Here is a 110,414-nt window from a genome sequence, read left to right on the forward strand (position 1 = left end):
GCAGGTCCGTCAAGCCGGCCGCCGCGGCGGCCGGCACGGCGTTGGCGCTGGTCAGCACGAGTGCGTCGAACGGTCCCTCGGGCGGCGGCGCGTGGCTCGGCGCGAGGTCGAGGACCGGGGCGAGGAGCGGGACGTGGCCGAGCCGGCGCAGGCGCGCGGCCGTGCGGGCGCCGGCCGGCAGCGGGCGGGCGACCCAGATCTGCAGGGCCGCCGGGATCGCGCCGGGCAAAGCCGCGGAACCGCTCACCACGCCGCTCACCTCGCCTCCCACCTTTGCGGGGCGTGCTCCCCGGGTTATCTCACCCCACCATACCGGCCCCGGCGCCGCGCGCCATCCCTCCGGCGCCCGGCGCCCGCGAGAACAGCCATGATCGTCCTCGGCATCGAGACCACCTGCGACGAGACCGCGGCCTCCGTCGTCGCCACGGGCGAGGACGGGCGCGGCGTCATCCGCGCCAACGAGGTGCTGAGCCAGATCGCCGAGCACGCGGCCTATGGCGGGGTGGTGCCGGAGATCGCGGCGCGCGCGCACGTGGAGGTGCTGGACCGGCTGATCGCCCGCGCCCTGCACGAGGCGGATCTCACCCTCGACGACCTCGACGGCATCGCGGTCGCGGCCGGGCCCGGCCTGATCGGCGGCGTGCTGGTCGGCCTCGTCACCGCCAAGACGCTCGCCCTCGTGGCGCGCAAGCCGCTGCTCGCGGTCAACCACCTGGAGGCGCACGCGCTCACCGCGCGGATGACCGACGGCGTCGCCTTCCCGTACCTCCTGCTGCTGGCCTCCGGCGGGCACACGCAGCTCGTCGCCGTGAAGGGCGTGGGCGAGTACCTGCGGCTCGGCACCACCATCGACGACGCCATCGGCGAGGCCTTCGACAAGGTGGCCAAGCTCCTCGGCCTGCCCTATCCGGGCGGCCCCGAGGTCGAGCGCGCCGCCGAGAGCGGCGACCCGGAGCGCTTCGCCCTGCCCCGCCCGATGCTGGGCCGGCCGGAGCCGAATTTCTCGCTCTCCGGCCTCAAGACCGCGCTGCGGATCGAGGCCGAGCGCATCGCGCCCCTGACCGGCCAGGACGTGGCCGACCTCTGCGCCAGCTTCCAGGCCGCGGTGGTGGACGTGGTGGTGGACCGGGTGCGGGTGGCGCTGCGGACCTTCGGTACCGTCGCCGGGCATCCGACCGCGCTCGTGGCGGCCGGGGGCGTGGCGGCGAACGGCACGCTGCGGCGGGCGCTGGCGCAGCTCGCGGGCGAGGCGGGCCTGCAACTCGTCGCCCCTCCCCTGCCGCTCTGCGGCGACAACGGCGCGATGATCGCCTGGGCGGGCATCGAGCGGCTGCGCCTCGGCCTCGTCGACGACCTCATGGCGCCGGCCCGCCCGCGCTGGCCCTTCGCCGACGCCCTGCCCGCCGCCGAATGAGGAGCGCCCGCCGCCCGGAGGCCGCGCCGGACCACGCCGAGGTCCAGCGCCGCTGGCGCGCCCTGGTGGACGAGCGCCTGCCCGCGGCGGCGCGGCCGGACTGGCCGGTGCGCCTCAACCATTGCTTCGCGCGCATCCTCCTCGACAATGCCTGCGGCGGTCCGTGGCGGGCGAGCGTCGCCCCGCCGGCCTGGGCGAACATGCCGCCCGCCCGCCTCGCGGAGGCCCTGGCGCTCGGCGAGGCGGTGCTCGCGGGCCGGGCCGATCTCGCGGAGCTGAACCGGCGCTCGCTGGCGTGGCGGGGGCACCCGCGCGCGATCCCCGCGCCCCGCGCGCTGCGCGAGGGCGACCTCCTGCTGCGGCGCTGGCGGCACGAGGACGACGCGCCCTTCGCGGCGCTGAACGCCGATCCGGAGGTGATGCGCTTCTTTCCCGCCGTGAAGAGCCGGCGCGAGAGCGTGGCCGAGGCCCGCGCCCTCGACGGGCGCTTCGCGCAGGACGGCTTCGGCCCCTGGGCGCTGGAGGAGGCGGGCGCCTTCGTCGGGTTCGTGGGCTGCTGGCGCCCGCTGCGCCCGCTGCCGGTGGCGAGCGATGCGGGGCTGGTGGAGATCGGCTGGCGGCTCGCCCGCCCGGCCTGGGGCCGGGGGCTGGCCACGCGCGCAGCGCGGCTCGCCCTCGCGGACGCCTTCGGGCGCTGCCGGCTGCCCGAGGTGGTGGCCTACACGGCCGCGCTCAACACGGCGTCGCGCCGCGTGATGGAGCGGCTCGGCATGGTCCAGGCTCAGGATTTCCCGCACCCGGCCCTGCCGGAGGGCCATCCCCTGCGGCCGCACGTGCTCTACCGGCTGCGCGCCGCGGATCTCGGAGGCGGCGCATGAGCGGGGCCGGACCGGTCGCGGTGGTGGGCGGGGGGGCCTGGGGCACGGCGCTCGCCAACGCGGCCGCCGCGGCCGCCCCCGGCGAGGTGCTGCTGTGGCTGCGCGACGCCGCCGCCGCGCAGGCGATGGCGCGACACCGCGAGAATGCCCGCTACCTGCCCGGCGTGCCGCTCCATCCCGGGGTGCGGCCGAGCGCCGACGCGGCGGGGCTGCGGCGGGCCGGGGCCGTGCTGGTGGTGACGCCGGCCCAGACCCTGCGCGGCGTGCTCGCGGCCTTGAGCCCGTTCCTCGCGCCGGACACGCCGCTCGTCCTGTGCGCCAAGGGAATCGAGCGGGGCAGCGACGCCTTCCTGACCGACGTGGCCGCGTCCGTGCGGCCCGGGGCGCCGCTCGCGGTCCTGTCCGGCCCGAGCTTCGCGGCCGACGTCGCCCGCGGCCTGCCCACCGCCGTGACGCTCGCCGCCGTCGACGGCGACCTGGCGGCCCGGCTCGCGGCGGCCCTGTCGGGGCCGAGCCTGCGGGTCTATCACGGCACCGATCCGCGCGGCGTCGAGATCGGGGGAGCGGCCAAGAACGTGCTGGCCATCGCCTGCGGCGCGGTCATCGGGCGCGGGCTGGGCGAGAGCGCCAGGGCCGCGCTCGTCGCCCGCAGCTTCGCCGAACTGATGCGCTTCGCCCGCGCCTACGGTGCGCGCCCCGAGACCCTGATGGGCCTCTCGGGCCTCGGCGACCTCGTGCTCACGGCCGCCTCCCCGCAATCGCGCAACTTCGCCTTCGGCGAGCGGCTCGGGCGCGGCGCCTCGCCGGCCGAGGCGGCGGGCGGCCGGCTCGCCGAAGGCGCGCTCACGGCCGCCGCCCTCGTGGGGCTGGCGCGCCGCCGGGGCGTCGAGATGCCGGTGGCCGAGGCGGTGGCGGCGATCGTCGCAGGCGAGATCGGCCTCGACGATGCCGTCGCCGCGCTGCTGAGCCGGCCGCTGCGGGCGGAGGACGAGCCGGCACCGGGCGGCGCGGAGGACGGCGCCGGCATCGTGCCGCCGTGACGCTCGGACCGGCCGTCCGATGATGTCCAAGGATTCCGGCCGGTCGGTTCTCCCCGCCGCCGCGCTCCGGCGGCTCGACACCGCACCCTGCCGCACCAATTCCGCGCAATGGCCGCTGCGACAGCGTGCTTTATGTTACTGCCGACACCACCCGTTTGACGGGAACATGTCGCCTCGATTGCGCGGGACGCGGTTCTGGCCTGTGGCGTTCCGTGGTATGCGTCCTGTTTGTCACAGGCGTATCCGGGCGCAGGACGCGGCCGGCCATGCGGGCGTGAACGGTATGGTGTGCACATGACCTCTCTCGAGCCCGTCCGGGCGGGCGTGGACGCGCTCCGCCTCGACAACCAACTCTGCTACGCGCTCTACGCCGCCTCGCACCGGATGACGAAGTGCTACCGGCCCCTGCTGGAGCGCCTCGGCCTCACCTACCCGCAATACCTCGTCCTGATCGTGCTGTGGGAGAACGACGGGCTGACCGTGTCCGAGATCGGCCGGCGGCTGCGCCTCGACTCGGGCACGCTCACCCCCGTCCTCAAGCGCCTCGAAGGGGCCGGCTTCGTGCGCCGCACCCGCCGCCAGGCGGACGAGCGCGAGGTCGAGATCAGCCTGACGCCCGAAGGCACGGCCCTGCGGGAGGACGCCGTCGAGGTGCGCCGCGCGGTGGTGCGCGAGCTCAAGATGTCGGAGGCGGAGATCGCCGAGCTGCGCACCCGCCTCGACGAGCTGATCATGACCCTCGGCAACGAGGCCTGACGAGGCCCGCCATCCGCGCCGCTCCTTGTTCGCCGGCAAAACTTTTCGACTTGAGGAGACGCTTCGTCTCCGCGTAAGGAAGCGGCCCGTCCGGTTCACGGGCCTTCCCCCGCAGAGACGTTCCGACCCCGGCAGCCGCGTGATCATCTCCCCACCCCGCGACGGCGTCAGGCCGCGAGATCCCGGCCGCCGCCCGGAAGGCAGCACGGGATGAAGAGCCTGCGCAACCTCACCGCCGCGCTCGCCGGCTGGTCGGAGGGCGCGGACCTGCCGCGCCGCCAGGTGGGCGTCCTGCCGCTGCGGACCGGGCCGGACGGCGCGCTCCAGGTCATGCTCATCACCTCGCGCGAGACGCGGCGCTGGGTGATCCCCAAGGGCTGGCCGATGAAGGGCCTCAAGGACCATGAGGCGGCGGCCCGGGAGGCCTACGAGGAGGCCGGCCTGATCGGGCGCGTGAGCAAGCGCGCGGAGGGCAGCTACTTCTACCACAAGCGCCTGAAGAGCCGCGACGCCGTGCTGTGCCAGGTACAGGTCTTCCGCCTCGACGTGCGCCGGCAGCTCAAGGACTGGCCGGAGCGGGCCGAGCGCGAGGGGCACTGGTTCTCGGTTCAGGAGGCGGCCGATGCCGTCTCGGAGGCCGGCCTCGCCGCCCTGATCCGGGCCGTGGGCAGCCGCAGCGACAAGGACGCGCGCGCCAAGCGCTGAGACCCGCCGGCCTCATGCCGGCCCACGTCGGGATGACGGATCCGGGCGTCGCTCAATCGTCCATCGCGGCGGCGCCGTAGACCCCTTCGGCCCCGATGCCGTCCTCCAGCATCAGCCGGGCGCGGGCGCGCAGGCGCTCGGTCTCGCTCTTGAGCTGGCCGCAGGCCGCCAGGATGTCGCGCCCGCGCGGCGTGCGCACCGGCGAGGCGTAGCCGGCGTTGAACACGATCTCGGAAAATCGCTCGATCCGCTCCCAGTCGGAGCACTCGTAGCGCGAGCCGGGCCAGGGATTGAACGGGATCAGGTTGATCTTGGCCGGGATGCCCTTGAGCAGGCGCACGAGTTCCCGCGCCTCCGCGTCGGAGTCGTTCACCCCCTTGAGCATCACGTACTCGAAGGTGATGCGCCGGGCGTTCGACACGCCCGGATAGGAGCGGCAGGCGTCGAGCAGGGTGCGGATCGGATACTTGCGGTTGAGCGGCACCAGCTCGTCGCGCAGGTCGTCGCGCACGGCGTGCAGCGAGATCGCCAGCATGGCGTTGGCGTCGATGCCGAGCCGCTCGAACTGCGGCACCACGCCCGAGGTCGAGACCGTGATCCGGCGGCGCGAGAGGCCGAGGCCCTCGTGGTCGCTCATCACCCCGATGGCGTCGACGACGTTCTCGACGTTGTAGAGCGGCTCGCCCATGCCCATGAACACGATGTTCGAGACGAAGCGCGAGCCGTCCACCGGCACGAAGGTGCCCTTCGGCGGGGTCTGGCCGGGCCAGTCGCCGAGGCGGTCGCGGGCCACGACGAGCTGCGCGGTGATCTCCTGGGCCGAGAGGTTGCGCACGAGGCGCTGCGTGCCGGTGTGGCAGAACGAGCAGGTGAGCGTGCAGCCGACCTGGCTCGACACGCAGAGCGTGCCGCGGTCGTTGGCCGGGATGTAGACGCACTCGATCTCGGCGCCGCGGTTGTGGTCGTGGCGGCCCGTGGAGGGCATCCGCAGCAGCCACTTGCGGGTGCCGTCGCGCGAGACCTGCTCGCTCACCACCTCGGGGCGGTCGAGGGTGTAGGCCTCGGCGAGCTGGGCCTTGAGGCCCTTGCCGACATTGGTCATCGCCTCGAAGGAGGCCGCGCCGCGCACGTTGATCCAGTGCCAGAGCTGGCCGGTGCGCATGCGCTGCTCGCGCTCGGGCACGCCGATGGCGGCCAGACGCTCCCGCAGGGCCCCGCGGGTGAGGCCGGTGAGGGAGGTGCGGCCCGTGGCGACGATCGCCTCCGGGCGCACCTCGGGGGCCTTCTCGATCGCATCGAGGGGAGAGGAATCGGCGCGGCGCTCGCGCCGCGCGGTGTCGAACGACGCGCTCGCCATGGGAAACCTTCGGATGGGCAGGTTTCCGAGCATATAGGGGTATTGCGGCCGAAACGCGAATGCCTTCCCGCTCACGCCGCCCGGACGGTGGCGAGGAAGCGCGCCACCTCGCGCCCGAGATGCTCCGAGCGGTCCGACAGGGCCGAGGCGGAGGCGAGCATCTGCGAGGCCGCGGCCCCCGTCCCGTCCGCCGCCTGGGCCACGCCCGTGATCGTGTCCGTCACCGCGCTCGTGCCGGCCGCCGCCTGGCCGACGTTGCGCACGATCTCCTGCGTCGCCGCCCCCTGCTGCTCCACCGCCGCCGCGATCGTGGTCGCGACGGTGCTGATCTCCTGGATCCGGGCGGTGATGCGCGCGATCGCCGAGACGGCCTCGCTCGTGGCGCCCTGGATCTGGCCGATCTGCTGGCCGATCTCGTCGGTGGCCTTGGCGGTCTGACCGGCGAGGTCCTTGACCTCGGCGGCGACGACCGCGAAGCCGCGGCCCGCCTCCCCGGCCCGCGCCGCCTCGATCGTGGCGTTGAGCGCCAGAAGGTTCGTCTGCCCGGCGATCGAGGAGATCAGCCCCACCACGTCGCCGATGCGGGCGGCGGCCTGGCTGAGGTTGCGCACGAAATGCGCCGTGCCGTCCGCCTCGCCGACCGCGACCTGCGCGAGGCCGGCCGAACTCGTCACCTGGCGGCCGATCTCGCCCACCGAGGCGCTGAGCTCCTCGGCGGCGGCCGCGACCGTGTTGACGTTGACCGCGGCCTCCTCGGCGGCGGCCGCCACGGTGATGGAGCGGCCCGCGGTCTCGTCGGCGGTCGCCGACAGGCTCCGGGCGGTCTCCTGGAGTTCGGCCGCCGCGGTCGAGACGGTGCGGATGATCCCGCCGACCTCGCGCTCGAAGGCGTCGGCGAGGTCGCGCATCGCGCGCCGGCGCTGCTCCTCGGCCCCGGCGCGGGCGAGCGCCGTCTCCTCCTCCAGGGCGCGGGTGCGGATCAGGTTGTCCTTGAACACCTGCACGGTGCGCGCCATCGCCCCGACCTCCTCGCGGCGGTCGCGGAACGGCACCTCGGCCGCCGCGTCACCCTCCGCGAGGCGCTGCATCAGGCCGGTCATGACGCGGATCGGCCGGGAGACGGTCCGGTCCAGCAACAGGATGCCGAGGAGGGCGGCTGCCAGCATGGCGGCGATCCCGCCCGCCATGGCCGTGTAGGCCCGCTGCATCGCCTCGCCGGCGGCGGCGCTGCGCGCCTCCATGAGGCCGAGTTCGGCCTGGGTCGCCTCCGCGGCCGTCTCCCGCAGCGCATCCATCCACCGCCTGCCGGCGCCCGAGGCCTCCATCTGCCGCGCCTCGTCCCGCGTGGCCTCGTCGTTCATCAGGGCGATCTCGCGCTCGGCCAGCTGCTCGCGCCACTTGCGGGCGAAGGAATCCAATTCGTCGAGGCGCTGCCCCTGCGAAGGATTGTCGGCCACGAGCGGCCGGACGGTGGCGAGCGCCGCCGCGTAGGCCTTCGCACCGTCCTGGTAGGGGCCGAGGAAGCGCATGTCCGCCGAGAGCAGGTAGCCGCGCAGGCTGGCCTCCTGCGCCGAGATCGCCGTCGTGAGCGCCTCGATCTGGGCCAGCACCTTGTAGGTCTGGTCGCGCTGCTGGTTCGCCGCGTCGATGGCCCTGAGATTGACGAAGCTGACCGCCGAACACACCAGTGCGGCGCCGACCACCAGCGCGAAGGCGAGGAAGAGCTTGGCGTTGAGACGGAGATCGGTGAGGCGGCGCATCGTGATCGGGTCCGGTGGGAACAGTGAAGCGCGCGCGGCGGACGGCGTCTGGCCTCCGCCCTGCACTTCTTCAAGCCGAACTTTGTCTTGATGCGATGAAGTTTGGGTTAAGTGGGCTCGCGCCGACCTTGGAGGAGGCGCGATCGTCGTTCGACGATCGGCACGACCCTACAAACTATGGATCAAGCCGCCGCCTGGACGGTCGAAACCTGCGGCCGGGGCGCGCAGGCCTATGCCCGCAGGACTATTTGCACTCCTCGCGGGTGCGCTTCATGGCCTCGCCGAACCCGTCGAGGCTGTACTCGTCCGTCGAGGCGTTGCCGCGCTGCGAGACGGCCTTCACGGTCACCTTCTTGGCCCGGCCCATGTCGGCGACGGCCCGGCCCTCGTCGGCGGGGTTCTGCAGCCACGCGTTCGTGCCCTTCACCACCAGCCCGTAGCGGGTCCGGTCGATGGCGAACGAGGGGTCGTTCGCGGCGCTCGCGGGGGCCGGCACGGCGCCGGTCGCCGCCACGGTCTCGGTGCCGCCCTGCGCACCCGCCTGGCCGGTGCCGGGCTTGAGCGGGAAGCCCATCATCAGGGCGATCTCGTTCGAGGCCCGCTCGCCCTTGCGCACGGTCACGAACAGGAAGGCGTCGGTGTCCTTGAGGCTCTTGAGGAGGCGCTCCCGCGGCTGGGTGATGGCGTAGCAGATGCGCGCCTTGCCCTCCCCCGCCACGTAGACGTTCCAGACCCCGTAGGTCTCGACGTGGCTCGCCTGCAGGTTCGGGGGCGCCGCGGCCTCGGCCTTGGGCCTCGGTTTGGCGAGCGCCGGGCCGGCGAGGAGCGACAGGGCGAGAACGGGGAGGAGGGCGCGGCTCATGCGGGCATCCTAGAGCATCGGCCGACGGCGTAAAAACGGCAATTGATGGCGCGATCCCCGTGGAGTGAACCACGCGAGGCTTGCGCGGGGCCGGCTGCGGCGGGCTCGGCCGCGAATTGCTGCGCTGCACGAATGACCGGGCGGGCGGGTTGCGGCATGGTCCCGCCGCCCCAGCACGCGACGAACGACGGATGCCCATGACCGCCCCGCCAGTGACTGCCCTGCCAGAGACCATCCCGGTGCGCGAGGCGCACCGCTTCCCCACCCAGGCGCTGGAAGCCTTCCTGGCCGGGCAGGGCCTGGGCGCGTTGCGCGATCTGCGCCAGATGCGGGGCGGCCAGTCGAACCCGACCTTCCTGGTGGTGGCGGAGGCGGGCGAGTACGTGCTGCGCAAGCAGCCGCCGGGCAAGCTGCTGCCCTCGGCCCACGCGGTGGACCGCGAGTTCCGGGTGCTCACGGCGCTCGGGCGCACCGACGTGCCGGTGCCGCGGGCGATCGCCTTCTGCGCCGACCCGGCGGTGATCGGCACGCCGTTCTACCTGATGGAGCGGCTGCACGGCCGGGTCTTCTGGGACCCGGCCCTGCCGGACCTGCCGCGCGAGGAGCGGGCACCGATCTACTTCGCGATGAACGAGGCGCTGGCGCGGCTGCACCGCGTCGACCCGGCGGCGGTCGGCCTGTCGGATTTCGGTCGGGCCGGCAACTACTTCCGGCGGCAGATCGAGCGCTGGTCGGGCCAGTGGGCGGCCTCGAAGACCCGCGAGAACGAGGCGATCGACCGGCTCGCCGCGTGGCTGCCGGCCCACATCCCGGAGGACGACGAGACCCGCCTCTGCCACGGCGATTTCCGCCTCGACAACATGATCTTCCACCCGACCGAGGCCCGGGTGATCGGCATCATCGACTGGGAGCTGGCGACGCTCGGGCACCCGCTCGCCGATCTCGGCTACAACTGCATCGCCTACAACACCGATCCCTCCGTCTATCGCGGCCTGCTCGGCCGCGACCTCGACGCCCTCGGCATCCCGAGCCAGGAGGAGTACGTGCGCCGCTACTGCGCGCGCACCGGCCGCCCGGACGGCATCACGCCCTTCCATCTCGCCTTCGCGCTCTTCCGCCTCGCGGTGATCCTGGAGGGCGTGCTCGCCCGCTCGAAGGCGGGCAACGCGTCGAGCGACGAGGCCGCCGAGAAGGGCGCGCTCGGCATCGCACTGGCCGAGCGGGGCTGGGAGCTGGCCCGCGGCTGAGCCCCCGTCGCCGCAGCGGTCATCGGTTCGGCCACGACCGCGGAAGCGAGAGGCTCGGCGGAACGGCCCGGGCCGCGCCGCCGAGGGTCCGGGGTTCAGGCGGCGCTGACGTCCTGGCTCAGGCGGCGGCGCAGCCGGTTCAGGCCGTAGATGGTGGCGAGCCGCAGGCGCGCGGTCCGGACCGGGGCCGCCACGCGCTCCGCCTGAACCGCCGCGATGATCCGCAGCGCCTCCGCCACGGAGGTTTCCAGATCGACGTCGACCGATCGGGCCGGAAGGCTCTTCTGCATCGGATCACACCCCCCTGTTGCTTGAGGCGCGATCTCAAACAGGCGATTCCGGCGCCCGAGGGGCCGGACCATGGCGGGACCGGCGGTTTTCCGGGCGGTGTTGCGGCCGGGTGACGGTCTACCTCTCCTCGCCCTCGGCCAGGGCCTCAGACCGCGGCGGCAGCAGCGCGAGCCGCACGGCCGCCGCGAGCGCCGCGAGGTAGAGCGCGCCCACGAAGGCGGCGACGCCGGTCCAGCCCGCATGGGCGAAGAACCAGCCGCCCGCGGTGCCGAGCACCGAGGAGCCGAGATAGTAGAGGAAGAGGTAGATCGAGGAGGCCTGCGCCCGGTCGGTCAGCGCGCGCCGGCCGACCCAGCTGCTCGCCACCGAGTGCGCGCCGAAGAACCCCATCGTCGCCACCACGATGCCGGCGATGACGACGAGCAGGTTTTCGGCGGTGGTGAGCGCGACCCCGCCGAGCGCCGTCACGATCGCCAGCCACAGCACCCGCCGCCGCCCGAACACGCCCGCGAGGTGCCCCATGCTGGTCGAGGCGGCGGTGCCCGCGAGATAGATCGTGAAGATCGCCGCGATGGCGGTCTGGCTCAGGGAATAGGGCGGCTCCGAGAGGCGGAAGCCGATGTAGTTGTAGAGGGTGACGAAGCCGCCCATCAGCAGGAAGGCCTCGGCGAACAGCCAGGGCAGGCCCGCATCGCGAAAATGGTGCAGGAAGGTGCCGGGCACGCTGCGCCAGGGCAGGGGATGGGGCGTGAAGCGCGAGGAGGCCGGCAGGCTGCGCCAGAAGGCGACGGCGGCCGCGAGGGCGAGCAGGCCGATCAGCGCCATCGCGACCCGCCAGCCGTAGCGGTCGGTGAGCGCGCCGCTGATGAGCCGCCCGGCCATGCCGCCGAGCGAGTTGCCGCTGATGAGGAGCCCCATCGCGAGCCCCAGCGCCCGCCCGTGCATCTCCTCGCTGAGATAGGCCATGGCGACAGCGGGCACGCCGCTCATCGCGAGGCCCGCCAGCGCCCGCACCACCAGGAATCCCTCCCAGGTCGGCATCATCGCGGCCACCAGGGTCAGGAGGGCGGAGGCGAAGAGCGACACCACCATCACGGGCTTGCGCCCCCAGATCTCGGAGAGCGGGCTCACGACGAGCAGCGCCACCGCGAGAAGCCCGGTCGAGAGCGAGAGCGACAGGCTGCTCTGCGCCGGGCTGACCCCGAACTCCTCGGCGAAGACCGGCAGCAGCGGCTGCACCGCGTAGAGCACCGCGAAGGTCGAAAAACCCGCCGCCGCCAGCGCCAGGGCCGTGCGCCGGAAGGCCGGCGTCCCGACCTCGATGCTCTCCCGCATGGACCACCCTCCCCCGCCGCCCGTCCGGCGTGACGCAGGCGTGGCGGGGGGTCAACCGGCGCGTGCGGGAGGCGCCCTGCACGGGGCGCAGGGCTGCGGGCCGCGCGGCATTCGCTCAGCGCCGCTCGGCCTCCTGCTGGATCAGCGGGGTGATGCGCCGCACGGTGACGCGGCGGTTCTCGCGGGAGGGGTCCTGCGTGTTCACCTTCAGGGCCTGCTCGCCGTAGCCCTGCGTGGTCAGGTTCTCGGGCGGCACCCGGAAGTCGCGGGTGAGCAAAGCGGCCACCTCCTGCGCCCGGCGGTCGGAGAGCGACAGGTTGTCGATGTCCGAGCCCACCGCGTCCGTGTGGCCTTCGATCAGGAAGACCTCCTGCGGATTGCGCTGGATCGCCTTCGCGATCGCCGCGGCGATGACCGAGAGGCGCTTCGCCTGGTCGGAGGCGATCAGCCAGGAGCCGGTGTCGAACGTGATGGTGTCGAGGTCGACGCTGCGCATCCGGGCGCGCAGGGTCGGGCTGTAGCGCACCTCGTCGAGGGTGTAGCGGCGCTCCACGGGGGCCACCGGCGGGGCGGTCAGCGCCTCGTAGATCAGGCCCTCGTCGGCGCGGTCGGCCTCCACCACGTAGCGCTCGCGCGGGATGCGGATGTCGGGGGGCGGCAGCACCACGACGTCGCGCGCGAAACCGCGCGGGCGGCCCTCGTAGGTGTTGTCGATCAGCACGACCTCGCGCCCGTCGCGGGCGCGGCGGGTTCGGCGCAGCAGTCGGCCGTCCTCGTCCACCACGGTGACGATCTGCACGCCGCCGGGCCGGTCGATGATCGTGACCGTGTCGGCCCCGCGCCGCTCGATGCGGGCGCTGCGGTCGAGTTCGCGGAACCGCTCGGTCTCGTCGTGGCGGATGTAGGTGCGGTCGCCGTCGCGCACGATCACCCGGCCGGGCTCGCGGATGTAGAGCCGGCCGCCCTCGTTGTACTCGCGGCGGGCGCGGCGCACGTCCTCGTAGCTGCGCACATCCGCGTCGCCCCGGCGGTACCCGCCCGGGATGTAGTCCGGCTCGTCGCGCCGGTAGCCGCCGGGCACGAGGTCGCGGCGGTCGTCGCGCCGGTCGGCATCGCGGCGGTCCGGGTCGCGGCGATCGAGATCGCGGCGGTCCGAACCCTGCCGGTCGAGATCGCGGCGATCCTGGTCGCGCCGGTCCGGGTCACGGCGATCGAGGTCGCGGCGATCCAGGTCCCGCGGATCGCCGTCGCGCCGGTCCAGATCCCTCCGCTCGCCGTCGCGGCGGTCGAGATCGCGCCTGTCGCGGTCCGGTGTGCCGGCCGGTGCGCCGGGCTGCACGCGGTCCGGCGACGGGCCGGACCGCCCCCCGCCCTGCGGCGCGCCGGGCGGAGCGGTCGGCCGGCCAGGCTCGGTCTGCGCCGGGGGCACGGGCGATGTCGGCCGGCCGGGGGCCGGGCGCGCGGGCTCGGCCGGGGCCGCGGGCTGGCGGGGCGCGTCGGGCGCGCGCTGCGCCGGGGCATCGGGACCGCGCCGCTCCTCGCGGCTTCGCTCCTCGCGGGAGCCGGAGCCCGAGCCGTCGCGGTCGCGCGCGCCGTCGCGCGGCGGCGTCGGACGCTCGGGCTGGCGCGGGGCCGTGGGCTCCGGGCGGGACCCGGGCCGCTCGTCCCGGTCGGGCCGCTCGCCGCGCTCCGGGCGCGGCGCGGGCCGCGGCTCGCCGCGCTCGGCCGGGGCAGCCCGCTCCGGCGCCCGCTCGCGCGGCTCGGGCCGTTCGGCCGGCCGCTCCCGGGGCTCGGGGCGCGGCGCGGCCCGCTCCGGAGCCCGCTCACGCGGCTCGGGGCGCTCGGCGCCGGGACCGCGCCCTCCGGGGGCTCCGCGCTCGGGCGCGCCCCGGTCGGGGCCCCCGCGCTCCGCGCCCCCACCCCGCTCCGGCGGTCCGCCGCGCTCGGGGCCGCCGGCCTGCGCCATCTCGATGCGTCCCGCCTCGGTGCGTCCCACGGCCGGATCCGCGAGGGCCCGCCCGCCGGGCAGGGGCTGGAGCAGCAGGGCAGGCAGGATCGTCCCGGTCAGGAGCAGGGCGCGGACAGGCCGCATCAGGTCACCTCGCGTCAGGCCAAAGGTCCATGCGAACAGCGACGGGCCGGAATGGTTCCCGGGCCGGCGCGCCGCGGCGCGTTGCACGCCCCGGCGTTTCCCGGGAGAATGCCGGCCTCGGCAGAATCGCGTGGGCGGTTCTGCCGAGGCTTTGATGCTGCATCATTTCTCCTGCCGAACCGGCGACCGCTTCGGCACCGGCCGATCAGGCGGCACCGGCCGATTCGGCCGGCGGAATGATGCTGAGACCGGCGGACGGGGGCGCCCTCTCGTGAGCGAACACATCAGCCCGCGCCAGCAGGACATCCTGGCGCTCGCCCGCCAGCAGGGCCGGGTCAGCGTCGAGGAGCTGGCGGCCCGGTTCGAGGTCTCGCCCCAGACCATCCGCAAGGATCTCAACGAGCTGTGCGACAGCCGGCTCCTGTCGCGCATCCACGGCGGCGCCGTGGTGTCGAGCGGGGTCGAGAACGTCGCCTACGAGGCGCGCCGCCTCGTCGCCCACGCGGAGAAGCGCGCGATCGGGCTCGCCGCCGCGCGGCTGATCCCCCACAGCACCTCGCTGTTCATCAACATCGGCACCACCACCGAGGAGGTGGCCCGCGCGCTCGGCGACCACGAGGATCTCCTCGTCATCACCAACAACCTCAACGTCGCCACCCTGCTCTACCGGAACCCCCGGATGAGCCTGATCCTCGCCGGCGGGCCGGTGCGGCGCACGGACGGCGCGGTGATCGGCTCGGCGGCGGTCGATTTCATCAACCAGTTCAAGGTCGACTACGCGGTGATCGGGGTCTCGGCCATCGACGAGGACGGCACGCTCCTCGACTTCGACTACCGCGAGGTGCGCGTCGCCCGCGCCATCATCGAGAATGCCCGGCGGGTGATCCTGGTGGCCGACCGGCTCAAGCTGGAGCGCTCGGCCCCGATCCGCGTCGGGCATCTCGGCGAACTCGACGCCTTCGTCACCGACGCCCTGCCCTCCGGCCCGCTGCGCGAGCTGTGCGCGGCGCACGGGGTCAGGCTGGTGGAGACGGAGGCGACGGCCGGCGGCGTCGGCACGGAGGAGGAAGGCGCCCCGCCCGGTGCGCGAGAGTCGCTGTCCCTCCCGGGCTAGAAGGCGCCCCTTCGCCGGCTACCCACCCTGCCGATGACAAGCGCGGGCACCCCTCTCCCGCACGGGAGAGGGGTGCCCGCGCTGCCCGCGCGCGATGACACACGTGCGCGTGTCCGTCGGCGAGGCGCGGCCCTCACCCCCGCGGCATCGGCCGCCAGTTCGGCGGGGCCATCTCGAAACCCTCGAACCGGAAGCCCGGCGCCACGGTGCAGCTCACCAGCGTCCAGGCCCCGAGGCTGGCGGCGGTCTGCCAGTGGCCGGCCGGAACCACGATCTGGGGCCGCTGGCCGCGCGCGAGGTCGGGGCCGAGATGCTGGGCGTGCGCGTCGTGGCCGTTGGGGCTCATGGTCAGGACGAGGGGCGCCCCCGCGTGCCAGAGCCAGATCTCGGCCGCGTCGACCCGGTGCCATTCCGAGGTCTCGCCGACGTCGAGCAGGTAGTAGATCGCCGTCGAGGCGGCGCGGCCGTCGATCTCGTGCGGATCGCGAAAGGTTTCGCGGTAATGGCCGCCCTCCGGGTGGGGCTGGAGGCCGAGGTGGCGGATTACCTCGGCGGCGGTGAGGCTGGGGCTGGTCACGGGACGGTCTTCTCCAGGCGTGCGGCCGGTGCCGCCTCGGGCACGAGCCAGCCGCGATAGTGCACCACGAGCCCGGCGAGCGGCAGGCGCACCGGCACGTCGAAGCGGAAGCGGCCCGCCGCGTCGACGGATTCGCGCGCCTCGGAGGCGGGCGCGAGCGCGCGGGGCAGCGGGAGCGGCCCGAGGCGCCAGCCCTCGACCGCGAGGGTGAGGCCGTCGCGGTCGGCCGGCACGGCGAGACGGATCGCGAGGGGGCCGAAGCGCTCGCAGACCCGACCGGGACCCGCGAAGTGCAGGCGGCTGCGGAAGGCGCGCTCGCCGAAGCGGCGGGTCCAGATCTCGCCGTCGCGGTCCGGCGCGATGGTGACGGTGACCGGCACGTCCGCGCCCGCCGGCGGGAAGCCCACCAGCCGGGCGGCGAGCCGCGCGAGCGGGTGCGTCCCGCGCGTCACCGTCGCGCGGCCCCGCAGCGTCAGGGCGCCGCCCCGGCCATGCACCGCCCGCAGGGGCTCGGGCATCTCCGCGAAGGCCGGGCCGAGCACGCGGGCGAAGAGCGGCCCGTCGCACGTCACCGTCGTGCGGATGCGGTGGCGTGCCATCTCGGCCTCGATCGCCGCGAGATCGAGCACGCCGACGCAGGGACCCGCGCCCGGCGGCAGCGGCGGGCCGTCGAGCCAGCGGCGCACCAGCGCGAGCGCCGGCAGGGTCGGCACGAACGGGCCGTCCCCGGCCTCCGCCACGAGCGTCCACGTCGCCGCGACGGGCTGACCGGCGCCGTCCTCGCCCTGCGCCCGCACCACCATGCCGCCTCGGTCGGAGCCGAGCCGATCGACGAGGCCCGCCACGCGCAGGAACGGCCGCGCGAGGGGCAGGAGCGAGGGCAGGAGCCGCAGCCGCACCGGCAGGCTCGCGAGCCAGAGCCCGAGATGCAGAGCCCCGAGTTCGAGCCCGGCCCGGAAGAGGACGGTGCGCGCGGTCGGGAAGCGCGTGGGCAGGATGTCGAGGTCGGGCGTCTCGCAGAGCGAGACGAGGCGGCGGCCGAGGCCCGGGATGGCGGAGCGCCCGGTGAGTCCCCAGCCGGGCCGCGCCTCCCAGGCGCCGTCGCGCCAGACCCGCACCGGCCGGCCCGCGTAGGAGAGGATCGCCCGCATCACCGACAGGCCACGCGGGGCGCGGTTGCCGGGGGTGATCGCGACCTCGATCGCGTCCACGCGCTGCCAGCCGGCGGTGAGCCGGTCGAGCACGGCGTTCGACAGGGCGGGCGTGGTGCTGGCGCCGGTCAGCGCCGACACGCCGGCCGCCCGCGCGGCGGCGTCGAGCGCCGGGAAGCCGGCCACGAAGTCGCGCGCATCGGCGAGGTCGGCGTAGGGCAGCCCGGCCGCGATCGCCGCGCGGGCGAGCGCATAGGGGTCGCCGCCCCGCGCCGTTGCCTGGTACGGACCGGCCGCGTCGACGATCCCGGCGAGCTCAAGCGACCGCAGCGCCTCCGCGTCGGCCCGCGCCGCGTCGAGCCGCACGGCCTCGATGCGCCGGCCGGGATGGGCCCGTGCGACCGCCGCGGCCGTCGCCTCCGCCCGCGCGAGGTCGCGGCCGGCGATCACCACCGTGCAGGCGGTCGCGGCGGCGAGGCCCTCGACGAGGCGGCGGCCGAAGGCGCCCGCGCCCCCGACCACGAGGATGCGCGGCGCCCCGATGCGGGATGCATCCGTCACGGCGCCTCGGTGAGCACGCGGCCGGCGAGCTGCGGCGGCGGCACCGTGCAGGCCGTGCGGCCAAAAAGCCGGTAGCGATTGCGGGCGATCCGGTCGTAGAGCCACTCGGCGAGCGGGCGCGGCAGACGCGTCAGGAACCGCGTCCAGGCCCAGGCCGGCCAGTCGCGCAGCACCGCGGCGGCGGCATCGAGCTTGAAGTAGGCCGTGCCGTCGCGCAGGGCCGCGACCGTCTGCGGATGCTCCGGGTCGATGCCGAGCCGCGCCGCCAGCGCCCGCCCGTAGGGCGACTGCACCGGCACGAAGCGCCAGCGCGCCCCCCGGTCGCGCGCCACCACGAAGCGCACGAAGGCCGAGCAGAGCACGCACACCCCGTCGTAGAGGATCAGCCCGTCGGGCGCCTCCGGGAGCGGACGCGGGCGCCAATCCTCTCGCATCAGAAGCGGTTCTTCCACTCGCGCAGGGCCGTGAACACGGCGGCCGGATCGGAGCCCGGGGGCAGGTTCACGGCGCGGGCCAGGGCCGGCTCGGTGGCACGCAGGAAGGGGTTGGTCGCCTTCTCCTCGCCGAGCGTCGTCGGGATCAGAAAGCGCCCATCGCGCTTCACCCGCTCGGCGAGGTCGGCCCTGGCCTTGAGGTTGCCGTTGCCGGGCTCGGCGGCGAGCGCGAAGCGGGCGTTCGAGAGCACGTAGTCGTGGCCCGAATAGATCGCGGTCTCGTCGGGCAGGGGCAGGAAGCGGCTGAGCGAGCGCCACAGCACCTCGGGCGGGCTCTCCATCACCCGCCCGCAGCCGAGGGTGAACAGGGTGTCGCCCGCGAAGACGAGGCGTTCGCGCTCGAACCAGTAGGTGACGTGATCGGCGCAGTGGCCGGGCGTCTCCCAGACCGCGGCCGCGAGGCTACCCACCGTGACGATGTCGCCCTCCTTCACCCAGGAATCCACCTCCGGCACCGCGTCGCCGGCCTTCTCGGGCGCGGTCACCCGGGCGCCCGTGCGGGCCTTCACCTCGGGGATGCCCTCGACGTGGTCGGCGTGGCGGTGGGTGACGAGGATGTCGGTGAGGCGCCAGCCGGTCTCGTCGAGGGCGCGCAGCACCGGCCCGGCCTCCGGCACGTCGATCGCCGCGCAGGCGCCGCTCGCCGGATCGTGCAGCAGCACGCCGATGTTGTCGCTCCGGCACAGGAAGGTGCGGATCTCAGGCATGGGCGTCTCCCGGGCAAGGTCGTCGGGCACAAGGTAGGGCGGAACGCCCCGCGCGCATCCCTGGCCGGACACGCCCGGCTCCACGGCCTCGTCCCGGGCGCGGCGCCGGGGAATTCCGGGGAGCCGGGCGCCTGTTGCGGTCTCCCGCCTTGCCGCGCGGGCCGACAGCACCCATTGATGACCCGTCCAGCGGCGCGGCGCAGAGGGTCGGATCGTCCGGCGCTCGGCGCGGCGCCGCGCGAGTTCTCCGGGCCCGATTGTCCGTGCTGATGAGCGTCGACGTCACAGACCTGCGCGCCTTCTACAGCGGCCCCCTCGGCGCGGTGACGCAGCGCCTCGTCGGCCGCAACCTGCACCGCTTCCTCGGCTCCGTGTCGGGCCTGCGGGTGCTCGGGCTCGGCTACGCGGTGCCCTATCTCGGCCCGGTGCGGCACGCGGCCGAGCGGACGCTGGCCTTCATGCCGGCCACGCAGGGCGTGGTGAACTGGCCCGGCACCGGACGCTCGGCCTCGGCCCTCGTCGACCCGACCATGATGCCGCTGCCGGAGGCGGCGGTGGACCGGGTGATCCTCGTCCACGCCATCGAGGCGGTGGAGAGCCCGGCCGAGCTGCTGCAGGAGGTCTGGCGCATCCTCACCCCGGGCGGGCGGCTGGTGCTGGTGGTGCCCAACCGCCGCGGCCTGTGGGCGCGCCGCGACGCCACGCCCTTCGGCCACGGCCAGCCCTACAGCCGCTCGCAGCTCGGCCGCCTGATGCGCGAGACGCTGTTTTCCCCCGAGGCCTGGGCCGAGACGCTCTACGTGCCGCCGGTCGAGAGCTGGCTGACGCTGCGCACGGCGAGCGCCTGGGAACGGGTCGGCACCGGCCTGTCGCTGCCCTTCGCGGGACTGCACGTGGTGGACGCGATCAAGCAGCTCCACCGCCCCGTCACCGTGCAGGCCCGCCGCGCCGCGCGCCTCGGCACGCCGGTGCTGGTGCCCTCCCCGGCGCCCGTCCCCGGCGGAGTGTGAGCCCCGCGATGCTGCCCGGTCTCGACGCCGCGCTCCAGAGTTTTCTCCTGGCGCTGCCGGCCCTTTTCTCGATCGTCAATCCGCTCGGCGGCGCGCTGATCTTCGCGGAGGTCACGGGCACGCGCACGCATGCCGAGCGGGCGCTGCTCGCCCGGCGCATCGGGCTCTACGCCGCGATCGTGATGCTGGTCTCGCTCTGGGCCGGCGCGGCGCTGCTCAACTTCTTCGGCATCTCGCTCGCGGCCCTGCGCATCGCGGGCGGGCTGGTGGTGGCCGCCCAGGCGTGGCGGCTCCTGGCGGTGCCGGAGGAGCGTGAGGCGCGCAAGGCCGAGCAGGCCGCGCCGGCCCGCGGCCAGGAGCTGGCGGGCTCGCTCGACGAGATCGCGTTCTTCCCCCTGACCCTGCCCTTCACCACCGGCCCGGGCACCATCTCGGTCGCGATCGCGCTGGGCGCGGCCCGGCCGGAGAGCGGACCGGGCCAGTGGGGCTTCCTCGCGGGCGCCTCGGTGGCGGCGCTCGCCATCGCGCTCGCGGTGCGGGTCGCCTACGCCTCCGCCGACCGGGTGGTCGAGCGCATCGGCCACGCCCGGGCGCGGGTGCTGGGGCGGCTCTCGGCCTTCCTGCTCCTCTGCGTCGGCACCCAGATCACGCTCACGGGCGTGACGGACGTGCTCGGCCCCCTGCTGGCGGCGCGCCCCCACTGAGCCCCCGTGATGGGCGGCGCCTTGGCAAGCCGGCGGCGCTTTGGCAAGCCGGCGGCGCCTTGGCAGCCGGCGTCCCGGCCTGTACCACGCAGGCGCGGCCCGGGCGGCCGGGCGGAACGAGCGTTGAGGACGCGATGCGTCTCGTGGTGGTGGGCGCTTCCGGGCGCATGGGCCGGATGCTGATCCAGGCGATCGCCGGGACCGGGGGCTGCACGCTCGCGGGCGCGGTCGAGCGCGAGGGGGCGGAGGCGGTCGGCCAGGATGCCGGAACCCTGGCGGGGCTGCCGCCCCTCGGCGTGGCCGTGACCGACGACCCCCTGCGGGTCTTCGCCGAGGCCGACGGCGTCCTCGACTTCACGGCGCCGGCCGCCACCGTTTTCTACGCCGAACTCGCCGCCCAGGCGCGCATCGTCCACGTGGTCGGCACCACCGGCCTGCAGCCGGACGACCTGGCCAAGCTCGCGGCGGCGGCGCGCCACGCGCGCATCGTGCGCTCGGGCAACATGTCGCTCGGGGTCAACCTGCTGGCCGGCCTCGTGCGCAAGGTCGCGGCGACGCTGGGCGAGGACTTCGACATCGAGATCCTGGAGATGCACCACCGCCACAAGGTGGACGCGCCCTCAGGCACCGCGCTGCTCCTCGGCGAGGCGGCGGCCGAGGGCCGCGCGGTGGCGCTCGCCGAGCGCAAGGTGGCGGTGCGCGACGGGCACACCGGCGCGCGCCCGCCCGGCAGCATCGGCTTCGCGACCCTGCGCGGGGGCAGCGTGGTGGGCGACCACAGCGTGATCTTCGCCGGCGCCGGCGAGCGCATCGAACTCGGCCACCGGGCCGAGGACCGGGGCATCTTCGCCCGCGGCGCCGTCAGGGCCGCCCTGTGGGCGCAGGGCCAGCCCCCCGGCCTCTACGGCATGAACGACGTCCTGGGCCTCTGAGCCCTCAATCACGGAGCGACACGGCAGATTATGGAGCGCCTCCTCGTCCTCGCGCGGCACGGCCAGAGCGAGTGGAACCTCAAGAACCTCTTCACCGGCTGGCGCGACCCCGGCCTCACCGACCTCGGCGTGGCGGAAGCGCGGGCGGCGGGGCGGCGGCTGAAGGCCAAGGGCATCCGCTTCGACGTCGCCTTCACCTCAGACCTCGGCCGGGCGCAGCGCACCGCCGCCCTGATCCTGGAAGAGATCGGCCAGCCCGACCTGCCCACCATCGCGGACGCGGCGCTGAACGAGCGCGACTACGGCGACCTCGCGGGCCTCAACAAGGACGACGCCCGGGCGCGCTGGGGCAAGGAGCAGGTCCACCTCTGGCGCCGCTCCTACGACGTGCCGCCGCCGGGCGGCGAGAGCCTGAAGGACACGGTGGCCCGCGTGCTGCCCTACACCATGCGCGAGATCATGCCGCGCGTGATGCGCGGCGAGCGGGTGCTGGTGGCCGCCCACGGCAATTCGCTGCGCGCCCTCGTGATGGTGCTCGACGGCCTCACCACCGAGACGATCCCCAGCCTCGAACTCGCGACCGGCGTCCCCCTCGTCTACCACCTCAACGCCGACACCACGGTCGCCAGCAAGGACGTGCTCGACCGCGACGCGTGAGGGCAAGGGATCCCCTCTCCCGCACGGGAGAAGGGGATCCCCTGCCCTCGCATCCGCCCGACGCTCACGCCCGCCGCAGGCGCAGCGCGTTGCCGACCACGAACACGCTCGACAGGGCCATGGCGCCCGCGGCGAAGACCGGCGAGAGGAGCGGGCCGCCGAACGCGTGCAGGGCGCCGGCCGCGACCGGGATGAGGGCGGCGTTGTAGGCGAAGGCCCAGAAGAGATTCTGGCGGATGTTGCGCATGGTGGCGCGCGACAGGGCCAGCGCCTCCGCCACCCCGGCGGGGTCGCCCCCCATGAGCACCACGTCGGCGCTCTCCACCGCCACGTCCGTGCCGGTGCCGAGCGCGATGCCGACATCCGCCTCGGCGAGCGCCGGCGCGTCGTTGATGCCGTCGCCCACGAAGGCGACCGGACCGTGGGCCGCGCGCATCTCCCGCACCGCCGCGAGCTTGCCCTCGGGCAGCACCTCGGCGCGCACGCTCGCGAGGCCGAGCGTCCGGGCGATGCCCTCCGCATTGCGCCGGTCGTCGCCGGTCACGAGCGCGACGGCGAGGCCCTGCGCCCGCAGCGCCCCGACCGCCGCGGCGGCCGTCGGCTTCACCGGGTCGGCCACGGCCAGGATCGCCGCCAAGCGCCCGTCGAGGGCGACGTAGAGCGGCGAGCGGCCGGCCTGCCCCAGCCGCTCCGCCGCCTCGGCGAAGGGCGCGACGGCAAGGCCGAGGCGGGCCATGTGGCGCGCCGCCCCCACCGCCACCGCCCGCCCGCCGGCTTGGCCCGTCAGGCCGAAGCCCGGCACGGCCTCGAACGCCTCGACGATCGGCAGCGCGAGGCCGCGCGCGTGGGCCGCCTCGACCACCGCGCGGGCGAGCGGATGCTCGGAGCGGGCTTCGAGGGCGGCGGCGTGCGCCAGCGCCGCGTCGGCGTCCTCGCCGGGCGCGGCGATCAGGTCGGTGAGGGCCGGCCGGCCCTCGGTGAGGGTGCCGGTCTTGTCGAAGGCGAGCGCGCGCACGCCCTCCAGCGCCTGGAGGGCGGCGCCGTTGCGGAAGAGCACCCCGCGCTCCGCCGCGCGGCCGGTGCCGACCATGATCGAGGTCGGGGTCGCGAGCCCCATCGCGCACGGGCAGGCGATGATCAGCACCGCGATGGCGTTGACGAGGGCGAGCCCGAGCGAGGGGCCCGGCGCGAGCAGGAGCCACGCCAGGAAGGTGAGGAGGGCGAGCCCCAGCACCGCGGGCACGAACCAGCCGGTCACCCGGTCGACCGTGGCCTGGATCGGCAGCTTGGCGCCCTGCGCCGCCTCGACCATGCGGACGATCTGGGCCAGCACCGTGTCGGCCCCGACCCGCTCCACCGCCACGTCGAGGCTGCCGGTGCCGTTGACGGTGCCGCCGGTGACCGGCGCCCCGGGATCCTTGCGCACCGGCACCGGCTCGCCGGTGATCATGCTCTCGTCCACCGCGGAGGCGCCGGCCACCACGCGTCCGTCAGCGGGCAGGCGCTCGCCGGGGCGCACGCGCACCCGGTCGCCGGGGCGCAGGTCGGCCACCGGCACCTCGGCCTCGGCGCCGTCGCGCAGGAGCCGCGCGGTCCTGGGGCTGAGCCCGACGAGGCGCACGATCGCCGCGCCGGTGCGGCCCTTCGCCCGCGCTTCGAGGAAGCGCCCGAGCAGGATCAGCGTGACGATGAGGACGGAGGCCTCGAAATAGACGTGGGCGGTGCCGGCCGGCAGGAGGTGCGGCGCCAGCACGGCGACGAGCGAGTAGCCGTAGGCCGCCCCGGTGCCGAGCGCCACCAGCGCGTTCATGTCCGGATGGCCGCGCAGCAGGCCGGGCACTCCGCGCCGAAAGAAGCGGCGCCCCGGCCCCGCGAGCACCAGGGTCGCGAGGAGAGCCTGGAGCGCGTCGCCCCAGCCCGCCGGCAGCAGGGCGTGGCCGACGAGGTGCTGGCCCATGTCGAGAAGGACGACCGGAAGCGACAGCAGGCCGGCCCATGTCAGGTCGCGGCGCAGCGCGTCCGCCTCGCCGGCGCCGGCCGGCGCCTCCGGGCGGGTCTCCGGCAGCGGCCGCAGGGCGTAGCCCGCCCGGGCCACCGCCTCCTCCAGCGCCGCCGCCGCGACGAGGCCGTCCGGATGGCGCACGCGCACCCGGCCGGTGGCGAGATTGGCGCTGGCCTCGCGCACCCCCGGCACCGCGCGCAGCACCCGCTCGACCCGCCCAGTGCACGACGCGCAGGTCATGCCCTCGACCGCGAATTCGCTCGTGCGCTCCGGGATGGCGTAGCCCGCATCCGCCACCGCCTCCGCGACCGCCCCCGGATCGTTGTCGGGAGCGAGATCGAGGGTGGCGCGGCCCGTCGCGAGATTCACGGCGACGCCGGAGACGCCCGGCACCGCGCGCAGCACCCGCTCGACGCGGCCGGTGCAGGACGCGCAGGTCATCCCCTCGACGGGGAGGCTGAGGCGGCGGGCGGGGGCGGTCATGGCGGAGGATCCTGGCACAGCATCGCATGTGGCGCGCGGCGAGGCGAGGCGGCACAGGCGCCAGCTCCGCAGCACCCCTGCGCCGTGAACATGGTTTCGCCGCGCTGGCGCGAGACAGCGCGGGGATGCGACCGATCGGATTGAAGCGGGCCTGCGGCGCCCGCGCGGCCCTGCTGGCAGCGCTCGCGGGCGTGCCCCCGGCGACACCGGCCCTGGCCCATCCGCACGTCTGGGTGCAGGCGCGCACCGAGATCGTGCTCGACGAGGCCAAGGGCCTGGTGGCGCTGCGCCTTGCCTGGACCTTCGACCCGGCCTACTCGGCCTTCGCGGTGCTGAACCTCGATTCGAAGCGCGACGGGGTGCCCGACCCCGACAAGCTGGCGGAACTCGCCCGCAGCCGTGCCCAGGCGCTCGGCGAGGGCGGATCCTTCGTGCAGGCGAAGCTGAACGGCCGGCCCCTGCGCCTCGCCCCGCCGGCGGAGGCCCGCGCCACCTACCGGGACGGACGCCTCACCCTCTCCTTCACCCTGGCGCCGGAAGCGCGCGGCGAGGCCGTGCGCACCCTCGTCCTCGCCACGCTCGACCCGGATTTCTACGTCGCCTTCGGGCTCCCGCCCGAGGCCGACGCGGTGCGGCTCGCGGGCGGGCCGTCCTGCCTCCTCAAGGTCACCCGGCCGGCCCGGGAGGCGCGCGAGGGCGAGCAGATCATCCCGGACGCCGAGGCGACGGCCCGCCCGGCGGCCGCGGCGACGACGGGGGCGGACTACGCCGGGCGGGTGCTCGTCGCCTGCCCGTGAGCCGGATGCTCGGGGCGATGGCGCCGGCGGCGCGATGCCGTCCCGGTCAGATTCCCTGGCCGCCCGAGACCTCGATGCGCTGGGCGTTCACCCACCGGTTGTCCTCGGTGAGCAGGCTCGCGATCATCGGCCCGATGTCGTCGGGCACGCCGACGCGGCCGAGCGCCGTCAGGCCCGCGAAGAGCCGGTTGATCTCCGCGTCGTCGCGCACCGTGCCACCGCCGAAATCGGTCTCGATGGCGCCGGGCGCCACCGTGTTGACCGCGATCCCGCGGCTCCCGAGCTCCTTGGCCATGTAGCGGGTCAGCACCTCGACCGCGCCCTTCACGGCCGCGTAGGCGCCGTAGCCGGGGAAGCACACCCGGGTCAGGCCCGAAGACAGGTTCACGATGCGACCGCCGTCGGCCAGCAGCGGCAGCAGGGACTGGGTGAGGAAGTAGACGCCCTTGAAGTGGACGTCGACCAGCCGGTCGAACTGCGCCTCGGTGGTCTCACCGATCAGGGCGTGCTCGCCGTGACCGGCGTTGTTCACGAGGTGGTCGAAGGTCTCGCGGCCCCAGGTCTCGCGCAACGCCGTCCGCAGCCGCTCGGTGAAGGCGGCGAAGGCGCCGACGTCGCCGGTGTCGAGCTGCAGCGCGACGGCCGTGCGGCCCATGGCCCGGATCTCCGCGACCACCCCCTCGGCCTCGTCGGCGCGGCTGCGGTAGGTGAGGACGACGTCGCCGCCGCGGCGGGCGACGCTCAGCGCGGTGTTGCGGCCCAGCCCGCGGCTGGCCCCGGTGACGAGGGCGATCTTGGTCATGAATCGGCTCCGTTGGTGTGGCTGCCCCGGTATGCCGCCCCGGCGCCGACGCCTGTTGCCGGAAGCTCGCCGATTCTTGCCTGATCCTCCGAAAGGCGGTGTTGCCGCGCGGGCGATGGGCTACACCTTCCCGCCATGACGACGCTCCTCGCCGCCGTTCGCCGCCACGCGGAGGCGCACCCGAATGACGCCGGCGTCAGTGCGACCCCCATCCCGGGTCTCTCGACGGTGCGCGCGACCGCGCCCAGCGGTCTCCTCCACGACGTCTCGCGGCCCCTGGTCTGCCTGGTGCTTCAGGGCCGCAAGCACGTGACCATGGGGACGCGGGACTTCGATTTCGGGGCCGGCGACTCGCTCCTGATCACCGCGGACGTGCCGACGGTGAGCCAGATCACCGCGGCCAGCCTCGCGGCGCCCTATCTCTCGCTCGTGCTGGAGCTCGACCCGGCCGTGATCGCCGACCTGGCCGCGCAGATGCCGGCCGAGCCCCCGGCCGACCCCGTGCCGGTCCGAGTCGACCCCACCGACGCGGAGACGGCCGACGCGGCCCTGCGCCTGATGCGGCTCCTCGACCGGCCGGCCTCGCTCCCGGTGCTGGGCGCGCCGCTCGTGCGCGAGATGCACTACTGGCTCCTGGCCGGCCGGCACGGGGCCGCCATCCGGCGCCTGGGCTGGCCGGACGGTCACGTGGAGCGGATCACGCGCGCGGTCGCGCTGCTCCGGGCCGAGTTCGCCAAAGATCTCCCGGTCGAGCGGCTGGCGGCCGTCGCCGGGATGAGCCCGTCGTCGTTCCATCAGCACTTCCGGGCCGTGACCTCGCTCTCGCCGCGGCAGTTCCAGAAGCACCTGCGCCTGATCGAGGCGCGGCGGCTACTGGTCTCCGAGGGCCTGTCGGCGAACAACGCCGCCTTCGCGGTCGGCTACGAGAGTATGTCGCAATTCACGCGCGAGTACGGCCGCCTGTTCGGCCTCTCGCCCGTCCGGGATGCCAAGGCGATCAGGAGCCTCGCGACGGCGGCGGCCTGAGCGCGGCGCCGGTCGGGACGGGGGCGCTGATCTCATCGAGATGGCGATCCATCGGTCGGGCGGACGGACCCACGCGGTGCAGCACGACAGGAGAGACCGGACATGGCGACCGTGACACTGTGGAGCGATGCCGAGGCCGAGGCCGACCCGCGCGTCAAGGCCGTGTTCGACGACATCCGGGCGACCCGCCGCTCGGAGTTCATCAACAATTTCTGGCGCGGCCTCGCCAACCAGCCGGCGGTCCTGGAGCGTACCTGGGCGAGCCTGAAGCAGGTCATGGCCGCGGACGGCGCGCTCGATCCCTTGACCAAGGAGCTGATCTACATCGCGGTCTCGACCGCGAACGGATGCAGCTACTGCATCCACTCGCACACCGCCGCGGCCCGCGCCAAGGGGATGACCGACGCCCAGCACGGGGAACTGCTCGCCGTGATCGGCATGGCGGCCGAGACCAACGCCCTCGTGACTGCCATGCAGCTCCCGGTGGATCGGGAGTTCGAGGCCTGACGGGCCGGGGCCGGTGATGAGGCGGGTGTGCGCGGGGCCTGGATGGGTCGCAAGTGGGCCTTCGAACGGCCACGCCGATGGTGGCCGAACCCTCTGGTCAGGACCCGAGCCGCTTGGCCGAATGAATGGCCGCTGGGGGTGGAAACCGGGCCTTCACCCCACACGTCGGTCGAGACGGAACGCCGATCGTTGGAAGCCCATCGCCTGATAAAACGCATGAGCATCAGCACGACCGAGGCCGGTCGTCAATTCAAGGGTATCGCAGTTGGCTTCTTTCGCGAGGTCGTAGGCGAAATCGACAAGCTTATGTCCAATGCCGCGCCTACGAGCATCCTCGGCGACGACGAGCGTCGTGATCCTGGCCAGAGGCCGCGGATAGAACAGCAGGGGCGCGATGTGGATCGCGATGAGTCCAACAGCCTTGCCCGCTGGTGTCTCAGCCAGGAACGCCCGATCAACATCGCGGCGAGAGATTAATCTCATCCGTCGTTCAATCTCTTCTGCGGAAGGATCGAACCCGAGCCCGCGCATGAGGACAGCCACCACCTGGGCATCGCGCGTCTCGATGCTGCGCACCCGAACGTCCATTGGGGCACCCTTCGGCACGACCATGCGGGCGAAGATGCACGTGTGCCATGAGTGAGCAAGGAACCGCCGCTATGGGTCGGAACCAATCCTCGCACGGTCAAGCCGATCGGGTTCGCGCCTCCCCCGCCGGCTCCTCGGGCAGGGCCGGGATCGCCGCCCGGAAGGTCGAGCCCTGGCCCGGCTCGCTCTCGATGGTGAGGCGCCCGCGGTGGCGGTTGAGGATGTGCTTGACGAGGGCGAGGCCGAGGCCGGTGCCGCCCTGCTGGCGGCTCGACGCGGCATCGACCCGGTAGAAGCGCTCGGTCAGGCGCGGCACGTGCTCGGGGGCGATGCCGGGGCCGTCGTCCCGCACCGCCACCTCGACCTGGGCCGGGCGGCCCTCGGCCCCCGGCCGGCGCGCCACCGCGATCTCGACCTGGCCGCCGCCGTACTTCACGGCGTTCTCGACGAGGTTTTCGACGAGGCGCAGGATCTCGTCGCGCTCGCCGAGCACGCGGTGCGGCCCCTCCCCAGCCGTCAGCGTGACGCGCGCGCCGCGCTCCAGGGCGAGCGGGCTCAGGGCATCGACGATCTGGCGGGCGAGCGGCACCACGTCGACCGGCGTGGTCGGGGGCACGTGGGCGCGCAGCTCGATGCGCGAGAGCGAGAGCAGGTCGTCGATGAGTCGCGTCATGCGCAGGGCCTGCTCGCGCATGATGGCGAGGAAGCGCTCGCGCGCGGCCGGATCGTTGCGGGCCGGCCCCTGCAGGGTCTCGATGAAGCCGAGCAGCGAGGCGAGCGGGGTGCGCAGCTCGTGGCTGGCATTGGCCACGAAGTCGACCCGCATCGTCTCCAGGCGCTTGGCCGAGGTGAGGTCGCGCAGGAACAGCACCACGTTCGGCGGCCGGTCCGACCCCGCCGCATCCTGCATGGCGCCGATCTGCACCTCGAAGGTGCGCTCGGTCGGCACCCGCGGCGCGTAGACGGTCTTGAGCGGCTCGCCGCTGTGAAGCACCGTCTCGATGCCGTCGAGCACCTCCGGGTCGCGCAGCGCGAAGGAGAGCGGGTACTTCGCCCGCAGGGCCGGCAGCAGGGCGCGGGCGGCGGCATTGGCCTCGATCACCAGCGCCCGGCGGTCGATCAGGATCACCGGGTCCGGGATGTTGGCGAGCAGCGCCTCGGCGAGGCTGTGGCGGGCCTCGCGGGCGGCCTCGGACCGCGGACGCGGCGCCGGCCCGCGCGGGCTCGCCAGCCAGCCGCCGAGCAGCACGGCGAGCGCCGCCCCGGCGCAGAGCCAGGGATCGAGGCCGCGGTCGAAGGCCGCCACCGCGAGGACGAGGAGCCCGGCGATGAGCGCGCCGCGCCACGCCGCCCGGTGGGCGCTCGGACCGGGGCGGGGATCGGCCAGGGAGGGCACGGCGGCTCAGCTCTCGGGTGCGCCTTCGGCCCCGTCGTCGTCCGGGGCCTCGCGCGGGGTGAGGCGGACCCGCTTGGCGATCTCGTAGGCGCCGAGCGCCGCAAGCGCGACCACGAACGGGACGAGGTAGTAGCAGACCCGGAACAGCAGCAGCGCGCCGAGCACCGACTCGCGCGGCAGCCCCGAGAGGGCGAGCAGGATCGTGGCCTCGAACACCCCGAGCCCGCCGGGCGCATGGCTGGCGATGCCGAGCATCGCGGCGACCACGTAGATCGCCAGAAAGGTCTCGAAATTGACCCCGTGGCCGGGCGGCAGCAGCACGTAGAGCACGCCCGCCGCCGCGCAGACGTCGCCCGCCCCGACCAGCATCTGGCTCAAGGAGAGGCGGAGGCCCGGCAGTTCGAGGCGCCAGCCCTTCACCCTCACGCTGCGCCGCTTCACCGTGACCCAGGCGAGGTAGGCGAGCACGCCCGCGAGCGCCGCGAGGCCCAGGCCGAGGTTGAAGCGCGTGCTGGTGTAGGTGAGGCGCGTCAGCGGTTCGGCCTCGCGCAGCAGGCTCAGGCCGAGCACCGCCCCCATGCCGAGCCAGAAGGTGAAGCCCGCCACGATGGTGAGAGCCGCGATCCGCCCCGGGCTGAGGCCCTGGCCGGAATAGATCCAGTAGCGGATGGTGCCGGCGGTGAGCAGCGGGAAGCCCAGGTTGAAGCTCACCGCGTAGCTGGTGAACGAGGCGAGTGCCGTCGTGCGGTAGGGCACCCGGATGGCGAGCTGGCGCAGCGCCAGCGCGTCGTAGCAGGTGAGGAAGAGGTAGCTGACGCAGACGAGCAGGATCGCGAGGCTGACCTGCTCGACCGTCGCGGCCGTGAAGGCGGTGCGCAGCTCCGACCACGTCACCGTCGAGACGAGCTCGTACAGAACACCCAGCGAGATCAGGAAGAGCACGGCGCTCGCGGCGGTGCCGATCCAGGCGTAACGGCGCCGGTGCCGGCCGGCCTTGTCGCCGGATCCGGCGCCGACGGGTGCACCCGGATCCTGGCCCGCCGGATCGGCGTCGCGCGGCGGCACGGTCGGTGCAGCCCGGGCGAGATGCTTATCCTGGGTGGCGAGATTCATGTCGTCGGCGTCCGACTCCGCTGGCCGCCGGCCGCGCTCCCGTCCAGGACGGCGTGCTCCGCCAGCACCTTCGGCGGCACTCCGACCGAGCCCCGCTTGTGACCGCCATTTAGGCGCTCCCGGACGGGATGGCCAGACGGACAGGAGGGGAAGGCGCATCCGTGAGGCGGCGGGCGGCCTCGCCGAGACCGGCCCGGATGCGCGCGGGCACGGCCGGGCTGGTGCAGACGTAGGTCGGGCTCGGATGCGGCACGCCGATGACGGGCACGTCCGGCCGCGCGGCGGCCAGCACCGGCGCGAGGGTCTGGGCCACGCGGCCGGAGAGCACCGCGACGGCGAGACGCGGCATCAGGTCGAGGAGCGGGACGAGGTAGGGCACGGCCTCGCGGATCTCGCCGGTGCGCGGCGCGCGGTTGCGGGCGCCCGGCGCGTGGATGACCCAGGGCACCGCGTTCCAGATCAGCGTGTCGGTGCGCGCGAGGCCGGCCTCGGCGAGAAAGCGGAAGAGGTTGGCGCTCGTCCCGGTGGGGTTGTCGCGCGACACGAAGGCCGTGCGGCCGATGCTGGGGCCGGGAGTTTCGAGCAGCAGCAGGAGGCGCGCCGCGACGCCACCGTCGAGGGGATCGGGCTCGGGGACCGGCGCGCCGCGCTCGGCCCGGATGCGTGCGGCAAGGGCGCGCAGGGGCGCGAGGTGGGGCGCGTCGAGCAGCGCACGCCGCGCCGCCACGGCCGCCGGGTCGGCGAGGGTTTTGGGGTGGGTGGGCGGCGGGGCGGGGACCGGCTCAGGCATGGGTGAGTGAGCCGCCGCACCGCCACCGAAAGAAGCGCGGGGAACCCTTCTCCCGTGCGGGAGAAGGGCAGGGATGAGGGTCCCGGGAGGGTGCCGCAGTGAAGTGCTGAGGGTGGTGAGGGGAGGGGAACGAGTCAGGATTCGGCACCCCCCTCAGTGCTGGTAGCGGCAGCGTTCCGCCGGCTTGCTGCACCCTCCCGGGACCCTCACGCGGGATCTTCGATCCCCTGCCCCTCTCCCGCTCGGGAGAGGGGATCCCGCGCCTGATTCGGATGCGCCCGTGCGCCTCATTCCGCCTGCTGGTCATCCCGCCTCTCCCCGCTGAACCGGGCCAACGGTCGCGCCCGGTCCCCGGTTCACGGCGCGAACTGGGCCCCCAGGCTGTAGGCGTCGCCCCGGAAGGTCTGGCGCACGTAGGTGAGGGTCTCGACGCCCCGCCACGTGCGGCGCTCGACGGACAGGCAGGCGCCGCCGGGGGGAAGGCCGAGCGCCCGGGCGAGGCGCGGGGCGGCGTTGATCGCGGTGATGCGGTGCTCGGCCTGGGTCCAGGGCACGTGCCGCAGCAGCCACGTGCCGGGGGGCACCGCCGCGAAATCCGTCTCCGCGGCGGCCGGCACGGCCGCGAGGCTGATCAGCCGCTCCTCGAAGGCGAAGGGGCGCCCGTCCGCGAGGTGGCGGCAGGTGAGGTCGAGGAGGGGCTGCCCGGGCGTCAGGCCGGCCGCCGGGGGCTCGTGGGCGCCTGCCTCGCGCGTGCGCCGGTCGATCAGCTCGAAGGCGTAGGCCTCCCCGCGGCCCTCGATCTCGGCCGGGATGTCGGGGATGCGCAGCACCGCCGATTGCAGCACGGGCTGGGCCACGAAGGAGCCCGCGCGGCGGCGGCGCTCGATCAGCCCCGCCTCGGCGAGGCCGGCCAGCGCCTTGTTCACGGTCATGCGCGAGCAGCCGTACAGGGCCGACAGCTCGGATTCGTAGGGAATGCGGTGCCCGGGCGGCCACTCGCCGGACAGGATCCGGGCCTCGATCTCGCCGCGGATGCGCTCGCCCAGCGTCTCCGGCCGGCTCATGCGGTGAGCCTCGCGAGCGTCGAGCGGAAGCGCGCCGCCACCGCCGCGCGGGCCACATGGCGTCCGCCCGCGACCACGCGGCGCCCCGCGCGCCAGACGTGGTCCACCCCGCCGTCGCGCGCGGCGAAGATCCAGCCGTCGAGCCACGCATCCCCGCGCCGCGCCGCGAGCGCCGGATGGTCGGGGTCGAGGGAGACGATGTCGGCGGAATGCCCGACCGCGAGGCCGCCCGGCGCGCCGAGCGCCTGCCCCCCGCCCGCGAGGCAGGCCTCCACCAGCGCCCGGCCGGTCGACGGGTGGGCGGGCGTCGCCGCGACGGCGCGCGCCCGCAGGGTGAGGCGCTGGCCGTATTCGAGGAGCCGCATCTCCGCGGCGGCCGAGATCAGCACGTTCGAGTCGCTGCCGATCCCGAACCGCCCCCCCTCCCCCGCGAAGGCGACGAGCGAAAAAATGCCGTCGCCGAGATCGGCCTCGGTGACCGGGCACAGGCCCGCCACTGCCCCGCTCGCCGCGAAGCGGCGGCGCTCCGCCTCCGTCATGTGCGTGGCGTGGATCAGGCACCAGCGCCGATCGACGCCCGCCCGGTCGAGCAGCAGCTCCACCGGCCGCGCGCCGGTCGCGGCCAGGCATTCCTCGACCTCCCGCACCTGCTCGGCCGCGTGGATGTGGACCGGCCCGCCCTCGGCGAGCGGCAGGATCGCCGCGATGTCGTCCAGGGTCGCGGCGCGCAGGCTGTGGGGGGCGAGGCCCACCACCGCGTCGGGGAGCCCCGCCACCGCCCGGCGGCTCTCGTGCAGCAGCGCCGCGAACCCGTCGCGGTCCGACAGGAAGCGGCGCTGGTCGGGAGTGGGCGGGACGGGGGGGGCGCCCCGCGCCGCCCCGAAGCCGCCATGGGCGTAAAAGACCGGCAGCAGGGTGAGGCCGATCCCGGTCGCATCCGCGGCGGCGGCGATCCGGGTGGCCATCTCGGCCCGGTTCGAGTAGGGCGCGCCCGCCGGATCGTGGTGCAGGTAGTGGAACTCGCCCACGCGGGTGAAGCCCGCCTCCAGCATCTCGACATAGGCCTGGGCGGCGATGGCCTCGGCGTCGTCCGGGTCCATGCGGTCGACGAAGCGGTACATCACCTCGCGCCAGGTCCAGAACGAATCCGGCCCCGATCCCCGCGTCTCGGCGAGGCCCGCCATGCCGCGCTGGAAGGCGTGGCTGTGCAGATTGGGCAGGCCCGGCAGGCCGATCTCCGCCGTCTCGTCGCCCGGCGCGGCCGGCACGCCGCGCGCGACCGCGGCGATGCGCCCATCGCTGATGTCGAGGGCGACGCCCTCGGCCCAGCCGTCGGGGAGCAGGGCGGAGCGGAACCAGAGCCGTGCCATCGATCGCCCTCCGGTGCGCGCTGGACAAGGCTCCGCGCGGCTGATTATGTCTATACATACTCGACGCACGAAGCCACCGGGCCGAAGGGGTGACCCCATGCAGTGCGACCGCATCTGGCGCGGAGCCCGCCTCGCCACCCTCGCGCCGGACCGGCAAGGCCTCGGGATCGTGGAGGACGGGGTGGTGGCGGCCCGCGACGGCCGCATCGTCTATGCCGGGCCGGCTGCCGACGCGCCGCCCCTCGACGCTCCCGAGCAGATCGCCTGCGAGGGCCGCTGGATCACCCCGGGCCTGATCGACTGCCACACCCACCTCGTCTTCGGGGGCGACCGGGCGCAGGAATTCGAGGCGCGGCTCGCGGGCGCGACCTACGAGGAGATCGCCCGGGCGGGCGGGGGCATCGTCTCGACCGTGCGGGCGACCCGCGCGGCCACGCCCGCCGATCTGGTGGCGAGCGCGCTGCCGCGCCTCGACGCGCTGCTGGCCGAGGGCGTCACGACGATCGAGGTGAAGTCGGGCTACGGGCTGTCGCAGGAGGCGGAGGCCGCGAGCCTGCGGGCGGCGCGTGCCCTGGGCGAGGCCCGCCCGGTCACCGTGACGACGACGTTCCTCGGCGCCCACGCACTGCCGCCGGAAGAGACCGACAAGGACCGCTACATCGCGCGCGTCTGCGACGCGATGCTGCCCGCACTGGCGCGGGAGGGCCTCGCCGACGCCGTGGATGCGTTTTGCGAGGGCATCGCCTTCTCGCCCGAGCAGACCGCGCGGGTCTTTGCGGCGGCGAAGGCGCTGGGCCTTCCGGTCAAGCTCCACGCGGACCAGCTCTCGAACCTCGGCGGCGCGGCGCTCGCGGCCCGGTTCGGGGCGCTGTCGGCCGACCACCTCGAATACACCGACGAGGCGGGGGCCGCCGCCATGGCGCGGGCCGGGACGGTGGCGGTGCTGCTGCCGGGGGCCTTCTACTTCATCCGCGAGACCAAGCCTCCGCCGGTCGACCTCTTCCGCCGTCACGGTACCCGCATGGCGCTCGCCACCGACTGCAACCCCGGCTCTTCGCCGCTGACCTCGCTGCTCCTCGTCCTCAACATGGGCGCCACGCTGTTTCGCCTCACGGTGGACGAGTGCCTCGCGGGCGTCACCCGCGAGGCGGCGCGCGCTCTGGGGCGCCTGCCCGAGACCGGCACTCTGGAGCCCGGCAAGTGGTGCGACCTCGCGATCTGGGACATCGCGCGTCCGGCCGAGCTGGTCTACCGGATCGGCTTCAACCCGCTGCACGCCCGCGTCCGGAGGGGCCGATGAGCGACCTCGTCCTCACCCCCGGGGCGGTGCCGCTCGCCGCGTGGCGGGCGGTCCTGGCGGGCGCCGTCCCGCGGCTCGATCCCGCCTGCGCGCCCGTGATCGCGCGGGGCGCCGAGGCGGTGGCGGCGATCGTCGCGCGGGGCGAGCCCGTCTACGGGATCAACACCGGATTCGGGAAGCTCGCGAGCGTGCGGATCGCGGCGGGCGACCTCGCGGCGCTCCAGCGCAACATCGTGCTCTCCCACGCGGCCGGGGTCGGCGATCCCATGCCGGTGCCGGTGGCCCGGCTGATGATGGCGCTCAAGCTCGCGAGCCTCGCGCAGGGCGCGTCCGGCGTCGCGCCGGCCACGGTGGCGCTCCTCGACGCGATGCTGGCGCGGGGCGTCACGCCGGTGGTGCCAGCGCAGGGGTCGGTGGGCGCCTCGGGCGACCTCGCCCCCCTCGCCCACATGACCGCCGCGATGATCGGCGTCGGCGAATGCGAGCACGAGGGCCTCCGCCTGCCGGCGGGCGAGGCGCTGGCGCGGGCGGGCCTCGCCCCCGTGGCCCTGGGGCCGAAGGAGGGCCTCGCCCTCCTCAACGGCACGCAATTCTCCACCGCCTACGCGCTCGCGGGCCTGTTCGGGGCCGAGGACCTGCTGCGCGCCGCGCTGGTGGCGGGCGCGCTCTCGGTCGACGCGGCGCGGGGCTCGGACACGCCGTTCGATCCGCGCATCCACGCCCTGCGCCGCCACCGCGGGCAGATCGAGGCGGCCGACGCCCTGCGCGGCCTGCTCGCCGGCTCCTCCATCCGCGCCTCCCACCTCGTCGGCGACGAGCGGGTGCAGGACCCCTATTGCCTGCGCTGCCAGCCGCAGGTGATGGGCGCCGTCCTCGACCTGCTGCGGCAGGCGGGCGCCACCCTGGAGACGGAGGCCAACGGCGTCTCGGACAACCCGCTGATCTTCCCCGAGACGGGCGAGGCCCTGTCGGGCGGCAACTTCCACGCCGAGCCCGTGGCCTTCGCGGCGGACATGATCGCGCTGGCCCTGTGCGAGATCGGCTCGCTGTCCGAGCGGCGCATCTCGCTCCTCGTCGACCCGGCGCTCTCCTCGGGGCTGCCGGCCTTCCTGACCCCGCGGCCCGGCCTGAACTCCGGCTTCATGATCCCGCAGGTCACGGCGGCGGCCCTGGTTTCCGAGAACAAGCAGCGCGCCCACCCGGCGAGCGTCGATTCGATTCCGACCTCGGCGAATCAGGAGGACCACGTGTCGATGGCCGCCCACGGAGCGCGGCGCCTCCTGCCGATGGTCGAGAACACGACCGCGGTGGTGGCGATCGAGCTGCTGGCGGCCGCGCAGGGCTGCGACTTCCTCGCCCCACTCACGTCGAGCGCCGCCCTGGAGCGGGTCCGCGCCCTCGTGCGGCGCGCGGTGCCGCATCTCGACGAGGACCGCTATGTCCATCCCGACATCGCGGCGGCGGCGGACCTCGTGCGCAGCGGCGCGGTGGCCGAGGCGGCCGGCAGCGCGCTGCCGGGGGTGAGCGGGGCCGCGCCGTGACCCGTGCCGCTCGCCCACGCCGCCCGACCCGAAGCCTCGACAACCGGGCCGGTGACGCCACGGTAGCGCGTCGTGATCACGAGCTTCCGCAGCAAGGCACTCAAGCGGTTCTGGACGCGGAGCGATGCCCGCGGCCTGCGCCCGGATTGGGTCGGGCGGATCGAGCGCCAGCTCGACCTGCTGGATCGGGCGGAGCGCCCCGAGGACATGGACATCGTGACCTACGGCTTCCACGCTCTGATACGAGATCCGGACGATCAGTTCGGATCTCGTATCAGACAGCCCGCGCGGCGCCTGAGCGAAGCCGAAATCCGCATCGCGAAGCGATCAATCGGATTTCGTATGACCGGAGACCGGGCTGGCCGCTATGCGGTCACCGTCTCCCGCAACTGGCGGCTGACCTTCGCGTTCGATGGACGGGACGCCGTGGACGTCGACCTGGAGGATTATCATGGTGGGTGAGCGGCCCCGCCGGGATCCGGAGCGTCAGCCCGTCCATCCCGGTGCCATCCTGCGGGAGGACGTCCTCCCGGATCTCGGCCTGTCCGTCAGCGCCGCGGCCGACCGTCTCGGCGTGTCGCGTCACGCCCTCAACCGGCTCCTGTCCGGCACGGCAGCCGTGTCGCCCGCGATGGCCCTTCGGCTCGGGCGCTTCTGCGGCAACGGCCCCGAGGTGTGGATGCGTCTGCAGGCCGCCTACGATCTCTGGCATGCCGAGCGTGCCCTGGGTGCCGAACTGGAGAAGATCGCGCGACCCGCGGCGTGACGGGACCGCCCCATCGAACCCCGGGACGTCATGACCCTCCCCTGGCTCACCCTCCGGCAAGGCACGGCGCCCCTCGTCGTCAGCCTGCCCCATACCGGCACCGAGATCCCGGCGGAGATCGAGGCCGCCCTCGTCTCGCCCTGGCTCGCCCGCAAGGACACCGACTGGTTCATCGACCGGCTCTACGCCTTCGCGGCCGACCTCGACGCGACGATCGTCCGCACGGCGATCTCCCGCACCGTCGTCGACGTGAACCGGGACCCGTCGGGCGCCTCGCTCTATCCGGGGCAGGCCACGACGGAGCTGTGCCCGACCACCACCTTCGACGGCGAGGCGCTGTATCGGGACGGGCAGGCGCCGGATGCGGCCGCGCGGCGCGCGGCGTGGTTCGACCCCTACCACGCCGCGCTCCAGGCCGAGATCGCCCGGCTGCGGCGGATCCATCCTCGCATCGTCCTGTACGACGCCCACTCGATCCGCTCGCAGATCCCGCGGCTGTTTCCGGGCCTGCTGCCCCACTTCAACATCGGCTCGAACGGCGGCGCGAGCTGCGATCCGGGGCTGCAGGCCGAGATCGAGGCGATCTGCGGCGCGAGCGGCCTGTCGTGGGTGAGCAACGGGCGCTTCCGCGGCGGCTACATCACCCGCGCCTACGGCCGGCCCGGGGACGGGGTGCACGCGGTGCAGATGGAACTCGCCTGCCGGGCCTACCTCGCCGAGCCGGTGGGACCGGTCGGCCCGGACACGTGGCCGCCCCCCTACGATCCCGACTGCGCCGCGCCGGCCGCGGCCGCCCTCGCGCGCGTCCTCGCCGCGTGCCTCGCCTTCGGAGCCCGTTCACCATGAGCGCCAGCGATACGCCCCGCATCGACAACGCCCGCATCGTCCGCGCGCCCCGCGGGACCGACCTCAGCGCCAGGAGCTGGCTCACCGAGGCCCCCCTGCGGATGCTGATGAACAACCTCGACCCGGAGGTGGCCGAGCGCCCGGGCGACCTCGTGGTCTACGGCGGCATCGGCCGGGCGGCGCGGGACTGGGCGAGCTTCGACCGCATCGTCGCGGCGCTGCGCGACCTCGGCGAGGACCAGACGCTGCTGGTGCAGTCGGGCAAGCCGGTGGGGGTCTTCCGCACCCATCCGGACGCCCCGCGGGTGCTGATCGCCAACTCCAACCTCGTGCCGCACTGGGCGACCTGGGAGCATTTCCACGAGCTCGATCGCAAGGGCCTGATGATGTACGGCCAGATGACGGCCGGCTCCTGGATCTACATCGGCAGCCAGGGCATCGTGCAGGGCACCTACGAGACCTTCGTGGAGATGGGCCGGCGCCATTACGGCGGCGATCTCGGCGGGCGCTGGATCCTGACCGCGGGCTTGGGGGGCATGGGCGGCGCGCAGCCGCTCGCCGCCACGATGGCCGGCGCCTCCTGCCTCGCCGTCGAGTGCCGGGCCTCCAGCATCGAGTTCCGCCTGCGCACCGGCTACGTCGACGTGCAGGCCCGCGACCTCGACGAGGCGCTGGCGCTGATCGCGGAAGCCGGCCGGGCGCGCACGCCGCGCTCGGTGGCGCTGCTGGGCAACGCCGCCGAGGTCTTCGCCGAGATCCGGCGCCGGGGCGTGCGGCCGGACTGCGTCACCGACCAGACCTCGGCGCACGACCCCGTCAACGGCTACCTGCCGGTGGGCTGGAGCGTGGCCGAATGGGAGGCGCGGCGCGAGAGCGACCCGGCCGGGGTGGCGGCCGCCGCCAAGCGCTCGATGGCCGCGCAGGTGCGGGAGATGCTCGCCTTCCACCGGGACGGCGTGCCCACGGTCGATTACGGCAACAACATCCGCCAGATGGCCCTGGAGGAGGGCGTCGCCGACGCCTTCGACTTCCCGGGCTTCGTGCCGGCCTACATCCGCCCGCTCTTCTGCCGCGGCATCGGGCCGTTCCGCTGGTGCGCGCTCTCGGGCGACCCGGAGGACATCTACCGCACCGACGCCAAGGTGAAGGAGCTGCTGCCGGACAACGCGCATCTCCACCGCTGGCTCGACATGGCCCGGGAGAAGATCCGGTTCCAGGGCCTGCCGGCCCGGATCTGCTGGGTCGGCCTCGGCGACCGGCACCGGCTCGGCCTCGCCTTCAACGCCATGGTGCGGAGCGGCGAGCTGAAGGCGCCGATCGTCATCGGCCGCGACCACCTCGATTCCGGCTCCGTCGCCTCGCCGAACCGCGAGACGGAGGGCATGCGGGACGGCTCCGACGCGGTCTCGGACTGGCCGCTCCTGAACGCGCTGCTCAACACCGCCTCGGGGGCGACCTGGGTGTCGCTGCATCACGGCGGCGGGGTCGGCATGGGTTTTTCGCAGCACGCCGGCATGGTGATCGTCTGCGACGGCAGCGAGGCCGCCGACCGCCGCCTGGAGCGTGTGCTCTGGAACGACCCGGCCACCGGCGTGATGCGCCACGCCGATGCGGGCTACGCAGAGGCCCTCGACTGCGCCCGCGCGCACGGGCTCGCGCTGCCGAGCCTCGGCTGAGGGATCAGGCCACGAAGGCGTAGGCCGCCCCGTCGCGCGCGACGCGGCCGACGCCCGCGAGGTGCATGCCCGTCACCGGCAGCCCCTCCACCACCGCCCGGTCGAGGATCCGGCGGCGCGTGGCCGCGGCCTGCGCCGGATCGGCGTCCCAGATCACCGTCCAGTCCGGGTGGGGCATCTGCAGCAGCCGCGAGTGGACGATGTCGCCCCAGATCAGCAGGCGGGCGCCGTTCTCCTCGATCAGCACGCCCGCATGCCCCGGCGTGTGGCCCGGGAGCGGCACCGCGACCACGCCCGGGGCGAGATCGGCGGCCCCGCTCACGCGCCGCACCCGGCCCGCATAGGCGCGCAGCACCGCGAGCGCGGTGTCGAAGAACGGACCCATCGCGGCCGGCGCCCGGGCGCGCGAGGCCGGGTCGCTCCAGTAGGCGGCCTCCGCCTCCTGAACGACGAGTTCGGCCCGCGGGAACCGGGCCGTGCCGTCCGGGGCGAGGAGGCCGCCCGCATGGTCGGCGTGGAGATGCGTCAGCCACACGCCATCGATCCGCCCGGCGTCGAGGCCAGCGGTGGCGCGGCCGAAATCCGGCCCGAACACGCCGCCGCAGCCCGCATCGAGGAGCCAGTGCCGGTCCCCGCGCCGGATCAGGAAGGCGTTGACGGGCTCCGGCGTGGGGCCGGCGGGCGGCAGGCCAGCCTGCCGCAGAAGCGTGCGGCCCGCCTCGCTGTCGGCCCCCGGGATCATCGCCGGTTCGAGGGGGAACAGGCCGTCGCGCAGGGGCTCGATGCGCCAGGAGCCGACCTGCACGGGTCCGGCGTCCGGGACCGGCCCGGACTCCGTCGCCCGCGCGGCGAGGGGCAGCAGACCTGCGGCGGCGATCAGCGTGCGGCGGGTGACGGCGTGCGGCATGGCGGGGATCCGGGGAACGAGGCAGGGCGTCGTCCGCCCGGCGCGATCCTCCGGGCGATCGGCCCCGTCCGGCAAGGGAGGTTTGCCCGCGCCTCGCAAGGACGGCGTCCCGCGGCAGGCCTGCGCGGTGAAGCGGGAGGTCGACCGCCTCCTCGGCGCCATCCAGGCGGCACGAGCGCCGCCGGTGGCGGTATCCGAGGCGGCCGCGCCGCCCGGGATCAGTCTCCGCCCGGGATCAGTCTCTCCTGGGCTTCGCTCCGGCCACCGCGGCCTGCGGCTTCGCCTCCGCCTTGGGCTGCGGCTTGGTGGGCTTGCCCGCCGCGGCCTTGGGCGCGGCCGGCTTCTGGGCCACCGGCCTCGGAGCGGGCGCCTTGGGAGAGGCGGCCTTGGGAGCCGGCGCCTTCCTGGCTTCGGCGATCACCGGGTTGTGCGGCGCCGCCGCGTAGGCCGAGGCCGGCGCGGGCGGCGTGCCGCGTCCGCGGGCGAGAAGCTTCGGCTGGGGCACCGTGGCGCCCGTCGCCGTGATGGCGCGGCTCGGGGCGGGCTTGAGCTTGGCGGCCTTTGTGCGCGGCGCCCGGGCGGGGGCCTCGCCCTCGAGCCCGTCGGTGGCCGCGACCGCGCTCTCGGCCGGGTCGCGGCCGGTCCAGACCAGCACCGGCTGGAGGGGCGCGCGGGGCGGCAGCGCCCGGCTGCGCAGCTGGGCGCTGCTCATGGTGGCGAAGGCGAGCGCCGCGGCCGGCGGTGAGCTGGCGGCCATGAGCTGCGCGTTGGCGTTGTCGCCTGCCGTCCCGGCGGTGAGCGCGGAGGAATCCGCGTCCGTCGGCATCGGCTTGCTCTTGTCGCAGATGTAAGGCCGCAGGTCGGGCGGCGTGGCGGCCTGGGAGGGCGGCAGGTCGGCGAGGGTCGGGCCGCCCCAGCCGCTCTGGCCGAAGCCGTAATCGAACAGGTCGGCGGCCTTCAGGTCGCGCTCCCGGGCCTTCGGCTGCCCCATGACGACCGTGATGATGCGCCGCCCGTTGCGGGTCGCGCTCGCCACCACGTTGAAGCCGCTCGAGCAGATGAAGCCGGTCTTCATGCCGTCGACGCCCGGGTAGCGTCCGAGCAGCCCGTTGTGGTTGGCCATCACCCGCCGGCCGAACTGGACCGCCGAGATCGAAAAAAGGTCGCGGTGCTCGGGGAAGTCGCGCAGGATGGCCCGGCCCAGGATCGCCATGTCGCGGGCGCTGGTCCATTGCCGGGGATCCGGCAGGCCGTTCGGGTTGTACCAGCGGCTCTCGCGCATGCCGAGCCGCTGCGAGGTCTCGTTCATCAGGGCGGCGAAGCCCTCGACCGAGCCGGCCAGCCCCTCGGCGATCGCCCAGGACACGTCGTTGGCCGACTTGACCATGATGATCTTGAGGGCGTTGTCGAGGGTGATCTGCGTGCCGGGCTTGAAGCCCATCTTGGACGGGGGCTCGGCGGCGGCCTCGGGCGAGACGGTCAGGAGCTGGTCCATCGAGACCCGGCGCTGGCGCACGAGGTCGAGGGCCACGTAGGCCGTCATCAGCTTGGTGACCGAGGCGGGGTACCAGGGATCGGTGCCGGCCTGGTTGTAGATCACCTTGCCGGTCTCGACATCGACCACCAGCATCGGCTGGGTCACGGCTCCGGCCGCTCCCGCGGCCAGGAGGCCAACCAAGGAACCGAGCAAGGGCCCGATCAGCCGCGCGAGCGGGGCAGGTTTCGTCATGCGTCGCATCCCCGTCGGGCTTCGGTTCCGCACGGTGCCCGGCGCGGCCCGGCCCATCGGCACCGGACCCCTGCGCCGTCCTGGCGGCACCGTACGGCCGTCCGGCCGCAAGTGTAGGGCAATGGCGACGCTTTTGACAGCATCGCCGCACCACGCTTCAACGCGCGATCCGTGGCGGGAGCATGGCGGCGTGCGGCCGCGCACACGCACAACCCACGATCTGAGGCGGGATGCGGTTGCGCGCGCAGGCCCCCATCTGGCAGGGCAGGACAACCCCGGATCAGGCCCCGGGCCGGAGACCCGATGAGTTACGCCGTCAAGGAGATCTTCCACACCCTGCAGGGCGAGGGCGCCCAGGCGGGCCGCTCCGCCGTCTTCTGCCGATTCGCCGGCTGCAACCTGTGGAGCGGTCGCGAGGCGGACCGGGCCGATGCCGTCTGCCGCTTCTGCGACACCGACTTCGTCGGCACGGACGGCTCCGGCGGCGGACGCTTCGCGGATGCCGCGGCGCTGGCGGATGCCATCGCGGCGGCCTGGGGCGGCGGCGAGAGCGGGCGCTACGTGGTGTTCACCGGGGGCGAGCCGCTGCTGCAGCTCGACGCGGCCCTGCTCGCCGCGGTGCATGCGCACGGGTTCGAGACCGCCGTCGAGACCAACGGCACCCAGGACGCGCCCGAAGGGATCGACTGGATCTGCGTCAGCCCGAAGGCGGGCGCTCCCTTGCGGCTCACGCGCGGGCACGAGCTGAAGCTCGTCTACCCCCAGGCCGGGCTCTCCCCGGAGGCGTTGGCGGGCCTCGACTTCCGGCACTTCTGGCTCCAGCCGATGGACGGGCCGGACCGGGCCGCCCACACGCAGGCCGCGGTCGCCTACTGCCTGCGCGACGCCCGCTGGCGGCTGAGCCTCCAGACCCACAAGATGATCGGTATTCCCTAATCGGGTTTTGCCCTGAGCGCGGTTTCGGCCGGCGCGCGGCAGATGCTATGGGGCTCGCGACCGCGCGGGACCGCGCTCCACCCGACGATATCGGCCCATGAAGATCACCCAGGCCTTCACGTTCGAGGCCGCCCACCGGCTGCCGAACGTGCCCGAGACCCACCGCTGCCACCGGATGCACGGCCATTCCTACCGGGTGGAGCTGCAGCTCGACGGACCGGTCGACCCGCGCACGGGCTGGGTTGTCGACTTCTTCGACGTCGAGAGCGCCTTCGCGCCGCTCCTCGACCAGCTCGACCACCATTGCCTCAACGAGGTGCCGGGGCTGGAGAACCCCACGGCTGAGCACATCGCCATCTGGATCTGGAACCGCGCCCGCCCGGTCCTGCCGGCGCTGGCCTCCGTCAAGGTGTTCGAGACGCCGATGTCGTGGGCGGAGTATACCGGGGCGTGACGCCGCCGCGGCCGGCATCGGGCTTGCTGGACCAGCGCGCATGACGTCGCCCGGCCTTTGCGGACTATGCGGGCGCCCGCTCGGCCTCGCCGACGATCCGCTCTCGACCGATTGCGGCGGAGATTGCTGGGGATGCGTCGGCCTGATCGAGGCGGAGGGCGGATACGCTCCGTCCGTCGCGCAGGTCGCCGAGGAGATCCGGCAGGGGTGGCGCCGGCAGGATGGCAGCTCAGAGCCGCCGCGCCGGGGGCGCGGGCCGAACCGCGCGGTCGGGAGAGAGACGATGGACGAGACCGAGGGCGCGCTGGTGCTCTTCTCCGGCGGCCAGGATTCGGCGACCTGCCTCGCCTGGGCGCTCGACCGCTTCGCGCGCGTCGAGACGCTCGGCTTCGATTACGGCCAGCGCCACCGGATCGAACTCGACTGCCGGGCGCGGCTGCGGGCCGGCCTCGTGGAGCTCGATCCGGATCGGGCGGCGCGGCTCGGGCCGGACCACACCCTGCCGCTGGGGGTGCTGGGCGAGATCTCCGAGACGGCGCTGACCCGCGACGAGGCCATCGCGTTCGCGGCGAACGGGCTGCCCAACACCTTCGTGCCCGGCCGCAACCTCGTCTTCCTCACCTTCGCGGCGGCGCTCGCCTACCGGCGGGGCCTGCGCCACCTCGTGGGCGGCATGTGCGAGACGGATTACTCGGGCTATCCCGATTGCCGCGACGACACCATCAAGGCGCTGCAGGTCGCCCTCAACCTCGGCATGGAGCGCCGCTTCGTGCTCCACACGCCGCTGATGTGGCTCGACAAGGCGCAGACCTGGCGCTTGGCGCGGGATCTCGGCGGGGAGGCGCTGGTCGACCTCATCGTGGAGGAGAGCCACACCTGCTATCTCGGCGAGCGGGGGCAGCGCCACGCCTGGGGCCACGGCTGCGGCACCTGCCCGGCCTGCGCCTTGCGGGCTGCGGGCTACGCGCGGTTCAGGGCTGCCTGAGGCGCGCTTGTGCCGGGGAAAGCCCTCGCGCAAAAGGAGCCCGAGGAGACGCCGCGGTCGCCAGGACCGCCGGGAGGAGATCGCATCATGACCGCCTGCATCGTCGGCTGGAGCCACACGCCGTTCGGCAAGCACGACGCCGAGACCGTCGAGAGCCTCGTGGTGCGCGTCGCCGGGGAGGCGCTGGCGCATGCGGGGATCGGGGCCTCGGACGTCGACGAGATCGTGCTGGGGCACTTCAACGCCGGCTTCTCGCCCCAGGACTTCACCGCCTCGCTGGTCCTGCAGGCCGATGACGGCTTCCGGTTCAAGCCGGCGACGCGCGTCGAGAACGCCTGCGCCACCGGCTCGGCGGCGGTCCACCAGGGCATCAAGACCATCGAGGCCAAGCGCGCCCGGGTGGTGCTGGTGGTCGGCGTCGAGCAGATGACGCGCACGCCCGGCCCGCAGATCGGCACGAACCTCCTCAAGGCCTCCTACCTGCCGGAGGACGGCGAGACGCCTGCGGGCTTCGCGGGCGTCTTCGGCGGCATCGCGGCCCGCTACTTCCAGCGCCACGGCGACCAGTCCGACGCGCTGGCGATGATCGCGGCCAAGAACCACCAGAACGGCGTGGCCAACCCCTTCGCGCAGATGCGCAAGGACCTCGGCTTCGACTTCTGCCGCACGGAATCGGAGAAGAACCCCTTCGTCGCCGGCCCGCTGAAGCGCACCGATTGCTCGCTGGTCTCGGACGGCGCCGCCGCGCTGGTGCTGGCCGACACCGAGACGGCGTTGCGCATGCGCCGCGCCGTCGCCTTCCGGTCGACCGCCCACGCGCAGGACTTCCTGCCGATGTCGAAGCGCGACATCCTGCGCTTCGAGGGCTGTGCGGTCGCCTGGGCGCAGGCGCTGGAGCGCGCCGGCATCACCCTCGACGACCTCTCGCTGGTCGAGACCCACGATTGCTTCACGGTGGCCGAACTCATCGAGTACGAGGCGATGGGACTCACGCCGGAGGGGCGCGGCGCCGACGCGGTGCGCGAGGGCTGGACCCGCAAGGACGGCAAGCTGCCGGTGAACGCCTCGGGCGGCCTCAAGGCGAAGGGCCATCCGATCGGCGCCACGGGCGTGTCGATGCACGCGCTCTCGGCGATGCAGCTCTGCGACGAGGCCGGCGGGATGCAGATCCCCGGCGCGACGCTGGCCGGCGTGTTCAACATGGGCGGCGTCGCGGTGGCCAACTACGTGAGCGTGCTGGAGCGCATCAAGTAGGCCGTCCGGGAGGCCGGGCGCGCCGCCCGGCACGCCGGCCGTGACGGCCTTCCTCCTCCTGCTCCTCGCCTACACGATCAGCCAGTTCGACCGCGGCTTCCTGGCCATGGTCGCGCCGGATCTCGGGCGCGACCTCGGCCTCTCGGCCTCCGACCTCGCGCTCCTCTCCGCCGCGTGGTTCCTGGCCTTCGCGGTGGGGCAGGTGCCGAGCGGGCTCTGGCTCGACCGGTTCGGGCCGCGCCGCACGGTGGCGGGCCTGCTGATGCTGGCGGCCTTCGGCACCGCGCTGCTCTGCGCCGCGCAGGGCTTCGCGGCCGGGCTGTTCGCGATGGCGCTGATCGGGTTCGGCTGCGCGCCCGCCCTGATGGGCAGCCTCTACCTGTTCGGGCGGCTCTACCCGCCTGAGCGCTTCGCCATGCTGTCCTCGCTGATGATCGGGCTCGGCACGGCGGGCGACCTGCTCGGCTCGACGCCCCTCGCGCTCGCCACCGAGGCGTTCGGCTGGCGGCCGATCCTCGCCGGGCTCGCCGCGGTCACGGCCCTGAGCGCGCTCCTGATCCTGTGGCTGATCCGCGATCCGCCGCGCCTCCCCGAGCCCGACCGGACCTCGTTTCTGCGGGGCTACCTCACCGTCGCGATGATGCGCCCGCTCTGGCCGCTCTTCCCGGTGGTGTTCGTGAGCTACGCGGTGGTGATCGCCACGCGCTCGCTCTGGGTCGGGTCGTATCTCGGCAGCGTGCACGGCTTCGATGCGCTGGCGCGCGGGCACGGCGCGCTGGCGATGAGCGCCGCCATGGCGCTCGGGGGCATCGCCTACGGGCCGCTGGAGCGGCTGGTGCGCGATCCCAAGACGACCGCCCTCGCCGGCTGCCTCGTCACGGCGCTGGCCTTCGTGGCGCTCGGCCTCCTCGGCGCCGCCTCGGCGCCGCTCGCGGTGGCGCTCCTCGCGCTCATCGGCGGGGCGGGCCTGAGCTACGCCATCCTGATGGCGCATGCCCGGCGCTTCCTGCCCGCCCACCTGCTCGGGCGCGGCGTCTCGTTCATGAACATCCTGTTCATGGGTGGGGCCAGCGCCGCGCAGGGGCTCTCGGCGGCCTTCGTGCTCAACGCCGGCGCCCTCGATCCGGTGAGCCTCTACGGGCGCCTCTTCCTCGCCTTCGGCCTCGTCCTGCTGGCGGCGAGCGCCGTCTACGCCCGCGCCCCGCGGGCGCCGGTGCTCGCCGCCCTCACGCCGGATCCCGGCCCGCCTCCTCCGGCGTCCGCGCCCGGAGCGCCAGGGCGTGCAGGCCGCGCGTGAAGGCGTCGGCGAGCAGCGCGTTGACAATCCGGTGGCGCTCGACGCGGCTCTTACCCTCGAAGGCCGCCGACACCACATCCAGTCGGAAATGGGTTTCCCCGCCCTCCCGCCAGCCGGCATGCCCCGCGTGCTGGTGGGATTCGTCCACGACGCTGAGCGCGGCGGGCCGCAGGCCCTCCTCCAGCGTCGTCCTGATCCAGTCGCTCAATGCCATCCGGATTCGTCCTTTTCCGAGGGCCGGATCCCGCGGGCGCCGCCCGCGCCCGTGTCAATCCGTTCCGTCCGACCTGCGGCATCAGGCCCGACGCCCTTGTGCCCCGGCCGAGCCCCCTCATAATCGCCTGACCATGGATCTCAACTCGCCCCTGTTCGACCGCATCCGCATCAAGCCGACCTGCGAGGACGCCGCGGGCTCGACGGGACCCGCCTGCGAGCGACCGGGCTGCACGCAGCCGGGGCTCCACCGCGCCCCGAAGGGCCGGCGGCAGGAGGGCCAGTACTGGCGCTTCTGCATGGAGCACGTGCGCGAGTACAACGCCTCCTACAATTACTTCGCGGGGATGAACGACGCGGCCGTCCAGGCCTTCCAGAAGGACGCGGTGATCGGCCACCGGCCGACCTGGGCGATGGGCGTGAACGGCGCCGCGCGCGAGGCCGCCAAGCCCGACGGCCAGCCCAACGGGAAGCCCGGCGCCAAGCCCGATGCGGCGAACCGCGACTGGGACTACGTCGATCCCCTCGGCATCCTGCGCGCGGCCGGCGTCGCGCCCGACCGTCCCGGGACGAAGCGGGCGGAGCCGCCGCGCCCGCGGCACACCGCGCCGGTGCGCAAGGCCCTCGACGTGATGGGCCTCGACGAGGGGGCGGATGCCGCCGCCATCAAGGCGCAGTACAAGGTGCTGGTGAAGCGCTTCCACCCGGACGCCAACGGGGGCGACCGCTCCTTCGAGGACCGGCTGCGCGACATCATCCGGGCGCACGACACGCTGCGCGCCGCCGGCCTGTGCTGAGGCGCGCAGGTCTGCACCGGTCGCCGCCGGATCGGCGATGGGTGCCGGGCAGGCACGGAACTCGCATCCGCCCTGCGGATGGCGGGGGTCGAAAAGGATTGCCGGAATCCTATATCAGGGTAGTTGGCACGTTTGCGCCGGCTCCCCCAGAACGATAAGGAAGGCGGCGCCAGCCGGCACCTCCGCGCCGTCGCGACATCCGCAGTGGGCCGCCTCCGTGGCCTCTGCCCCGACGAGGCCCCGTATGCTCTCTGAAGACAGACCAGCCGCCCTTCCGGACATGAAGGTGTCCGTGCGCCAGGTGTTCGGGATCGACTCGAACCTCGAGGTGCCCGCCTTCTCGGAGACCGACGAGCACGTTCCCGACCTCGATCCGGACTACATCTTCGACCGCGACACCACGCTCGCCATCCTGGCCGGCTTCGCCAAGAACCGCCGGGTGATGATCACCGGCTATCACGGCACCGGCAAGTCGACCCATGTCGAGCAGGTGGCGGCGCGCCTCAACTGGCCGTGCGTGCGCATCAACCTCGACAGCCACGTCTCGCGCATCGACCTCGTCGGCAAGGACGCCATCGTCCTCAAGGAGGGCAAGCAGGTCACGGCCTTCCAGGACGGCATCCTGCCCTGGGCACTGCAGAACAACGTCGCCCTCGTGTTCGACGAGTACGACGCGGGCCGTCCCGACGTGATGTTCGTGATCCAGCGCGTGCTGGAGATCTCCGGCCGCCTGACGCTCCTCGACCAGAAGCGCGTGATCCGGCCGCATCCGGGCTTCCGCCTCTTCGCCACCGCCAACACGGTCGGCCTCGGCGACACCTCCGGCCTCTACCACGGCACGCAGCAGATCAACCAGGGCCAGATGGACCGCTGGTCGATCGTCACCACGCTCAACTACCTGCCGCACGACCGCGAGGTCGACATCGTCCTGTCCAAGGCGACGCATTACCGGACCGAGGGCGGGCGCGACATCGTCAACAAGATGGTTCGCGTCGCCGACCTCACCCGCAACGCCTTCGTCAACGGCGACCTCTCGACCGTGATGAGCCCGCGCACGGTGATCACCTGGGCCGAGAACGCCGATATCTTCAACGACATCGGCTTCGCGTTCCGGGTCACCTTCCTCAACAAGTGCGACGAGCTGGAGCGCGCGCTGGTGGCCGAGTTCTACCAGCGCTCCTTCGGCAAGGAGCTGCCGGAGAGCGCGATCAACGTCGCGCTGAGCTGATCCGGCGAGGAGCCCCGATGGCGGATCCGGTCCTGACGGAGAGGCGCGACGAGGCCGATCCCGCCCGGGAGCCGGCCGCCCATGAGCGGGACACATACCTCCTGGATCGCCCCTTCGACCTCGACTCCGTGAAGAAGTAGCCGGAAGACGTAGCCGGATGGCCATCTCCAACCGCAAGCCCGGCGAGAAGCGCGAGCCGGCCGCCGAGCCGCTGAAGCGCTCGCTCGCCGGCACGCTCCGGGCGATCGCCCGCAAGCCCGAGATCGAGGTCACCTTCGCCTCCGACCGGCCGGCGCTCACCGCCGACAAGGCGCGCTTGCCCGAGCCGCCGCGCAAGCTCGGCGCCCAGGAGGTGGCGATCCTGCGCGGCCACGCGGATTCGATGGCGCTGCGCCTCGCCTGCCACGACGCCGCCGTCCACCGCCGCCTCGCCCCCGAGGGTGCCCCGGCGCGGGCGGTGTTCGACGCGGTGGAGCAGGCCCGGGTCGAGGCGATCGGCTCGCGCCGCATGGCGGGCGTGGCCTCCAACCTCACGGCGATGCTGGAGGATCGCTACCACCGCGGCGGCAAGTACGAGGACATCACCGACCGGGCCGACGCGCCGCTCGAGGACGCGGTCGCGCTGATGGTGCGTGAGCGCCTCACCGGCCAGAAGCCGCCCGAGGCCGCCGCCCGCGTCGTCTCGCTGTGGCGCGACTTCATCGAGCAGAGGGCGGGGCGCAACCTCGACGGGCTCCTCGGCAGCATCGAGAACCAGCGCGCCTTCGCCCGCTCGGTGCGCGACCTGCTCTCCTCCCTCGACATGGCGGACGACGCGCCCCTCGATCCCGAGGACGACGAGAGCGAGGACGAGAACGAGGCGCAGGAGAACGAGCAGCAGGCCGGCGAGGGCGAGGCCGAGCAGCAGTCGCAGGGCGACCGGGCCGAGGTCGAGGCCTCGGACGAGGCCTCCGACGACCTCGACGAGGGCGCCACCGAGGCCGCCGACGCGCCCTCGGGCGAGCTGCCGGACGATGCCGAGGACGCGGATTCCGAAGAAGCCTCCGAATCCTGGCGTCCGCCGCCCCAGCGCGTGAACGAGCCCAAGGGGCCGGATTACCGGGTCTACACCGCGAAGTTCGACGAGGTGATCCACGCCGAGGATCTGTGCGACGCCGAGGAACTGACGCGCCTGCGCTCCTACCTCGACAAGCAGCTCGCCCACCTGCAGGGCGTGGTCGGGCGGCTCGCCAACCGGCTGCAGCGGCGCCTCCTCGCCCAGCAGAACCGGGCCTGGGAGTTCGACCTGGAGGAGGGCCAGCTCGACCCGGCCCGCCTGCCCCGCATCGTCATCGACCCGTTCCAGCCCCTCTCCTTCAAGCAGGAGAAGGACACGAATTTTCGCGATACGGTCGTCACGCTCCTCCTCGACAATTCGGGTTCGATGCGCGGGCGCCCGATCACCGTGGCGGCGACCTGCGCCGACATCCTGGCCCGGACGCTGGAGCGCTGCGGCGTCAAGGTCGAGATCCTCGGCTTCACCACGCGGGCCTGGAAGGGCGGGCAGTCGCGCGAATCCTGGCTGCAATCCGGCAAGCCGCCCGCCCCGGGGCGCCTGAACGACCTGCGCCACATCGTCTACAAGGCCGCGGATGCCCCCTGGCGGCGGGCGCGCAAGAACCTCGGCCTGATGATGCGCGAGGGCCTGCTCAAGGAGAACATCGACGGCGAGGCGCTGGACTGGGCGCACAAGCGCCTGCTCGGCCGCCCCGAGCAGCGCCGCATCCTGATGGTGATCTCGGACGGGGCGCCGGTCGACGATTCCACCCTCTCGGTCAATCCAGGCAACTACCTGGAGCGCCACCTGCGCTGGGTGATCGAGGACATCGAGACCCGCTCGCCGGTGGAGTTGCTCGCCATCGGCATCGGCCACGACGTCACCCGCTACTACCGCCGCGCGGTCACGATCATCGACGCGGAGGAACTCGGCGGGGTGATGACCGAGAAGCTCGCGGAGCTGTTCGACGAGGGCGCGGCGGGCGAGCCGATGCCGCGCCGGGCCGCCGGCGCGCGGCGCTGAGGCGCGCCGCGCCCGTCCGCTCACGGCACCCGGCCGTCCTTGACGTTGCCGGCAATCCTCAGTAGACGCGGCGGGTTCGCGGGGCTCGTTTCGGGCCCCGCGGCTTTTTCAGCGCACCCGCGAGCGGTCAACCGGCCGGTCTGTCGTCCCGCGAGGGAAGAGGAGGGCGCGTTCCTCGCACCGTTCAGTTCCCGAGAGGACACGCGATGTCAAAACGAGTTCAGGCGAAGCACAAGCTCGATCGCCGCATGGGCCAGAACATCTGGGGCCGCCCGAAGAGCCCCGTCAACCGGCGCGAGTACGGCCCGGGCCAGCACGGACAGCGCCGCAAGGGCAAGATGTCCGACTTCGGCACGCAGCTGCGCGCCAAGCAGAAGCTCAAGGGCTACTACGCCAACATCACCGAGAAGCAGTTCCGCCGCTACTACGCCGAGGCGATCCGCCTGCGCGGCGATTCGGGCGAGAACCTGATCGGCCTGTTGGAGCGCCGCCTCGACGCGGTGGTGTACCGGTCGAAGTTCGTGGCGACCCCCTTCGCGGCCCGCCAGTTCGTGAACCACGGCCACATCAAGGTGAACGGGCGCCGGGTCAACATCCCGAGCTACCTCGTGAAGCCGGGCGACGTGATCGAGGTCAAGGAAGCCTCCAAGCAGCTCGAAGTCGTGGTCGTGGCCTCGCAGCTCGCCGAGCGCGACGTGCCGGACTACATCGAGGTCGACCACGGCAAGATGACCGCGCGCCTGACCCGGATCCCGGGCCTCTCCGAGGTGCCCTATCCGGTGCACATGGAGCCGAACCAGGTCATCGAGTTCTACTCGCGCTGATCGGCCCAAACCGGCTTCATCTTCGAGGGCGGGTGCTCCCGGCGGGGCGCCCGCCCTTTCCGTTGCTGACCCCTTCGCCCGCCCAGTCTCCTGCCCGCCCTCAGCGCAAGGCGGCGAGGACGTCGGCCTGCACGGCGGCCGGGAGCGCCACGAGTTCACCGTGGATCGGCTCGCGCCGGTTGTAGGCGGGCGGGCGCCCGGCGAGGTCGAGGATCGCGCCCCCGGCCTCCCGCAGGATCAGATCCGCGCCGGCGAGGTCCCAGTCCCGGGCATCCGACGAGATCAGGCCGAGATCGACGCTCCCCTCGGCGACCCGCGCCACCCGCAGCGCCAGCGAGGGGATGCGCTTCACCCGCACGAGCGCGTCGGCCGTGCCGCCGAATCCGAGGCGGCGCTCCAGCTGGTCGACCATCGGCTTGGGACCGGCCACCCGCGCGCCCGCGAGTCCCGCGAGCCCTGAGACCCGGATCGCCTCGCCGTTGCGGAAGGCGCCCTGCCCTGCCGCCGCCTCGTAGACGAGGTCCGGCACCGGCGCGGCCACGAGGCCCAGCACCGGCTCACCGCGCGCCAGCAGCGCCACGGCGATCGACCAGTCGGGATCGCCCGACAGGAAGGCCCGGGTGCCGTCGATCGGATCGACGATCCACACGAGGTCGTGCTCCAGCCGAACGGGATCGTCGCGGGTCTCCTCGGAAAGCCACGCGGCGCGCGGCGTGATCTCGCTCAGGCGCACCTTCAGGAAGGCGTCGACCTCGACGTCGGCCTCCGTCACCGGCGAGCCTCCGGCCTTGTTCCAGATCCGGGCGCTGGTGTGGGCGCCGGGCCGGAAGAACGGCAGGGCGAGGCGCGCCGCCTCCCGGACCGTGGTCCGGACCTGGGCGAGCAGGGCGCGCACGTCGTCGGTGGGGAACATGTCGGATCGCGCGGTTCGAGAGGGATGAGGACGGCCCGCAGCGACGATCCGGGATGATCCGGACGGTCCGGCGCGGGGCGCCTCCCGTTCTAGGCCGCCCGCCGCGTCGCCACAAGGACGCGACCATGCGTCATCTCGGGATGAACGGAAAATGGCCCGCGCCCGGACAAGGAAATATTGAGCATCCGGAGCGGGAGAGGCCCGCCAACCATCGCTTAACGCTGCCTTTTAAGGCGTTCTGAGCCGGCCGGAGGCACATTGGCCTCAACCGCGGACGGTCCGCCAGAGACCGCCGCCTCACGCATACAGGGCGTCGAGCAGAACCATGGTCACGAGACTCCCCGTCCCCCACCGGCAGGCCGTCGCACGCAGCAAGCGGGACGGCCTGCCCAGCCTCCACCGCGGTCCGGTCCAGGTCGAGCCGTCGCCCCTGCCGATCGTCGGCCGCCTGCCGGGCGCGGGCGTGGCCGCCAGCGTCGCGCTGTGCCTGGACAACGATGCCAGCGACGCAGCGGGCGAAGACCGCTTCGCGCTCCTGCTCCTCGACAAGGGCGGCGATCCGCTGATGCGGCTCGGCACCCACGGCGATGCGGACGTGGTGGCGGTGTGGCGCCGGCTCGGCGCCGAGACCGGCCTGCCCCTCCTGGTGATCCAGGAGGACGGGACCACCACCGCGATGGGCGAGCAGGTCGGGCGCGTGAAGCTCGGCGCGGTGCGCATCCGCCGCCGGCACGGGCTTCTGAGCGGCCGGCGGCCGCGCTTCCTCTGCCGCCGCAAGACCGCCCGGCTGCCCCTGAACCCCGCCGTGTACCGCAACGAGGACCGGCTCACCGACGGCCGCGTCTGAGGATCCCGGGCGAGGCGGGCCGGGGGCGAGGCCCCTCAGGCGAGGCCCTGCCAGATCGCGTCGAGGGCGAGCCCCGCGAACAGGATCAGCCCGGCGTCGCGGTTCGACCGAAACAACCGCAGCGCGCCCGCGCCGTCGCGCGCATCGAGGCGCCACACCTGCCACGCGAGATGGGCGGCGAAGGCCGAGGCCCCCAGGATGCCGATCGGACCGACGCCCGACAGGGCCAGCGCGATTCCGATCCCCGCGAGCGCGAGGCCGAAGCAGGCCGCCACCGCCTGCCGCACCCAGGGGCCGAAGAAGCGCGCGGAGGATTTGATGCCGGCGATCTCGTCGTCCTCGATGTCCTGCACGGCGTAGATCGTGTCGTAGCCGACCACCCAGGCGATCGTCCCCGCGTAGAGCCACAATGCCGCGGGATCGAGGCGTCCGGTGAGGGCCACCCAGCCCATCAGCGCCCCCCAGGCGAAGGCGAGGCCGAGCACGAGCTGGGGCACCGGCATCACCCGCTTCATGAACGGGTAGATCGCCACCGGGGCGAGCGAGAACAGGCCGACCACGATGGCGGTGCCGTTGAACTGCAGCAGCACCGCGAGCCCGACCAGCGCCTGGAGCACCAGGAATGCGAGGGCGTGGCGCACCCGCAGGCGCCCCGAGGGGAGCGGGCGCAGCCGCGTGCGCTCGACCCGCGCGTCGAGGTCGCGGTCGGCGATGTCGTTGTAGGTCGAGCCGGCGCCGCGCATCGCCACGGCACCGATCAGGAACAGCACGAGGTGCCAGGGATCCGGCCCCGGCCGCCCCACCGCCACCGCCGCGAGCGCCGCCGACCACCAGCAGGGCAGCAGCAGCAGCCACCAGCCGATCGGGCGCTCGATCCGGGCGAGGCGCAGGTAGGGCCGCAGCGCCTCCGGCGCGTGCCGGTCGACCCAGTGGCCGCGCACCGCGTCGGCGACCGGCCTGTCGGGCCGGCGGGAGGGACCGTTCGTCGTAGGCAGGCCGAGCCTCACAAGGCTCCCTGCGGCAGCTTGAAGCTGCCCGACAGGCCGGGGCCGCCCAGGAGCCCGCCGCCGCTGTTCTGCGCCTGCTCGCGGGCGCGCTTCTCCATCACGACCTGCTGCGAGGCCGCGTTGCAGATCTTGGTGCGCAGGCCGGTCACCTTGGCGTGGTCGGCCTTGAAGCCCTCCGCGAACGAATCCGGGATCGAGCACCAATCCTTGTTGGCGCTGATCCACTTGAGGCCCGTGGTGCCGTTCGCCTGGAGCTTGGTGAACATGCCGCAGGCCTGGGCCGGGGTCATCTTGGCCTTGGCCTGCGAGGCGGCGTTGACCTTGGAGACGATCTCCTTGCGCTCGAGCAGGGTCTTCTGGATCTCGGCGCAATCGGCGCTCTGGGCGTGCGCGCCGCCCGCGATCCCCGCTGTGAGCAGGCTGCCGGCCAGCAGCGCCACGGCTCTCCGGAACATGCGAACCATCCTCATTCCCCTCGTCGGCCCTATCACGGCGGTCCAGGCTGCGCGAAGCGCCGCGGCCGGCCCGGTGCCGGTCATCCCCAAACGGATTCTTGCCGCGCCCGGCTAACGTCCCGGTTCTGCACAGGATTGTGGCGGCTTTGGCGCGGCCCGCGGCCGGATGGGGCTTCGCGGGCGAGAGAGCCTCGGCCGATTGACAGAAAAGCCTCGCTCGGCGAGCAGGGCGCATGGCGGCCTACGAATTCGACGCGCCCCGGCTCTACCTCGACGTACCGATGCGGGCGGACGTGCAGCACAGCCTCGACCGCGCCCAGGCGAATTACCTGCTCGGCGTGCTGCGCCGGGCGCAGGGCGACCGGGTGCTGGTGTTCAACGGGCGCGACGGCGAGTGGGCGGCGGAGATCCGGCCCACCGGCCGCAAGGCCGGCGACCTCGTGCTGCGCGAGCAGACCCGCCCCCAGACCGCGGCGGGCGACCTGCATTACCTGTTCGCCCCCCTGAAGGCCGCCCGGCTCGACTACGTGGCGCAGAAGGCGGTGGAGATGGGCGCGAGCCTGATCCAGCCGGTGATCACCCGGCGCACCCAGGGCGACCGGATCAAGCGCGAGCGTCTGGCCGCCAACGCGATCGAGGCCGCCGAGCAATGCGGCATCCTGACGATCCCGGAGATCCGGGACGCCTTATCCCTGCCGGCCGCCCTCGCGGCCCTGGAGCCCGGGCGCCTGCTGGTGTTCTGCGACGAGGACGCCCCCCTCTCCGATCCCGTCGCGGCCCTGCGGCATGGGGCTGCGGCGCCGGGCGGGAACGGCCCTCCTCCGCTCGCCGTTGTGATCGGACCTGAGGGGGGTTTCACGCCGGAGGAGCGCGCCCTCGTTCTCGATCGCCCGAACACCGTGCGCCTCTCGCTCGGCCCACGCATCCTGCGGGCCGACACGGCGGCGGTCGCCGTGATGGCGCTGGTGCAGGCCGTGCTGGGAGATGGCCGCGCCGGCGGCTGATCGCACGGCGCACGGGAGCCCTCGGTCCATCGACCGCATCGCCTGACAGCCAGCCCTGCGCCGGGTCCGCCCGGCGCGCCGTTCCGTTCCGTGTCCCGAGGTGATCGCGCATGCATGCGGAGTTCGCGTTCTGCATCGAGGAGGACGCCTTTCTCAACGACGCGGCGAAGCGGGACGCGGCCCGCTCCCGCGTGCGGGACTTCCTCGCGCATTGCCGCCGCGATTTCCCGGCGGCGCACCACGACCTGATCGAGCCGCGCGTGATGTGGACCACGCCGCCGCTCGCGGATTTCGGCGAGGCCCGGCGCCGGCTGGAGGCGTTGCGCGGCGGCATCGGCGCGCTCGCGGCGGAACGCGGCCTCGCCGTGATGGCCGCCGGCACCCATCCGATCGCCCTGTGGAGCCGGGTGCGCCCGCGCCAGCAGGGCGCGCAGGACCGGGTGCAGCGCGACCTGCAGATGGTGGGCCACCGCACCGTGGTGTGCGGCCTGTCGGTGCGCATCGCGCTGCCGGAGGGCATGGCGCGGCTCGGGGTGATGAACCGCCTCCAGCCCTTCCTGCCGCTGCTGCTCGCCCTCTCGACCTCCTCGCCGTTCTGGCAGGCGCAGCGCACCGGCCTGATGGGCTACCGGCTCGCGGCCGCGCGGGAGATGCCGCGCAGCGGCCTGCCGCCCTACTTCGCGGACGAGGCCGATCACGCGCGCTACCTCGACGTGCTGATGCGGGCGGGCGCCATCGACGACCTCGCCCACGTCTGGTGGGTGGTCCGCCCGGCGCCGGACGGGACTTCGCTCGACCTGCGCATCGCTGACAGCTGCACGCGGCTCGACGACACCCTCGCCATCGCGGCGCTCGCCCGCTGCCTCGTGCGGCGGCTCGCGCGCGACCCCGACCTCAACCGCGACCTCACGGGCGCCACGCACGCGATCACCGCCGAGAATTGCTGGCGGGCGCAGCGCTACGGCATCCACGGCAGCTTCCTGACCGAGGGCGAGACGGCGGCCCGGCCGGTCAAGGCGGTGCTGGCCGAGGTGCTCTCGCTCGTCGCCGAGGACGCCGCCGCCCTCGGCTGCGCGGCGGAACTCGACCTCGCCCGCTGGATCGTGGCCCGCGGCACCAGCGCCGACCGGCAGCTTGCCCTCTACACCGAGGCGCAGGGGCGCGGCCTCTCCCAGCGCGAGGCCCTGATGGCCGTGGTCGACTGGCTCGCCGCCGAGACGATGGGCACCGCGCCGACCCGGCACTGAGCCGGGTTCCTTCCCCTTGCCGGGTGCGTGGGCGAGGCGGAGGGAGTTCGCGCCAAGCGGGCCTGTCCCGCCTCCTCCGGACGGCTCAGGTCGGGGTCATGCCGAGCGCGCCCGGATGCGCGGTCGGCGCGCCCAGCGCATTCGCATCCGGATGATCCGCGTACCAGGCCGTACGCTCCGCCAGACTTCCCGCCCCCAGTTCGGCGATCAGCGCGCCTGGGCCGGGCGCCCGCCACGCATCCGCGTAAACTCCTTCGATGAGCGCCTGTGCGTGCTCATGAAGACGCGTCCCGTCGCGCAGCGCGAGGTCGTTGGACGTGTCGCCGTCGAGATTGCCCAGAAGTCCCTCGAAGCTGCCGTCGGCACGGCCGGCCCCGGGCGCGACGTCGATGTCCATGTACGTGCCGCGGCCGAGCAGGCCGATGCCGTCCCCCGCTCCGGTGACGAGGCGGTAAGCGTCGTCCGCCGAGCGGTTCACCACGAGATCGTCGAACTCCGCCCGCGCACCGATGGCGAGCTTCAGCAGTCGGCCGTCGACCTCGATCGCGTCGGGCCGCGCCTCGTCGAACAGGATGTCGTGCTCGCCCGAGCGGATGCTGACGGCGGTGAGGAAGCTCACGCCCCCGGTCCCTTCCGCCCGCCCCTCGATCTCGAGCGCGGCTCCGCCGAGGGCGCGGGTGATCAGGAAGTCGCCGGTGGCCTGGAGGTCGTAGCGCAGCCCGTCGAACGTGGCGTAGTGCACGTCGCCCCAGCCGCCGCCGGAGGGCGCCGGATCGACCGTCACGGCGACGCGCGCCGCGGCGGTCCCACCCTGTCCGTCGGCGGCCGTGTAGGAGAAGGCGGCGGGACCGACATAGCCCTGGTCGGGCGTGAAGGTGACGAGGCCCGTGCCGGCGTCCAGGGCGACGCTTCCATGCTCGGCCCGCTCGACGCCGGTGATCCGCAGCACGTCTCCGTCCGGATCGGTGTCGTTGGCGAGCAGCGTCGCGCTCGCCAGGATGAGGGGCCTGTCCTGCCGCGTCGCGGCCGTGTCGTCCTGGGCGAGTGGCGCGTGGTTCACCGGCAGGATGGTGAAGCTCAGCGTCCTGGGCGTGGGATCGAGGTCGATGCCGCCGCTGGCCGTGCCGCCGTCGTCCCGAACCTGGAACGTGAGGCTGGCCTGCCCCGCGCCCGTGCCGCCCACCTGCGGCAGGAACAGGAGCTTGCCGGCGGCGAGATCCGCCGCGGCGATGCTCTGGCCCGCCGAAACGGCCGCGCCGTCGAGGGTCAGGTTCCCGGAGTTCGGCAGCGTGTCGATCACCACGGCCTTCAGGCCATCGGCCGGCGCGTCCTTCGGGTCCGTGAAGCCGAAATCATTCGCCGTGATCGTGACGCTCGCATCCGCGCGCAGCGTGATCGTCGTGTCCGTGCCGGTCGGCGCATCGTTGACCGGAACCGGGGTGACTTGCGTGGTGACCGGCACGGAGGCGAGGCTGCCGTCGTTCAGCGTGAGGCTGATGGTGCGCGCGGCCGTGTCCGGCGCGTCCGAGCCGTTGACGTAGCTCACCGAACGGAGCGCGGCCTGCCACTGCGCCAGGGTCGAGCCGCCCGCCGAGGAGAGCTGGAGGACACCGGTGCCGGCATCGAAGCTGCCATGGATGTCGCCGTAGAGGGCGGTGTCGGGCGCGAAAGCGAGACGGTCCTGACCGGGGACGTAGTGCCCCGAGATCGCCATCGTCGCGGTTGCGAGGGTCTTCGAATCGGGATCGGTCAGCGTGAGGCCGGCATCGACCGGGGTCGGAACCTGCTCCGGGGCGTTCACGGGGCCGCCCGGCATCGTGGCGGTCGGGGCGTCGTCCACCGCGGCGACGGTCACCGTCACCGTCGCGGCGGTGCTCGTCCCGCCCACGCCGTCGCCGACGGTCACCGCGACGCTGCGCGGTGCCGTGCCGGGATCCGCCGCGTTGGTGTTCCGGTAGACGAGCGACCGGACGAGGGTCTGCACCCGCGCGGGCGTCGCGTCGGCATCGAGGCTGACGACGAGGGGGTCGCCGCCGCTGCCCGTCTTCGCGATCGTCCCGACGACGACGCCGTCGACGGACACGCCGCTGCCGACCTGCGTGCCGTTCGAGAGCGCGACGCCGCCGCCGAAGCCGAGAACGTCCTCGCTGGGAATGCCGTTGGCGGTGATCTGCGCCGTCAGGGTGCCGCCGCCGAAATTCGGCGCGTTGTCGTCGCTGACGGTCGCGTCCAGCCCGGCATCGAGCGCGACGGGCGGACCCTTTTCCGTGAAGGTGACGCTGTCGCCGGAGAGATGGTCGATCCGGACCTCCAGCGGAGGCAGGGTGAGGTCGATGAGGGTGACGCTGGAGCCGGTGGCGGCGCGCTGGTAGGCGATGCGGTACTGGTGGCCGTCGTCGGTGAAGGTGGCGCCGTCGGCGAGATCCGTGGTGCCGCCCGCGTCGGTGAAATCGCCGGTGAGGTCGCCCGTGGCGGTCAGGACGGTGATGCGGCGGCCTTGGGCCTGGCCGGCGGCGCGGGCGACGTCGAGCCGGGCGCCGGGGGCGAGGGTGACCGCGCCCTGCACCGCCAGCGTGTCGGCCCTGCCGGTGGCGTCGATGTCCTCGTGAAGGGTGGCGCTCGCCTGAAGGGTGAGGGCGCCGGTGGTGAGGGTCCCGGTGCCGGCGTCGGCATCGCCCGCGGAGAGCAGGCAGGCGCTGGTGAGGCTGCCGGCGACGGTCCCGCTGCCGCCGAGCCGCGCCCCGGCGGCGACCGTGACGGCGGAGGCGGCGGCGAGGCTGCCGTCGACGAGGAGCGTGCCGGCCTGCACGGCGGTGGCGCCGGTATAGGTCTCGGTGCCCGACAGCGTCAGCGCGCCGGTCCCGGACTTCACGAGACCGCCCTGCCCGGAGACGGTGCCGGAGATCGTCGCGGCCTGGGCGACCGCCAGCTCGCCGGCATCGAGCAGGGTGACGTCGCCGGCCACCGCGAGGGTGCCCGCGACGGCGAGCCGGGTCTTGCCGAGCTGGAGCGTGGCGCCTTGATCGATCTGGAGATCGCCCGCCGTCGCGAGGGTGGCCCCGGTCGCGGCGAGGACACCGCCCTCGACCTTGCTCGAGCCCGACAGGTTGCTCGCCCCCGTCAGTGTGAGGCCGCCGGCCTGGAGATCGAAGCCCGCGAAGCTGTTGCTGCCCGCCAAGGTCAGGACGCCGGAGCCGGCCTTGGTGAGCGTCCCGGGGCCGCCGATATCGTTGCGCCACGTGTCGGCGGCGTTGAAGCCGGCGCCCGGCCGCCGGTCGTCCTGGGCCGCCGCCGCGTCCATGGTGACGGTGGTGTCGGCGGCCAGCGCCGCGTAGCCGTCGGCGGCCCGGTACAGGTCGAGCCGCGCCCAGCCGTTGCCGTTGTCCATGACCACGCCCGACGGCAGCGTGGTCGTGCGCAGGATCTCGTCGATCTGAGCGAGGTTGAGATAGGGAAACCGCGTGGCGAGGAGGTAGCCGGCCTCGGTCGGGACGCTCATCGGCTGGCCGCTCGGGGCGACGCTCGGCAGGCCGTAGGTCAGCCGGCGCGTCCAGTTCGCCTGGTTGACCGCGCCGTCGCTGAAGCGGTCGGTCGGGCCGCTGGCCGCCTGCTGGGCGATGGTCTGGCCCGAACTCGCGAGGGCCGTGACCATCGCGCCGCGCACCGAGGCGGCGGAATTGTTGAATCTGGCGCTGTTCGAGACGTTGACGGTCGGGTCGAGGTAGGTGGCGACGGCCCATTCGCCGACCATCCGGCCGGCGATGACGTCGAGGGGATAGTGCACCCCGTTCACGATCCGATGCTCGCCGTACTCGCTGGCGCGCGTCAGGATCTGCTGGTAGCGCTCGGGGAAGATGTAGGCGAGCCAGAGCGACTCCGCGAAGCCCTTGGTGGTGTGGCCGCTCGGCAGGGAGCCGCCGCTGCCGGCGACGGCGGGCCTGATGCTCCTGTCGACCAAGAAGGGCCGCGGGTTGTTGAAGAAGTTCTTGGCCACCGTGGCCTGATTGCCGGCGGCGTCGTTGATCGTCCAGCCGAAGCCGTCGGCATTGCCGTAGGGAAGGCCCCGCGCGGCGAGACCGCCGAGGGCCGGGCCGGCGATTCCGGCGGTGTTGTAGGTGGTGTCATCGGCCCTCGCCGCACTCCGGTCGGCGGGAGAGCTGGCCGCCATGATGTCCCGGACGGCCTGAAGGTTCGCGTCGATGATGTCCTGACGGTTCGTGCGGATATCGGTGAAACCGCTCAGCAGGCTGTTGACGCTCGTCACTCTCGGAAGCGGCGGTGCAACCGCCGCATCGCCGCCCGCCTGCTCCGCTCCCGATCGGCTGTCGGACATTTTCGATCCTTCGCTCTCGTTCGCCCGCGAGCATAAGGACCCTATTCATATGTCGCTTACGTAACGTCACTCGAACAAAGCTGGGATCGTTTCCCGGCAAATACGATGATGAGATCTACGTATGACGAGTGCAATGCCTGACCTCCGGAGCCTGCCCGGCAGGCGGAGCTCCCGTGAACGGCAGCGCCGCGGAGCCGCGGGCGGATCTCGCGACTCGTGCCGGGCCGAGCGCGCCGAAGCCGGAGGTGCCGGCCGAGGCGATCATCCGACCGATGCCGCAGGCCGCGAGCGGCCTGCCTCCGCCGGGCCGCACCCTCACGCGGCCGGGGCCAAGCCGACCGCCGCCAGCGCGAAGGCGTAGATCAGCGCCACCTCCTCCAGGCGGTCGAAGCGGCCGGCAGCACCCCCGTGGCCGGCCTCCATGTTGATGCGCAGCAGGACCGGACCGCCGCCCGTCATGGTGGCGCGCAGCCGCGCCACCCATTTGGCCGGCTCCCAGTAGGTCACCCGCGGATCGGTGAGCCCGCCGAGCGCCAGGATCGCCGGATACCGGGCCGCCCGCACGTTGTCGTAGGGCGAGTAGGACAGGATGGTGTCGAAGGCGGCCGGATCGGCGCCCGGGTTGCCCCATTCGGGCCATTCGGGCGGGGTGAGCGGCAGGTCGCCGTCGAGCATGGTGTTGAGCACGTCCACGAAGGGCACGTCCGCGACGATGCCGGCGAAGAGGTCGGGCGCGAGGTTCGCCACCGCTCCCATCAGCATGCCGCCCGCGCTGCCGCCATGCGCGACGATGCGCCCGGCGCCCGTGTAGCGGGCCTCGATCAGCGCCCGCGCGCAGGCCACGAAATCCGTGAAGGTGTTCGGCTTCTTCTCGCGCTTGCCGTCCATGTACCAGCGCCAGCCCTTCTCGGTGCCGCCGCGGATATGCGCGATGGCGTAGACGAAGCCGCGGTCGACGAGCGAGAGCGGGTTCGTGCGGAAGGAGGCCGACATCAGCGTGCCGTACGAGCCGTAGCCGTAGAGCAGGAGCGGGGCCGAGCCGTCGAGCGGCGTGTCGCGGCGGTGCAGGAGCGAGATCGGCACGCTCTCGCCGTCCGGAGCCGTGGCGAAGAGGCGGCGGGTGACGTAGGCCGCCGGGTCGTGGCCGCTCGGCACGTCCTGGCGCTTGCGCAGGCGGCGCGCCCGCGTGGTGACATCATAATCGTAGGTCTCGGCCGGCGTCGTCATCGACGAGTAGACGAAGCGGATCTCGTCGGTGTCGAAGGCGTGGCCGGGCATGAGGCCGAGGGAATAGGCTTCTTCCGCGAAGGCCACCGCGTGCTCGGCCCCGCTGAGCGCGTCGCGCACGATCAGGCGCGGGCGGGCGTTCTCCAGTTCGAGCCGCACGAGGTGGCGCGCCAGCACGTGCTGGAAGCGGATCATCACGCCGGGCCGGTGCGGGACGAGATCGCGCCACTGCGCCCGGCCGGGCTCGGCGAGCGGGGCGACCATGAGCTTGAAATCCTCCGCCCCGTCGGCGTTGGTGAGGAGGAAGAGCTCGTCGCCCCGGTGCTCGACGGAGTAGATCAGGTTCGCGGTGCGCGGCTCGACCGTGCGGAAGGCGATGCCGGGCCGGGCGCGGTCGATGAGGTGGACCTCCGAGGTCTCGTGGTCGTTCGCCGTGATGGTCAGGAAGGCGCCGGACTGCGTCTGGTCGATGCCGACGAAGAAGCCGGAATCCCGCTCCTCGTAGACCGTCTCGTCGTCGGTCTGGGGCGTGCCGAGGCGGTGGAGCATCACCTTGGCGGGGCGGTGGTTCTCGTCCACCGCCACGTACCAGAAGCCCTGCCCGTCCGCGCTCCACACCGCGTCCCCGGTGGTGGCGATGATGCTCTCCTCGCGGTCTACCCCGGTGGCGAGGTCGCGCACGCGGATGGTGTAGAGTTCCGAGCCCTTGGTGTCGGCGCTCCAGGCCATCAGCGCGTGGTCGTCGGAATGGGCCGCGTCGGCGAGGTCGAAGAAGGGAAGGCCCTCGCCCTCGCGGTCGCCGTCGATCAGGATCTCCTCGCCCGGTCCGCCGAGCCGGTCGACGGGCAGGTCGGCGATGCCGGCGCTCGACCGGCGGCAGACCAGCGGGTGCTGCCCGCCCTCGCGGTGGCGCGTGTAGTAGGCGAAGGGCCCGTCGACGTCCGGGACGCCGCCGTCGTCCTCGCGGATGCGCCCGCGCATCTCGGCCACCAGCGCCTTGCGCAGGGCGGCCGTCCCGTCCAGGGCCGCGGCCGCGTAGGCGTTCTCGGCCTCCAGGTAGGTGCGGATGTCGGCCGGCAGGGCGGCCGGATCCTTCAGCACCTCGCGCCAGTTCTCCGCCTTCAGCCACGCGTAGGGGTCGACCACCGTGCGGCCGTGCACCGTGACGCTGTGCGGGCGGGCGGGCGCCGTCGGGGGGGCGGCATCGGGGCGGAGGAGGCTCGTCATGTGGGGCACCGGCGGGAGCGAACGATCCCTGCCATGTGCCGCCGCGGCCCCGCCGGGGCAACCCTTCCGGGCGCGGTAAGCCGCGCCTGGGGGCAAGCCGCGCCTGGGGGCAAGCCGCGCCTGGGGGCAAGCCGCGCCTGGGGCGGCCGGCCGCGCCTTGACGCGGGAGCCGCGGCTCAGACCGCCTCGGCGACCCGGGCGGCATCCTGGCGGATGCGGTCCATCATGGCGCGCGCGCCGTTCGAGCGCTGGGCGGTGAGGTGCTCGGAGAGGCCGAGCCTCTGGAACAGCCCGAGGGCGTCGGCCTTGGCGGCCTCGTCCGCCGTGCGCCCGTCGAAGAACGCGATCAGCACCGCGACCACGCCCTTGGTGATGTGGGCGTCGCTGTCGCCGAGGAAGTGCAGGCGCGGCGCGCCGTCCTGGCGATCGACCTGGGTCTCCAGCCAGACCTGGCTCACGCAGCCGCGCACCTTGTTGGCCTCGGTGCGCGCCTCCTCGGGCAGGGGCGGGAGCTTGCGGCCGAGTTCCATCAGGTACTGGTGGCGGTCCTCCCACTCCTCCAGGAACGCGAAGTTGTCGACGATCTCGGCGATGGGCGGCAGCATGGGCGAAATGGTTTCCTGAAATGCCTCCGGGATATAGGCACGCGGCGGGCCGCTCGCCAGCGCCGTCAGTGGGCGGGCGGCAGGACGAGGATCAGGGGCGCGTCGGCGGTGGCCTCGCCGGAGACCGCGATCTCGGCCTGCGAGGCGTAGGCCGCGATCAGGCGCGGGCCGAGCTTGGGCGGCGCGGCGGGAGCCGTGCCGGTCCCGATGCCGCTGGCGACGATGGAGACGAGCAGCGGCTCGTCCGCCGACCCGGCCGGGACCGTGACCGCGGTGTGGCAGGTCACGCCCTCGGCCGTGGCGTCGAGCCCTTCGGCCACCACCTCGGCGAGGATCATGCCGAGCGCGTTGGCGGTGCGCGGCTGGAGCAGCACGCTGCGGGCCGCCGTCACCGCGACGGCGATCCGGCCGGGGCGGCGCAGCTGCATCAGCCCCTGCCCCAGTCCGGTCAGGTAGTCGGCGAGGTCGATGCTGGCGACGTAGGGGGCCTCGTGCAGATGCTGCTGCACCAGGGCGATGGCGCGCACGCGCTGACCCAGCGCGTCGAAGGACGGGCGGCACTCGCGGGGCGCGGCACGGCCGTAGAGGCCGATCAGGCTCACCATCACCTGCAGGTTGTTGCGCACCCGATGATAGACTTCGGCGAGAAGCGCCTCCTTCTCGGCGGCGGCCTTGGCGGCGTGCTCCTCGGCCCGGCGGCGGTCGGTGATGTCGAGGCAGGAGCCGCAGAAACCCTGGAAGGCGCCGTCCTCGAACAGCGGCGTGCCCTGGCCGAGCATCCAGCGGAAGAGGCCGTCGTGGCGACGCAGGCGGTACTCCGCCGTGAAGCTCGCGGGGTTGGCGTGCGCGGCGGACAGGACGGCATCGTGGTCGGAGCGGTCCTCGGGATGCACCCCGTCGCGCCAGCCGTGGCCGCCCTCCGCGTCGGCGGTGCTGCCCCGGAAGGTGAGCCAGGCCGGGTTGACGTAGATGCAGTATCCCTGCGGGTCGGTGCGCCAGATCGGCAGCACGGCCCCTTCGGCGAACGAGCGGAAGGCCGCGCTCACCCTGGAGTCGGCTGCGCCCGTCCCCTCCGGTGATGGCGAATCGACGGCCATGCGCGTCCCACCCGTTGCTGCCCGTTCCACCCTGAGAGCGCGGTCAACGTGCCGAAACGACCGCCGTTCCGCGAGCGACCGACCGTGCGTCAGCGCTGATGCAGTCAGCGCTGATTCATTGCGTAGCGGCCTGGGCCGACCGCGGCGATCATCAGGAGGGCACCGATGATCGAGACGTTCTTCATCGCCTGGATCTGGTTCATGCGCACGGCGTCGCCGGTCATGGCCCAGAAATTGTGGAAGTAGAAGATCGTCGCGGCCGTGAACACGGCGAGCAGCACGGCCGCGCCGCGGGCGAAGAGGCCGAGCGCGATGAGCAGGCCGAGGCCGAGCTCGGCCGCGATCGTCAGGTAGGCGAGGATCTCGGGGTAGGGCAGGCCCTTGCCGGCGATGGCTGTCGCGACGCCCGCCGGGTTCATGATCTTGCCGAAACCGGACCAGAGGAAGATCGCCACCACGAGGATGCGGGCGACGGCGAGGATGAGATTCGACATGGTCACTCCGGGTCTGTCGCCCCGGAGTGGATCGGCCATTCCGAACGGTCAAGCCTGAACCAGCCTGCCCTCAGCGGGCGCCGGTCCAGTCCGAGGGGTTGCCGCGGACGCTGCGGGCCTGCATCGGCTCGCCCGGATTGTAGCGGGACAGGTCGGCGGCGCGGGCGGAGATCCAGTCGGCGTGCTGCCCGATCGGCGTCACGGCGGTGAAGCCGCCGCAGGCGGTGCGCACCCGGCCCTGCTGGGCGGCGCCGCTCGACCAGCTCACGACGCCGACGAGCTGGTAGCTGCCCGGCCCGCCGCGCAGGATCGGACCGCCGGAATCGCCCAGGCACGCGCCCGCGCCCGCCGTCTCGGCGAGGCTGCGCTTGTCGGCCACCACCGTGACGGTGTTGGCGACCTGCAACTCGCCGAGGGAGACGAGCCGGGCCTGCCGCAGCACCCGCGCGGTGCTCCGCTTGTTCTCGGCGACGACGCCGTAGCCCGCGATCGCCACCGGCTCGCCCGCCGCGATGCCGCCGCCCGAGCGGGCGGTGAGCGGCTGAAACTCGGGGCCGAGTCGCTCGCTGAGCTTGAGGATCGCCAAGTCGGTGCCGGGCTGGTCCTCCGGCGTGGTGCCGGCCACGAAGTCGGGATGCATCGCCGCCGCGACGGCGCGCAGGCGGCGCGATCGGAACGCGCGGTCCGTCACCACCACCCAGTAGCCGGCCTTGTGCATCACGCAGTGGGCGGCGGTGAGCACGAGATCGGGCCCGATCAGCGAGCCGGAGCACATCTCCCCGGTGGTGCTCTCGATGCGCACGACGGAGCTGCGCAGCCCGTCCGGGTCGCGCGTGATCTCGCCCTGCACCACAGCCTGGGCGGCGCCCGGCCAGAGGACGGGACAGAGGCCGATGGCGGCGGTGGCGAGGAGGGACCGGAGGCGGATGACGGCGACACGCATGAGGAAAGTGTGGAGCCTTTGGCTACGCTCTACAAGGGAAGTCTCGCGAAACGGCCTGGGTTCCGCGATCTTCCGCACACAGCGTCAACGAACCGCTTCACGATCCGGTCATCGGCCCAGGCGCCCGCCTTCCCGAGGGTCAGAACGATCCGGGCTCACTCCCAGCGCCCGCTCGCCCCCCAACCGGCCAGGATGCGGTCGATCCAGGCCCGCTGTGGCCCCACGAGCACGCCTTGCGAGAAACCGCCACAGCCCTGGGCGCCGCTCGTCCAGGTGGTGACCGCGACGACCCGTCCGCCCTCCCCGATCGGCCCGCCCGAATCACCCTCGCAGGCGCCGATGCGGCCGCCGCCGGCCTTGAGCCAGACCAGGATCCGGCTCGGCCCGTGGGGCTCGACCACCGGCAGGTCGGCCGTGCGGAAGGTGCCGCTGCTGCGCGCGTCGCCCGGCCGGGCGACGCCGTAGCCGCCGAGCGTCAGGCTGGCACCCGCCCGCGGCGGCGTCTCGCCGAGGGTGGCCACCGAGAAGCGCGCGGGCAGCGGCGTGGCGACGCGCAGCAGCGCGAGATCGATGGAGCGCCGCCGCCCGCTGATCGCGCCCGCGTCGTAGCCCGGATGCACGTTCACCCCCGCGAGCGGCACCAGCACCGGCGCGCCGGCCTCATCGCGAAAATGCACCCGGTGCTCCGCCGAACCGGCCGCGCAATGGGCGGCCGTGAGCACCGCGTCGCGGGCGAGCACGACGGCGCTGCAGACCCCGCCGCGGGAGGACAGCACCATCACGCTCGCGCCCGCCAGCGGGTTGGCCGGGTCCTCGCGCCCGCCGGTGACGGCGTGGGCCGCGGGGGCGGCGAGGAGGAGGAGCACCGTGGCGAGACGGCGCAGCATGGAAGGGAGCAACACGCGGGCGGTCCAGGCATTCCGGTCGGACGACGGCAGCCCCCTGAGCACGCGGGATCAGGCCGCGCAAGGGCGGTTCAGGGCGAGGAGGGTCCGATCGCACCGGTCATGTCGAACGAGGCGGACAGGCAGCCGGTGCAGACCGAAGCGATCGCCCGGCGTGCCCGGGCGGTGATCCGGGCCTCGAACGCCTCGCGGGCCGCGACCGCGCGCCGGCCCGCCTCCTCCGTGTCCTCGTCGAGCGCCAAAGCGGTCCCGCGCGGCTGGATGCGGAGCACGAGGGGCGACTCGACCGGCATCCCGGCCTCCTGCGCGGCGGCCGGCGCGGCGCAGGCGAGGAGGATCAGCAGACCGGCGGCGGGGCCGCGACGCGCGCTCATCCGGACCGGTGCCTCCCTGCTCGAATCGCGGCGAGGAGCGAATCGCGTGGACCGATGCCCCCAGCCTCGGTGGACAGGGTTAGCCGATCCCTAACCCGCCCCGCCCGCGCTCAGTACCCCAGCGCGCTGCCGTCCTTGCGCGGGTCGGAGCCGGCGGCGAGCACGCCCGCGGTGTGGTCGATCCAGATCACCTGTCCGCCGCCGAGGGGGCCCGCCGGGAGGATGCGGTGGCCGCGGGCTTCGAGGGCGGCGGCCAGGGCGGGCGAGAAACCGTCCTCCAGCTCCACGCCGCCGCCGTAGGCGAAGCTGCGGGGGGCATCGAGCGCCTCCTGCACGTCGAGGCCGCGGTCGATCAGGCCGGTGAGCAGTTCGACGTGGCCCATCGCCTGGTAGTGCCCGCCCATGACGCCGAAGGGCGCGACGGCGCGGCCTTCTCGCATCAGCAGGCCCGGGATGATGGTGTGCATCGGGCGCTTGCGCGGGTGGATGGTGTTCGGGTGGCCGGGCTCGACCCGGAACGAAAAACCGCGGTTGTGCAGCAGCACCCCGCTCTCGGGCGCCAGGATGCCGCTGCCGAAGCCCTGGAAGATCGAGTTGATGAGCGAGATCGCGTTGCCGTCCCGGTCCACGACGCAGAGATAGACCGTGTCCTTGTGCGCCATTTCGGGCCAGAGCACCGGCTCGGCGGCGCGGCCCATGTCGATGGCGCCGCGCGCCCGCGCGTGCCACGCCTCCGAGAGCAGGTGCTCGACCGGCACGCGCGCCACGACGGGATCGCCGAAGAGCACGTCGCGGTGGTGGTAGGCCTGCTTGCAGATTTCGGCGAAGAGGTGGACGCGGTCGACCTCGGACAGGCCCCCGACGTCGAAGCCCGAGAGCACGTTGAGCATCATCAGGGCGGCGAGGCCCTGCCCGCTCGGGGGGCACTCCCAGACGTCGTAGCCGCGGTAGCGCGTGGCGACCGGCACCACCTCCTCGGGCGCGGCCTCGGCGAAATCGTCGAGGGTGTGGAGGCCGCCGAGCGCCCGCAGGCGCCCGACGATGTCCTCGGCCACCGGCCCCTCGTAGAAGCCGCGCGGCCCCTCGGCGGCGATGCGCCGCAAGGTGCGGCCGAGCGCCGGGTGGCGCATGACGGAGCCGGCCCGCGGCGCCTGCCCGTCGACCAGATAGGCGGCGGCCGCGTGCGCGTCGGAGGCGACGCGCTCCATGTTGCGCGCCCAATCCCAGGCGACGCGGGACTGCACCGGGTAGCCGTCCTCCGCGTAGGCGATGGCGGGCGCGAGCAGGTCGCCGAGGGACCGGGTGCCGTAGCGGTCGAGCAGCCACGCCCAGGCGCCGACGGCGCCCGGCACCGTGACGGCGTGGGGCGAGGTCGGGGTGATCGAGAGCCCCTGCTCGAGGTACCACGCGTCGTGCGCGGCGGCCGGGCTGCGGCCCGAACCGTTGAGGGCGACCGGGCGGTCCGCCCCCTTCGGCAGGTAGAGGGCGAAGCAATCGCCGCCGATGCCGGTCATCAGCGGATCGACCACGCCCTGGACCGCGACGGCCGCGATCGCCGCGTCGACGGCGTTGCCGCCCGCACGTAGCACCTCGATGGCGGCCAGCGTCGAGAGCGGGTGGGAGGTCGCGACGGCGGCGTTGGCGGCGTAGACGGGCGAACGGCCCGGGCGCGAGAAATTCCTCATGGGAGCGCGGTCCTCGTTCCTTGGTTCACGCGGTCACGGTTCATGCGGGCCCGGCCACGATGCGAGCCCCGACACAGCGTAGTCTGGCCTCCCGGCCTCAATCGAACTCCCGAGCCCGCTCGGCCATCATGGCGCGGAAGGCCGGGCGCTCCTGGCAGGCCGCGAGCCAGCGGGCGACCGCCGGATGCGCCGCGAACAGGGCCGCGTGCCCTTGCGCGAAGCGAAACACCTCCGCGAGGTTGAGGTCGGCCACCGTGAAGCGTCCGCCCACCACGTGGCCGCCGCCCTCGCCGAGCGCCGCCTCCAGCACCGCGAAGGCGCCGCCCACGGCCTCCACCGCCTCGGCCACCGCGGCACGGTCGCGCGCGCTCGTCCCCTCCCCGTGCAGGAGGATCGGCAGCGTGTGGGGCTCGCACTCGGTCGTGGCCCACAGCGTCCACATGGTCATCAGGCCGTCCTCGCGCAGATCCGCGGGGGCGAGCGGCCCACCGTGGCGCTTGGCGAGGTAGAGGTTGATGGCGAGCGACTCGCAGAGGGTCAGGTCCCCGTCCGTCACCGCCGGGATGCGCCCGTGCGGGTTGATGGCCCGGAAGGCCGGCGAGGCCGTGTTGAGAGGCGCGCCGGGCGCGTGCGGATCGGGCAGGCGGTAGGCCTGGATCACCGGCACCCGCTCGTAGGCGAGGCCGAGTTCCCGGGCGAGCCAGTCGGTGCGCGAGGCGCGGGAGCGCAGGACGCCGTAGATCGTGAGCACCGTCTTCCTCCCCTCCGGCCATGCAGGCACCGGCCGCGTCTTCTCGCATCCGACCCCGCGCAAGGCCAGCGCGGTTTGACCCGGGCGCGCCCTCGGCCCAGGCTGGCGGCATCAGGGAGGGTGAGGCAGGGAGGGTCAGGGATGCCGGTCTGGATCGAGGCGGCCCTCAACGGGCCGTGGACGCGGGCGCGCCAGCCGCGCATGCCGCTCACCGTCGCGGAGCTCGTCGCGGACGGCATCGCCTGCGCCCGGGCCGGGGCGGCGATCATCCACCTCCACGCCTACGATCCGGCGACCGGCCGCCAGAACGACGACCCGGATACCTACGCGGCGATCATCGAGGGCATCCGCGCGGTGGAGGACGTGATCGTCTACCCCACCCTCCCCTTCGTGCAATCGGCCGACGCCTTCCGGCCCGACGCCGTGGCGGCGCGCTACGCGGCGGTCGAGGCGCTCGGCCGGCGCGGCCTCCTCGAATGGGGGGTGGTCGATCCGGGCTCGATCAACCTCGTGACCTCCGAGGAGGCGGCACGGGCGCAGGCCGGCTCGGTCTACCTCAATCCCGGGGAGCATATTGTGCGCGGCCTGCACCTCGCGGCCGAGCACGGCTTCGTGCCGAGCTACGCCATCTACGAGCCGGGCTTCCTCCGGCTCGGCGCCGCGCTCGCCCGCGCCGTGCCCGGCTGCCCGCCGCCGGTCTACCGGTTCATGTTCTCGGACGCCTTCACGTTCGGCTTCCCGCCCGCGCCTTACGCGCTCGACGCCCATCTGCGGCTGCTCGCCTCCGTCACGCCGGGCAGCCCCTGGATGGTGGCCGGGCTCGGCGTCGACATCCGCCCCCTGATCGCCGAGGCGGTGGCGCGCGGCGGGCACGTCCGGGTCGGGCTCGAAGACGCGCCCTTCGGCACCGAGACGCCCAACCCCGCGCTGGTCGCCGACGCGGTGGCCCGGGTGCAGGCGGCGGGCGGGCGCCCCGCCACGGCGGCCGAAATCCGGCGGGCGCACCCGTCCGGCAGGCCGCCCGCGCCGCGCTGACGGCCCGAGCCTCATTCGCCGAAGGGGTCACCGGTCCGGCGGCCGGAATGATGCAACGCCAAGAGCCTCAGATGGAGCCTCAGATGGAGCCTCAGGTGCCGGGCAGCAGCGCCCGCCGGGCGCGCCGCTTCTGGAGCCACAGGTAGGTCGAGAAGGCGAGCGCGATCACCACCAGCGACACCCCGGTGGTCAGGGTGCCGAGCGCGTAGATCTCCGGCGTGGTCACGGTGGTGGTGAGGCCCTGGAGTTCGAGCGGCAGGGTGTTGCGCCCGCCGATCGCCTGGCTGGTGCGGGCGAGTTCGTCCCAGGAGAGCGTGAAGCCGAACAGGGCGACGCCGACGAGCGAGGGCAGGATGATCGGCACCACCACGTGGATCAGCGTGCGCGGCCCGTCCGCCCCGAGGTCGCGGGCGGCCTCCTCGTAGGACCGGTCGAAGCGGTTGAACACCGCGAACATGATCAGGAGCCCGAACGGCAGGGTCCAGGTCAGGTGCGCGCCCAGGCCCGAGCTGAACAGCCCCATCACGGTGCCGTGGTCTTGCAGGACGCTCCAGCCGGTGGCGGCCGCCAGCGCCTTGATGGCGTCGTCGAGGAGGCGGAATTCGAGGCCGATGCCGAGCGACACCACGATCGAGGGCACGATCAGGCTCGCCACCGCGGTGTAGAACAGCAGCCCCTGGCCGCGAAAACCCTTGCGGAAGGCGAGCCCGGCGAAGAAGGCGAGCGTGACGGTGAGGACCATCACCACGAGGCCGAGCGCGAAGGAGCGCCGGAAGGCCGCCCAGATGTCGACCACGCCGAGCCCCGCCCAGAGGCGCGAGAACCAGTGGGTCGAGACCCCGTTGAGCGGGAAGGTCAGCCCGCCCTGCGGCCCCTGGAAGCTCAGGACCAAGATGGTCAGGGTCGGCCCGTAGAGAAACAGCACGAACAGCGCGAAGAACGCCGCCAGGAGATAGAACGAGAGGGGGCGGGGGCCGTCGCGGCGCATCACAATTCCCGCCGCAGGTCGATCAGCCGGGTCAGGCCGGCGATGACGAGGGTGACGGCGCAGAGCAGCACCACGGCGTTCGCGGCGGCGGCCGGGAACTGCAGGTAGGCCATCTGCACCTGGATGATCTTGCCCACCGAGGCGATCTGCTGGCCGCCCATGACGCCCACGGTCACGAAGTCGCCCATCACCAGGGTGAGCACGAAGATCGACCCGATGGCGATGCCGGGCTTGCAGAGCGGCACGATCACGGTCCAGAGGGTCTGCCAGTCCGAGGCCCCGGCATCCCGCGCCGCCTCCAGGACCGAGCGGTCGATGCGCATCATCGAGTTGAAGATCGGCACGATCATGAACACGGTGTTGAGGTGCACGAAGGCCAGCACCACCGAGAAATCGGAGTAGAGCAGCCCGTCGATCGGCGCGCGCGTGAGCCCCAGCGCCATCAGCCCGTCGTTGACGAGGCCGTTGCGGCCGAGCAGCGGGATCCAGGCGATCATCCGGATCACGTTCGAGGTCCAGAACGGGATGGTGCAGAGGAGGAAGAGCACCGTCTGCATCGCGCTGGAGCGCACGTGGAAGGCCACGAAATAGGCCACCGTGAAGCCGATGCCGAGGGTGAAGGCCCAGGCGAGCAGGCAGAACTTCAGCGTCGACAGGTAGGTGCGGAAGGTCGTGCAGAGATCGCCGCCCGAAAAACAGCCCTCGAACACGTCGGCGTAGTTCTGCAGGGTGAAGGACGGGATGATCTCGTACTCGTTGTACTCCCAGAAACTCACCATCAGGGTGAGCGCGAGCGGCACCACGAAGAAGGCCAGGAAGACGAGCGCCAGGGGCGCCGCCTGCCAGTAGGCGAGGCGCCGCTGGCGCCGCGCCTGCGCGGCGAGCCCGGGGGCCTCGGCGGGGGGCGCCGCCGCGGCCTCGGGGATGGGGATCGCGCGCTCGGTGGCGAGGCTCATGCGGCGATGAACTCGTTCCACTTGCGGATCATGTAGGTGTTCTCGTCCATGACCGAGTTCCAGCAGGCCACCGCGCCCATGCGCTGCTCGAAGGAGCCGCCGTCGCGCAGGGATCCCGCCTTCTCCATCACGGTGCCGTCCGGCGCCTTGATGTCCTTCTCGGCGGGCTTGCCCTCCATCCAGAAGGCCCATTCGTAGGGCTCCATCTGGGCCTTGGCGGTCTCCAGCACCGCCGAGTAATAGCCCTGGCGGTTGAGGTAGGCCCCGGCCCAGCCCGACAGGAACCAGTTGATGAAGTCGTAGGCCGCGTCGAGCTTGCGGCCCGACAGGGTCTTGGGCAGGCCGAAGCCGGAGGCCCAGGCCCGGTAGCCCTCCTTGAGGGGCTGGTAGGTGCAGGCCACGCCCTGCGAGCGCACCTTGGTGACCGCGGGCGACCACATCGACTGGATCACCGTCTCGCCCGAGGCCATCAGGTTCACGGATTCGTTGAAATCCTGCCAGAAGGCCCGGAACTGCCCGGCGCGCTTGGCCTCGATCAGCACCTTCATGGTGCGGTCGATCTCCGCCTTCGTCATGTTGCCCTTGTCGGGATAGGTGTACTCGCCCATCGCCTCCACCACCATGGCGGCGTCCATGATGCCGATCGACGGGATGTTGAGGATCGAGGCCCGGCCCTTGAACTCGGGGTTCAGCAGCTCCTTCCAGCTCGAGATCGGCCGCTTGATCAGGTCGGGCCGGATGCCGAGGGTGTCGGCGTTGTAGGTGGTCGGGATCAGGGTGATCCACTCGGTGGGCGAGGCCGCGAACTTGGTGGAATTCTGCCCTTCGAGGTAAAAGACCTTCTTGGGCGCGGTGCCCTGATCGCCGATCGTCTTGCCCCCGACCTCGCCCTTGGTGAAGACCGGGGTGATCTTGTCGGCGTTCTTGATCCGGCGCGCGTCCATGCCGACGAGGTTGCCGGACGGCATCAGCTTCTTGAGGCTGAAATATTCGGAATCGACGATGTCGAAGGAGTTCGGCTGGGTGACGACGCGCTTGGAGACCTCGTCGGTGACGACCGGGATGTACTCGATCGTGATGCCGAGATCCTCCTTCACCTTGCGGGCGATGTCGCCGCTCTGGTTCACGGCGGTGCCGAGGTAGCGCAGCGTCACGGGTTCGGCGGCGCGGATCGCCGGGAAGCCGGTGATCGCGCCGCTGCCGGCGGCGGCGCCGGCAGTGCCCGCGAGCAGGGAGCGGCGGGTGAGGCCGGGGGGGTTGCGTGGATCGGTCATGGTCTCTCCCTCTGGTGTCGGGTCAGGCGTCGAGCCGGTGGGCCTCGCCGGGCTGCCAGCCGAGCTGCACGGTGTCGCCGGGCCGCAGCGGCCGGGCCGCGAAGGCGCGGTCGCTGAGGATCGCGGTGAGCGGCGTGCCCGCATCGGTGACGAGGTCCGGCGCGGTGAGCCCGAGATGCACGGCGCTGCCCTGGTACTCGACCGCGACGACCCGGGCCGACACCGCCTCGGGCCCGGCCTCCGGCCCGAGCAGCATGCGGTCGGCCCGCACGGCCACGCGCCGGTCGGGCAGCGTGATCACGTTGTGGCCGCCGATGAAGCGGGCCACGAAGGCGGTCGCCGGCCGCTCGAAGACGGTGCGCGGGTCACCCGCCTGCTCGATGCGGCCGGCATTCATCACCACCACGAGGTCGGAGAGCGCCATCGCCTCCTCCTGGCTGTGGGTGACGTGCACGAAGGTGATGCCGAGTTCGCCCTGCAGCCGCTTCAGCTCCGTGCGCATGCGCACGCGCAGGAAGGGGTCGAGCGCCGAGAGCGGCTCGTCGAGGAGCAGCACCTTCGGGCTGGTGACGAGGGCGCGGGCGAGCGCGACGCGCTGCTGCTGGCCGCCCGAGAGCTGCGCCGGCAGCCGTTCGGCCAGCGCCTCCATCTGCACGAGGCGCAGCATCGCCTCGGCGCGCCGGTGCCGCTCGGCCTTGCCCACGCCGCGCATGCGCAGCCCGAACGCGACGTTGTCGCGGCAGGTGAGGTGCGGAAACAGCGCGTAGCTCTGGAACATCATGGCGGTGCCGCGCTCAGCCGGCGCGAGGTCGCCCACCGCGCGCGGCCCGATCACCACGTCCCCGGCGGTCACGGTCTCGTGGCCGGCGATCATCCGCAGCGTCGTGGTCTTGCCGCAGCCCGAGGGGCCGAGCAGGCAGCAATAGGAGCCGGAGCGGATCTTCAGGTCGATCCCGTCCACCGCGGTGGTGGCGCCGTAGCGCTTGGTCAGGCCGGCGAGTTCGATGTCCATGTGCGCTCTCTCCCCGCCCGGCAGGATAGCAAGGCTCAGGCCAGAGCCGGCGTGGCCCCCGCGCCGCAGCCTGCCGATTTGCCCCGCCGCCACGATTGCAATGCCGGCGGCGATCCGCTAATGCCCCTCGCGTGTTCGGCACACCCCGCCGCGGTTCCTCCGCGCCGGCGCCCGAACCCGGTTCGCCGTTGTAGCTCAGTGGTAGAGCGCGTCATTGGTAATGACGAGGTCGGGAGTTCAATCCTCCCCAGCGGCACCATCCTCTTCCGACACTGAGCCGAAACTCCGCACGCCAGGAACACACCTGGGGAAGCACCGGGGTTGCGAACCCATCCTCCAAGTGTCTCTGCACAGCAGGGGTGCACCCGCGCGGACGCGTGGGTCAAGCGCCGGCGGGCGATGCCGGCTCAGGCTTCGGCGATCTCGCTGTCCGTCAGCGCCCGCGGGGCGGGGAAGTGCGGCTAGACCTTCAGGTCGATGAGCCGGCCCTGTCCGGCCGGAGGCGGCGCCGACGCGGCGGCCGCGACCATCTCGGCGACGGCCTTCTGCGCGTCGATCTGCTGACGCGCGACGGCGACGCCCACCTGCTGCGAGAACGAGGCGGCCTGCATCTGAACGGCTTGCGCGGCGATGGTGCTCATGCGCCATCCTCGCCCGCACCCGGTGAAGGGGAGGTTAGCGGAGCGCCGCGAACCCGGGCCAGGGCTCGACGCGGGGCGGGCCAGGGCTCGGCGCGGGGCAGGCGAAGAACCCGTAGGGCCGCAGCACCGGCTCACGTCCGACCGGCCGTGTGAGGTCGGGCGTTCGATTCCCTCAACGGCATCACGCGCCGCCCTGCGCTGCACGCCGTCGGCCCGAACGGACGCGTCTCACAAAGTGGCCAAGCACCACAGCGTCGGATCGGCCATCAGGTCGGCGACGAACGCGAAGGTGAGCGCGTGCGTGGGGCAGTTGGTGACGATGCGGCCCTGGATCGGCCGCCCGGCCAGGGCGAGGTCGCCCAGCAGGTCGAGGACCCGGTGGCGGACCGGCTCGTCGGGAAAACGCGCGCCGCCGAGCACCCGGCCGCCGAGGACGATGGCCACGCGCCCCGGGCGGGCGCCGCGCAGCAGCGGCTCGGGCGCGCCCTCCTGCATCCGGCCGAGCGTCCGGGGCGAGATCGCGCGCTGGCAATCCGGCCGGGACGCGGCCGGCCTCGGTCCGGTGCCGGCGGCGACCGTCTGGCTGTGGAACGAGCGGGCCCACAGGCGGTGGCGCAGGGGCGCGGGGAGCAGCTGCTCGGCCAGCCGGGTCCGCAGCACGGTGCGCCAGATCAGCGAGGCGTTGCCGAAGCTGCGGCTCGGCGCGATGGCGGCCTTGAAGACCGCCGCGTCCACGGCCCCCGACCAGCGCATGACGCCGAAGCCGGGCACGCGATCGGTGCTGACATCCACCGCGAAGTGGTCGCAGGGCTCGCCACGGATGAAGCTGTGGTTTTCCCCCACCTGAAACGGCTTCACGATCCGGATCGCGGTGCGCGGCGCGTCCTGCGGGCGGCGCCCCGCCTGCTCGATCAGGTCGCACCAGCGCAGCGCCGAGCCATCGAAGATCGGGATCTCGTCGCCGTCGACCGCGACGAGCGCGTTGTCGATGCCGTAGCTCGTCAGGCTCGCCATCAGGTGCTCGACGGTGCGCAGCTTCCGCCCCTGGCCGAGATCGAGCGACGTGTTCATCCGGCTCGGCACGCGCGACAGCCACGTCCCGGCGACGGACGGCCCCGCACCGCATCGGGTTCCGAACCGAATGCCGTGATCCGGCGGCGCAGGACCGAGCGTGATCCGGCATGGCCGGCCGGTGTGCAGCCCGGGACCGGCGGCCGAGACCTCGGCCGCCAGAGTCGATTGACGGCCGCCCCCTCCGGACTCCATCCCGACGCCCAATCCCTCTCCCCGTTCTTCCGTAACGGACGACGCGCCGTCCTCTACCGGCGTCGAGTGTTTCACAAAACATGCAGGGGTCGAAATCAACTCGTCCGCACAGCCTAATCCTCGCGGTTCGGAGATGGAACGAAACTCATCGGAGTATCTGCCGTAGGGTCACGGCATGCGAGCCGGGCTCAGCGGCGCCGTGTGCGCTCGCTCATCTCGCGGCAGGGCGATGTGGCGCTGCGGACGCCGTGCGCGATCCGGATCAGCCACAGGCCCCTGCACCCTGACGGACGACGCGGCAAGGCCGTGTCCGGCGCCGTGCGTTCGGTCCCGGAGCCGGGCCGCTCAGTCGCCGCCCTCGTCGGGGATGTTGAGGACGGTCCCGCACGCCTTGCAGTGCACCGCATCAGGCTCGTGCCGCTGCAGCCCGCAGACCGGGCAGGGATAGCGGACCTTGCTCGGGCGAAACAGCACCTGGGCGAGGCGCAGAAAGAGGGTGACGCCGCAGATCATCACCACGACGGAGATCAGCCGGCCGGCCGTTCCCTTCAGCGTCACGTCGCCGTAACCGGTCGTGGTCAGCGACGTCACCGTGAAGTACAGGGCGTCGGCGTAGTTCGCGACGTCCGGGTTGGTGCGGTGCTGGGTGGCGTAGACGATGCCCGTCATGATGAAGATGAACACCGCGAGGTTCACCACCGCGATGACCACCTCCTCGTTGCGGCGGAAGAAGTCGCTGTCCTTTCGCAGACGATCGAGCAGTTGATAGGTGCGCAGCAGCCGCAGCGTGCGCAGGATCCGCAGGAAGCCGGCGCCCTCCCCGATCACCGGTGCGAGGAAGGAGGCGATCGCCGCGAAGTCGGCCCAGGTGGTGGGCCGGAGCAGCTCGCGCCCGCGGTGCGGGCCGACGACGAGCCGCGCCGCGACGTCCATCAGCACCGTCACCCCGATCGCCACGTTGAGGGCTTCCAGCGCGGGGTGCGACGGCACGAAGGACGATAGGACGACGAACAGGATCGTCACGAGGTCGAAGCCCAGGAGGGCGTAGCGAAAGCGGTACGCGCGGTCGGACTCGCCCTCGTACAGATCCTTCAGCGATGTGGTCAGCGTCGCCATGCGCGCGGGAAACGGCGGGGCCGCCCACCCGTTCCGCGCGGCCCCGCGCCGCGGCCGAGCGGGTGCAGGCACTGCGGGGCGGTAGCCCGTCCGCAAGGCCGGCGCCGTCCGCGGCGCGCCGACCACGACGGTGCCGTGCCGGTGCGGCTGATGACCGGTGGCCGGCGTGGACCGCTCATCGCGTGGTTTCGTTCACGGCCTGCTCCTCGTTCGGGGATGGAAGGAGGGCGCGGCGCCGCCTCGGTCCGCGAGGCGGGTCATACGGGGCCGGCAGCCCGATCCCCGGCGACGGACGGGTGAAATCGGCGGGCGGCCTCGCTATCACGGGGAGCGGGGAGCCGCGCGCGTTCCGGCCGCGGGCCGCTGGACCACCGGCCACGCGGAGGGCACGCCATGGCGCAGTTCATCAACGCGCGCGACACGGTCGTCACCGATGCCATCGAGGGCCTGCTCGCGGCGAGCGGCGGGCGCCTCGCGCGGCTCGACGGCTTTCCCGACATCCGCGTGGTGCTGCGGGCCGACCCCGAGCCGGGCCGGGTGGCGGTGGTCTCGGGCGGCGGCTCGGGGCACGAGCCGGCCCATGCCGGCCTCGTCGGGCCGGGCCTGCTGAGCGCGGCAGTGTGCGGCGACGTCTTCGCCTCGCCCTCGGTCGACGCGGTGCTGGCCGGCATCCTGGCGGTGACCGGGCCGGCCGGGTGCCTGCTCGTCGTCAAGAACTACGCGGGCGACCGGCTGAACTTCGGCCTCGCGGCCGAGCGCGCCCGCGCGGCGGGCCTGCGCGTCGAGACCGTGCTGGTGGCCGACGACGTGGCGCTGCCGCACGCCATTCAGCCCCGCGGCATCGCCGGCACGCTGTTCGTCCACAAGGTGGCGGGCCACGCCGCGGAATCCGGCGCGCCCCTGGAGGTCGTGGCGGATCTCGCCCGCCGCGCGGCCGGGGCCGCGCGCTCGCTCGGCATCGCGGTCTCCACCGCCACCATGCCGGGCAGCGCGCCGACCCGGCGCCTCGCCGAGGGCGAGGCGGAACTCGGGCTCGGCATCCACGGCGAGCCGGGCATCGAGCGCATCGCGCTGCCCCCCGCCCGCGACCTCGCCGGGCTGATGGCCGAGCGGCTCGCGCCCGCGCTCGGCGGGGCGCAGCGGCTCGCGCTCCTCGTCAACAATCTCGGCGCGGCCACCGCGCTGGAGATGCAGGTGCTCACCCGCGCGGTGCTCGACACGGAGCTCGGCCGGCGCGTGCGCCTGCTGCTCGGGCCGAGCCCGGCCATGACGGCGCTCGACATGCACGGCGCCTCGCTCTCGGTCCTGCCGCTCGACGACGCGATGGAGGCCGCGCTCCTCGCACCGGTGGACGTGCCGGCCTGGCCGCGCGCCGCGATCGTCGCGGCGGCCCCGGTGCGCCCGCTGCCCGCCGGCCTGTCCGGCGAAGCGTTCACGCCCTCCCGCGACCCGGCGGTGGCGGCCCGGATCGCGGCTGCCGCCCAGGCGCTCGTCGCGGCCGAGGGCGCGCTCAACGCGCTCGACGCGCGGGTGGGCGACGGCGACACCGGCACCACCTTCGCGGGGGCGGCCCGCGCGGTGCTGGCGGGCCTCGACGGGCTGCCGCAGGCTGATCCGCCCGCACTCGCCCGGGCGCTCGCCTGGCGGATCGGCCGCGCGGCGGGCGGATCGAGCGGCGTCCTCGCCTCGATCTTCTTCTCGGCGGCCGGCACCGCGCTCGCGGCGGGCGCGGACTGGCCGGAGGCCCTGGCCGACGGCGTGGTGCGGGTGCGGGCCTATGGCGGCGCGGCACCCGGCGACCGCACGCTCCTCGACGCGCTGGTGCCGGCCGTGGAGGCGCTGCGCACGGACGGCCTTCCGGCGGCGGCCCTGGCCGCGCGCGAGGGCGCCCGCGCCACCGCCGCGATGCAGCGCGCCGCCACCGGGCGGTCGAGCTACCTCGCGGCCGGCGACCTCGCGGGCGTGGAGGATCCGGGCGCCGCCGGCGTGGCAGAAATCTTCGCGGCCCTCGCGGCCGAGGCCGGGCGCGGCCCGTCCTGACGGCGCCGGCGGCTCAGTTCACCTCCACCTGCACCACCCCCGGCACCGCCCTGAGCGCCCCCGCGATCTGCGGCGTCGCCTGATACTTGCCGCCCAGCTTCACCTCCACCTCCCGCTCCCCCCCGTCGAGGATCAGGATCAGCGAGACCTCGCCCTCCCCGCGCATGGTCAGGCGCTGCTGCACGCTCGGGATCGGGCGCTCGTCGCGCAGGTAGATGCGCATGCCCTTCTGGTGGCGGGCGACCGCCTGATCGAGGGGCTCGCAGGTCTGGATGCGGGCGCGCACGTCCTCGCCCTCGGCGCTGGCCTGGAGCTGCAGGGCGAGCGCCCGGCCGGGCTCCAGCATCTCGCGGTAGTGCTGCAGCCCCTCCGAGAAGACGATCGCCTCGAAGTGGCCGGTCTGGTCCGAAAGGTTGACGATGCCGATCTTGTTGCCGGTCTTGGTGCGCCGCTCCGAGCGGTCGAGGACGGTGGCGGCGACGCGCCCGACCGTGCTGCCCGCCCGCACCGAGCGGCAGAACTCGACCCAGGTCTGGACGCGCAGCTTCTTCAACAGGTCGCCGTACTCGTCGAGCGGGTGGCCCGAGAGGAAGAAGCCGACCGCCTCGTACTCCTTCTTCAGCCGATCGGCCGCCGGCCAGGGATCGTAGGGCGGGATGCGCAGGCCGACGCCGGCCGCCGCGACCCCGCCGAACATGTCGGTCATGCCGACCGTCTCGGCCTCCAGCGCCCCTTGGGCGAGGCGCATCATCGGCTCGATCGCCGCAAAGGCGCGCGCCCGGTCGGGCTCGATCTCGTCGAGCGCGCCGGCGCCGACGAGGCTCTCCAGCGTGCGCTTGTTGACGAGCCGCGGGTTGAGCCGGCGGGCGAAGTCGCCGAGATCGCGAAACGGCGTCGTCCCGCGCGCCTGCACGATCGCCTCGACGGCCGCCCGGCCCACGCCCTTGATGGCCGCGAGCGCGTAGCGGATCGTGCCGTCATGCACCTCGAAGGTGACGCCCGAGCGGTTCACCGAGGGGGGCTCGACCTTGATGTCGAGGCGCTGCGCGTCCTGGCGCAGTTCGGCGAGCTTGTCGGTGTCGTCGAGGTCCTGGGACATCGAGGCCGCCAGGAATTCGACCGGATAGTTCGCTTTCAGGTAGGCGGTCTGATAGGTGATCAGCGCGTAGGCGGCGGCATGCGACTTGTTGAAGCCGTAATCCGCGAACTTGGCGAGCAGGTCGAAGATCTCGTTGGCCTTGGCCTTGTCGAGGCCGCGCTCGGTGGCCCCTTTGAGGAAGCGGTCGCGCTGGGCGTCCATCTCCGCCTTGATCTTCTTGCCCATGGCGCGGCGCAGGAGGTCGGCGTCGCCGAGCGAGTAGCCGGCCAGCACCTTGGCCACCTCCATCACCTGTTCCTGGTAGACGATGATGCCGAAGGTCTCGGCCAGGATCGGCTCCAGCTTGCCGTGCGGGTACCACGCGGCCTCGTTGCCGGCGTCCCGCCCGAGCTTGCGCTCGCAATAGACCGGGATGTTGGCCATCGGGCCGGGCCGGTAGAGGGCGACGAGCGCGATCAGGTCCTCGAAGCGGTCGGCGCACATCTCGACGAGCGCCTTGCGCATGCCCGCCGATTCCACCTGGAACACGCCGACCACCTCGCCCTTGCGCAGGCGCTCGTAGGTCCGCTCGTCGTCGATCGGCAGCGCCGCGAGGTCGATGGTGATGCCGCGCTGCTCCAGCAGGTCGGTGGCGGTGCGCAGCACGGTCAGGGTCTTGAGGCCGAGGAAGTCGAACTTCACGAGGCCCGCCTGCTCCACCCACTTCATGTTGAACTGGGTGACGCGCATGCCCGTCTTCGGGTCGCGGTAGAGCGGGACCAGCTGCTCCAGCGGCCGGTCGCCGATCACCACGCCCGCCGCGTGGGTCGAGGCGTGCCGGTGCAGGCCTTCCAGCTTCTTGGCGATCTCCATCAGCCGGGCGACGACCGGCTCCTCCTCCATCGCGCTCTGGAGCCGGGGCTCGCCCTCGATCGCCTGGACCAGGGTCACGGGATTGGCCGGGTTCTGCGGCACGAGCTTGGTGAGCTTGTCCACCTGCCCGTAGGGCATCTCCAGCACGCGGCCGACGTCGCGCAGCACGCCGCGGGCGAGCAGCGTGCCGAAGGTGATGATCTGCGCGACCTGGGGCTCGCCGTAGCGCGCCTGCACGTACTGGATCACGCGCTCGCGGCCCTCGACGCAGAAGTCGATGTCGAAATCCGGCATCGAGACGCGCTCGGGGTTGAGGAAGCGCTCGAACAGCAGGCCGAACTTGAGGGGATCGAGGTCGGTGATGAGGAGCGACCACGCGACGAGCGAGCCCGCGCCCGAGCCGCGGCCCGGCCCCACCGGGATGTCGTTGGCCTTGGCCCACTTGATGAAGTCCGAGACGATCAGGAAGTAGCCCGGGAACTTCATCTTGGTGATGACGTCGATCTCGTAGGCGAGGCGGTCGCGGTAGACCTGCGCCGTCAGCCCCTCGGCCGGCCCGGCCGCCGCGAGGCGGCGCTCCAGCCCCTCCTCGGCCTGCCGCTTCAGCTCGCCCGCCTCGTCCACGACGGCCGCCGCCGCCTCCGCGGGTGCGTGGCCGGCCGGCATGCTGCCCGCAGGCAGCCCGAAGCTCGGCAGGATGGGCTTGCGCGTGCGCACCCGGCAGGCGCAGCGCATCGCGATCTCGACGGTGGCCTGGAGCGCGTCGGGCAGGTCGCGAAACAGCTCCGCCATCGCCGCGCGGGTCTTGAAGTCGTGGCGGGGGGTGAGCCGGCGGCGTTTCTCGTCCGAGACGAGGCGGCCCTCCGCGATGGCGAGCAGGGCGTCGTGGGCCTCGTAATCGTCGGGGCGGGCGAAGAACGGCTCGTTGGTGGCGACGAGCGGCAGGCCGTGGCGGTCGGCGAGCGCGATCAGCTCGGCCTCGACCGCCCGCCCGTCGGGCAGGCCGTGGCGCTGGATCTCGACGTAGAGATGGTCGCCGAAGGCGTCGGCGAGGAGCGCGAGGCGCTCGGCCGCGTGCTCCGCCCGGCCCGCCCGCAGACAGGTGTCGAGCGGCCCGGAGAATCCGCCGGTGAGCGCGATCAGGCCCGGGGCGCGCTCCTTCAGGGCGCCCGCCGCCACCCGCGGCGCCTCGCCGAGCGGGCCGTCGAAATAGGCGCGGCTGGCGAGGTCGAGGAGGTGCCCGTAACCCTCCTCGTCCTTGGCGAGCAGCACGAGGTTAGGGGCCGGCGCCGGCCCGCCGCGCTGGCCGGGCTCGGGCGTCTCGAAGGCCACCGAGAGCTGGATGCCGGCGATCGGCTGGATGCCGAGCCCCGCCGCCTTCTCGGAGAATTCCAGCGCTCCGAACAGGTTGTTGGTGTCGGTGAGCGCCAGCGCCGGCTGCCGGTCCGCCGCCGCCGCCTTGGCGAGGTCGGCGATCTTCAGCGCCCCCTCCAGCAGGGAGTAGGACGAGTGGGTGTGCAGGTGAACGAAGCCGACGTCCTTGAGAACCCGCACCGGCGCTGCTCCGAGAATCGAGGCCGGGGCTCGCCCGGCCGGAGCCGCCAAGGTTCGCAGGTGCGAGACCGCGAGTCATCCGGGAGGCCGGCCACAGCCGATGGGAATTCACAGCCCATGATCCCGGCCGTCGGCGGAGCATCGCGCAGGGTGCCCAGCAAAAAAAATGTCGCCGATCGCGGAACCCGGCCGGACGGCCCGCGTTACGCTCGCGCGAGGCTCCCAGGAGCTCGCACGGTTGGGTGCCGGAGGCGGTATCCGGCATCCCTCATTCTCGCATTGCTCAACCGGAGGATGTGACCATGAGGACCTTCGACATGTCCCCCCTGTACCGGTCCACGGTCGGGTACGAGCGCCTGTTCGACATGCTGGACCAGGCGTCGCGCCTGGAGCCACTGGCGAACTGGCCGCCCTACAACATCGAGAAGACCGGCGACGACCGGTACCGCATCACCATGGCGGTGGCGGGCTTCGCGGCGGACGAGATCGACCTCACGCAGCACGACACGACCCTGACGGTCACCGGCCGCAAGCACGAGGCCGAGAACGACCGCCAGTACCTGCATCGGGGGATCGCCGGGCGCACCTTCCGCCAGACCTTCAACCTCGCCGACCACGTGAAGGTCACGGGCGCGCGCCTGGAGCACGGGCTGCTCGCGATCGAACTGGTGCGCGAGGTGCCCGAGGCGCTGAAGCCGCGGCGCATCGCGATCACGGCCGGCGGGGTCCCAGTCGGACAGGACAACGCCCCGACCCAGCTCGAAGGGCCGGCCCCTGAGGGGCAGGTCCGGGAAGAGCAGGCCCGCGGAGGGCAGGTCAGGGCGGCGTGACCGGAGACGACGCCGGGGCGGGCGCGACGCCGCCGCCCCGGCGCGCCACAGGGAGGCGATCCATGCAGCAGATCATGCCGAGTCCCGACCGGATCGGGCCGATCGAGGCGGCAACCGCGCCGCCCCCCGCCATCGAGGGCTGGACGGGCGTGGCGGAGCCCGGCGACATCTTCCGCCACCCCCGCGATGTGCTGGCGCATCCGGGGCTGTCGGCGCAGGAGAAGCGGGCGGTGCTCGCGGCCTGGGCCTCCGACGTCCACGCGGTCGAGGCGGCCCCGGCGCTGCGCCGCCTGCCCGGCCGCCTCGCGGTGACGGTGTCGGTGGACGACGTGCTGTCGGCCCTGCGGGCGCTCGACGGCGCGGCCCGGCGCGAGCGCGCCCCGCTGCGCCCTCCCGTCGCGCGCCGCCAGCGGCTCCGCAGCGTGCCCGCGCGGATGCCCGACTGGACGGCACGGTTCGAGATGCGGCTCGACGCGCTGCTGCGGGATTACGCGCAGCTGCCGGAGGCGCCCGGTACGGAGCCGCCCAGGCGCGCGGCCTCGCGCGACGCGGAACGGCCGCCTGTGCCGTGAGGCGGCGGCCTCGCGCGGGTGCTCAGCCGATATAGGGCCACGCCCGCAGCGGGCAGCTCGTCTCCGGCGCGGGGGCCGCCTCCCCGGCGCGGGCCGGCGGCTCCGCGGCGGAGAGGACGGGCGCGATCTGGCTCCAGCCGATCAGGACGGCCGCGGCGGCGATGATCCGGATGATGTTGAGCACGACCTTGATCCCGTGCGTGGCCGATGGAGCACCGAGCATCGCCAGGAGTCCTTGCCAAGCGCTTGCCCGAGCGATTGCGCGCCGCAACACAACCCGCGCGCGTAGCAGAATCGCCACAGCGAGGCTCGCCGGACGGCCCTGCGCCGCTACTTCCTCCCGCCTCGACGGAGGAGACGCATCATGGCGACCAAGGCGCGGCGGCGGCCATCATGGAAGAAGCAGACCCGCAGACCGAAGCCCGAGGCCAAATCGCTGACGCGGAAGGTCGTCGAGGCGGCAGCCGACGTCGCCGGCAAGGCCCGGGAGACGATCCGCAGCACGGTGGAGAAGGTGACGGGCTGAGCCGGGAGGCTCACAGCCCGTAGGACACGCCGGTGAGGTCCTCGGACAGGTCCCACAGCCGCCGGGCGGCGTCGCGGTCGTCGGCCTGAGGCGCGATCCTGGCGGGCCGCGGGGCGCCGCGCGCCTCCCAGATCCCGTCCGGGCCGTAATAGCGCCCGCCCTCGGCCTCCGGGGCGGTGGCGGCGTAGAGGAGCGGCAGGGCGCCCTGCGCGGCGCTCTGCCCGATGAGGCCGAAGATGGCGTGGCCGGCCAGGCGAGCGATCGGGCCGGCACGGTCGCCGCGCCGGATGATGTCGGTCCGGGCGATGCCGGGATGGGCGGGCACCGACCGGATCGGCGAGCCGGCCCCGCGCAGCCTGCGGTCGAGTTCGAGCCCGAACATCAGCATGGCGAGCTTCGATTGCCGGTAGGCGCCCTGCGCCGAGTAGGACACGCGCAGCTGCGGATCGTCGAAATCGAGGCGGGCCGAGCGGTGGGCGATGCTCGCCACCGGCACGATCCGGGAGGCGGCGGACGGCACGAGCGCGGGCAGCAGCAGCCCGGTCAGGGCGAAATGGCCGAGATAGTTGGTGGCGAGCTGCCGCTCGAACCCGTCCGGGGTTTCTTCGCGGCGCGGCACGGAGGCGATGCCGGCGTTGAGCAGGAGCACGTCGATGGGCCGGCGCTTCTCGTGCCACCGCGCCGCGAATTCCCGGACCGAGGCGATGCGGGCGGTATCGAGGGCGCGGAACTCCACGGCGGCGGGCGGATGCGCCTTGCGGATCGCCGCCATCGCGCGGTCGGCCCGGGCGGCATCGCGGGCGGCCAGCACCACCCGGGCGCCCGCCCGGGCGAGCGCCAGCGCGGCCTCGTAGCCGAGGCCGCTCGTGGCGCCGGTGACGATGGCGATCCGGCCGGTCTGCGGCGGGATCTGGTCCGTGGTCCAAGCGGAGGCGGGCATGGGCGGACAATGGCCCAGGCCGGCGGGACGTTCCAGGCGGCGCGGCCGGGGCCGTCCTCAGATCTCGTACATCAGGCCCGGCTCGTAGGCGGGCGGCGCCGGCCGGCGGACGAACAGGTCGGGCCGGTGGCGCGGGCCGGACGGGCAGGTGGCGCAGCGGCGGGTCATGCGGTCGTAGAGGCGCTTCACGGTCGTGCTGGCGGTGACCGTGAACAGGAACGGCAGCAGGGCGTGCACGAAGGCCGCCAGGGCGGCGCCGAGCAGCGGCACCGCGTAGCTCAGGGAGGCGCGCATGTGCTGCGTGTAGGTCTCGCCGAGCGAGGAAGGATGGTCGGTGAAGAGGTGCGTGAGCCGCATGTCCCGATCCTCTGCCGTTCAACGAAGCCGGCCTGGCCCGATCGATCTCCGGTCAAGCGAATACAGGGCCAACAGGGTTAACGCTGTGTGAAATCGTACATCCCCGCAACCAGACGGCGCGTCGACGGGAGCGCCGGCGTCATTGCCGCTGGGCCTTGGCGAAGCGCTTGAGCAGCCGCTCGCGCCGCAGCCGCGACAGGCGGTCGATCCAGAAGACGCCGTCGAGCTGGTCGACCTCGTGCTGCAGGCAGGCGGCGAGGAACCCGTCGGCCTCGGTCTCCCGGGCGCTGCCGTCGAGATCCCGGTAGCGCACCCGCACCCGGGCGGGCCGCTCCACCTCCTCGTCCACGCCCGGCATCGCCACGCTGCCCTCGCGGTGGCGGGCGGTCTCGGGGGAGGCCCAGACCACCTCCGGGTTGAGGTAGGTCACCGGCGCCGCATCGAGCGACGGGCGGATCACCGCGAGGCGGATCGCCCGGCCGACATGCGGCCCGGTGAGGCCGATCGCCCGCACGGAGGCGAGCGTGTCGAGGAGGTCTCGGGCGAGCTCCGCCGTGGCGGCGTCGGCGGCCGAGGGCGGCACCGGCCGGTGCAGGCGCGGGTCGGGGTAGCGGAGGAGGGCGAGTGCCGGCACGCGGCGCCTCAGCGGGTGCGCCAGTCGGACGGCCACATCCCGGACCGCTCGACCCCGACGACGAGGATCACCACGGCGAGCGTGATCGCGATCACCACCAGGATGTTGCGCCCCGGCACCCCGCGCGCGACGAGGAAGAGCACGAGGAGGAGCGAGACGACGGAGATGGCGAGGTCCATGGGGGGGCTCCCTGCGGGGCGGATGCCGCGGCGGCTCAGCGCTGCGATGGCGAGGTCCCGGCGGCCGGCCGCAGCGCCCCGAGGACGCGCCGCAGCCGCACCCGCCAGGGATCGCGCCCGGTGCGGGCGAGGTCCCGGCCGCAGGCCCGGGCGGTCTCGGGGCCGAACTGGAAGGCGATCTCGGTGGATTCGGCGATGCGCAACGCCAGGGCGGGCCGCCGCGGCGCCACCTCGCCGGCCGTCCAGCCGAGCACCGGGAAGAAGCAATTCTCCACCACGGTGCCGGGCTCGACCGGATGCGCCACGTCAGCGCAGACCGAGGCGGTCGCCATCAGGGCGAGCCCCAGTTCCGAAGCCTCCGCGGCGCTGAGGCGGACCGGGTAGTCCCGCGGGCCGAACCGCACCACGAGGTCGAGGGCGTCGGTGCCGGCGGCCACCACCGTGAAGCGCACGTCCGCCGGGGGAGCAGCCTCCGATCCCATGGGGGTTGCAGCCCTCCGCGCGCTGGCCGGCGCGTCCGCCGGCCGGACGACCTCCCGGACGCATAGCGCCGCGCTTGCCCCAGGCGCAACCCCGGCCTCAGCGCCCGGGCGCCGCGGGGGTGTTGGCGGCCTGCCGCCCGTCCGCCTCGCGGATGCCCACGCGCTGGCCCTGGCGCAGCAGCTCGATGTGCGAGGTGGCGACGCGGGCACCGGCCTTCAGCCCGCGCAGGATCGCGGTCTGGTCGCCGTAGGCGTCGCCGGTCTCGACCGGCGTCATGGCGGCCCTGCCGTCCTCGCCCACCGTCCAGACGATGCGCTGGTCGAGCTGCGAGGAGAGCGCGATGGTCGGCACGAGGAGCTTTTCCTCCGTCCCGACCTGCACCCGGGCGCGCACGAACTCGCCCGGCAGGAAGCGCTCGTCGGCATTCGCCAGCCGCGCCCGCACGAGGCGGCGGGCGGTGCGCGGATCGAAGCGGTTGTCGAGCCGGTAGATCTCGGCCCGCCGCTCGGGCTCGGAGGCGCCGCCGATCACCTCCACGAAGGCCTTCTCGGCCTCCAGCGCGCGGCGCACGGCCTCGGAATCCTCGGCCGACAGCGCGATCTGCACCTCGATCGGCTGGGTCTGCACCACGCTCACCAGCTGCGTGGCGTTCTCGGTGACGAGGTCGCCGACATTGACCTCGGAGAGGCTGGAGCGCCCATCGAAGGGGGCGCGGATCACCGCGTAGTCGAGGTTGAGCTTCTGGCGGGCGATGGCGGCCTCCGCCTCCTGCACCCGGCTGCGGGCGACCGCGCGGTTGCTCTCCAGCTGCTGGAAGCGCTGCTCGGAGGCGATGCCCTTCTCGGCCAGCGGCTCGGTGCGCTGCACCTCGACCTCCGCGAAGGAGAGCTGGGCCTGGGCCTGCTGGCGCTGGGCCTCCGCGGTCCGGAGCGCGACCTCGAAGGGGCGCGGATCGATGCGAAACAGCACCTGCCCCTTCTTGACCAGCCCGCCCGGCTCGAAGGGCCGCTCCACCACCACGCCGGTCACGCGGGGCTGGAGCGCCGCGTCGCTGTTGGAGACGATCACCCCCGTGTAGGAGAAGGCCACCGGCACGGTCGCGGTGCGGGCCTGCGCCACCGTCACGTCGAACTCGGGCTTGCCGGAATCCTTGCCCGCCTCCTGGCCGGCCGACGGGGCGCCGAGCCAGTCGGCGACGGGGGCCGGCAGCGCCGCCCGGACGCCCTCGGGCAGGGGCCGGCCGGCGAGAACCCACAGGCCGGCGCCGGCCAGCACGAGGCCGAGCACGCCGAGCCCGGCACGGAACCATGAACGCACGCGCTGTCTCCTGACGAGGACGGCGGGGACGGGAGCGGGACGTCCGCCGGCCGCAGGGGGAACTCGCCCGATGCCGATGCGTTGCACGGCCTTGTTCGCCCACACCTCAATTGCGCGCGAGTTCATCCTTCGGGATCGACCAGTTCAGCGCGCGCGGGAACGCCGAGGCCGGGATGTTCGCCTACTTCGTCGACCGTCCCGTCCTGGCGGGCGTGATCTCCGTCCTGATCACGCTGATCGGCGGCGTGGCCGGCCTCGCCCTGCCCATCGCCCAGTTCCCCGAGATCGCGCCGCCGATCATCAACGTGCAGGCGACCTACCCGGGCGCCACCGCGCAGCAGGCCTACGAGGCGATCGCGATCCCGCTCGAACAGGAGATCAACGGCGCCCAGAGCCTCATCTACATCAGCTCCACCAGCAATGCGGACGGCAGCGTCAACCTCGACGCCACGTTCGAGGTCGGCTCCGATCTCAACGCCGCCGCCGCCGAGGTGCTGACGCGCGCCCAGCGCGCCGAGGCCCGCCTGCCCGAGGCCGTGCGCGCCCAGGGGCTGGAGATCACCAAGAGCACGCGCCAGCGCCTGGGCAACGTCGTGCTCTACAGCGACACCGACGCCTACGACGAACTCTTCCTGTCGAACTGGGCCGAGACCCAGGTCATCAAGCCCCTGCGCCGGGTGACCGGCATGGGCCGGATCGTGAACTTCTCCAACAAGCGCTACGCCATGCGCATCTGGCTCGATCCGGCCCGCATGGAGGCGCTCGGCATCGCGCCGAGCGCGATCACGGCGGCGATCGAGCAGCAGAACGCGCAGATCACGGTCGGGTCGCTCGGCCGCGAGCCGGTGGAGCCCGCGCCGGCCTTCGAGCTGCAGATCGTCACCAAGGGCCGCCTCACCGAGGCGCGGGAATTCGCCGACATCGTGATCCGGGCCAACCCGGACGGGTCGGTGGTGCGGGTGCGCGACGTCGGGCGGGTGGAGCTCGGCTCCGAGCAGTACGGCAGCCGCTCGACCTTCGACAACAAGCCCGCCGCCTCCCTCGGCCTGTTTCAGAACCCGGAGGCCAACGCCGTCGAGGTGATGCGCGGCGTCCACGCCACCATGGCCGATCTCGCCAAGCGGTTTCCCCCGGGGCTGAAGTACAAGGTCGCCCTCGACCGCACCGACTTCGTCCGCGCGGCGATCCACGAGGTCTACAAGACCCTGTTCGAGGCGATCCTCCTCGTGGTGATCGTCACCTACCTCTTCCTGCAGAACTGGCGGGCGACGCTGATCCCGGCCATCGCCGTGCCGGTGGCGCTGGTGGGCACCTTCGGGCCGATGGCGGCGCTCGGTTTTTCGCTCAACACCCTGAGCCTGCTCGGGCTCGTCCTGGCGGTGGGCCTCGTGGTCGACGACGCCATCATCGTGGTGGAAAACACCGAGCGGCTGATGCGCGAGGGCAAGCCGCCGCGGGAGGCCGCCCGCGAGGCCGTGAACGAGGTCGCCGGCCCGGTCATCGCCACCACCCTGGTGCTCGCCGCGCTGTTCGTGCCGGTGGCCTTCATCCCGGGCCTCACCGGCCAGCTCTACAACCAGTTCGCGCTCACCATCGCGATCTCGGTGCTGATCTCGGCGGTGGTGTCGCTGACCCTGACGCCGGCCCTGTGCGGTCTCCTGCTCAAGCCGAGCCACGAGGAGAACCGCGCCCGCTGGCGGGCGCCGCTGCGCTGGTTCAACCGCGTCCTCGACCGCGGCGCGGAGGCCGCGGCCTCGTCCACGGCAGTGCTCTCGCGGCGCTTCGCCGTGACGGCGCTCGTCTTCCTGGGCTTTGCCGGGCTCACCGTGTGGCTCGTCTGGCAGCGTCCCACCGCCTTCGTGCCGCAGGAGGATCAGGGCTACTTCTTCGCCGACGTCGCGATGCCCAAGGGGGCCTCGGTCGCCCGCACCGCCGAGATGGTGCGCAAGGTCGGCGAGGCGGCGCTCGAAAATTCGGCGGTGTCGAACACCATCGGGGTCGCGGGCCGCGGCATCCTGGCGGACGTCACCGCGCCCTTCTACGGCTTCCAGATCCCGACCCTGAAACCCTGGAATGAGCGCGAGGCCACGGTCACGGACGTGATCGGCAAGCTGCGCGCCCAGTTCAAGAACCACCCGGATGGCGTGCTGCGCATCGTCGATCCCTCGCCGCTGCCGGGGCTCGGCAACCGCGGCGGCCTCACGGTGGAGCTGCAGGACCGCAGCGGCGAGGGGGGCCTGCGCCTCGCCCGCACGGCCGATGCCTTCATCGAGAAGCTGAAGGGTCTGCCGGAGGTCGGCGGGGCCACCGCCACGACGAGCTACGGCGTGCCGCAGCTGCGGCTCGACATCGACCGGGCCAAGGCCGAGCAGCTCGGCGTGAGCCTGCAGAGCCTGTTCGACGCGCTCGGCACCTATGTCGGCTCGTCCTTCGTCAACCTCTTCAACCGTTTCGGCTTCGTCTATCAGGTCTACGTCCAGAGCGAGGCGCAGGGGCGGCGCACCCTCGACGATCTCCAGCGCCTGACCGTGCCGAACAACCGCGGCGAGCCGGTGCAGATCGGCTCCCTCGTCACCGCCCGCTTCGTCGGCGGGCCGACGGCCGTCCTGTCCTACAACACCTACCCGGCCATCGAGATCGCGGTGGAGACGGCTGATTCGGCGAGTTCGGGCGCGGCCATCGCGGCGGTGGAGAAGCTGGCCGACACGGCGCTGCCCACCGATTTCGCGGTGGAATGGACCGAGGTCGCCTACCAGGAGAAAATCGCGGGCGGCTGGGCACCGCTGATCTTCGCGCTGGGCGTGGTGATGATCGTGCTCCTGCTCGCGGGCCAGTACGAGAGCGTGACGCTCCCCTTCGTGGTGGTGCTGGCGACGCCGCTGGCCGTCTTCGGCGCCGTCGGCGCGCTCGCGCTGCGCGACCTGCCCCTCGACATCTTCGGGCAGATCGGCCTGCTGCTCCTCGTCGGGCTGGCGGCCAAGAACGCGATCCTCCTCGTGGCCTTCGCCAAGGAGCGGCGCGAGGCGGGCGAGGAGGCGCTCCGGGCGGCACAGGATGCGGTGCGGCTGCGCATCCGCCCGATCCTGATGACCTCCTTCGCCTTCATCCTCGGCGCGGTGCCGCTCGCCATCGCCAGCGGGGCGGGCGCCAACGCGCGCGTCTCCATCGGCACGGTGGTGATCGGCGGCCTCGTCATGGCGACCGTGCTCACGCTGCTGGTGACCCCGGTCTTCTACGTCGCGGCCGAGCGGCTGGTGGGTCTCCGGCGTCGGCGGAAGGCGTCAAAGGGCACCCCATCAGAGAGCACGCCGCAGCCGGCGGAATAGGCCGGCCCCGCGCCAGAGCGGTGCCCGATCGCGTTGCAATCGAGCACCGCTCTAAGTTTTTGATCTGCCGCATTTTCTGCGACGAACCGGTATCCACTTCGTCGGAAAATGCTCTAACGCCCGGCCGGCTCGACCGCGATGTCGTAGTGCAGGACCTCCTCGCGGGTGCCGAGCGACTCGTAGAGCGCGATGGCCGGGTCGTCGCCGTGATCGGCCTGGACGAACACCGCCCAGGCGCCGCGCTCCGCCGCGATGTCGCGCAGGCGCCCGATGAGGGCGGTGGCGATGCCCTGCCGCCGGTGCTCCTGGGCCACCGCGAGGTCGTAGAGGTAGACCTCGCGCCGCGCCCGCTCGAGCTTGTCGAGCTCGTAGGCCACGAGCCCGCCCACCACCGCCTCGCCCGCGAGCGCCACCAGCACGACGATGTGCTCCCGGCCGAGCAGCTCCTCCAGGTAGGCCCCGTCCGGCGGCGCGCCGCCATAGGTCTCGGGATCCCCGAAGGCCGTCCCGAACATCGCGTTCAGGGCGCGCGCCGGGGCGATGTCGGCGGGGCCTAAGCGGCGCAGCGTGACGGGGGATGTGGCCATGGCGGGGTCCTCATCGTGATGCCGGGGCGTGTCTCAGCCGAAGCAGCCGCGCGAGCCCACCCTTTCCACCTCGTTTGACGGACGAATGGCAGGCGCAGGCAGCACAGGAACCCCTCTCCCGTGCGGGAGAGGGGTTCCCGCGCTCAATCGGTGGAAGTGACAGGCTCGCGCACGGCGCTCACGCCGCCCGGCTCTCGAAATCGATCCGCGGGTCGATCCAGCTGTAGGTCAGGTCGGAGATCAGGTTCACCACCAGCCCGACCAGCGAGAAGATGTAGAGGTTGGCGAACACCACCGGGTAGTCGCGGTTCACGATCGACTCGAACGACAGGAGGCCGAGGCCGTCGAGGGAGAAGATGGTCTCGATGAGCAGCGAGCCGGCGAAGAAGGCCGAGATGAAGGCGCCCGGAAAACCGGCCACCACGATCAGCATGGCGTTGCGGAAGACGTGGCCGTAGAGCACTTGGCCCTCCGAAAGGCCCTTCATGCGCGCGGTGAGCACGTATTGCTTGCGGATCTCGTCGAGGAAGGAGTTCTTGGTGAGCAGCGTCGAGGTCGCGAAGGCGCCGAGCGCCATGGCGGTGATCGGCAGCGTGATGTGCCAGACGTAGTCCGTGACCTTGTGCCAGAGCGAAAAGTGCTCCCAGCCCTCGCTGGTGAGGCCGCGCAGGGGGAAGATCTGCACGAAGGAGCCGCCCGCGAACAGCACGATCAGCAGGATGGCGAACAGGAAGCTCGGGATCGCGTAGCCGATGATGACCACCCCCGAGGTCCAGACGTCGAAGGACGAGCCGTCGCGCACCGCCTTGCGGATGCCGAGCGGGATCGAAATCGCGTAGGAGATCAGCGTCATCCACAGACCCAGCGTGATCGACACCGGCAGTTTTTCGCGGATCAGCTGCAGCACCGAGACATCGCGAAAATAGCTCTTGCCGAAGTCGAAGCGGGCGTAGTCCCAGATCATCTTGGCGAAGCGCTCGTAGGCGGGCTTGTCGAAGCCGAACTGCTGCTCCAGCCGCTTGATGAAGGCGGGATCGAGCCCCTGCGCGCCGCGGTAGCGGGAATTGGTCTCGCCGCCGCGGGGCGCGGCCTGCGAGCCGCCGAGGTCCCCTCCCCCGCCGGTGACGCGCGACATCGCGGTGTTCTGGCCCTGAAGCTGAGCGAGCACCCGCTCGACGGGCCCGCCGGGAGCGAACTGCACGATCACGAACGAGATCAGCATGATCCCGAGGATGGTCGGGATCATCAGGAGCAGCCGGCGCAGGATGTAGTGGCCCATCGTGTCCTATCCGCGCCCGATCCGCCGCGCCTTGGCGGCGTCGTGCCACCACAGGGCGGGGGCGCCAAGCCCGTATTTCGGCAATGCGGCCGGACGGCCGTAGACGTCCCAGAGGGCGAGCCGGTGGGTGCCCGAGTACCACATCGGCACCCAGTAGCGGCCCGCGCGCAGGCAGCGGTCGAGGGCCTTGCACGCCACCGTGAGGTCGGCCCGGGTCCCCGCATCGGCGATGCGGTCGAGCATGGCATCGACGGCCGGATCGCTGATGCCGGCGAGGTTCTGCGAGCCCGGGGTGGCGGCGCTGCGGCTGCCGTAGACCTCCCGCAGGGCCGCGCCCGGCGTGACCGAACCGCCGAAGCGCGCCGCGATGACGTCGAAGTCGAAATCCTTCAGCCGCGACTGGTACTGCGCCGGATCGACGATGCGGGACGAGGCGCGGATGCCGAGCAGCGAGAGATTCTTGATGAAGGGCTGGACGTGCGGCTGAAACACCGGCGTGGAATCGAGGAATTCGAAGGCGAGGGGCTGGCCGTCCGGCAGCCTGAGCTGGCCGCCCTCGCGGGTGCAGCCCGCCTCGCGCAGGAGCGTGTCCGCCCGGCGCAGCAGGCTGCGGTCCTGCCCTGACCCGTCCGAGCGCGGCGGGACCCAGGGCTGGCCGAAGGCCTCCTCCGGCACCTTGCCCCGGAAGGGATCGAGGAGCGCCAGCTCCGCCTCCGAGGGCATCCCCGCCGCCTTCAGGTCCGAATTCTCGAAGAACGAGGCCGTGCGCGTGTAGGCGCCGTACATCAGGTTCTGGTTGGTCCACTCGAAGTCGAAGGCGAGCCCGATCGCCTCGCGGATCCGGGGATCCTTGAAGACCGGGCGGCGCAGGTTGAACCACCACCCCTGCGTGCCGGAAGGAGTCGCGTCCGGCACGGTCTCGCGCTTGACCCGTCCCTCGCTCGCGGCCGGGAAATCGTAGCCCGTGGCCCAGACCCGGGCGGTGAACTCTTCCCGCCACGTGAAGGCGCCGGCCTTGAACGCCTCGAAGGCGACGTCGCGGTCCCGAAAGTACTCGTAGCGGATCTCGTCGAAGTTGTTCTGGCCCACGTTCACCGCGAGGTCCGCGCCCCAGTAGTCGCGCACCCGCTCGAAGGCGATGAAGCGGCCGACCTCGAAGCGGCCGACCTGATAGGGGCCGGAGCCGAGCGGGGCCTCCAGGGTCGAGCCCTCGAAGTCCCGCGTGCGGTAATAGGCCTCCGAAAAGACCGGCAGTTCGGCGACGATCAGGGGCAGGTCGCGGCTGCGGCCCGGCGCGAAGGTGACGGTGACGGCCTCGTCCCCCTCCGGCACCGCGTCGGCGACGTCGCGCAGCACCTGCGCGATGCGCGGATGGCCCTTCTCCTTCAGGGTCCGGATCGAGAAGGCGACGTCCCGGGCGGTGAGGCGCGAGCCGTCGTGGAAGCGCGCCTGCGGGCGCAGGGCGAAGCGGTAGGCGAGCCCGTCCGGGCTGATGCTCACCGAGCGGGCGAGCAGGCCGTAGAGGGCGTCCGGCTCGTCGAGCGCCCGGGTCATCAGGCTGTCGAAGGTCAGGTCCATGCCGGCGGCGCCGTCGCCCTTCAGCACGTAGATGTTGAGCGTGTTGAAGGTCTCGAACGACTGGTTGCCGGTGGTGGTGGCGATCTGCGTCGAGAAGGTGCCGCCCTTCGGCGCCATCGGCTCGACGTAGTCGAAGCGGGGAAAGTCCGCCGGGTACTTCAGGTCGCCGAAGCTCGACAGGCCGTGCCGCTCCTCGCCCGCGGCCCGCGCCGGGCCGGACCGCCAAAGGGGAAGCGCGGTGGCGGCGCCCGCGAGGAGCGCGCGGCGGCTGAGGCCGCTCATCGGGCGGTCCCGGTTCATCGGGCGACCCCGGTCTTGGCGGCGAGCGCCTCGTCGTACCACCACGTCCAGGGGAAGCCCGAGCCGCCGTAGCGCGGCAGGGTCTGGGGCCGCGCGAAGCGGTTCCAGCGCAGCGTCCGGCTCACCCCCGAGGCCCATTGCGGCACTACGTAATCGTGGGCGAGGAGCACCCGGTCGAGCGCCCGCGTCGCGGCGACGAGTTCGGCCCGGTCGCCCGCGAAGATCACCTTCTCGATCAGCGCGTCCACCCCGGCATCCTTGATGCCCGCGAGGTTGCGCGAACCGGGCCGGTCGGCGGCGGCCGAGCCCCAGAAGTCGCGCTGCTCGTTGCCCGGCGAGAGCGATTCCGCCCAGGAGTTCAGCGCCAGCGCCTCGAACTCGAAGCTGCGCACGAGGTTCTGGTACTGGGCCGGATCGACGAGGCGCAGGGTGACGCGGATGCCGAGGCGTTCGAGCTGGGCGCGGTAGGGCAGCACCACCCGCTCGGCGGAGTTGTCGTAGCCGAGGAACTCGATCGAGAGCGGCTGACCGGCGGCGTCGACCATCTGGCCGCCCTTCTGGGAAAAACCCGCGGCCTGGAGCAGCCGCACCGCCTCGCGCAGGTTGGCGCGCAGCGCCTCGGCGCTGCCGTTGACCGGGTTGCGGTAGGGCTCGGTGAAGACGCGCGCCGGGACCTTGTCCTTCACGCTGTCCAGGATCTCGCGCTCGCGCCCCTCGGGCAGGCCGGAGGAGGCGAGTTCGGTGCCGAAGAAGTAGGAATCGATCCGCGTGTAGAGCCCGTAGAACAGGGTGCGGTTCATGTCCTCGAAGTCGAAGGCGAGGTTGAGCGCCCGGCGCACCCGCGGATCGGCGAACTTTTGGCGGCGCAGGTTGAAGGTGAAGGCCTGCATGATGCCGCTGCCGCGGGAGGGAAATTCCTCCTTGAGGATGCGCCCGTCCCGCACGGCCGGGAAGCCCTCGTAGGCGGTGGCCCAGTTGCGGGCGATGTTCTCGGTGCGCCAGTCGAACTGATCGGCCTTGAACGCCTCGATCAGCACCGTGGCGTCGCGGTAGTACTCGTCGCGCACCGTGTCGAAGTTGTAGCGGCCCTTGTTCACCGGGATGTCGCGGCCCCAGTAGTCGGGCACGCGCTCGTAGGTGACGCTGCGCCCGGCATCGAAGCGGGCGATGCGGTAGGGGCCGGAGCCGAGCGGCGGCTCCAGCGTCGTCTCGGTCGGGTTGCGGGGCCGCCCATTCGCGTCCTTGCCCTCCCACCAGTGCTTCGGCAGCACCGGCAATTGCCCGATGATCTGCGGCAATTCGTGGTTGCGCTCTCCCGAGAAGGTGAAGCGCACCTCGCGCTCGCCCAGGGCCTCGGCCTTCGCCACGTTCTGGTAGTAGAACGCGTATTGCGGACTGTTGGCCTTCAGCACCTCGAACGAGAAGACCACGTCGGCGGGGGTCATCGGCACGCCGTCGTGCCACTTGGCGCCGGGGCGCAGGCGGTAGGTGACGCTGCCGTGATCCTCGGCCAGCTGCACCCCCTCGGCGAGCAGGCCGTAGGAGGTGAAGGGCTCGTCGCCCGCCTCGGTCATCAGCGTATCGTAGATCAGCGGGACCTGGCTCTCCAGGTCGCCCTTCACGCCCGCGACCACGAGGTTGAAGTTGTCGAACGAACCCTGGAAGCCGAGGCGCAGCAGGCCGCGCTTCGGCGCGTCCGGGGCCGCGTAGTCGAAATGGGTGAAGTCGGCGGGGTATTTCGGGCTGCCGAGCAGCGACAGGCCGTGGCGCCAGGGCGCGTCTGCGGCCCCGGCGGGGCCTGCGGCGAGGCACAGGAGGGCGAGGGCGGCGAGGCGGCGTGCGATCAAGCGAGCAAATCCTCCGGCTGGCCGGCGCGCGGGCGCCGGTCCGTCGTGGGCATGCCCCTGTTGTAGGTCTGGCCGGTCCGTTCCGCCAACGGGACCGATGCGCGCCCTCGCGCGGGCGCGGGTCCTCCCACGCGAAAGGGCCGCCTCGCGGCGGCCCCCTCAAGCATTGTCCGACGAAGCGGATGCCGGATCAGTTCAGCACGACGACCTTGGCGCCGACCTTGACGCGGGAGTAGAGGTCGGTGACGTCCTCGTTGGTCATGCGGATGCAGCCCGACGACACCGCCTGCCCGATCGTGTCCGGCTCGTTGGAGCCGTGGATGCGGTAGAGCGTGCCGCCGATATACATCGCGCGGGCGCCGAGCGGGTTGTCGAGTCCGCCGGCCATGTAGCGCGGCAGGTCGGGGCGGCGGGCCAGCATCTCCTTCGGGGGCGTCCACGACGGCCATTCGCGCTTGGCCACCACGGTCTTGGTGCCCGACCACGTGAAGCCCGGGCGGCCGACGCCGACGCCGTAGCGGATCGCCATGCCGTCGCCGAGCACGTAGTAGAGCCGGCGCTCCGAGGTCGAGACCACGATGGTGCCCGGGGCGTAGCGGCCGGTGAAGGGCACGAGCTCGCGCGGGATCGGCGCGACCTGCGCCTGGTCCGTGCTGCCGGCGGCCTGACCTTGGCCGTAATACCCCGGCGCGCCGTAGACCGGAGCGCCGTAGGGCCGGCTCGCGTAGTAGTCCTCGCCGGGGTTGATGTCGAAGGGGTCGAAGGGGGCAGCCTTGACCGGGGCCGAGGCGAGCACGCATGCACCGAGAACGCCCGCGAGGGCGGCAGCGAAGATCTTCATGGCCTGGAGCCTTACCTCAGCAATTACCTTTGCAGTTAAGAATGTCGCTCCGGCACTTTGGTTCCCCAAAAAAGCCACGCTTCGTGATGGGGCGAACAACGCAGGCACCGGAACGGTTCACGTCTGCTTGACCGCTTCGCGCGGATGCTGCGGTGCGCGGGCGCACCTTGGCCGTAAGCGGGCGGCGCCGCTGCGCGACACTGGCCCGGCCCGCGGCTCGTCCGGTTCCGGCCTTGCGCCGCACGGCCGGGACCGCGATCCCCCCTGGCCGCCCAGTTGCCGGATCGTCCCAGCCTAAGCCGAACGGCAGGTCGTCAAAGCCCGGCGAGGCTGTCAGAGTCGGGACGGGCGGAGCGTGCGCGGCTCGCGGCCCGGTCGGACCTCCCGGACGGCGTACCGGGGGCGAGATCCGGCGCGGGTTTGCTGCGGCGCACGGGCGGGTGTGCAGCCATGATGAGCCACAGCGACTTGGTGGACCGGGTCTACGAGGCGGCGATGCTGCCGGAACTCTGGCCCGCGGTGCTGGCGGACCTGTCGCGCTTCGCGGAGGGCGACGGCGCGCTGCTGTTCACCATCGACGGCAGCGATTTCCGCTACATGGCCTCGGACGGGATCGACGCCGTGGTGGCCGATTACGTCGCCGAGGGCTGGCCCGCCCGCACCGACCGCGCGGCCCGCCTGTTCGAGCGCCGGCACGCCGGCTTCCTCACCGACCTCGACGTCTACACGCCGGCCGAGGTCGAGGAGGCGCCGGTCTATCGCGACTTCCTGCGCCCGCGCGGTCTCGGCTGGGGCGCGGCGAGCGCCATCGTGGTGCCCACCGGCGACTGCCTCGTCTTCGACGTGGAGCGCAGCCACGCCAGGGGGCCGGTGCCGCCCGAGGCGGTGGCGCGGCTCGACCGTCTGCGCCCGCATCTCGCGCGCGCCGCCACCCTGTCGGCGCGGCTGCGGCTCCAGACCCTGCACGGCGCCGCGCAGGCGCTGGACACGCTGGGCCTGCCCGCGGTCGTGCTCGGGAGCCGGGGGAAGATCCTGGCGATGAGCGAAGCCTGCGAGGGGCTGCCGCCGGGCCTGCTCACGGAGGGCCGCCGCCTCGTCCTGGGCGATCCGGGCGCCGACCGGCTGCTCGCGCAGGCCCTCGACGGCCTCGGCCACGAGGATCGTCCGAGCGTGCGCTCGATCCCGCTCCCGGCGGGCCAGGGCCGCGAGCCGATGATCCTCCACGTGGTGCCGATCCGGCGGGCGGGCGCCGACCTGTTCAACGCGGCCTCCAGCCTCGCGGTGGTCACGCCGCTGACGCGCAAGGCCCCGCCCTGCCCGACCGTGCTGGAGGGCCTGTTCGACCTTACCGGCGCGGAGGCCCGCGTGGCGCGCGGGATCGCCGATTGCCGCACCGTCGACCAGATCGCGGGCGAGTTCGGCCTCTCGCGCGAGACCGTGCGGTCCCAGCTCAAGGCGGTCCTGGCCAAGACCGGGATGAGCCGCCAGTCGGAGCTGGTGGGCCTGCTCGCGGCCGGCACCCTGCCGCACGCGGTCTGAGCCGCGGCCCGGGACCTCCGTGCGGGGGCGTCGCGCGATGCCGGTCAGTGAACCGAGGCGCTGCCTTGCGGCGGCCAGGACGTCATGGCGACGGCCTGCTCCACCGCCGGTTGATGCGACCGCGAGACGAACGCGATCATGTGGCCGGCCGATCGGGTGCCGGCCATGTCTTCGGCGGTCGCGTGCCTGTCCTGACGGCCGGCGTTGCGGATGAACGCGATCCAGCGCATGACCTTGGGATGATGGCGGCGCGCTGCGATGCGCCGCATCCGCCGTTTTGCCCAGGGCGGTACAGAATCAATCTGGCTCAATGCTGCCTCCCCCCAAGAATCACGAGCAAAGGCGATTGACTTAAGGTCGTCATCACCCAAATGGGTGATGTGCGGGATTGCGCGCGGCAATGACCGCCCGCACCCGCACGGCGCCGGCGCGACGAACGGGTCGGCGCTCCGAAGCGAGCACCGGAAGGTGCCGTGAACCGCGGGATCAAGAGGACTTGGGCAAATGTCGGCAGAGAAGACCGTGCATGCGGACACATTCGTCTCCCTGGCGAGCGACATCGTCTCGGCGTATGTCGCCAAGAACGCCGTTCCGGTGGCCAGCCTGCCGGAGCTGCTGAGCTCCGTGCACGGCGCCCTGCGCGCGCTGGGCCAGGAGGCGGCGCCCGCCGCGGCGGAGAAGCCGGTTCCGCCGGTAGCGATCCGCAAGTCGGTGACGCCGGACTACCTCATCAGCCTGGAGGACGGGCGGCAGTACAAGTCGCTCAAGCGCCACCTCGCCACCCGCGGCCTCACGCCCGAGCAGTACCGCCAGAAGTGGGGCCTGCCGCCGGACTACCCCATGGTGGCGGCGAGCTATGCGGCGCAGCGCTCCGACCTCGCCAAGAGCATCGGCCTCGGCCAGAAGCGCCGCCCGGCCGCCTGACGAACACCTCCGCGGCCCTACCCCGGGACGATCACCTCGGCGGGCGAAAGGCTCGCCGAGCCGAACGTGCGCGGGGCGCCTGCCGCCGCCGGGCCGGGTGAGGTCGAGGGGTCGCCCGGCTCCCGCCTCCCGCGACAGGTCTCGACGGGCCGGCCCATGGCGCTGCCGCCCTCTTCCCCAGGCGAGGACGTGGATCCGCAGCCCTGCCGCGCGACGCGCTGGAAGCCCCTCCGCCTCCCCCGCTGGTCGAGGCGCCCCCGATGGGGGCGACGCGAACACGTCCGTGCCGGTGCCGCCCGGGGTCGGGCCGGGCGTGGGCACGGTCACGCTGAGGATCCCTCACCCCTCAGGCGTGGTCGTAGCCGAGGTCGTAGACCTCCGCGACCTCGGCCGCCCATTCGACCTGGGGCGCCGCGACCTTGCGCACGAGGCAGCCGGAGGCGAGGAAGGTCCGCTGCCGGTCGAGGCCGTTGGCCGGCCCGGCCGACGCGTAGTTCGGCGCGATCAGCCCCTCGATGCCCATCTCGGTCTCCATCACCTCGAACCCGGTGTGACGGTTGAACAGCCCGTGCCACGCCCGGTCCGAGAAGCGCCAGAAATCCCACGGCATCTCGTGCAGCGGCCAGGCCGGGTGGGAGTGGATGTAGGCGAGGCCGCCCTCGGTCAGAACCTTGTTCAGCTCGATCGCCGCCTTCCAGGGCATCAGCAGGTGCTCGAACACCGAGATCGAGAAGGCGAAGTCGAAGCGCCGGTCGGTGAAGCGGGAGAGGTGGTGGGCGTCGCCGACCACGTCCACGTTCGGCCCGTCCAGCACGTCGACGCCGACGTAGTCGATGGTCGCCGGGAAGGCCGTCCGGTAGACGTGGCCGCTGCGCGCCCGCGAGCCGATCTCGATGACCGATCCGCCCCGCGCGGCGACGAGGCCGATGAACTTCTGGAACAGGCCGCCGTAATCCTTGCCCGCCAGATCCGCGAGCGGAACGACGTCGCGCCGCGAGAAGCGCAGCGCCAGCCGGTCGGGGGCCGGCTCCGGCACCGGTGCCACCCCCGCGAGGGTGAAGCCCCAGCGGGCGGCTTTCTCGCCGAAGGCGTCGATCAGGTCCTGCCGGCGCACCCGCTGCACGGCCGCCTTGACGGCCCGGCCCTCGTACAGGAGGTCGGGCGTCCCGCCGCTGGTCCAGCCGACCGCGACGACGCCGCCGCGAATGACCGTGAACGTGTCGATGGCGCGGCCCATGCCCGCGTGCCCCCGCTGCTGCGTGAAGTGGAGAGCGCGGCCCTCAGCCCTTGTCCCGCATGAGCCGCGCGCGGTCGCGCTGCCAGTCCCGCTCCTTGGCGGTCTCGCGCTTGTCGTGGAGCTTCTTGCCCCGCCCCAGACCCAGCTCCACCTTCGCCCGCCCACGGTCGTTGAAGTAGATCTTGAGCGGAATCACCGTGTAGCCCTCCCGCTGCGTGGCGCCCAGGAACTTGTTGATCTGGCGGCGGTGCAGCAGCAGGCGGCGCGGGCGCTTGGTCTCGTGGTTGAAGCGGTTGGCTTCGAGGTATTCGGGAATGTAGGCGTTGAACAGGAAGAACTCGTCGCCGGAGGGGCCGGCATAGGCCTCCCCGATCGTCGCCTTGCCGCCGCGCAGGGACTTCACCTCCGTGCCGGTGAGCGCGATGCCGGCCTCCACCGTGTCGGTGATCTCGTAGTGGAAGCGGGCCTTGCGGTTGTCGGCGACGACGCGGCGGCCGGGTTCGGGTTTGGGGGCCATGCAGGCTGTCTGACTCGGGCTATCTGTCTGGAGCTGAGTGCTTGAGCTGTCTCTGTCTCGGGCGGGCCGCTCAGGCGTTGGCGAGGCCGGCGTGGCGCAGGGCCGCGTCGACGAGGCGGCGCGTGCCCTCCCCCACCGGCACCATCGGCAGGCGCACGTCCTCCTGCATCAGGCCGAGCCGCGCGAGCGCGTACTTGGCCGGCGACGGGTTGGTCTCGGCGAACAGGTGGGTGTGGAGCGGCATCAGGCGGTCCTGGACCGCGAGCGCGGTGCGGTACTCGCCCGCGAGGCAGGCCTCCTGGAAGTCGGCGCAGAGCCGGGGCGCCACGTTCGACGTCACCGAGATGCAGCCGTGGCCGCCATGCGCCATGAACCCGAGCGCCGTCGCATCTTCGCCAGAAAGTTGTACGAAATCCTCTCCCATCGCTTGGCGCTGAAGGCTGACGCGGGCCACGTTGGCGGTGGCATCCTTCACGCCGACGATGTTCGGCAACTCGTAGAGCCGCTGCATGGTCTCGACGCTCATGTCGATCACCGAGCGGCCGGGGATGTTGTAGATCACGATGGGAATGCCGATCGCGTCGTTCACCGCCTTGAAGTGCTGGTACAGCCCTTCCTGGGTCGGCTTGTTGTAGTAGGGCGTGACGATGAGCACAGCGTCCGCCCCGGACTTCTCGGCATGATGGGCGCGCTCGATCGCTTCGGCGGTGGAGTTGGAGCCGGCGCCGGCGATCACCGGGACCCGCCCGCCGGCCTCATCGATGCAGGCTTCGACGACGCGGTCGTGCTCGGCATGGCTCAGCGTCGGGCTCTCGCCGGTGGTGCCGGTGGGCACGAGGCCGTGAGTGCCGTTCTCGACCTGCCACGCGACGAAGGCCCGGAACGCGCCTTCGTCGAAGGCACCGTCGCGGAAAGGCGTCACCAGGGCGGTGAACGAGCCCCGGAGGCGCTGCGAAATCTGCGTCGACGTCATGCTGCTGGTCCTCGCCCGGAAGGGGCTTCTGCCGCCGGCGCGCTGACCCGCAGCCGGCGACCGAGACATAGGCCGTCGCCCCGCGCGGCGCAAACCGCAACCGCTACGGTTAGTGCGTTCTTAACGCGACGCTTCCACGATGGCGTGTCCGCTCTCGATCGGGGGAACGAGGACCATGCAGCTCTCGCCTGAGCACCGCCGCCTCGCGGCCCTGGCCCTGCTGGCCACCGGCACCGCGATGGTGGCGGTCTGCGGCCACGGGGTTCTGGCGGCCGGTCCCGCCCTCCCGGCCGCCGAGGCGCCGGCTCCCGTGACGGCCGCCGCGGTGGCGAGTCCCGCGCAGGAGGGCCGCCAGGACGGCGGGCAAGAAGGTCGCCAAGAGAGTCGCCAAGAGGGTCTCGACGAGGTCGCGGGCGCGCTGCGCGCCACCGTTCCGGCGGACGCCGCCAAGGCCCCCTCCAAGGCGCCTTCGGCCGGAGGCCTGCCGGCGGGCGCGACCGCCTACGCGTCGGCCGATCCCGACGCGCCGATCCCCTTTCCCGGCCCGGACCTGCCGGTCACGCCGCCCGCCCCGGTCCCGACCGTGCCCGATCCGGGCCGCCCCACCCCCGCGGTCGAGGTCGACGCGCCGGCCCTGCGCAGCGCCATCGAGGCCTATCGCCGGGGTCAGGTGGACGAGGGCGACCGGCTCCGGGACGGCTTCCAGGATCCCGCCATCCGCAGCCTCCTCGACTGGGTGGCGATCCGCGCCGGGGCCGGCATCGGCTTCGAGCGGATCATCGGCTTCATCCGCGACAACGCGGATTGGCCGGTCGGCGGCATGATGCGGCGGCGCGCCGAGGAGGCGCTGCTGAGCCAGCGCAAATCCCCGGGCGTGGTGCGCGCCTACTTCGCCACGCGCAAGCCCGGCAGCGCGCCGGGCAAGTTCTCCCTCGCCCTCGCGCTCAAGGCCGAGGGCCTGCACGAGGATGCGGGTTCGCTGGTGCGCGACCTCTGGCGCGACGAGAGCTTCGGCCGCACCCTCGAACTCAAGGTGCTCGACGCCTTCCCGGGCGTGATCACCGAGATCGACCAGCGCTACCGCATGGAGCGGGCGCTGATGAAGGAGGATTGGGAGGCCGCCGGCCGGGCCGCGGCCTACGCGGGCAAGAGCTACGGCACGCTGGTGCGCGCCCGCCGCGCCGTGGAGGCCAAGGCCTCGAACGCGCAGAGCGCCCTCGACGCGGTGCCGCCGAGCCTGCGCGGCGACTCCTCGTTCCAGTTCTCCCGCGCCCAGCTCCTGCGCCGGCTCGACAAGCCGGTGGAGGCCGCCGCGGCCCTGCTCGCCGCCCCGCGCAACCCCGAGGTGCTGGTCGATCCCGAGGAATGGTGGGTCGAGCGCCGCATCGTCGCCCGCAAGCTGCTCGATGCCGGCGACGCCAGGACCGCCTACGCGGTGGTGGCCGGGCACAGCGCCCGGGTGGTGGAAAAACGCATCGAGGCGGAGTTCCACGCCGGCTGGATCGCCCTGCGCTTCCTCGACGACGCGGCGCTGGGCGCCAAGCACTTCGCGGCCGCCGCCGAGGTGGCGGAGACGCCGATCTCGGTGGCCCGCGCCGCCTACTGGCAGGGCCGCGCCGCCGAGGCGATGGGCCGCGAGGCGGAGGCGAGGGCCTTCTACGAGCGCGCCGCCGCCCTGCCGATCGCCTATTACGGGCAGCTCGCCCGGGCGAAGCTCGGCCGCAGCGACTTCGCCCTGCGCATCCCCGGCACGCTCGAAGGCCCCGCCCGCGCGGCCTTCGACAACCGCACGGTGATCCGGGCGCTGCGCCTGCTCGCCGCCGCCGGGCTGAAGGAGCAGGCGCTCCCGCTCTACATCGACCTCGCCCAGCGCCTCACCGATCCGGCCGAGCTGAATGCGCTCGGCGACGTCGCGGTGGCGGACAACGACCCGCGCGCCCTGGTGGCGCTCGGCAAGGTGGCGGTGCAGCGCGGCCTGCCGCTCGACCCGCACGCCTACCCGACCATCGGCATCCCGGCCTACGAGGCGTCGGCGGCGGTGCCGCTGGTGGAGAAGGCGATGGTCTTCGCCATCGCCCGGCAGGAGAGCCAGTTCGATCCGCGGGCGCAGTCGGGCGTGGGTGCGCGGGGCCTGATGCAGATGATGCCGGCCACCGCCCAGCGCACCGCCCGGCGCGTCAGCGCCGCCTTCGACGTGGGCCGCCTCATCAGCGACCCGGCCTACAACGCCCGCCTCGGCCACGCCCATCTCGGCGAGCTGATGGAGGATTGGCGCGGCTCCTACATCCTCGCCTTCGCCTCCTACAACGCGGGCGGCGGCAACGTGAAGAAGTGGATCGACGCCTACGGCGATCCCCGCACCCCCGGCGTGGACCCGGTGGACTGGGTGGAGCGGATCCCCTTCACGGAGACCCGCAACTACGTCCAGCGCGTGACCGAGAACCTGCAGGTCTACCGCAACCGCCTCGACGGCAAGAGCGCGCTCCTGATCCTGGACGACCTGCGGCGCGGCGCGAAGTAGCCCTCGGCCCCTACTCGGCGAGGGGCTTGGTGCTCTCGCGAAAAGGATGGGCCGGATAGGTGCCGATGATCCGCAGCTCGCGCGAGAAGAACGCGAGTTCGTCGAGCGCCCGGCGGAGCGGAGCCTCCTCGGGATGGCCGTCGACCTCGGCGTAGAACTGGGTCGCGGTGAACTGACCCTCGACCATGTAGCTCTCGAGCTTCGTCATGTTGACGCCGTTGGTGGCGAAGCCCCCGAGCGCCTTGTAGAGCGCCGCCGGCAGGTTGCGCACGCGGAAGACGAAGCTCGTCACGGTGGGGCCGTTGTCGGGCGGGGGAGGGGCCGCCTCGCGGGCGAGCACCACGAAGCGCGTGGTGTTGTGGGCCTCGTCCTCCACGTCCTCCTCTAGGATCGTGAGGCCGTAGATCTCGGCGGCGAGCCGCGGCGAGAGGGCGGCCCGGGTCTGGTCGCCGCTCTGGGCGACCTCGCGCGCCGCGCCCGCGGTGTCGCCCGCGACCACGGCCTTGAGGCCGAGGCGGCGGATCACCCGGCGGCACTGGCCGAGGGCGTGGACGTGGCTGTGCACGGTCCGGACGTCGCCGATCGCGGTGCCCGGCAGCGCCATCAGCTGGAAGTGGATCGGCAGGAACTGCTCGCCGACGATGTGCAGCCCGGAGGCCGGCAGCAGGTGGTGGATGTCCGCCACCCGGCCCGCGATGGAATTTTCGATCGGGATCATGCCGAGCTGCGCCGAGCCGTCCACCACCGCGGCGAACGCATCCTCGAAGGTGGCGCAGGGCAGCGGGGTCCAGTCCGGATAGGCTTCGGCGCAGATCAGGTGCGAATTCGCGCCCGGCTCGCCCTGGTAGGAGATGACTTGGCTCATTGGAAGACTCTTCAGAGCATTGTCCGACGAAGGGGAGACCGGTTCGTCGCAGACAATGCGTGAGATCAAAGACTTGGAGCTGCGCCCGATGGCAGCGCGATCGGGCGCTGCTCCAGGGCGTTCGCCCGGTGGATCAGTTGAGGCGCCGCGCGGCCATGACCGCGCGGGCGCGGTCGAGGTCGTCGGGCGTGTCGACGCCGAGCGGCACGTCGGTCACCAGGACGGCGTCGATGCGCAGGCCCGCCTCCAGCGCGCGCAGCTGCTCCAGCTTCTCGCGCTGCTCCAGCGGGCTCGGCGGCAGGGAAACGAAGCGCTCCAGCGCGCGGCGGCGATAGGCGTAGAGGCCGATGTGGTGGTAGAGCGGCCCCTCGCCCCAGGGAGCGGTGGCGCGGGTGAAGTAGAGGGCGCGCAGGCGGGTGGGCGTGATCGGGCTGCCCACGAGCTTGACCACGCTCGGCTCCGTGCGCTCCTCCTCCCGCACGATCTCGGCGCAGAGCGTGGCGATGTCGACCGCCTTGTCGGCGAGCGGCGTCACGGCGGCGGCGATGACCGCCGGGTCGATGGTCGGCAGATCCCCCTGCACGTTGACCACCACGTCGTGGCGGCCCTCGGGGTCGATCACCGCCAGCGCCTCGGCGAGGCGGTCCGAGCCGGAGGGATGGTCGGGCCGGGTCATCACGGCGAGCCCGCCCGCCGCCTCGATGGCGGCCACCACCGCCGGGGTGTCGGTGCAGACCACCACCGGCCCCACGCCGGATTCGATCGCCCGGCGCCAGACATGCACGATCATCGGCTCACCCAGGATGTCGGCGAGCGGCTTTTCGGGCAGGCGCGTGGCGGCGAGCCGGGCGGGGATCAGGATCAGGGGATCGGACATGGGACGGAACGGGGATTGCGGGAT

General features: G+C 73.1%; 103 protein-coding genes and 1 tRNA gene (1 of these 104 cut by a window edge). 43 read left to right on the top strand and 61 right to left on the bottom strand.

Going from position 1 to position 110,414, the window contains the following annotated elements; all coding sequences use genetic code 11:
- Positions 1-259, bottom strand: the beginning of a protein-coding gene (locus tag ACKUB9_RS03055; protein ID WP_407519315.1) for a uroporphyrinogen-III synthase. It extends 575 nt beyond the left edge of the window; 259 of the gene's 834 nt are visible here — the first part of the coding sequence; the start codon lies at positions 257-259; its stop codon lies beyond the left edge, outside the window.
- Positions 260-367: 108 nt separating this feature from the next.
- Here ACKUB9_RS03055 and tsaD point away from each other — a divergent pair, with 108 nt between their 5' ends.
- From tsaD to ACKUB9_RS03080, 5 genes are all read left to right on the top strand, one after another.
- Positions 368-1,414 (top strand): tRNA (adenosine(37)-N6)-threonylcarbamoyltransferase complex transferase subunit TsaD, encoded by a 1,047-nt coding sequence (tsaD, locus tag ACKUB9_RS03060; protein ID WP_407519316.1) that lies wholly within the window; start codon positions 368-370, stop codon positions 1,412-1,414.
- Positions 1,411-2,292 (top strand): GNAT family N-acetyltransferase, encoded by an 882-nt coding sequence (locus tag ACKUB9_RS03065; protein ID WP_407519317.1) that lies wholly within the window; start codon positions 1,411-1,413, stop codon positions 2,290-2,292. The genes tsaD and ACKUB9_RS03065 overlap by 4 nt, the downstream gene beginning before the upstream one ends.
- A complete protein-coding gene (locus tag ACKUB9_RS03070) occupies positions 2,289-3,332 on the top strand; it encodes an NAD(P)H-dependent glycerol-3-phosphate dehydrogenase (protein WP_407519318.1) in 1,044 nt (347 codons plus the stop codon). Before ACKUB9_RS03065 ends, ACKUB9_RS03070 begins: the two co-directional genes overlap by 4 nt.
- A gap of 294 nt (positions 3,333-3,626) precedes the next feature.
- The gene (locus tag ACKUB9_RS03075) at positions 3,627-4,088 is read left to right on the top strand and encodes a MarR family winged helix-turn-helix transcriptional regulator (protein ID WP_407519319.1); all 462 of its coding nucleotides are present in this window, start codon (positions 3,627-3,629) and stop codon (positions 4,086-4,088) included.
- A 210-nt stretch (positions 4,089-4,298) separates the two neighbouring features.
- Positions 4,299-4,793 carry an NUDIX hydrolase gene (locus ACKUB9_RS03080; protein WP_407519320.1) on the top strand — a complete coding sequence of 165 codons (495 nt, stop codon included), beginning with the start codon at positions 4,299-4,301 and terminating at the stop codon, positions 4,791-4,793.
- A gap of 52 nt (positions 4,794-4,845) precedes the next feature.
- On the opposite strand, the gene rlmN is transcribed toward ACKUB9_RS03080, so the two are convergent.
- The 3 genes from rlmN to ACKUB9_RS03095 all read right to left on the bottom strand — a co-directional run bounded on the left by rlmN (position 4,846) and on the right by ACKUB9_RS03095 (position 8,772).
- On the bottom strand, positions 4,846-6,150 hold the full coding sequence (rlmN, locus tag ACKUB9_RS03085) for a dual-specificity RNA methyltransferase RlmN (protein ID WP_407519321.1): 1,305 nt from the start codon (positions 6,148-6,150) through the stop codon (positions 4,846-4,848).
- Positions 6,151-6,221: 71 nt separating this feature from the next.
- Positions 6,222-7,910: a methyl-accepting chemotaxis protein gene (locus ACKUB9_RS03090; protein ID WP_407519322.1), complete on the bottom strand. Its 1,689-nt coding sequence runs from the start codon at positions 7,908-7,910 to the stop codon at positions 6,222-6,224.
- A 244-nt stretch (positions 7,911-8,154) separates the two neighbouring features.
- Positions 8,155-8,772 (bottom strand): invasion associated locus B family protein, encoded by a 618-nt coding sequence (locus tag ACKUB9_RS03095; RefSeq protein WP_407519323.1) that lies wholly within the window; start codon positions 8,770-8,772, stop codon positions 8,155-8,157.
- A 212-nt stretch (positions 8,773-8,984) separates the two neighbouring features.
- Here ACKUB9_RS03095 and ACKUB9_RS03100 point away from each other — a divergent pair, with 212 nt between their 5' ends.
- Complete coding sequence (locus ACKUB9_RS03100; protein ID WP_407519524.1) at positions 8,985-10,019, top strand: phosphotransferase; 1,035 nt, start codon at positions 8,985-8,987, stop codon at positions 10,017-10,019.
- Between the two features lie 95 nt (positions 10,020-10,114).
- Here the strand turns inward: ACKUB9_RS03100 and ACKUB9_RS03105 are convergent, their stop codons facing one another.
- From ACKUB9_RS03105 to ACKUB9_RS03115, 3 genes are all read right to left on the bottom strand, one after another.
- Entirely contained in the window at positions 10,115-10,309 is a 195-nt protein-coding gene (locus tag ACKUB9_RS03105) for a hypothetical protein (RefSeq protein ID WP_407519324.1), read from the bottom strand.
- Between the two features lie 118 nt (positions 10,310-10,427).
- Positions 10,428-11,645 carry an MFS transporter gene (locus ACKUB9_RS03110; protein ID WP_407519325.1) on the bottom strand — a complete coding sequence of 406 codons (1,218 nt, stop codon included), beginning with the start codon at positions 11,643-11,645 and terminating at the stop codon, positions 10,428-10,430.
- 115 nt (positions 11,646-11,760) lie between these two features.
- Positions 11,761-13,737 carry an OmpA family protein gene (locus ACKUB9_RS03115; RefSeq protein WP_407519326.1) on the bottom strand — a complete coding sequence of 659 codons (1,977 nt, stop codon included), beginning with the start codon at positions 13,735-13,737 and terminating at the stop codon, positions 11,761-11,763.
- A 271-nt stretch (positions 13,738-14,008) separates the two neighbouring features.
- Here ACKUB9_RS03115 and ACKUB9_RS03120 point away from each other — a divergent pair, with 271 nt between their 5' ends.
- Complete coding sequence (locus ACKUB9_RS03120; protein ID WP_407519327.1) at positions 14,009-14,851, top strand: DeoR/GlpR family DNA-binding transcription regulator; 843 nt, start codon at positions 14,009-14,011, stop codon at positions 14,849-14,851.
- A gap of 133 nt (positions 14,852-14,984) precedes the next feature.
- On the opposite strand, the gene ACKUB9_RS03125 is transcribed toward ACKUB9_RS03120, so the two are convergent.
- From ACKUB9_RS03125 to gloB, 4 genes are read right to left on the bottom strand one after another with little or no spacing between them, the layout of a single operon-like run.
- Complete coding sequence (locus ACKUB9_RS03125; protein WP_407519328.1) at positions 14,985-15,428, bottom strand: cupin domain-containing protein; 444 nt, start codon at positions 15,426-15,428, stop codon at positions 14,985-14,987.
- Complete coding sequence (locus ACKUB9_RS03130) at positions 15,425-17,140, bottom strand: saccharopine dehydrogenase family protein (protein WP_407519329.1); 1,716 nt, start codon at positions 17,138-17,140, stop codon at positions 15,425-15,427. Before ACKUB9_RS03130 ends, ACKUB9_RS03125 begins: the two co-directional genes overlap by 4 nt.
- Complete coding sequence (locus ACKUB9_RS03135) at positions 17,137-17,574, bottom strand: thiol-disulfide oxidoreductase DCC family protein (protein WP_407519330.1); 438 nt, start codon at positions 17,572-17,574, stop codon at positions 17,137-17,139. Before ACKUB9_RS03135 ends, ACKUB9_RS03130 begins: the two co-directional genes overlap by 4 nt.
- Positions 17,574-18,341 carry a hydroxyacylglutathione hydrolase gene (gene gloB / locus ACKUB9_RS03140; RefSeq protein ID WP_407519331.1) on the bottom strand — a complete coding sequence of 256 codons (768 nt, stop codon included), beginning with the start codon at positions 18,339-18,341 and terminating at the stop codon, positions 17,574-17,576. The genes ACKUB9_RS03135 and gloB overlap by 1 nt, the downstream gene beginning before the upstream one ends.
- Before the next feature lie 269 nt (positions 18,342-18,610).
- On the opposite strand from gloB, the gene ACKUB9_RS03145 reads away from it, so the two are divergent.
- The 4 genes from ACKUB9_RS03145 to ACKUB9_RS03160 all read left to right on the top strand — a co-directional run bounded on the left by ACKUB9_RS03145 (position 18,611) and on the right by ACKUB9_RS03160 (position 21,644).
- A complete protein-coding gene (locus tag ACKUB9_RS03145; protein WP_407519332.1) occupies positions 18,611-19,351 on the top strand; it encodes a class I SAM-dependent methyltransferase in 741 nt (246 codons plus the stop codon).
- Positions 19,352-19,359: 8 nt separating this feature from the next.
- Positions 19,360-20,055, top strand: coding sequence for a MarC family protein (locus tag ACKUB9_RS03150; RefSeq protein WP_407519333.1), 696 nt, complete (start codon positions 19,360-19,362; stop codon positions 20,053-20,055).
- Between the two features lie 134 nt (positions 20,056-20,189).
- A complete protein-coding gene (dapB, locus tag ACKUB9_RS03155; protein WP_407519334.1) occupies positions 20,190-20,987 on the top strand; it encodes a 4-hydroxy-tetrahydrodipicolinate reductase in 798 nt (265 codons plus the stop codon).
- Positions 20,988-21,017: 30 nt separating this feature from the next.
- On the top strand, positions 21,018-21,644 hold the full coding sequence (locus ACKUB9_RS03160; protein WP_407519335.1) for a 2,3-bisphosphoglycerate-dependent phosphoglycerate mutase: 627 nt from the start codon (positions 21,018-21,020) through the stop codon (positions 21,642-21,644).
- Between the two features lie 64 nt (positions 21,645-21,708).
- Here ACKUB9_RS03160 and ACKUB9_RS03165 read toward each other — a convergent pair whose 3' ends face one another.
- A complete protein-coding gene (locus ACKUB9_RS03165) occupies positions 21,709-24,129 on the bottom strand; it encodes a heavy metal translocating P-type ATPase (RefSeq protein WP_407519336.1) in 2,421 nt (806 codons plus the stop codon).
- Positions 24,130-24,254: 125 nt separating this feature from the next.
- Here ACKUB9_RS03165 and ACKUB9_RS03170 point away from each other — a divergent pair, with 125 nt between their 5' ends.
- Positions 24,255-24,926 (top strand): DUF1007 family protein, encoded by a 672-nt coding sequence (locus tag ACKUB9_RS03170; protein WP_407519337.1) that lies wholly within the window; start codon positions 24,255-24,257, stop codon positions 24,924-24,926.
- 46 nt (positions 24,927-24,972) lie between these two features.
- On the opposite strand, the gene ACKUB9_RS03175 is transcribed toward ACKUB9_RS03170, so the two are convergent.
- On the bottom strand, positions 24,973-25,728 hold the full coding sequence (locus ACKUB9_RS03175) for an SDR family NAD(P)-dependent oxidoreductase (RefSeq protein WP_407519338.1): 756 nt from the start codon (positions 25,726-25,728) through the stop codon (positions 24,973-24,975).
- Positions 25,729-25,863: 135 nt separating this feature from the next.
- On the opposite strand from ACKUB9_RS03175, the gene ACKUB9_RS03180 reads away from it, so the two are divergent.
- Positions 25,864-26,754, top strand: a complete 891-nt coding sequence (locus tag ACKUB9_RS03180; protein ID WP_407519339.1) for an AraC family transcriptional regulator — start codon at positions 25,864-25,866, stop codon at positions 26,752-26,754.
- A 102-nt stretch (positions 26,755-26,856) separates the two neighbouring features.
- A complete protein-coding gene (locus ACKUB9_RS03185) occupies positions 26,857-27,261 on the top strand; it encodes a carboxymuconolactone decarboxylase family protein (RefSeq protein ID WP_407519340.1) in 405 nt (134 codons plus the stop codon).
- 153 nt (positions 27,262-27,414) lie between these two features.
- Here the strand turns inward: ACKUB9_RS03185 and ACKUB9_RS03190 are convergent, their stop codons facing one another.
- The 6 genes from ACKUB9_RS03190 to ACKUB9_RS03215 all read right to left on the bottom strand — a co-directional run bounded on the left by ACKUB9_RS03190 (position 27,415) and on the right by ACKUB9_RS03215 (position 33,582).
- Positions 27,415-27,837 carry a GNAT family N-acetyltransferase gene (locus ACKUB9_RS03190; protein WP_407519341.1) on the bottom strand — a complete coding sequence of 141 codons (423 nt, stop codon included), beginning with the start codon at positions 27,835-27,837 and terminating at the stop codon, positions 27,415-27,417.
- Positions 27,838-27,946: 109 nt separating this feature from the next.
- Positions 27,947-29,245 carry an ATP-binding protein gene (locus ACKUB9_RS03195; protein WP_407519342.1) on the bottom strand — a complete coding sequence of 433 codons (1,299 nt, stop codon included), beginning with the start codon at positions 29,243-29,245 and terminating at the stop codon, positions 27,947-27,949.
- A 6-nt stretch (positions 29,246-29,251) separates the two neighbouring features.
- A complete protein-coding gene (locus ACKUB9_RS03200) occupies positions 29,252-30,358 on the bottom strand; it encodes a lysylphosphatidylglycerol synthase domain-containing protein (protein ID WP_407519343.1) in 1,107 nt (368 codons plus the stop codon).
- A 109-nt stretch (positions 30,359-30,467) separates the two neighbouring features.
- Entirely contained in the window at positions 30,468-31,148 is a 681-nt protein-coding gene (locus ACKUB9_RS03205; RefSeq protein ID WP_407519344.1) for a uracil-DNA glycosylase, read from the bottom strand.
- A gap of 356 nt (positions 31,149-31,504) precedes the next feature.
- Positions 31,505-32,212 carry a histidine utilization transcriptional repressor HutC gene (hutC, locus tag ACKUB9_RS03210; RefSeq protein WP_407519345.1) on the bottom strand — a complete coding sequence of 236 codons (708 nt, stop codon included), beginning with the start codon at positions 32,210-32,212 and terminating at the stop codon, positions 31,505-31,507.
- On the bottom strand, positions 32,209-33,582 hold the full coding sequence (locus ACKUB9_RS03215; RefSeq protein WP_407519346.1) for a formimidoylglutamate deiminase: 1,374 nt from the start codon (positions 33,580-33,582) through the stop codon (positions 32,209-32,211). Before ACKUB9_RS03215 ends, hutC begins: the two co-directional genes overlap by 4 nt.
- A gap of 97 nt (positions 33,583-33,679) precedes the next feature.
- Here ACKUB9_RS03215 and hutI point away from each other — a divergent pair, with 97 nt between their 5' ends.
- From hutI to hutU, 6 genes are all read left to right on the top strand, one after another.
- Positions 33,680-34,882, top strand: coding sequence for an imidazolonepropionase (hutI, locus tag ACKUB9_RS03220; protein ID WP_407519347.1), 1,203 nt, complete (start codon positions 33,680-33,682; stop codon positions 34,880-34,882).
- The gene (hutH, locus tag ACKUB9_RS03225; protein WP_407519348.1) at positions 34,879-36,423 is read left to right on the top strand and encodes a histidine ammonia-lyase; all 1,545 of its coding nucleotides are present in this window, start codon (positions 34,879-34,881) and stop codon (positions 36,421-36,423) included. The genes hutI and hutH overlap by 4 nt, the downstream gene beginning before the upstream one ends.
- Positions 36,424-36,495: 72 nt before the next feature.
- The gene (locus ACKUB9_RS03230) at positions 36,496-36,885 is read left to right on the top strand and encodes a type II toxin-antitoxin system RelE/ParE family toxin (protein WP_407519349.1); all 390 of its coding nucleotides are present in this window, start codon (positions 36,496-36,498) and stop codon (positions 36,883-36,885) included.
- Complete coding sequence (locus tag ACKUB9_RS03235; RefSeq protein WP_407519350.1) at positions 36,875-37,189, top strand: HigA family addiction module antitoxin; 315 nt, start codon at positions 36,875-36,877, stop codon at positions 37,187-37,189. The genes ACKUB9_RS03230 and ACKUB9_RS03235 overlap by 11 nt, the downstream gene beginning before the upstream one ends.
- 30 nt (positions 37,190-37,219) lie before the next feature.
- Entirely contained in the window at positions 37,220-38,035 is an 816-nt protein-coding gene (gene hutG / locus ACKUB9_RS03240; RefSeq protein WP_407519351.1) for an N-formylglutamate deformylase, read from the top strand.
- Positions 38,032-39,711, top strand: coding sequence for a urocanate hydratase (gene hutU / locus ACKUB9_RS03245; RefSeq protein WP_407519352.1), 1,680 nt, complete (start codon positions 38,032-38,034; stop codon positions 39,709-39,711). Before hutG ends, hutU begins: the two co-directional genes overlap by 4 nt.
- 4 nt (positions 39,712-39,715) lie before the next feature.
- On the opposite strand, the gene ACKUB9_RS03250 is transcribed toward hutU, so the two are convergent.
- Both ACKUB9_RS03250 and ACKUB9_RS03255 read right to left on the bottom strand, forming a co-directional pair.
- On the bottom strand, positions 39,716-40,618 hold the full coding sequence (locus tag ACKUB9_RS03250; RefSeq protein WP_407519353.1) for an MBL fold metallo-hydrolase: 903 nt from the start codon (positions 40,616-40,618) through the stop codon (positions 39,716-39,718).
- 235 nt (positions 40,619-40,853) lie between these two features.
- Entirely contained in the window at positions 40,854-42,347 is a 1,494-nt protein-coding gene (locus ACKUB9_RS03255; protein ID WP_407519354.1) for a D-alanyl-D-alanine carboxypeptidase family protein, read from the bottom strand.
- Between the two features lie 303 nt (positions 42,348-42,650).
- On the opposite strand from ACKUB9_RS03255, the gene queE reads away from it, so the two are divergent.
- The 5 genes from queE to ACKUB9_RS03280 all read left to right on the top strand — a co-directional run bounded on the left by queE (position 42,651) and on the right by ACKUB9_RS03280 (position 47,273).
- Positions 42,651-43,283, top strand: a complete 633-nt coding sequence (gene queE / locus ACKUB9_RS03260) for a 7-carboxy-7-deazaguanine synthase (RefSeq protein WP_407519355.1) — start codon at positions 42,651-42,653, stop codon at positions 43,281-43,283.
- A 97-nt stretch (positions 43,284-43,380) separates the two neighbouring features.
- Positions 43,381-43,737 (top strand): 6-carboxytetrahydropterin synthase QueD, encoded by a 357-nt coding sequence (gene queD, locus ACKUB9_RS03265; protein WP_407519356.1) that lies wholly within the window; start codon positions 43,381-43,383, stop codon positions 43,735-43,737.
- Between the two features lie 283 nt (positions 43,738-44,020).
- Positions 44,021-44,722, top strand: coding sequence for a 7-cyano-7-deazaguanine synthase QueC (gene queC / locus ACKUB9_RS03270; RefSeq protein ID WP_407519357.1), 702 nt, complete (start codon positions 44,021-44,023; stop codon positions 44,720-44,722).
- A gap of 87 nt (positions 44,723-44,809) precedes the next feature.
- On the top strand, positions 44,810-45,976 hold the full coding sequence (locus ACKUB9_RS03275) for an acetyl-CoA acetyltransferase (protein ID WP_407519358.1): 1,167 nt from the start codon (positions 44,810-44,812) through the stop codon (positions 45,974-45,976).
- A 40-nt stretch (positions 45,977-46,016) separates the two neighbouring features.
- Positions 46,017-47,273 (top strand): MFS transporter, encoded by a 1,257-nt coding sequence (locus ACKUB9_RS03280; protein WP_407519359.1) that lies wholly within the window; start codon positions 46,017-46,019, stop codon positions 47,271-47,273.
- Here ACKUB9_RS03280 and ACKUB9_RS03285 read toward each other — a convergent pair.
- A complete protein-coding gene (locus ACKUB9_RS03285; RefSeq protein ID WP_407519360.1) occupies positions 47,203-47,487 on the bottom strand; it encodes a BolA family protein in 285 nt (94 codons plus the stop codon). The genes ACKUB9_RS03280 and ACKUB9_RS03285 overlap by 71 nt on opposite strands.
- A gap of 133 nt (positions 47,488-47,620) precedes the next feature.
- On the opposite strand from ACKUB9_RS03285, the gene ACKUB9_RS03290 reads away from it, so the two are divergent.
- The 5 genes from ACKUB9_RS03290 to rpsD all read left to right on the top strand — a co-directional run bounded on the left by ACKUB9_RS03290 (position 47,621) and on the right by rpsD (position 52,394).
- Positions 47,621-48,283 (top strand): J domain-containing protein, encoded by a 663-nt coding sequence (locus tag ACKUB9_RS03290; RefSeq protein ID WP_407519361.1) that lies wholly within the window; start codon positions 47,621-47,623, stop codon positions 48,281-48,283.
- Positions 48,284-48,527: 244 nt separating this feature from the next.
- Positions 48,528-49,511: a cobaltochelatase subunit CobS gene (gene cobS, locus ACKUB9_RS03295; RefSeq protein ID WP_407519362.1), complete on the top strand. Its 984-nt coding sequence runs from the start codon at positions 48,528-48,530 to the stop codon at positions 49,509-49,511.
- 17 nt (positions 49,512-49,528) lie between these two features.
- Positions 49,529-49,651 carry a hypothetical protein gene (locus ACKUB9_RS03300; RefSeq protein ID WP_407519363.1) on the top strand — a complete coding sequence of 41 codons (123 nt, stop codon included), beginning with the start codon at positions 49,529-49,531 and terminating at the stop codon, positions 49,649-49,651.
- 17 nt (positions 49,652-49,668) lie between these two features.
- Positions 49,669-51,570 carry a cobaltochelatase subunit CobT gene (gene cobT, locus ACKUB9_RS03305; RefSeq protein ID WP_407519364.1) on the top strand — a complete coding sequence of 634 codons (1,902 nt, stop codon included), beginning with the start codon at positions 49,669-49,671 and terminating at the stop codon, positions 51,568-51,570.
- 206 nt (positions 51,571-51,776) lie between these two features.
- The gene (gene rpsD, locus ACKUB9_RS03310) at positions 51,777-52,394 is read left to right on the top strand and encodes a 30S ribosomal protein S4 (RefSeq protein ID WP_238236915.1); all 618 of its coding nucleotides are present in this window, start codon (positions 51,777-51,779) and stop codon (positions 52,392-52,394) included.
- A 100-nt stretch (positions 52,395-52,494) separates the two neighbouring features.
- Here rpsD and ACKUB9_RS03315 read toward each other — a convergent pair whose 3' ends face one another.
- A complete protein-coding gene (locus ACKUB9_RS03315) occupies positions 52,495-53,307 on the bottom strand; it encodes a 3'(2'),5'-bisphosphate nucleotidase CysQ (protein ID WP_407519365.1) in 813 nt (270 codons plus the stop codon).
- A 325-nt stretch (positions 53,308-53,632) separates the two neighbouring features.
- On the opposite strand from ACKUB9_RS03315, the gene ACKUB9_RS03320 reads away from it, so the two are divergent.
- A complete protein-coding gene (locus tag ACKUB9_RS03320; RefSeq protein ID WP_407519366.1) occupies positions 53,633-54,154 on the top strand; it encodes a DUF6101 family protein in 522 nt (173 codons plus the stop codon).
- Positions 54,155-54,189: 35 nt separating this feature from the next.
- Here ACKUB9_RS03320 and ubiA read toward each other — a convergent pair whose 3' ends face one another.
- Positions 54,190-55,161 (bottom strand): 4-hydroxybenzoate octaprenyltransferase, encoded by a 972-nt coding sequence (gene ubiA / locus ACKUB9_RS03325; protein WP_407519367.1) that lies wholly within the window; start codon positions 55,159-55,161, stop codon positions 54,190-54,192.
- A complete protein-coding gene (locus tag ACKUB9_RS03330) occupies positions 55,158-55,625 on the bottom strand; it encodes a hypothetical protein (protein WP_407519368.1) in 468 nt (155 codons plus the stop codon). Before ACKUB9_RS03330 ends, ubiA begins: the two co-directional genes overlap by 4 nt.
- Before the next feature lie 224 nt (positions 55,626-55,849).
- Between ACKUB9_RS03330 and ACKUB9_RS03335 the strand changes: the two genes are divergently transcribed.
- A complete protein-coding gene (locus ACKUB9_RS03335) occupies positions 55,850-56,620 on the top strand; it encodes a 16S rRNA (uracil(1498)-N(3))-methyltransferase (RefSeq protein ID WP_407519369.1) in 771 nt (256 codons plus the stop codon).
- A gap of 110 nt (positions 56,621-56,730) precedes the next feature.
- A complete protein-coding gene (locus ACKUB9_RS03340; protein ID WP_407519370.1) occupies positions 56,731-57,867 on the top strand; it encodes a YbdK family carboxylate-amine ligase in 1,137 nt (378 codons plus the stop codon).
- Positions 57,868-57,952: 85 nt separating this feature from the next.
- On the opposite strand, the gene ACKUB9_RS03345 is transcribed toward ACKUB9_RS03340, so the two are convergent.
- From ACKUB9_RS03345 to ACKUB9_RS03390, 10 genes are all read right to left on the bottom strand, one after another.
- Positions 57,953-62,200 (bottom strand): cadherin-like domain-containing protein, encoded by a 4,248-nt coding sequence (locus ACKUB9_RS03345; RefSeq protein ID WP_407519371.1) that lies wholly within the window; start codon positions 62,198-62,200, stop codon positions 57,953-57,955.
- Between the two features lie 315 nt (positions 62,201-62,515).
- On the bottom strand, positions 62,516-64,654 hold the full coding sequence (locus ACKUB9_RS03350) for a S9 family peptidase (protein WP_407519372.1): 2,139 nt from the start codon (positions 64,652-64,654) through the stop codon (positions 62,516-62,518).
- A 176-nt stretch (positions 64,655-64,830) separates the two neighbouring features.
- A complete protein-coding gene (locus ACKUB9_RS03355) occupies positions 64,831-65,259 on the bottom strand; it encodes a SufE family protein (protein WP_407519373.1) in 429 nt (142 codons plus the stop codon).
- Between the two features lie 65 nt (positions 65,260-65,324).
- Positions 65,325-66,356 (bottom strand): PAS domain S-box protein, encoded by a 1,032-nt coding sequence (locus tag ACKUB9_RS03360; RefSeq protein ID WP_407519374.1) that lies wholly within the window; start codon positions 66,354-66,356, stop codon positions 65,325-65,327.
- A gap of 104 nt (positions 66,357-66,460) precedes the next feature.
- The gene (locus ACKUB9_RS03365; protein WP_407519375.1) at positions 66,461-66,850 is read right to left on the bottom strand and encodes a DoxX family protein; all 390 of its coding nucleotides are present in this window, start codon (positions 66,848-66,850) and stop codon (positions 66,461-66,463) included.
- Positions 66,851-66,920: 70 nt separating this feature from the next.
- Positions 66,921-67,793: a S1 family peptidase gene (locus ACKUB9_RS03370; RefSeq protein ID WP_407519376.1), complete on the bottom strand. Its 873-nt coding sequence runs from the start codon at positions 67,791-67,793 to the stop codon at positions 66,921-66,923.
- 155 nt (positions 67,794-67,948) lie between these two features.
- The gene (locus tag ACKUB9_RS03375; protein ID WP_407519525.1) at positions 67,949-68,680 is read right to left on the bottom strand and encodes a S1 family peptidase; all 732 of its coding nucleotides are present in this window, start codon (positions 68,678-68,680) and stop codon (positions 67,949-67,951) included.
- 89 nt (positions 68,681-68,769) lie between these two features.
- Entirely contained in the window at positions 68,770-69,072 is a 303-nt protein-coding gene (locus ACKUB9_RS03380) for a hypothetical protein (RefSeq protein WP_407519377.1), read from the bottom strand.
- A gap of 110 nt (positions 69,073-69,182) precedes the next feature.
- The gene (locus ACKUB9_RS03385) at positions 69,183-70,757 is read right to left on the bottom strand and encodes a gamma-glutamyltransferase family protein (RefSeq protein WP_407519378.1); all 1,575 of its coding nucleotides are present in this window, start codon (positions 70,755-70,757) and stop codon (positions 69,183-69,185) included.
- Positions 70,758-70,854: 97 nt separating this feature from the next.
- Complete coding sequence (locus tag ACKUB9_RS03390) at positions 70,855-71,508, bottom strand: glutathione S-transferase family protein (RefSeq protein WP_407519379.1); 654 nt, start codon at positions 71,506-71,508, stop codon at positions 70,855-70,857.
- A gap of 141 nt (positions 71,509-71,649) precedes the next feature.
- Here ACKUB9_RS03390 and ACKUB9_RS03395 point away from each other — a divergent pair, with 141 nt between their 5' ends.
- A complete protein-coding gene (locus ACKUB9_RS03395) occupies positions 71,650-72,543 on the top strand; it encodes a beta-keto acid cleavage family enzyme (RefSeq protein ID WP_407519380.1) in 894 nt (297 codons plus the stop codon).
- 91 nt (positions 72,544-72,634) lie between these two features.
- Here the strand turns inward: ACKUB9_RS03395 and ACKUB9_RS03400 are convergent, their stop codons facing one another.
- Genes ACKUB9_RS03400 through ACKUB9_RS03415 form a run of 4 tightly spaced genes read right to left on the bottom strand, consistent with a single transcriptional unit; the run spans position 72,635 to position 76,773 of the window.
- A complete protein-coding gene (locus ACKUB9_RS03400; protein ID WP_407519381.1) occupies positions 72,635-73,531 on the bottom strand; it encodes an ABC transporter permease in 897 nt (298 codons plus the stop codon).
- Positions 73,531-74,487 carry an ABC transporter permease gene (locus ACKUB9_RS03405; protein ID WP_407519382.1) on the bottom strand — a complete coding sequence of 319 codons (957 nt, stop codon included), beginning with the start codon at positions 74,485-74,487 and terminating at the stop codon, positions 73,531-73,533. The genes ACKUB9_RS03400 and ACKUB9_RS03405 overlap by 1 nt, the downstream gene beginning before the upstream one ends.
- On the bottom strand, positions 74,484-75,761 hold the full coding sequence (locus tag ACKUB9_RS03410) for an ABC transporter substrate-binding protein (protein WP_407519383.1): 1,278 nt from the start codon (positions 75,759-75,761) through the stop codon (positions 74,484-74,486). The genes ACKUB9_RS03405 and ACKUB9_RS03410 overlap by 4 nt, the downstream gene beginning before the upstream one ends.
- A 22-nt stretch (positions 75,762-75,783) precedes the next feature.
- The gene (locus tag ACKUB9_RS03415; RefSeq protein WP_407519384.1) at positions 75,784-76,773 is read right to left on the bottom strand and encodes an ABC transporter ATP-binding protein; all 990 of its coding nucleotides are present in this window, start codon (positions 76,771-76,773) and stop codon (positions 75,784-75,786) included.
- Between the two features lie 184 nt (positions 76,774-76,957).
- Here ACKUB9_RS03415 and ACKUB9_RS03420 point away from each other — a divergent pair.
- Positions 76,958-77,032, top strand: a tRNA-Thr gene (locus ACKUB9_RS03420).
- Between the two features lie 202 nt (positions 77,033-77,234).
- On the opposite strand, the gene ACKUB9_RS03425 is transcribed toward ACKUB9_RS03420, so the two are convergent.
- The 3 genes from ACKUB9_RS03425 to ACKUB9_RS03435 all read right to left on the bottom strand — a co-directional run bounded on the left by ACKUB9_RS03425 (position 77,235) and on the right by ACKUB9_RS03435 (position 79,796).
- Positions 77,235-77,414, bottom strand: coding sequence for a putative motility protein (locus tag ACKUB9_RS03425; RefSeq protein ID WP_407519385.1), 180 nt, complete (start codon positions 77,412-77,414; stop codon positions 77,235-77,237).
- A gap of 228 nt (positions 77,415-77,642) precedes the next feature.
- Complete coding sequence (locus ACKUB9_RS03430) at positions 77,643-78,680, bottom strand: UDP-3-O-acyl-N-acetylglucosamine deacetylase (RefSeq protein WP_407519386.1); 1,038 nt, start codon at positions 78,678-78,680, stop codon at positions 77,643-77,645.
- Between the two features lie 345 nt (positions 78,681-79,025).
- A complete protein-coding gene (locus ACKUB9_RS03435; RefSeq protein ID WP_407519387.1) occupies positions 79,026-79,796 on the bottom strand; it encodes a potassium channel family protein in 771 nt (256 codons plus the stop codon).
- A gap of 393 nt (positions 79,797-80,189) precedes the next feature.
- On the opposite strand from ACKUB9_RS03435, the gene ACKUB9_RS03440 reads away from it, so the two are divergent.
- On the top strand, positions 80,190-81,836 hold the full coding sequence (locus tag ACKUB9_RS03440) for a dihydroxyacetone kinase subunit DhaK (protein WP_407519388.1): 1,647 nt from the start codon (positions 80,190-80,192) through the stop codon (positions 81,834-81,836).
- 13 nt (positions 81,837-81,849) lie between these two features.
- On the opposite strand, the gene dnaE is transcribed toward ACKUB9_RS03440, so the two are convergent.
- The gene (dnaE, locus tag ACKUB9_RS03445) at positions 81,850-85,341 is read right to left on the bottom strand and encodes a DNA polymerase III subunit alpha (protein ID WP_407519389.1); all 3,492 of its coding nucleotides are present in this window, start codon (positions 85,339-85,341) and stop codon (positions 81,850-81,852) included.
- Positions 85,342-85,643: 302 nt separating this feature from the next.
- Between dnaE and ACKUB9_RS03450 the strand changes: the two genes are divergently transcribed.
- Entirely contained in the window at positions 85,644-86,171 is a 528-nt protein-coding gene (locus ACKUB9_RS03450) for an Hsp20 family protein (RefSeq protein ID WP_407519390.1), read from the top strand.
- A 62-nt stretch (positions 86,172-86,233) separates the two neighbouring features.
- Positions 86,234-86,743, top strand: coding sequence for a hypothetical protein (locus ACKUB9_RS03455; RefSeq protein ID WP_407519391.1), 510 nt, complete (start codon positions 86,234-86,236; stop codon positions 86,741-86,743).
- Between the two features lie 22 nt (positions 86,744-86,765).
- Here the strand turns inward: ACKUB9_RS03455 and ACKUB9_RS03460 are convergent, their stop codons facing one another.
- The gene (locus ACKUB9_RS03460) at positions 86,766-86,966 is read right to left on the bottom strand and encodes a hypothetical protein (RefSeq protein WP_407519392.1); all 201 of its coding nucleotides are present in this window, start codon (positions 86,964-86,966) and stop codon (positions 86,766-86,768) included.
- 141 nt (positions 86,967-87,107) lie between these two features.
- Between ACKUB9_RS03460 and ACKUB9_RS03465 the strand changes: the two genes are divergently transcribed.
- The gene (locus ACKUB9_RS03465; RefSeq protein WP_407519393.1) at positions 87,108-87,269 is read left to right on the top strand and encodes a hypothetical protein; all 162 of its coding nucleotides are present in this window, start codon (positions 87,108-87,110) and stop codon (positions 87,267-87,269) included.
- 10 nt (positions 87,270-87,279) lie between these two features.
- Here ACKUB9_RS03465 and ACKUB9_RS03470 read toward each other — a convergent pair whose 3' ends face one another.
- The 6 genes from ACKUB9_RS03470 to ACKUB9_RS03495 all read right to left on the bottom strand — a co-directional run bounded on the left by ACKUB9_RS03470 (position 87,280) and on the right by ACKUB9_RS03495 (position 91,179).
- Entirely contained in the window at positions 87,280-88,209 is a 930-nt protein-coding gene (locus tag ACKUB9_RS03470; RefSeq protein ID WP_407519394.1) for an oxidoreductase, read from the bottom strand.
- 57 nt (positions 88,210-88,266) lie between these two features.
- A complete protein-coding gene (locus tag ACKUB9_RS03475) occupies positions 88,267-88,566 on the bottom strand; it encodes a DUF6356 family protein (protein WP_407519395.1) in 300 nt (99 codons plus the stop codon).
- Between the two features lie 139 nt (positions 88,567-88,705).
- A complete protein-coding gene (locus ACKUB9_RS03480) occupies positions 88,706-89,200 on the bottom strand; it encodes a peptide deformylase (protein WP_407519396.1) in 495 nt (164 codons plus the stop codon).
- An 8-nt stretch (positions 89,201-89,208) separates the two neighbouring features.
- The gene (locus ACKUB9_RS03485) at positions 89,209-89,379 is read right to left on the bottom strand and encodes a hypothetical protein (RefSeq protein ID WP_238236851.1); all 171 of its coding nucleotides are present in this window, start codon (positions 89,377-89,379) and stop codon (positions 89,209-89,211) included.
- Between the two features lie 35 nt (positions 89,380-89,414).
- Positions 89,415-89,861, bottom strand: coding sequence for a hypothetical protein (locus ACKUB9_RS03490; RefSeq protein WP_407519397.1), 447 nt, complete (start codon positions 89,859-89,861; stop codon positions 89,415-89,417).
- A 97-nt stretch (positions 89,862-89,958) separates the two neighbouring features.
- Positions 89,959-91,179: an efflux RND transporter periplasmic adaptor subunit gene (locus ACKUB9_RS03495; protein WP_407519398.1), complete on the bottom strand. Its 1,221-nt coding sequence runs from the start codon at positions 91,177-91,179 to the stop codon at positions 89,959-89,961.
- A 173-nt stretch (positions 91,180-91,352) separates the two neighbouring features.
- Here ACKUB9_RS03495 and ACKUB9_RS03500 point away from each other — a divergent pair, with 173 nt between their 5' ends.
- Positions 91,353-94,505 carry an efflux RND transporter permease subunit gene (locus tag ACKUB9_RS03500; RefSeq protein WP_407519399.1) on the top strand — a complete coding sequence of 1,051 codons (3,153 nt, stop codon included), beginning with the start codon at positions 91,353-91,355 and terminating at the stop codon, positions 94,503-94,505.
- Positions 94,506-94,618: 113 nt separating this feature from the next.
- Here the strand turns inward: ACKUB9_RS03500 and ACKUB9_RS03505 are convergent, their stop codons facing one another.
- The 5 genes from ACKUB9_RS03505 to ACKUB9_RS03525 all read right to left on the bottom strand — a co-directional run bounded on the left by ACKUB9_RS03505 (position 94,619) and on the right by ACKUB9_RS03525 (position 100,937).
- Complete coding sequence (locus tag ACKUB9_RS03505) at positions 94,619-95,092, bottom strand: AAC(3)-I family aminoglycoside N-acetyltransferase (RefSeq protein ID WP_407519400.1); 474 nt, start codon at positions 95,090-95,092, stop codon at positions 94,619-94,621.
- 178 nt (positions 95,093-95,270) lie between these two features.
- A complete protein-coding gene (locus ACKUB9_RS03510) occupies positions 95,271-96,371 on the bottom strand; it encodes a microcin C ABC transporter permease YejB (RefSeq protein ID WP_407519401.1) in 1,101 nt (366 codons plus the stop codon).
- A 6-nt stretch (positions 96,372-96,377) separates the two neighbouring features.
- Positions 96,378-98,231, bottom strand: a complete 1,854-nt coding sequence (locus ACKUB9_RS03515) for an extracellular solute-binding protein (RefSeq protein WP_407519402.1) — start codon at positions 98,229-98,231, stop codon at positions 96,378-96,380.
- Between the two features lie 14 nt (positions 98,232-98,245).
- Positions 98,246-100,096 (bottom strand): extracellular solute-binding protein, encoded by a 1,851-nt coding sequence (locus ACKUB9_RS03520; protein ID WP_407519403.1) that lies wholly within the window; start codon positions 100,094-100,096, stop codon positions 98,246-98,248.
- A gap of 190 nt (positions 100,097-100,286) precedes the next feature.
- The gene (locus tag ACKUB9_RS03525; RefSeq protein ID WP_407519404.1) at positions 100,287-100,937 is read right to left on the bottom strand and encodes a L,D-transpeptidase; all 651 of its coding nucleotides are present in this window, start codon (positions 100,935-100,937) and stop codon (positions 100,287-100,289) included.
- A gap of 450 nt (positions 100,938-101,387) precedes the next feature.
- Between ACKUB9_RS03525 and ACKUB9_RS03530 the strand changes: the two genes are divergently transcribed.
- Complete coding sequence (locus ACKUB9_RS03530) at positions 101,388-102,476, top strand: helix-turn-helix transcriptional regulator (RefSeq protein WP_407519405.1); 1,089 nt, start codon at positions 101,388-101,390, stop codon at positions 102,474-102,476.
- Positions 102,477-102,520: 44 nt separating this feature from the next.
- Here ACKUB9_RS03530 and ACKUB9_RS03535 read toward each other — a convergent pair whose 3' ends face one another.
- Positions 102,521-102,787: a hypothetical protein gene (locus tag ACKUB9_RS03535; RefSeq protein WP_407519406.1), complete on the bottom strand. Its 267-nt coding sequence runs from the start codon at positions 102,785-102,787 to the stop codon at positions 102,521-102,523.
- Between the two features lie 193 nt (positions 102,788-102,980).
- On the opposite strand from ACKUB9_RS03535, the gene ACKUB9_RS03540 reads away from it, so the two are divergent.
- Positions 102,981-103,400, top strand: a complete 420-nt coding sequence (locus ACKUB9_RS03540) for a Ros/MucR family transcriptional regulator (RefSeq protein ID WP_407519407.1) — start codon at positions 102,981-102,983, stop codon at positions 103,398-103,400.
- Between the two features lie 346 nt (positions 103,401-103,746).
- Here the strand turns inward: ACKUB9_RS03540 and ACKUB9_RS03545 are convergent, their stop codons facing one another.
- The 3 genes from ACKUB9_RS03545 to dapA form a co-directional block, all read right to left on the bottom strand.
- Positions 103,747-104,637 carry a methyltransferase domain-containing protein gene (locus ACKUB9_RS03545; protein ID WP_407519408.1) on the bottom strand — a complete coding sequence of 297 codons (891 nt, stop codon included), beginning with the start codon at positions 104,635-104,637 and terminating at the stop codon, positions 103,747-103,749.
- A 43-nt stretch (positions 104,638-104,680) separates the two neighbouring features.
- Positions 104,681-105,154, bottom strand: a complete 474-nt coding sequence (gene smpB, locus ACKUB9_RS03550; protein WP_407519409.1) for an SsrA-binding protein SmpB — start codon at positions 105,152-105,154, stop codon at positions 104,681-104,683.
- Between the two features lie 70 nt (positions 105,155-105,224).
- Complete coding sequence (gene dapA / locus ACKUB9_RS03555) at positions 105,225-106,127, bottom strand: 4-hydroxy-tetrahydrodipicolinate synthase (protein ID WP_407519410.1); 903 nt, start codon at positions 106,125-106,127, stop codon at positions 105,225-105,227.
- Between the two features lie 175 nt (positions 106,128-106,302).
- On the opposite strand from dapA, the gene ACKUB9_RS03560 reads away from it, so the two are divergent.
- Positions 106,303-108,648 (top strand): lytic transglycosylase domain-containing protein, encoded by a 2,346-nt coding sequence (locus ACKUB9_RS03560; protein WP_407519411.1) that lies wholly within the window; start codon positions 106,303-106,305, stop codon positions 108,646-108,648.
- Between the two features lie 10 nt (positions 108,649-108,658).
- On the opposite strand, the gene ACKUB9_RS03565 is transcribed toward ACKUB9_RS03560, so the two are convergent.
- A complete protein-coding gene (locus ACKUB9_RS03565) occupies positions 108,659-109,513 on the bottom strand; it encodes a prephenate dehydratase (RefSeq protein ID WP_407519412.1) in 855 nt (284 codons plus the stop codon).
- A gap of 133 nt (positions 109,514-109,646) precedes the next feature.
- Positions 109,647-110,390: a 3-deoxy-manno-octulosonate cytidylyltransferase gene (locus tag ACKUB9_RS03570; RefSeq protein ID WP_407519413.1), complete on the bottom strand. Its 744-nt coding sequence runs from the start codon at positions 110,388-110,390 to the stop codon at positions 109,647-109,649.
- Between the last annotated feature and the right edge of the window lie 24 nt (positions 110,391-110,414).

The organism is Methylobacterium oryzisoli, from assembly GCF_046557895.1.
Taxonomy (GTDB): Bacteria; Pseudomonadota; Alphaproteobacteria; order Rhizobiales; family Beijerinckiaceae; genus Methylobacterium; species Methylobacterium oryzisoli.

Bases quoted from the DNA above. Each gene is read 5' to 3' on its own strand.
- tsaD (WP_407519316.1), top strand. From the start codon at position 368: ATGATCGTCCTCGGCATCGAGACCACCTGCGACGAGACCGCGGCCTCC.
- ACKUB9_RS03065 (WP_407519317.1), top strand. From the start codon at position 1,411: ATGAGGAGCGCCCGCCGCCCGGAGGCCGCGCCGGACCACGCCGAGGTC.
- ACKUB9_RS03070 (WP_407519318.1), top strand. From the start codon at position 2,289: ATGAGCGGGGCCGGACCGGTCGCGGTGGTGGGCGGGGGGGCCTGGGGC.
- ACKUB9_RS03075 (WP_407519319.1), top strand. From the start codon at position 3,627: ATGACCTCTCTCGAGCCCGTCCGGGCGGGCGTGGACGCGCTCCGCCTC.
- ACKUB9_RS03080 (WP_407519320.1), top strand. From the start codon at position 4,299: ATGAAGAGCCTGCGCAACCTCACCGCCGCGCTCGCCGGCTGGTCGGAG.
- rlmN (WP_407519321.1), bottom strand. From the start codon at position 6,150: ATGGCGAGCGCGTCGTTCGACACCGCGCGGCGCGAGCGCCGCGCCGAT.
- ACKUB9_RS03090 (WP_407519322.1), bottom strand. From the start codon at position 7,910: ATGCGCCGCCTCACCGATCTCCGTCTCAACGCCAAGCTCTTCCTCGCC.
- ACKUB9_RS03095 (WP_407519323.1), bottom strand. From the start codon at position 8,772: ATGAGCCGCGCCCTCCTCCCCGTTCTCGCCCTGTCGCTCCTCGCCGGC.
- ACKUB9_RS03105 (WP_407519324.1), bottom strand. From the start codon at position 10,309: ATGCAGAAGAGCCTTCCGGCCCGATCGGTCGACGTCGATCTGGAAACC.
- ACKUB9_RS03110 (WP_407519325.1), bottom strand. From the start codon at position 11,645: ATGCGGGAGAGCATCGAGGTCGGGACGCCGGCCTTCCGGCGCACGGCC.
- ACKUB9_RS03115 (WP_407519326.1), bottom strand. From the start codon at position 13,737: ATGCGGCCTGTCCGCGCCCTGCTCCTGACCGGGACGATCCTGCCTGCC.
- ACKUB9_RS03135 (WP_407519330.1), bottom strand. From the start codon at position 17,574: ATGCGAGAGGATTGGCGCCCGCGTCCGCTCCCGGAGGCGCCCGACGGG.
- gloB (WP_407519331.1), bottom strand. From the start codon at position 18,341: ATGCCTGAGATCCGCACCTTCCTGTGCCGGAGCGACAACATCGGCGTG.
- ACKUB9_RS03145 (WP_407519332.1), top strand. From the start codon at position 18,611: ATGAGCGTCGACGTCACAGACCTGCGCGCCTTCTACAGCGGCCCCCTC.
- ACKUB9_RS03150 (WP_407519333.1), top strand. From the start codon at position 19,360: ATGCTGCCCGGTCTCGACGCCGCGCTCCAGAGTTTTCTCCTGGCGCTG.
- dapB (WP_407519334.1), top strand. From the start codon at position 20,190: ATGCGTCTCGTGGTGGTGGGCGCTTCCGGGCGCATGGGCCGGATGCTG.
- ACKUB9_RS03160 (WP_407519335.1), top strand. From the start codon at position 21,018: ATGGAGCGCCTCCTCGTCCTCGCGCGGCACGGCCAGAGCGAGTGGAAC.
- ACKUB9_RS03165 (WP_407519336.1), bottom strand. From the start codon at position 24,129: ATGACCGCCCCCGCCCGCCGCCTCAGCCTCCCCGTCGAGGGGATGACC.
- ACKUB9_RS03170 (WP_407519337.1), top strand. From the start codon at position 24,255: ATGCGACCGATCGGATTGAAGCGGGCCTGCGGCGCCCGCGCGGCCCTG.
- ACKUB9_RS03175 (WP_407519338.1), bottom strand. From the start codon at position 25,728: ATGACCAAGATCGCCCTCGTCACCGGGGCCAGCCGCGGGCTGGGCCGC.
- ACKUB9_RS03180 (WP_407519339.1), top strand. From the start codon at position 25,864: ATGACGACGCTCCTCGCCGCCGTTCGCCGCCACGCGGAGGCGCACCCG.
- ACKUB9_RS03185 (WP_407519340.1), top strand. From the start codon at position 26,857: ATGGCGACCGTGACACTGTGGAGCGATGCCGAGGCCGAGGCCGACCCG.
- ACKUB9_RS03200 (WP_407519343.1), bottom strand. From the start codon at position 30,358: ATGAATCTCGCCACCCAGGATAAGCATCTCGCCCGGGCTGCACCGACC.
- ACKUB9_RS03205 (WP_407519344.1), bottom strand. From the start codon at position 31,148: ATGCCTGAGCCGGTCCCCGCCCCGCCGCCCACCCACCCCAAAACCCTC.
- hutC (WP_407519345.1), bottom strand. From the start codon at position 32,212: ATGAGCCGGCCGGAGACGCTGGGCGAGCGCATCCGCGGCGAGATCGAG.
- ACKUB9_RS03215 (WP_407519346.1), bottom strand. From the start codon at position 33,582: ATGGCACGGCTCTGGTTCCGCTCCGCCCTGCTCCCCGACGGCTGGGCC.
- hutI (WP_407519347.1), top strand. From the start codon at position 33,680: ATGCAGTGCGACCGCATCTGGCGCGGAGCCCGCCTCGCCACCCTCGCG.
- hutH (WP_407519348.1), top strand. From the start codon at position 34,879: ATGAGCGACCTCGTCCTCACCCCCGGGGCGGTGCCGCTCGCCGCGTGG.
- ACKUB9_RS03235 (WP_407519350.1), top strand. From the start codon at position 36,875: ATGGTGGGTGAGCGGCCCCGCCGGGATCCGGAGCGTCAGCCCGTCCAT.
- hutG (WP_407519351.1), top strand. From the start codon at position 37,220: ATGACCCTCCCCTGGCTCACCCTCCGGCAAGGCACGGCGCCCCTCGTC.
- hutU (WP_407519352.1), top strand. From the start codon at position 38,032: ATGAGCGCCAGCGATACGCCCCGCATCGACAACGCCCGCATCGTCCGC.
- ACKUB9_RS03250 (WP_407519353.1), bottom strand. From the start codon at position 40,618: ATGCCGCACGCCGTCACCCGCCGCACGCTGATCGCCGCCGCAGGTCTG.
- ACKUB9_RS03255 (WP_407519354.1), bottom strand. From the start codon at position 42,347: ATGACGAAACCTGCCCCGCTCGCGCGGCTGATCGGGCCCTTGCTCGGT.
- queE (WP_407519355.1), top strand. From the start codon at position 42,651: ATGAGTTACGCCGTCAAGGAGATCTTCCACACCCTGCAGGGCGAGGGC.
- queD (WP_407519356.1), top strand. From the start codon at position 43,381: ATGAAGATCACCCAGGCCTTCACGTTCGAGGCCGCCCACCGGCTGCCG.
- queC (WP_407519357.1), top strand. From the start codon at position 44,021: ATGGACGAGACCGAGGGCGCGCTGGTGCTCTTCTCCGGCGGCCAGGAT.
- ACKUB9_RS03275 (WP_407519358.1), top strand. From the start codon at position 44,810: ATGACCGCCTGCATCGTCGGCTGGAGCCACACGCCGTTCGGCAAGCAC.
- ACKUB9_RS03285 (WP_407519360.1), bottom strand. From the start codon at position 47,487: ATGGCATTGAGCGACTGGATCAGGACGACGCTGGAGGAGGGCCTGCGG.
- ACKUB9_RS03290 (WP_407519361.1), top strand. From the start codon at position 47,621: ATGGATCTCAACTCGCCCCTGTTCGACCGCATCCGCATCAAGCCGACC.
- cobS (WP_407519362.1), top strand. From the start codon at position 48,528: ATGCTCTCTGAAGACAGACCAGCCGCCCTTCCGGACATGAAGGTGTCC.
- ACKUB9_RS03300 (WP_407519363.1), top strand. From the start codon at position 49,529: ATGGCGGATCCGGTCCTGACGGAGAGGCGCGACGAGGCCGATCCCGCC.
- cobT (WP_407519364.1), top strand. From the start codon at position 49,669: ATGGCCATCTCCAACCGCAAGCCCGGCGAGAAGCGCGAGCCGGCCGCC.
- rpsD (WP_238236915.1), top strand. From the start codon at position 51,777: ATGTCAAAACGAGTTCAGGCGAAGCACAAGCTCGATCGCCGCATGGGC.
- ACKUB9_RS03315 (WP_407519365.1), bottom strand. From the start codon at position 53,307: ATGTTCCCCACCGACGACGTGCGCGCCCTGCTCGCCCAGGTCCGGACC.
- ACKUB9_RS03320 (WP_407519366.1), top strand. From the start codon at position 53,633: ATGGTCACGAGACTCCCCGTCCCCCACCGGCAGGCCGTCGCACGCAGC.
- ACKUB9_RS03330 (WP_407519368.1), bottom strand. From the start codon at position 55,625: ATGGTTCGCATGTTCCGGAGAGCCGTGGCGCTGCTGGCCGGCAGCCTG.
- ACKUB9_RS03335 (WP_407519369.1), top strand. From the start codon at position 55,850: ATGGCGGCCTACGAATTCGACGCGCCCCGGCTCTACCTCGACGTACCG.
- ACKUB9_RS03340 (WP_407519370.1), top strand. From the start codon at position 56,731: ATGCATGCGGAGTTCGCGTTCTGCATCGAGGAGGACGCCTTTCTCAAC.
- ACKUB9_RS03345 (WP_407519371.1), bottom strand. From the start codon at position 62,200: ATGTCCGACAGCCGATCGGGAGCGGAGCAGGCGGGCGGCGATGCGGCG.
- ACKUB9_RS03350 (WP_407519372.1), bottom strand. From the start codon at position 64,654: ATGACGAGCCTCCTCCGCCCCGATGCCGCCCCCCCGACGGCGCCCGCC.
- ACKUB9_RS03355 (WP_407519373.1), bottom strand. From the start codon at position 65,259: ATGCTGCCGCCCATCGCCGAGATCGTCGACAACTTCGCGTTCCTGGAG.
- ACKUB9_RS03360 (WP_407519374.1), bottom strand. From the start codon at position 66,356: ATGGCCGTCGATTCGCCATCACCGGAGGGGACGGGCGCAGCCGACTCC.
- ACKUB9_RS03365 (WP_407519375.1), bottom strand. From the start codon at position 66,850: ATGTCGAATCTCATCCTCGCCGTCGCCCGCATCCTCGTGGTGGCGATC.
- ACKUB9_RS03370 (WP_407519376.1), bottom strand. From the start codon at position 67,793: ATGCGTGTCGCCGTCATCCGCCTCCGGTCCCTCCTCGCCACCGCCGCC.
- ACKUB9_RS03375 (WP_407519525.1), bottom strand. From the start codon at position 68,680: ATGCTGCGCCGTCTCGCCACGGTGCTCCTCCTCCTCGCCGCCCCCGCG.
- ACKUB9_RS03380 (WP_407519377.1), bottom strand. From the start codon at position 69,072: ATGAGCGCGCGTCGCGGCCCCGCCGCCGGTCTGCTGATCCTCCTCGCC.
- ACKUB9_RS03385 (WP_407519378.1), bottom strand. From the start codon at position 70,757: ATGAGGAATTTCTCGCGCCCGGGCCGTTCGCCCGTCTACGCCGCCAAC.
- ACKUB9_RS03395 (WP_407519380.1), top strand. From the start codon at position 71,650: ATGCCGGTCTGGATCGAGGCGGCCCTCAACGGGCCGTGGACGCGGGCG.
- ACKUB9_RS03400 (WP_407519381.1), bottom strand. From the start codon at position 73,531: ATGCGCCGCGACGGCCCCCGCCCCCTCTCGTTCTATCTCCTGGCGGCG.
- ACKUB9_RS03405 (WP_407519382.1), bottom strand. From the start codon at position 74,487: ATGAGCCTCGCCACCGAGCGCGCGATCCCCATCCCCGAGGCCGCGGCG.
- ACKUB9_RS03410 (WP_407519383.1), bottom strand. From the start codon at position 75,761: ATGACCGATCCACGCAACCCCCCCGGCCTCACCCGCCGCTCCCTGCTC.
- ACKUB9_RS03415 (WP_407519384.1), bottom strand. From the start codon at position 76,773: ATGGACATCGAACTCGCCGGCCTGACCAAGCGCTACGGCGCCACCACC.
- ACKUB9_RS03425 (WP_407519385.1), bottom strand. From the start codon at position 77,414: ATGAGCACCATCGCCGCGCAAGCCGTTCAGATGCAGGCCGCCTCGTTC.
- ACKUB9_RS03430 (WP_407519386.1), bottom strand. From the start codon at position 78,680: ATGGAGTCCGGAGGGGGCGGCCGTCAATCGACTCTGGCGGCCGAGGTC.
- ACKUB9_RS03435 (WP_407519387.1), bottom strand. From the start codon at position 79,796: ATGGCGACGCTGACCACATCGCTGAAGGATCTGTACGAGGGCGAGTCC.
- ACKUB9_RS03440 (WP_407519388.1), top strand. From the start codon at position 80,190: ATGGCGCAGTTCATCAACGCGCGCGACACGGTCGTCACCGATGCCATC.
- ACKUB9_RS03450 (WP_407519390.1), top strand. From the start codon at position 85,644: ATGAGGACCTTCGACATGTCCCCCCTGTACCGGTCCACGGTCGGGTAC.
- ACKUB9_RS03455 (WP_407519391.1), top strand. From the start codon at position 86,234: ATGCAGCAGATCATGCCGAGTCCCGACCGGATCGGGCCGATCGAGGCG.
- ACKUB9_RS03460 (WP_407519392.1), bottom strand. From the start codon at position 86,966: ATGCTCGGTGCTCCATCGGCCACGCACGGGATCAAGGTCGTGCTCAAC.
- ACKUB9_RS03465 (WP_407519393.1), top strand. From the start codon at position 87,108: ATGGCGACCAAGGCGCGGCGGCGGCCATCATGGAAGAAGCAGACCCGC.
- ACKUB9_RS03470 (WP_407519394.1), bottom strand. From the start codon at position 88,209: ATGCCCGCCTCCGCTTGGACCACGGACCAGATCCCGCCGCAGACCGGC.
- ACKUB9_RS03475 (WP_407519395.1), bottom strand. From the start codon at position 88,566: ATGCGGCTCACGCACCTCTTCACCGACCATCCTTCCTCGCTCGGCGAG.
- ACKUB9_RS03485 (WP_238236851.1), bottom strand. From the start codon at position 89,379: ATGGACCTCGCCATCTCCGTCGTCTCGCTCCTCCTCGTGCTCTTCCTC.
- ACKUB9_RS03490 (WP_407519397.1), bottom strand. From the start codon at position 89,861: ATGGGATCGGAGGCTGCTCCCCCGGCGGACGTGCGCTTCACGGTGGTG.
- ACKUB9_RS03500 (WP_407519399.1), top strand. From the start codon at position 91,353: ATGTTCGCCTACTTCGTCGACCGTCCCGTCCTGGCGGGCGTGATCTCC.
- ACKUB9_RS03505 (WP_407519400.1), bottom strand. From the start codon at position 95,092: ATGGCCACATCCCCCGTCACGCTGCGCCGCTTAGGCCCCGCCGACATC.
- ACKUB9_RS03510 (WP_407519401.1), bottom strand. From the start codon at position 96,371: ATGGGCCACTACATCCTGCGCCGGCTGCTCCTGATGATCCCGACCATC.
- ACKUB9_RS03515 (WP_407519402.1), bottom strand. From the start codon at position 98,231: ATGAGCGGCCTCAGCCGCCGCGCGCTCCTCGCGGGCGCCGCCACCGCG.
- ACKUB9_RS03525 (WP_407519404.1), bottom strand. From the start codon at position 100,937: ATGAAGATCTTCGCTGCCGCCCTCGCGGGCGTTCTCGGTGCATGCGTG.
- ACKUB9_RS03530 (WP_407519405.1), top strand. From the start codon at position 101,388: ATGATGAGCCACAGCGACTTGGTGGACCGGGTCTACGAGGCGGCGATG.
- ACKUB9_RS03540 (WP_407519407.1), top strand. From the start codon at position 102,981: ATGTCGGCAGAGAAGACCGTGCATGCGGACACATTCGTCTCCCTGGCG.
- ACKUB9_RS03545 (WP_407519408.1), bottom strand. From the start codon at position 104,637: ATGGGCCGCGCCATCGACACGTTCACGGTCATTCGCGGCGGCGTCGTC.
- smpB (WP_407519409.1), bottom strand. From the start codon at position 105,154: ATGGCCCCCAAACCCGAACCCGGCCGCCGCGTCGTCGCCGACAACCGC.
- dapA (WP_407519410.1), bottom strand. From the start codon at position 106,127: ATGACGTCGACGCAGATTTCGCAGCGCCTCCGGGGCTCGTTCACCGCC.
- ACKUB9_RS03560 (WP_407519411.1), top strand. From the start codon at position 106,303: ATGCAGCTCTCGCCTGAGCACCGCCGCCTCGCGGCCCTGGCCCTGCTG.
- ACKUB9_RS03565 (WP_407519412.1), bottom strand. From the start codon at position 109,513: ATGAGCCAAGTCATCTCCTACCAGGGCGAGCCGGGCGCGAATTCGCAC.
- ACKUB9_RS03570 (WP_407519413.1), bottom strand. From the start codon at position 110,390: ATGTCCGATCCCCTGATCCTGATCCCCGCCCGGCTCGCCGCCACGCGC.